This is a genomic window from Micromonospora humi (genome assembly GCF_900090105.1).
Lineage (GTDB): Bacteria > Actinomycetota > Actinomycetes > Mycobacteriales > Micromonosporaceae > Micromonospora > Micromonospora humi.
Genome location: NZ_FMDM01000004.1, coordinates 1 through 115,343, shown reverse-complemented (window position 1 = coordinate 115,343; position 115,343 = coordinate 1). Strand labels below are relative to the sequence as shown.

General features: G+C 73.0%; 98 protein-coding genes, 1 tRNA gene and 1 other RNA gene. 74 read left to right on the top strand and 26 right to left on the bottom strand.

What is annotated here, in order from left to right:
* The first annotated feature begins 83 nt into the window (after nt 1–83).
* From GA0070213_RS08835 to GA0070213_RS08810, 6 genes are all read left to right on the top strand, one after another.
* Complete coding sequence (locus tag GA0070213_RS08835; RefSeq protein WP_091060470.1) at nt 84–1,139, top strand: hypothetical protein; 1,056 nt, start codon at nt 84–86, stop codon at nt 1,137–1,139.
* 99 nt (nt 1,140–1,238) lie between these two features.
* Nucleotides 1,239–3,749: a bifunctional FO biosynthesis protein CofGH gene (locus tag GA0070213_RS08830; protein ID WP_091060466.1), complete on the top strand. Its 2,511-nt coding sequence runs from the start codon at nt 1,239–1,241 to the stop codon at nt 3,747–3,749.
* A gap of 151 nt (nt 3,750–3,900) precedes the next feature.
* On the top strand, nt 3,901–4,191 hold the full coding sequence (locus GA0070213_RS08825) for a hypothetical protein (protein ID WP_091060462.1): 291 nt from the start codon (nt 3,901–3,903) through the stop codon (nt 4,189–4,191).
* Between the two features lie 72 nt (nt 4,192–4,263).
* Nucleotides 4,264–5,661 carry a DUF4331 domain-containing protein gene (locus GA0070213_RS08820; protein ID WP_091060458.1) on the top strand — a complete coding sequence of 466 codons (1,398 nt, stop codon included), beginning with the start codon at nt 4,264–4,266 and terminating at the stop codon, nt 5,659–5,661.
* A gap of 13 nt (nt 5,662–5,674) precedes the next feature.
* Entirely contained in the window at nt 5,675–6,019 is a 345-nt protein-coding gene (locus tag GA0070213_RS08815) for a phospholipase (protein WP_091060455.1), read from the top strand.
* Nucleotides 6,020–6,468: 449 nt separating this feature from the next.
* Nucleotides 6,469–6,729, top strand: coding sequence for a WhiB family transcriptional regulator (locus GA0070213_RS08810; protein WP_013284161.1), 261 nt, complete (start codon nt 6,469–6,471; stop codon nt 6,727–6,729).
* 59 nt (nt 6,730–6,788) lie between these two features.
* Here GA0070213_RS08810 and GA0070213_RS08805 read toward each other — a convergent pair whose 3' ends face one another.
* Nucleotides 6,789–7,238, bottom strand: coding sequence for a metallopeptidase family protein (locus GA0070213_RS08805; RefSeq protein ID WP_018787548.1), 450 nt, complete (start codon nt 7,236–7,238; stop codon nt 6,789–6,791).
* A gap of 154 nt (nt 7,239–7,392) precedes the next feature.
* Between GA0070213_RS08805 and GA0070213_RS08800 the strand changes: the two genes are divergently transcribed.
* On the top strand, nt 7,393–7,776 hold the full coding sequence (locus GA0070213_RS08800; RefSeq protein ID WP_091060452.1) for a DUF3499 domain-containing protein: 384 nt from the start codon (nt 7,393–7,395) through the stop codon (nt 7,774–7,776).
* Nucleotides 7,777–7,783: 7 nt separating this feature from the next.
* Here the strand turns inward: GA0070213_RS08800 and GA0070213_RS08795 are convergent, their stop codons facing one another.
* Nucleotides 7,784–9,130, bottom strand: coding sequence for an aspartate aminotransferase family protein (locus GA0070213_RS08795; protein WP_091060448.1), 1,347 nt, complete (start codon nt 9,128–9,130; stop codon nt 7,784–7,786).
* 379 nt (nt 9,131–9,509) lie between these two features.
* On the opposite strand from GA0070213_RS08795, the gene GA0070213_RS08790 reads away from it, so the two are divergent.
* The gene (locus GA0070213_RS08790) at nt 9,510–9,677 is read left to right on the top strand and encodes a hypothetical protein (protein WP_245716319.1); all 168 of its coding nucleotides are present in this window, start codon (nt 9,510–9,512) and stop codon (nt 9,675–9,677) included.
* Nucleotides 9,678–9,696: 19 nt separating this feature from the next.
* Complete coding sequence (locus tag GA0070213_RS08785) at nt 9,697–9,894, top strand: DUF397 domain-containing protein (protein ID WP_091060444.1); 198 nt, start codon at nt 9,697–9,699, stop codon at nt 9,892–9,894.
* Here GA0070213_RS08785 and GA0070213_RS08780 read toward each other — a convergent pair.
* Entirely contained in the window at nt 9,873–10,385 is a 513-nt protein-coding gene (locus GA0070213_RS08780) for an Lrp/AsnC family transcriptional regulator (RefSeq protein ID WP_091060440.1), read from the bottom strand. The two genes, GA0070213_RS08785 and GA0070213_RS08780, sit on opposite strands and share 22 nt — an antisense overlap.
* Nucleotides 10,386–10,591: 206 nt before the next feature.
* On the opposite strand from GA0070213_RS08780, the gene GA0070213_RS08775 reads away from it, so the two are divergent.
* From GA0070213_RS08775 to GA0070213_RS08740, 8 genes are all read left to right on the top strand, one after another.
* Nucleotides 10,592–11,776: a polyamine ABC transporter substrate-binding protein gene (locus GA0070213_RS08775; RefSeq protein ID WP_091060437.1), complete on the top strand. Its 1,185-nt coding sequence runs from the start codon at nt 10,592–10,594 to the stop codon at nt 11,774–11,776.
* A gap of 5 nt (nt 11,777–11,781) precedes the next feature.
* Nucleotides 11,782–13,002, top strand: a complete 1,221-nt coding sequence (locus tag GA0070213_RS08770) for an ABC transporter ATP-binding protein (protein WP_091060434.1) — start codon at nt 11,782–11,784, stop codon at nt 13,000–13,002.
* Complete coding sequence (locus tag GA0070213_RS08765; protein WP_091060431.1) at nt 12,999–13,913, top strand: ABC transporter permease; 915 nt, start codon at nt 12,999–13,001, stop codon at nt 13,911–13,913. The genes GA0070213_RS08770 and GA0070213_RS08765 overlap by 4 nt, the downstream gene beginning before the upstream one ends.
* Nucleotides 13,913–14,737: an ABC transporter permease gene (locus GA0070213_RS08760; protein ID WP_091060428.1), complete on the top strand. Its 825-nt coding sequence runs from the start codon at nt 13,913–13,915 to the stop codon at nt 14,735–14,737. Before GA0070213_RS08765 ends, GA0070213_RS08760 begins: the two co-directional genes overlap by 1 nt.
* Nucleotides 14,734–16,155, top strand: coding sequence for an NAD(P)/FAD-dependent oxidoreductase (locus GA0070213_RS08755; RefSeq protein ID WP_091060424.1), 1,422 nt, complete (start codon nt 14,734–14,736; stop codon nt 16,153–16,155). Before GA0070213_RS08760 ends, GA0070213_RS08755 begins: the two co-directional genes overlap by 4 nt.
* A complete protein-coding gene (locus GA0070213_RS08750) occupies nt 16,155–17,357 on the top strand; it encodes a saccharopine dehydrogenase family protein (RefSeq protein WP_091060420.1) in 1,203 nt (400 codons plus the stop codon). Before GA0070213_RS08755 ends, GA0070213_RS08750 begins: the two co-directional genes overlap by 1 nt.
* Nucleotides 17,354–18,367, top strand: coding sequence for an agmatinase (speB, locus tag GA0070213_RS08745; protein ID WP_091060417.1), 1,014 nt, complete (start codon nt 17,354–17,356; stop codon nt 18,365–18,367). Before GA0070213_RS08750 ends, speB begins: the two co-directional genes overlap by 4 nt.
* Before the next feature lie 207 nt (nt 18,368–18,574).
* Nucleotides 18,575–19,423, top strand: coding sequence for a hypothetical protein (locus GA0070213_RS08740; protein ID WP_091060414.1), 849 nt, complete (start codon nt 18,575–18,577; stop codon nt 19,421–19,423).
* A gap of 131 nt (nt 19,424–19,554) precedes the next feature.
* Here GA0070213_RS08740 and GA0070213_RS08735 read toward each other — a convergent pair whose 3' ends face one another.
* The 4 genes from GA0070213_RS08735 to GA0070213_RS08720 form a co-directional block, all read right to left on the bottom strand.
* Nucleotides 19,555–20,037 (bottom strand): hypothetical protein, encoded by a 483-nt coding sequence (locus GA0070213_RS08735; protein WP_091060410.1) that lies wholly within the window; start codon nt 20,035–20,037, stop codon nt 19,555–19,557.
* A gap of 100 nt (nt 20,038–20,137) precedes the next feature.
* Nucleotides 20,138–20,485, bottom strand: a complete 348-nt coding sequence (locus GA0070213_RS08730) for a DUF779 domain-containing protein (protein WP_091060407.1) — start codon at nt 20,483–20,485, stop codon at nt 20,138–20,140.
* On the bottom strand, nt 20,485–21,990 hold the full coding sequence (gene adh / locus GA0070213_RS08725) for an aldehyde dehydrogenase (protein ID WP_091060403.1): 1,506 nt from the start codon (nt 21,988–21,990) through the stop codon (nt 20,485–20,487). Before adh ends, GA0070213_RS08730 begins: the two co-directional genes overlap by 1 nt.
* Nucleotides 21,991–22,028: 38 nt before the next feature.
* Nucleotides 22,029–23,312 carry a sigma-54-dependent transcriptional regulator family protein gene (locus tag GA0070213_RS08720; protein WP_091060399.1) on the bottom strand — a complete coding sequence of 428 codons (1,284 nt, stop codon included), beginning with the start codon at nt 23,310–23,312 and terminating at the stop codon, nt 22,029–22,031.
* A 152-nt stretch (nt 23,313–23,464) separates the two neighbouring features.
* On the opposite strand from GA0070213_RS08720, the gene GA0070213_RS08715 reads away from it, so the two are divergent.
* Complete coding sequence (locus GA0070213_RS08715; protein ID WP_091061469.1) at nt 23,465–24,124, top strand: RlpA-like double-psi beta-barrel domain-containing protein; 660 nt, start codon at nt 23,465–23,467, stop codon at nt 24,122–24,124.
* Nucleotides 24,125–24,183: 59 nt separating this feature from the next.
* Here GA0070213_RS08715 and gabT read toward each other — a convergent pair whose 3' ends face one another.
* Nucleotides 24,184–25,473, bottom strand: coding sequence for a 4-aminobutyrate--2-oxoglutarate transaminase (gabT, locus tag GA0070213_RS08710; protein WP_245716318.1), 1,290 nt, complete (start codon nt 25,471–25,473; stop codon nt 24,184–24,186).
* A 5-nt stretch (nt 25,474–25,478) separates the two neighbouring features.
* A complete protein-coding gene (locus tag GA0070213_RS08705; protein WP_091060395.1) occupies nt 25,479–26,915 on the bottom strand; it encodes a gamma-aminobutyraldehyde dehydrogenase in 1,437 nt (478 codons plus the stop codon).
* 142 nt (nt 26,916–27,057) lie between these two features.
* Here GA0070213_RS08705 and GA0070213_RS08700 point away from each other — a divergent pair, with 142 nt between their 5' ends.
* Nucleotides 27,058–28,497, top strand: a complete 1,440-nt coding sequence (locus tag GA0070213_RS08700; RefSeq protein WP_091060392.1) for an aldehyde dehydrogenase family protein — start codon at nt 27,058–27,060, stop codon at nt 28,495–28,497.
* A 1-nt stretch (nt 28,498) separates the two neighbouring features.
* On the opposite strand, the gene GA0070213_RS08695 is transcribed toward GA0070213_RS08700, so the two are convergent.
* Nucleotides 28,499–29,734, bottom strand: a complete 1,236-nt coding sequence (locus GA0070213_RS08695; RefSeq protein WP_091060387.1) for an SUKH-3 domain-containing protein — start codon at nt 29,732–29,734, stop codon at nt 28,499–28,501.
* A 78-nt stretch (nt 29,735–29,812) separates the two neighbouring features.
* Here GA0070213_RS08695 and GA0070213_RS08690 point away from each other — a divergent pair, with 78 nt between their 5' ends.
* The 14 genes from GA0070213_RS08690 to efeB all read left to right on the top strand — a co-directional run bounded on the left by GA0070213_RS08690 (nt 29,813) and on the right by efeB (nt 46,476).
* Nucleotides 29,813–30,226 (top strand): YbaB/EbfC family nucleoid-associated protein, encoded by a 414-nt coding sequence (locus GA0070213_RS08690; protein WP_091061465.1) that lies wholly within the window; start codon nt 29,813–29,815, stop codon nt 30,224–30,226.
* Nucleotides 30,227–30,229: 3 nt separating this feature from the next.
* The gene (locus tag GA0070213_RS08685; RefSeq protein ID WP_091060383.1) at nt 30,230–30,586 is read left to right on the top strand and encodes a hypothetical protein; all 357 of its coding nucleotides are present in this window, start codon (nt 30,230–30,232) and stop codon (nt 30,584–30,586) included.
* A gap of 24 nt (nt 30,587–30,610) precedes the next feature.
* Entirely contained in the window at nt 30,611–34,882 is a 4,272-nt protein-coding gene (locus GA0070213_RS08680) for a toxin glutamine deamidase domain-containing protein (protein ID WP_245716340.1), read from the top strand.
* Entirely contained in the window at nt 34,879–35,343 is a 465-nt protein-coding gene (locus tag GA0070213_RS08675; protein ID WP_091060377.1) for a hypothetical protein, read from the top strand. The genes GA0070213_RS08680 and GA0070213_RS08675 overlap by 4 nt, the downstream gene beginning before the upstream one ends.
* Nucleotides 35,340–36,023 carry a deoxyribonuclease V gene (gene nfi, locus GA0070213_RS08670; protein ID WP_091060374.1) on the top strand — a complete coding sequence of 228 codons (684 nt, stop codon included), beginning with the start codon at nt 35,340–35,342 and terminating at the stop codon, nt 36,021–36,023. The genes GA0070213_RS08675 and nfi overlap by 4 nt, the downstream gene beginning before the upstream one ends.
* Nucleotides 36,024–36,137: 114 nt before the next feature.
* On the top strand, nt 36,138–37,106 hold the full coding sequence (locus GA0070213_RS08665; RefSeq protein ID WP_091061463.1) for a hypothetical protein: 969 nt from the start codon (nt 36,138–36,140) through the stop codon (nt 37,104–37,106).
* 181 nt (nt 37,107–37,287) lie between these two features.
* Nucleotides 37,288–37,494 (top strand): Trm112 family protein, encoded by a 207-nt coding sequence (locus GA0070213_RS08660; protein WP_091060370.1) that lies wholly within the window; start codon nt 37,288–37,290, stop codon nt 37,492–37,494.
* Entirely contained in the window at nt 37,491–38,687 is a 1,197-nt protein-coding gene (locus tag GA0070213_RS08655) for an SIS domain-containing protein (protein WP_091060366.1), read from the top strand. Before GA0070213_RS08660 ends, GA0070213_RS08655 begins: the two co-directional genes overlap by 4 nt.
* Before the next feature lie 28 nt (nt 38,688–38,715).
* Nucleotides 38,716–39,762 carry a cation diffusion facilitator family transporter gene (locus tag GA0070213_RS08650; RefSeq protein ID WP_091060363.1) on the top strand — a complete coding sequence of 349 codons (1,047 nt, stop codon included), beginning with the start codon at nt 38,716–38,718 and terminating at the stop codon, nt 39,760–39,762.
* 3 nt (nt 39,763–39,765) lie between these two features.
* Nucleotides 39,766–40,926, top strand: coding sequence for a mannose-6-phosphate isomerase, class I (manA, locus tag GA0070213_RS08645; RefSeq protein ID WP_091060360.1), 1,161 nt, complete (start codon nt 39,766–39,768; stop codon nt 40,924–40,926).
* A 276-nt stretch (nt 40,927–41,202) separates the two neighbouring features.
* Nucleotides 41,203–42,702: an adenosylhomocysteinase gene (ahcY, locus tag GA0070213_RS08640; protein WP_091060355.1), complete on the top strand. Its 1,500-nt coding sequence runs from the start codon at nt 41,203–41,205 to the stop codon at nt 42,700–42,702.
* A 258-nt stretch (nt 42,703–42,960) separates the two neighbouring features.
* Complete coding sequence (gene efeU, locus GA0070213_RS08635; protein WP_342670492.1) at nt 42,961–43,995, top strand: iron uptake transporter permease EfeU; 1,035 nt, start codon at nt 42,961–42,963, stop codon at nt 43,993–43,995.
* Between the two features lie 31 nt (nt 43,996–44,026).
* A complete protein-coding gene (gene efeO / locus GA0070213_RS08630; RefSeq protein WP_091060350.1) occupies nt 44,027–45,157 on the top strand; it encodes an iron uptake system protein EfeO in 1,131 nt (376 codons plus the stop codon).
* Entirely contained in the window at nt 45,154–46,476 is a 1,323-nt protein-coding gene (efeB, locus tag GA0070213_RS08625) for an iron uptake transporter deferrochelatase/peroxidase subunit (RefSeq protein ID WP_091060347.1), read from the top strand. The genes efeO and efeB overlap by 4 nt, the downstream gene beginning before the upstream one ends.
* Nucleotides 46,477–46,486: 10 nt before the next feature.
* Here efeB and GA0070213_RS32510 read toward each other — a convergent pair whose 3' ends face one another.
* Entirely contained in the window at nt 46,487–47,416 is a 930-nt protein-coding gene (locus tag GA0070213_RS32510; RefSeq protein WP_281182269.1) for an RDD family protein, read from the bottom strand.
* Between the two features lie 42 nt (nt 47,417–47,458).
* Here GA0070213_RS32510 and GA0070213_RS08615 point away from each other — a divergent pair, with 42 nt between their 5' ends.
* Nucleotides 47,459–48,412: a stage II sporulation protein M gene (locus GA0070213_RS08615; RefSeq protein WP_091060338.1), complete on the top strand. Its 954-nt coding sequence runs from the start codon at nt 47,459–47,461 to the stop codon at nt 48,410–48,412.
* Here the strand turns inward: GA0070213_RS08615 and GA0070213_RS08610 are convergent.
* Genes GA0070213_RS08610 through GA0070213_RS08590 form a run of 5 tightly spaced genes read right to left on the bottom strand, consistent with a single transcriptional unit; the run spans nt 48,390 to nt 53,425 of the window.
* Nucleotides 48,390–49,700, bottom strand: a complete 1,311-nt coding sequence (locus GA0070213_RS08610; RefSeq protein WP_091060335.1) for a DUF58 domain-containing protein — start codon at nt 49,698–49,700, stop codon at nt 48,390–48,392. The two genes, GA0070213_RS08615 and GA0070213_RS08610, sit on opposite strands and share 23 nt — an antisense overlap.
* On the bottom strand, nt 49,697–50,671 hold the full coding sequence (locus tag GA0070213_RS08605; RefSeq protein ID WP_425412812.1) for an AAA family ATPase: 975 nt from the start codon (nt 50,669–50,671) through the stop codon (nt 49,697–49,699). Before GA0070213_RS08605 ends, GA0070213_RS08610 begins: the two co-directional genes overlap by 4 nt.
* 11 nt (nt 50,672–50,682) lie before the next feature.
* A complete protein-coding gene (locus tag GA0070213_RS08600; RefSeq protein WP_245716316.1) occupies nt 50,683–51,954 on the bottom strand; it encodes a DUF4350 domain-containing protein in 1,272 nt (423 codons plus the stop codon).
* Nucleotides 51,951–52,574 carry a DUF4129 domain-containing protein gene (locus tag GA0070213_RS08595; protein WP_091060325.1) on the bottom strand — a complete coding sequence of 208 codons (624 nt, stop codon included), beginning with the start codon at nt 52,572–52,574 and terminating at the stop codon, nt 51,951–51,953. The genes GA0070213_RS08600 and GA0070213_RS08595 overlap by 4 nt, the downstream gene beginning before the upstream one ends.
* A complete protein-coding gene (locus GA0070213_RS08590) occupies nt 52,571–53,425 on the bottom strand; it encodes a hypothetical protein (protein ID WP_091060320.1) in 855 nt (284 codons plus the stop codon). Before GA0070213_RS08590 ends, GA0070213_RS08595 begins: the two co-directional genes overlap by 4 nt.
* 211 nt (nt 53,426–53,636) lie before the next feature.
* Between GA0070213_RS08590 and mtrA the strand changes: the two genes are divergently transcribed.
* The 5 genes from mtrA to hpf all read left to right on the top strand — a co-directional run bounded on the left by mtrA (nt 53,637) and on the right by hpf (nt 59,512).
* A complete protein-coding gene (gene mtrA / locus GA0070213_RS08585; RefSeq protein WP_091060316.1) occupies nt 53,637–54,326 on the top strand; it encodes an MtrAB system response regulator MtrA in 690 nt (229 codons plus the stop codon).
* 70 nt (nt 54,327–54,396) lie between these two features.
* Nucleotides 54,397–56,091: an MtrAB system histidine kinase MtrB gene (gene mtrB / locus GA0070213_RS08580; RefSeq protein ID WP_245716339.1), complete on the top strand. Its 1,695-nt coding sequence runs from the start codon at nt 54,397–54,399 to the stop codon at nt 56,089–56,091.
* The gene (locus tag GA0070213_RS08575) at nt 56,088–57,905 is read left to right on the top strand and encodes an LpqB family beta-propeller domain-containing protein (RefSeq protein WP_091060312.1); all 1,818 of its coding nucleotides are present in this window, start codon (nt 56,088–56,090) and stop codon (nt 57,903–57,905) included. Before mtrB ends, GA0070213_RS08575 begins: the two co-directional genes overlap by 4 nt.
* A gap of 49 nt (nt 57,906–57,954) precedes the next feature.
* Nucleotides 57,955–58,617 (top strand): ComF family protein, encoded by a 663-nt coding sequence (locus GA0070213_RS08570; protein ID WP_175441287.1) that lies wholly within the window; start codon nt 57,955–57,957, stop codon nt 58,615–58,617.
* Nucleotides 58,618–58,867: 250 nt separating this feature from the next.
* Nucleotides 58,868–59,512, top strand: coding sequence for a ribosome hibernation-promoting factor, HPF/YfiA family (hpf, locus tag GA0070213_RS08565; protein ID WP_091060305.1), 645 nt, complete (start codon nt 58,868–58,870; stop codon nt 59,510–59,512).
* Nucleotides 59,513–59,559: 47 nt separating this feature from the next.
* On the opposite strand, the gene GA0070213_RS08560 is transcribed toward hpf, so the two are convergent.
* Together GA0070213_RS08560 and GA0070213_RS08555 are read right to left on the bottom strand one after the other, a co-directional pair.
* Entirely contained in the window at nt 59,560–60,666 is a 1,107-nt protein-coding gene (locus GA0070213_RS08560) for a GNAT family N-acetyltransferase (protein WP_091060301.1), read from the bottom strand.
* Complete coding sequence (locus tag GA0070213_RS08555; RefSeq protein WP_091060297.1) at nt 60,663–61,820, bottom strand: GNAT family N-acetyltransferase; 1,158 nt, start codon at nt 61,818–61,820, stop codon at nt 60,663–60,665. The genes GA0070213_RS08560 and GA0070213_RS08555 overlap by 4 nt, the downstream gene beginning before the upstream one ends.
* Nucleotides 61,821–61,990: 170 nt before the next feature.
* Here GA0070213_RS08555 and secA point away from each other — a divergent pair, with 170 nt between their 5' ends.
* The gene (gene secA / locus GA0070213_RS08550; RefSeq protein WP_091060292.1) at nt 61,991–64,891 is read left to right on the top strand and encodes a preprotein translocase subunit SecA; all 2,901 of its coding nucleotides are present in this window, start codon (nt 61,991–61,993) and stop codon (nt 64,889–64,891) included.
* A 461-nt stretch (nt 64,892–65,352) separates the two neighbouring features.
* Here secA and GA0070213_RS32115 read toward each other — a convergent pair whose 3' ends face one another.
* The gene (locus GA0070213_RS32115; RefSeq protein WP_245716315.1) at nt 65,353–66,132 is read right to left on the bottom strand and encodes an Rv3235 family protein; all 780 of its coding nucleotides are present in this window, start codon (nt 66,130–66,132) and stop codon (nt 65,353–65,355) included.
* Between the two features lie 102 nt (nt 66,133–66,234).
* A complete protein-coding gene (locus tag GA0070213_RS08535) occupies nt 66,235–66,462 on the bottom strand; it encodes a helix-turn-helix domain-containing protein (protein WP_091060288.1) in 228 nt (75 codons plus the stop codon).
* Between the two features lie 197 nt (nt 66,463–66,659).
* On the opposite strand from GA0070213_RS08535, the gene GA0070213_RS08530 reads away from it, so the two are divergent.
* On the top strand, nt 66,660–67,169 hold the full coding sequence (locus tag GA0070213_RS08530) for a DUF6912 family protein (protein ID WP_091061459.1): 510 nt from the start codon (nt 66,660–66,662) through the stop codon (nt 67,167–67,169).
* 10 nt (nt 67,170–67,179) lie between these two features.
* Here the strand turns inward: GA0070213_RS08530 and GA0070213_RS08525 are convergent, their stop codons facing one another.
* Nucleotides 67,180–68,181 carry a hypothetical protein gene (locus GA0070213_RS08525; protein WP_091060284.1) on the bottom strand — a complete coding sequence of 334 codons (1,002 nt, stop codon included), beginning with the start codon at nt 68,179–68,181 and terminating at the stop codon, nt 67,180–67,182.
* Between the two features lie 424 nt (nt 68,182–68,605).
* Between GA0070213_RS08525 and pruA the strand changes: the two genes are divergently transcribed.
* From pruA to GA0070213_RS08480, 9 genes are all read left to right on the top strand, one after another.
* Nucleotides 68,606–70,234, top strand: a complete 1,629-nt coding sequence (gene pruA / locus GA0070213_RS08520; RefSeq protein WP_091060280.1) for an L-glutamate gamma-semialdehyde dehydrogenase — start codon at nt 68,606–68,608, stop codon at nt 70,232–70,234.
* A 134-nt stretch (nt 70,235–70,368) separates the two neighbouring features.
* Entirely contained in the window at nt 70,369–70,884 is a 516-nt protein-coding gene (locus tag GA0070213_RS08515) for a PadR family transcriptional regulator (protein ID WP_091060277.1), read from the top strand.
* Between the two features lie 45 nt (nt 70,885–70,929).
* On the top strand, nt 70,930–72,051 hold the full coding sequence (gene prfB / locus GA0070213_RS08510) for a peptide chain release factor 2 (protein WP_091060274.1): 1,122 nt from the start codon (nt 70,930–70,932) through the stop codon (nt 72,049–72,051).
* A gap of 118 nt (nt 72,052–72,169) precedes the next feature.
* On the top strand, nt 72,170–72,850 hold the full coding sequence (gene ftsE / locus GA0070213_RS08505) for a cell division ATP-binding protein FtsE (RefSeq protein ID WP_013284225.1): 681 nt from the start codon (nt 72,170–72,172) through the stop codon (nt 72,848–72,850).
* Nucleotides 72,851–72,916: 66 nt separating this feature from the next.
* Nucleotides 72,917–73,792 (top strand): permease-like cell division protein FtsX, encoded by an 876-nt coding sequence (gene ftsX / locus GA0070213_RS08500; protein WP_091060270.1) that lies wholly within the window; start codon nt 72,917–72,919, stop codon nt 73,790–73,792.
* 110 nt (nt 73,793–73,902) lie between these two features.
* Nucleotides 73,903–74,382, top strand: coding sequence for an SsrA-binding protein SmpB (smpB, locus tag GA0070213_RS08495; RefSeq protein WP_091061447.1), 480 nt, complete (start codon nt 73,903–73,905; stop codon nt 74,380–74,382).
* 106 nt (nt 74,383–74,488) lie between these two features.
* Nucleotides 74,489–74,864, top strand: a transfer-messenger RNA (tmRNA) gene (ssrA, locus tag GA0070213_RS08490).
* Nucleotides 74,865–75,046: 182 nt separating this feature from the next.
* Nucleotides 75,047–75,445 carry a hypothetical protein gene (locus GA0070213_RS08485; protein WP_091060267.1) on the top strand — a complete coding sequence of 133 codons (399 nt, stop codon included), beginning with the start codon at nt 75,047–75,049 and terminating at the stop codon, nt 75,443–75,445.
* 42 nt (nt 75,446–75,487) lie between these two features.
* A complete protein-coding gene (locus GA0070213_RS08480; RefSeq protein ID WP_091060264.1) occupies nt 75,488–76,435 on the top strand; it encodes a hypothetical protein in 948 nt (315 codons plus the stop codon).
* Nucleotide 76,436: 1 nt separating this feature from the next.
* Here the strand turns inward: GA0070213_RS08480 and mdlC are convergent, their stop codons facing one another.
* Together mdlC and GA0070213_RS08470 are read right to left on the bottom strand one after the other, a co-directional pair.
* Nucleotides 76,437–78,032 (bottom strand): benzoylformate decarboxylase, encoded by a 1,596-nt coding sequence (gene mdlC / locus GA0070213_RS08475; protein ID WP_091060260.1) that lies wholly within the window; start codon nt 78,030–78,032, stop codon nt 76,437–76,439.
* Between the two features lie 50 nt (nt 78,033–78,082).
* Nucleotides 78,083–78,883: an S-methyl-5'-thioadenosine phosphorylase gene (locus GA0070213_RS08470; RefSeq protein WP_091060257.1), complete on the bottom strand. Its 801-nt coding sequence runs from the start codon at nt 78,881–78,883 to the stop codon at nt 78,083–78,085.
* Nucleotides 78,884–79,032: 149 nt separating this feature from the next.
* On the opposite strand from GA0070213_RS08470, the gene GA0070213_RS08465 reads away from it, so the two are divergent.
* The 7 genes from GA0070213_RS08465 (at nt 79,033) to GA0070213_RS08435 (ending at nt 86,571) form a co-directional block, all read left to right on the top strand.
* On the top strand, nt 79,033–79,623 hold the full coding sequence (locus GA0070213_RS08465; protein WP_091061446.1) for a YqgE/AlgH family protein: 591 nt from the start codon (nt 79,033–79,035) through the stop codon (nt 79,621–79,623).
* Nucleotides 79,624–79,712: 89 nt separating this feature from the next.
* Nucleotides 79,713–79,785: transfer RNA gene (locus GA0070213_RS08460), tRNA-Ala, on the top strand.
* Between the two features lie 10 nt (nt 79,786–79,795).
* Nucleotides 79,796–80,719: a TolB family protein gene (locus GA0070213_RS31055; protein ID WP_139128647.1), complete on the top strand. Its 924-nt coding sequence runs from the start codon at nt 79,796–79,798 to the stop codon at nt 80,717–80,719.
* An 803-nt stretch (nt 80,720–81,522) separates the two neighbouring features.
* Nucleotides 81,523–81,771 carry a hypothetical protein gene (locus tag GA0070213_RS32735; protein WP_245716314.1) on the top strand — a complete coding sequence of 83 codons (249 nt, stop codon included), beginning with the start codon at nt 81,523–81,525 and terminating at the stop codon, nt 81,769–81,771.
* Between the two features lie 287 nt (nt 81,772–82,058).
* A complete protein-coding gene (locus tag GA0070213_RS08445; RefSeq protein WP_245716338.1) occupies nt 82,059–84,839 on the top strand; it encodes an AfsR/SARP family transcriptional regulator in 2,781 nt (926 codons plus the stop codon).
* A gap of 84 nt (nt 84,840–84,923) precedes the next feature.
* Complete coding sequence (locus tag GA0070213_RS08440) at nt 84,924–85,646, top strand: hypothetical protein (RefSeq protein ID WP_091060246.1); 723 nt, start codon at nt 84,924–84,926, stop codon at nt 85,644–85,646.
* Between the two features lie 37 nt (nt 85,647–85,683).
* A complete protein-coding gene (locus GA0070213_RS08435) occupies nt 85,684–86,571 on the top strand; it encodes a hypothetical protein (RefSeq protein WP_091060241.1) in 888 nt (295 codons plus the stop codon).
* A 72-nt stretch (nt 86,572–86,643) separates the two neighbouring features.
* On the opposite strand, the gene GA0070213_RS08430 is transcribed toward GA0070213_RS08435, so the two are convergent.
* Nucleotides 86,644–87,132 carry an anthrone oxygenase family protein gene (locus GA0070213_RS08430; protein ID WP_091060238.1) on the bottom strand — a complete coding sequence of 163 codons (489 nt, stop codon included), beginning with the start codon at nt 87,130–87,132 and terminating at the stop codon, nt 86,644–86,646.
* Between the two features lie 71 nt (nt 87,133–87,203).
* On the opposite strand from GA0070213_RS08430, the gene GA0070213_RS08425 reads away from it, so the two are divergent.
* Both GA0070213_RS08425 and GA0070213_RS08420 read left to right on the top strand, forming a co-directional pair.
* Nucleotides 87,204–88,148, top strand: a complete 945-nt coding sequence (locus GA0070213_RS08425) for an AraC family transcriptional regulator (RefSeq protein WP_091060235.1) — start codon at nt 87,204–87,206, stop codon at nt 88,146–88,148.
* A 131-nt stretch (nt 88,149–88,279) separates the two neighbouring features.
* Nucleotides 88,280–90,799: a SpoIIE family protein phosphatase gene (locus tag GA0070213_RS08420; RefSeq protein WP_091060231.1), complete on the top strand. Its 2,520-nt coding sequence runs from the start codon at nt 88,280–88,282 to the stop codon at nt 90,797–90,799.
* A 57-nt stretch (nt 90,800–90,856) separates the two neighbouring features.
* Here GA0070213_RS08420 and GA0070213_RS08415 read toward each other — a convergent pair whose 3' ends face one another.
* The gene (locus tag GA0070213_RS08415; protein WP_091061445.1) at nt 90,857–92,980 is read right to left on the bottom strand and encodes a DUF4153 domain-containing protein; all 2,124 of its coding nucleotides are present in this window, start codon (nt 92,978–92,980) and stop codon (nt 90,857–90,859) included.
* Nucleotides 92,981–93,143: 163 nt separating this feature from the next.
* On the opposite strand from GA0070213_RS08415, the gene GA0070213_RS08410 reads away from it, so the two are divergent.
* The 7 genes from GA0070213_RS08410 to GA0070213_RS08380 all read left to right on the top strand — a co-directional run bounded on the left by GA0070213_RS08410 (nt 93,144) and on the right by GA0070213_RS08380 (nt 105,127).
* Nucleotides 93,144–94,049 (top strand): lytic polysaccharide monooxygenase auxiliary activity family 9 protein, encoded by a 906-nt coding sequence (locus tag GA0070213_RS08410; protein ID WP_091060229.1) that lies wholly within the window; start codon nt 93,144–93,146, stop codon nt 94,047–94,049.
* A 108-nt stretch (nt 94,050–94,157) separates the two neighbouring features.
* Complete coding sequence (locus GA0070213_RS08405) at nt 94,158–95,462, top strand: glycoside hydrolase family 71/99 protein (RefSeq protein WP_139128646.1); 1,305 nt, start codon at nt 94,158–94,160, stop codon at nt 95,460–95,462.
* A gap of 396 nt (nt 95,463–95,858) precedes the next feature.
* Nucleotides 95,859–98,309, top strand: a complete 2,451-nt coding sequence (locus tag GA0070213_RS08400; RefSeq protein ID WP_175441270.1) for a glycosyltransferase — start codon at nt 95,859–95,861, stop codon at nt 98,307–98,309.
* Nucleotides 98,306–99,946, top strand: a complete 1,641-nt coding sequence (locus tag GA0070213_RS08395; RefSeq protein ID WP_091060220.1) for a glycosyltransferase family 39 protein — start codon at nt 98,306–98,308, stop codon at nt 99,944–99,946. The genes GA0070213_RS08400 and GA0070213_RS08395 overlap by 4 nt, the downstream gene beginning before the upstream one ends.
* Nucleotides 99,943–101,304, top strand: a complete 1,362-nt coding sequence (locus tag GA0070213_RS08390; RefSeq protein ID WP_091060216.1) for an alkaline phosphatase family protein — start codon at nt 99,943–99,945, stop codon at nt 101,302–101,304. Before GA0070213_RS08395 ends, GA0070213_RS08390 begins: the two co-directional genes overlap by 4 nt.
* Nucleotides 101,301–103,472 carry a glycoside hydrolase family 71/99 protein gene (locus GA0070213_RS08385; protein ID WP_091060214.1) on the top strand — a complete coding sequence of 724 codons (2,172 nt, stop codon included), beginning with the start codon at nt 101,301–101,303 and terminating at the stop codon, nt 103,470–103,472. The genes GA0070213_RS08390 and GA0070213_RS08385 overlap by 4 nt, the downstream gene beginning before the upstream one ends.
* 65 nt (nt 103,473–103,537) lie before the next feature.
* On the top strand, nt 103,538–105,127 hold the full coding sequence (locus GA0070213_RS08380) for a CBM96 family carbohydrate-binding protein (protein ID WP_091060211.1): 1,590 nt from the start codon (nt 103,538–103,540) through the stop codon (nt 105,125–105,127).
* A gap of 12 nt (nt 105,128–105,139) precedes the next feature.
* On the opposite strand, the gene mgrA is transcribed toward GA0070213_RS08380, so the two are convergent.
* Complete coding sequence (gene mgrA, locus GA0070213_RS08375) at nt 105,140–106,138, bottom strand: L-glyceraldehyde 3-phosphate reductase (protein WP_091060208.1); 999 nt, start codon at nt 106,136–106,138, stop codon at nt 105,140–105,142.
* 65 nt (nt 106,139–106,203) lie between these two features.
* Here mgrA and GA0070213_RS08370 point away from each other — a divergent pair, with 65 nt between their 5' ends.
* The 8 genes from GA0070213_RS08370 to GA0070213_RS08335 all read left to right on the top strand — a co-directional run.
* Nucleotides 106,204–107,172: an aldo/keto reductase gene (locus GA0070213_RS08370; protein WP_091060205.1), complete on the top strand. Its 969-nt coding sequence runs from the start codon at nt 106,204–106,206 to the stop codon at nt 107,170–107,172.
* A 5-nt stretch (nt 107,173–107,177) separates the two neighbouring features.
* Nucleotides 107,178–107,675, top strand: a complete 498-nt coding sequence (locus GA0070213_RS08365) for a hemerythrin domain-containing protein (RefSeq protein WP_175441269.1) — start codon at nt 107,178–107,180, stop codon at nt 107,673–107,675.
* A gap of 60 nt (nt 107,676–107,735) precedes the next feature.
* Nucleotides 107,736–108,986, top strand: coding sequence for a sensor histidine kinase (locus tag GA0070213_RS08360; protein ID WP_091060200.1), 1,251 nt, complete (start codon nt 107,736–107,738; stop codon nt 108,984–108,986).
* The gene (locus GA0070213_RS08355; RefSeq protein WP_091060197.1) at nt 108,983–109,633 is read left to right on the top strand and encodes a response regulator; all 651 of its coding nucleotides are present in this window, start codon (nt 108,983–108,985) and stop codon (nt 109,631–109,633) included. Before GA0070213_RS08360 ends, GA0070213_RS08355 begins: the two co-directional genes overlap by 4 nt.
* Nucleotides 109,634–109,706: 73 nt before the next feature.
* Nucleotides 109,707–110,765 carry a hypothetical protein gene (locus tag GA0070213_RS08350; RefSeq protein ID WP_091060194.1) on the top strand — a complete coding sequence of 353 codons (1,059 nt, stop codon included), beginning with the start codon at nt 109,707–109,709 and terminating at the stop codon, nt 110,763–110,765.
* Between the two features lie 71 nt (nt 110,766–110,836).
* Nucleotides 110,837–112,288: a magnesium chelatase ATPase subunit I gene (locus GA0070213_RS08345; protein WP_091060192.1), complete on the top strand. Its 1,452-nt coding sequence runs from the start codon at nt 110,837–110,839 to the stop codon at nt 112,286–112,288.
* A 2-nt stretch (nt 112,289–112,290) separates the two neighbouring features.
* Complete coding sequence (locus GA0070213_RS08340) at nt 112,291–114,243, top strand: VWA domain-containing protein (RefSeq protein WP_091060189.1); 1,953 nt, start codon at nt 112,291–112,293, stop codon at nt 114,241–114,243.
* A 632-nt stretch (nt 114,244–114,875) separates the two neighbouring features.
* Nucleotides 114,876–115,343, top strand: a 468-nt coding sequence (locus GA0070213_RS08335) for a hypothetical protein (protein WP_091061444.1), incomplete at its 3' end; no start/stop codon positions are given.

Sequence of the window (115,343 nt, the reverse complement as noted above, 5' to 3'; positions counted from 1 at the left end):
CACGTGCCGCCGTCGATCGCCCGGTGGCCGGAGAGACTAGGCTCACTTCGCCAACTGTCCGCTTTCGTCCCCTGGGGGAGTCCGTGACCAGCCCCGCCGAGCCCGCGTCCGGTGACGCCGCGCAGGCCAGCCAACTGACCAAACCGCTACGCGAACTGGCCGCGCTCGTCCTGCTCGGCGCGAACGCCGTGCTGCTCTTCGTCGGCCTGCTGCGCCTGCTGGTGCCGGCCGACGACTACAGCACGTTCAGCGGCCGGGCGGGTAGCGCCTTCTTCACCTTCGTCGGGCTGGAGGCGACCGTCCTGCCGCTGCTGGCCGTCCTGCTCGCCACCCACGTCCGCCCGGTGCTGCCGAAGGCGAAACTGATCACCCAGGTGGCGTTCGGCGAGTACGCCTTCTCCGCCCTCTTCGGCGCGCTCACGTTCCTGGCCTGGCTGGTCGGCCGGCTCGCCGACGGCGAGGTGCTCGACGCGTTCCTCGGGCTGCTCACCCGGGTGGCCTGGCTGGCGATCTTCGCGGTCGCCGCGTACGTGGTGTTCAAGATCTGGCGCACGCTCTACTACGTGCCGAAGCCCAAGCCGCAGCCCGGCGTCTACGGTCAGGCCCAGCCCGGCTGGCCGCAGCAGCCCGGTCAGCCCGGCGGCTACCCGGCCCCGGGCGGCTACCCGCCGGCCGGCGTGCCCCCGCAGCCCGGCCAGGCCCCGGCGGGCTACCCGCACGCGGGCGCCCCGCCGCAGCCGGGCTGGCCGCAGGCCGGCCCGTACGGCCAGCCGCAGTCGGCCCCGCCGTTCAACACCGCGCCGCCGCACGCGCCGCAGTCGGCGCCGCCGTTCGGCTCCCCGCAGCCGGGCGCCCAGCCCGGCCCGCAGTTCGGTTCCCCGCAGCCCGGCGCGCAGTTCGGGCCTCCACAGTCCGGCTCACAGTTCGGGCCTCCGCAGCCCGGCGCGCAGTTCGGGCCTCCACAGTCCGGCTCACAGTTCGGCTCCCCGCAGGCCGGCCCGCCGTTCGGCCAGCCGCCGTCGGCCGACCCGACCCAGGCGATCCCGCGCCAGTCCGCCGAGCCGGGCCAGCCGGCGTCCCCGGCCGACGACGAGCGCACCCAGCGCTTCGACCGCGAGGACCCGAACCAGCCCCGGTGACCCGGTCGGCGCGGAGTGTTAAGCGGGGCCCCCTCCTCTACCGGAGGCGTTAAGAGGGGGCCCCTCCTTGCACCCTGTGCGGGTGCATAGGCTGGGCCGATGGTTGATGCGAGCGTGCGGCGGGCGCTCGGCCGCGCCGCCACCGGCCGGGCACTGGACACGGACGAGGCGGCCGCGCTGCTCACCGCGCGCGGTGAGGCGCTCGACGAGCTGCTCCGCGTCGCCGGTGCCATCCGCGACGCCGGGTTGCGGGACGCCGGCCGGCCCGGCGTGGTCACGTACTCGAAGAAGGTCTTCGTGCCGCTGACCCGGCTCTGCCGGGACCGCTGTCACTACTGCACGTTCGCCACCGTGCCGCACCGGTTACCGGCCGCCTACCTGGAGCGCGACGAGGTGCTGGCGATCGCCCGCGAGGGTGCCGCGCAGGGCTGCAAGGAGGCGCTGTTCACGCTCGGCGACCGGCCCGAGGAGCGGTGGCCGGCGGCCCGGCGGTGGCTGGACGAGCGGGGCTACGACTCGACGCTCGACTACCTGCGCGCCTGCGCGGTCGCGGTGCTGGAGGAGACCGGCCTGCTGCCGCACCTGAACCCGGGCGTGCTCTCCTGGTCGGAGCTGCAGCGGCTGAAGCCGGTCGCGCCGAGCATGGGCATGATGCTGGAGACCACCGCGACCCGGCTCTGGTCGGAGCCGGGCGGCCCGCACTTCGGCTCGCCGGACAAGGAGCCCGCGGTACGGCTGCGGGTGCTCGACGACGCCGGCCGGGTCGGTGTGCCGTTCACCACCGGCATCCTGATCGGCATCGGCGAGAACCTCACCGAGCGGGTCGACGCGCTCTTCGCGATCCGCCGTGCCATGCGGGAGTACGGCCACCTCCAGGAGGTGATCGTGCAGAACTTCCGCGCCAAGCCGGACACCGCGATGCGCGGCATGCCGGACGCGGAGCTGCACGACCTGGCCGCCACCGTGGCGGTGGCCCGGGTGCTGCTCGGCCCGAAAGCCCGGATCCAGGCGCCGCCGAACCTGATCGCCGGCGAGTACGACCTGCTGCTGCGCGCCGGCATCGACGACTGGGGCGGCGTCTCGCCGGTCACGCCCGACCACGTCAACCCGGAGCGGCCCTGGCCGCAGCTGGACGAGCTGGCCGCGCGCACCGCGAGCGCCGGGTTCACGCTGCGCGAACGGTTGACGGTCTACCCGGAGTACGTGCGGGCCGGTGGGCCGTGGCTGGACCCGCGCCTGCTGCCGCACGTCACCGCGCTCGCCGACCCGGCCACCGGGCTGGCGGTCGAGGAGGCCCGCCCGGTGGGGCGGCCCTGGCAGGAGCCGGAGGAGGTGTTCGGCGGCCGGACCGACCTGCATGCCACGATCGACGTCACCGGCCGGTCGGAGGACCGGCGGGGCGACTTCGACAGCGTCTACGGCGACTGGTCCGAGGTGGCCGGCAAGGTGACCCCGGAGGCGCTCGCGGTGCGCGCCGGCGTACCCGCGACCGGCGGCGCGGACGGCGACCTGCGCGCGGGGCTGCGGCTGGCGGCGACCGACCCGGCCGCGTTGCTGGCGCCGGCGCACGAGGCGAAGGCGCTGGCGTTGTTCGGCGCGGACGGGCCGGCACTGGACGAGCTGTGCCGGATCGCCGACGACGCGCGCCGCGACGCGGTGGGCGACGACGTGACCTACGTGGTCAACCGGAACATCAATTTCACGAACGTCTGCTATGTGGGCTGTCGGTTCTGCGCGTTCGCGCAGCGGGAGAGCGACGCGGACGCGTTCCGGCTGTCCCTGGAGCAGGTGGCCGACCGGGCCGAGGAGGCGTGGACGGCGGGCGCCACCGAGGTGTGCCTCCAGGGCGGCATCGACCCGAAGATGCCGGTGACCGGGTACGCCGACATCGTCCGCGCGATCAAGGCGCGGGTGCCGGGGATGCACGTGCACGCGTTCTCCCCGATGGAGATCGTCACCGCCGCCGCGAAGGCCGGCGTGCCGGTGCGGGAGTGGCTGGGCATGCTGCGCGAGGCGGGCCTGGACACCATTCCGGGCACCGCCGCCGAGATCCTCGACGACGACGTGCGCTGGGTGCTGACCAAGGGCAAACTGCCGGCCGCCGCCTGGGTGGACGTGGTGAGCACGGCCCACGAGCTGGGCATCCGGTCCAGCTCCACGATGATGTACGGCCACGTCGACCACCCCGGCCAGTGGCTGGCCCACTTCCGGGTGCTGGCCGGCGTGCAGGACCGCACGGGCGGGTTCACCGAGTTCGTGGCGCTGCCCTTCGTGCACACCAACGCGCCGATCTACCTGGCCGGCATCGCCCGGCCGGGGCCGACCTGGCGGGAGAACCGGGTGGTGCACGCGATGGCCCGCCTGCTGCTGCACGGCCGGATCGACAACATCCAGTGTTCCTGGGTGAAGCTCGGCGACGTGGGCACGGTGGAGATGCTGCGCGGCGGCTGCAACGATCTCGGCGGCACGCTGATGGAGGAGACCATCTCCCGGATGGCCGGCTCGGGCAACGGTTCGGCCCGCACCGAGGAGCAGTTGCGGGGGATCGCCGAGGCGGCCGGTCGGCCGTTCCGCAAGCGGACGACCGCGTACGGTCACATCGGTGCCTGACGTCGAACCTTTCACCGCGCCGCGCCGTACCTGTGGATGCCGGCGGCGGTTGCGGCGAGGACCGCCGCCGGTGACCCCAGCCCGGGGACCCGGCGGCGTCCGGGTGCCCGACCCTCGCGGCGCTGCGGCGCCGGTTGCGGAAAGGTTGCCGATGAGCACTGACGAGACCACCGACGCGCCGAAGCGGCGGTCCTGGCCGCGGTTGACCCGCCGGCAGACGCTGACCGCCGCCGCGAGCGCCACCCTGGGCGCGGCCGCGCTGGCCGTGCCGGGCCTGTCCGCCGCGCAGAACGCCCCGTCCGCGAGCCGGCGCGACGAGCCGATCGTGGTGCATCTCCGCGACGCCGCCACCGGCACGATGGACGTCTTCGTCGGCACGACGCGGGTCGAGGTACGCGACCGGGGTCTGGCCGACCGCCTGGTGCGCGCCGCCCGTCGCTGATCCCCGCCCCTCCCGGCGTGGGCTCCCGACGCCGGTCCCGTCAAACGTTCCCCGACGAAGGTGTGGTCCGCCATGTCCTCTCACCGCGAGGCCCCGGAGATCGCCAAGGATCCGGTCGCCGACAGCTCCGACCTGTACGCGTTCGTCAGCCCGAGCCGACCCGACACGGTCACGTTGATCGCCAACTACGTGCCGGTGCAGCTCCCGTCCGGCGGCCCCAACTTCTTCGAGTTCGGTGACGACGTCCGGTACGAGATCCACGTCGACAACGACGGCGACGGCTACCCGGACGTCACCTATCGTTTCGAATTCACCACCGAGATCACGAATCAGAACAGCTTTCTCTACAACACCGGCGCGATCGAGTCGCTGGACAGCAAGAACTGGAACCGGCGTCAGTTCTATCGGCTGACCCGGGTGGCGGACGGTCGCGAGCACGTGCTGGCGACGAAGCTGCCCTGCCCGCCGTGCAACGTGGGTCCGCTGTCCACGCCGAACTACCAGAACCTGGTGAAGCAGGCGACGTTCAAGCTGTCCACCGGGGAGAAGGTGTTCGCCGGCCAGCGGGCCGACGGTTTCTTCGTGGACCTGGGCGCGGTGTTCGACCTGGGCACGCTGCGGCCGTTCCAGCAGCTGCACGTGGCCGGCAAGAAGCTGTTCAAGACCGAGGGCGAGCCGGTCAACGCGCTGGACCGGCTGAACGTGCACAGCATCGCGATCCAGGTTCCGCTGGCCAAGGTGCGCCGCAAGGCCAGCCGGTACGGCTACGCCGACCGCGCGTCGACGATCGGCGTCTGGACCAGCGCGTCCCGCCAGCAGGTCCGGGTGCTCGGGGACCGGGTGTCGGCGGACACCGCCACCGGCCCGTTCGTTCAGGTGTCACGGCTCGGCAACCCGTTGTTCAACGAGGTGATCGTGCCGATGTCCAAGAAGGATCTGTGGAACACCCTGCCGCCGTCGGAGGACAAGCGGTTCGCCGGGTTCGTCGAACGGCCCGAGCTGGCCGCGCTGCTGCCGGTGCTCTACCCGGGTGTCTTTCCCAACCTGGACGCGTTGAACAAGGCGAAGAAGCCCCGCGCCGACCTGGTGGCGATCCTGCTCACCGGCGTACCGGCCGGGTTGATCGACGGCTTCGCCAACACCACCGGCGACACCCAGGCCGACATGCTGCGACTGAACACGGCGATCCGGCCCAGCGCCAAGCCGGACCGGTTCGGGGTGCTCGGCGGCGACCTGGCCGGCTTCCCCAACGGCCGGCGCGTCACCGACGACGTGGTGACCATCGCGCTGCGGGCGATCGCCGGGCTCACCGTGCCGCTGGTGGACAAGACGTTCAAGCCGGACGCCGCGGCGGCCGCCGTCACACCCGGCCTGGACGCCGGCGACGTGACCGCGCCGTTCCTCGCCGACTTCCCGTTCCTCGGCACCCCGTACGACGGGTTCAACAACCCGCCGGCGAAGAAGTCCTGACGGGGGGCGTGGCATGCACCAGCACCGGCACCACGACCTCGGTCCGTCGTACAGCGGCACCGTCCTGCTCGACCTCGGCGGCGAGACCGGCGCGCTGATCATCCACACCGGTCGGGACCTGCACGGGCGGGAGATCGAGATCAGCCGCGCGGACTCCGACGGTCCGCGTACCCACTCGGCGGTACGGGAGCGGCACGTCCTGGACGGCGTCTTCCACAGTGCCGTCTACCCGGACCTGGAAGCGGGCGTGTATACCGTCTGGTGGGACGACGACACGCCGGCCGGCGCGATCTCCGTCACCGGCGGTTCGATCACTGAATTCGTCTGGCCGACCAGCTCACCGTCGCGAAAAGACTGACCGGCCACTCTGCCGACGCACGCGCCCCGTCCACCTGGTGGACGGGGCGCGATCGGCGTTGTCCGCCTTGACAGGCGGTACCCAGCCGGGCGCGTTACCCTTTGCCCCACCATTAGTGATCTTGGACAGCGGTCGGCGGGGGCGTCCGACCGGCGTCGCGCCACGGCAGAAAACTTGGGGCAACTCGCCGGGGAGGGCGTTACTCGTCCGGGGTCTGAATCGATAGGGCAGGTTGCGAGGCTACGGGCGGCCGAGGCGGCTGTCCCGGACGTGTCGGGAGGGCGACTCCATTATCAAGTTTGGCTTGACGGCGCACGCATTACACGCGTGTAATTTGAATGGGGTTGTTCGCACGGAAGCGCACCAATTGGGCCCGTACGAACAAGCACGCCTTTCGCGTGGGGGGTTGCAGCGGCGAATGACGCCGGTGCGCGACAAGGAGGCAATCGATGGACGGCCAGCTCGAGGTGGCCGACCTGCTCGGGAACGCGCCGGAGTGGCAGGAGCGAGCGCTCTGCTCGCAGACCGACCCGGAGGCGTTCTTTCCCGAGAAGGGCGGCTCGACCCGCGAGGCGAAGCGCATCTGCTCGCGGTGTGAAGTGAAGACGGAATGTCTGGAGTACGCGCTCGGCCACGACGAGCGGTTCGGGATCTGGGGCGGCCTCTCCGAACGGGAGCGGCGCAAGCTCAAGCGGCGGGTCGCCGCCTGACCCGCGTACGGACCGGGGCGGTGGGGGCCGCCCGGTCCGTGGGGCTCGACGCGCGACGCTCAGGCCAGTTCGTCCGGGTCGACCCCGAGCAGGTTCGCCACCTGCTCGATGATCACGTCGTGCACGAGGTCCGCCAGGTCCTCCCGGTCCATCGCGCGGAACTCCAGCGGTCGCCGGTAGAGCACGATGCGCGGCGGCACCTCCTGGCGGCCGGGCCGGCCCGGCAGGAGCCGGGCGAGCGGCACCTCGCCGTCCTCCAGCACGTCGGAGTCGTAGACGTTCAGGTCCGGCGGGACGTCCTCGACGGCGAACTCCACCCCGGCCAACTCCTTGGCGAACCGGCGTTCCAGCGTCTCCACGGTGTCGAGCACCAGGTCGTCGAAGACCTCGGCCTTCGTCCGGGCCAACGGCACGGTGGCCGGCACCAGCCGCCCGCGCAGCCCCCGACCGTGCCGGTCGCGGTGGGTGCGCCGGCCGGAGCCGGGGCGGCGGTTCTGCGGGCTCGTCATGACGGACAGGGTAGCCCGGTGGCCCGGCCCGACCGCCGTCGCGCGACCACCCGGCGTGCCGGTGCGCCGATCGGGCGAATTGTGATCACCATGACGGGCGTGTCGTAACGCGAAGCGGTGCGCCGGACCCGGTAATGGGGATACCCTGCCGCACGTGAGGTCACCACGGCGCTGCTCCCGTAACGGCTGCCCCCGGCAAGCGGTCGCCACATTGACCTATGTCTACAACGAGTCGACGGCGGTGGTGGGCCCGCTCGCGGCGTTCGCCGAACCGCACACGTACGACCTGTGTGAGCAGCACGCCCGCAGCCTGACCGCCCCGCGCGGCTGGGACGTGGTGCGGCACGAGGGCGAGTTCGAGCCGCCGCCACCCACCACGGACGACCTGGTCGCGCTGGCCGAGGCGGTCCGCGAGGCGGCCCGCCCGACCCCGCCGCGCCCGCCCGAGGACCCCCAGTCCCGCCCGCACCCGCAGTCCCAGCCCCCGCACCAGCAGGGCCGCCGGGGTCACCTCCGGGTGATCCCGCCCAACCACTGACCCCGGTCTACAGCCGGGACCACGCCTCGGTGAGCACCGCCCGCAGGATCTGCTCGATCTCGTCGAACTGCTGCTGCTCGGCGATCAGCGGCGGGGCGAGCTGCACCACCGGGTCGCCCCGGTCGTCGGCCCGGCAGTAGAGCCCGGCGGCGAAGAGCGCGGTGGAGAGGAAGCCGCGCAGGAGCCGCTCGGACTCCGCCTCGTCGAACGTCTCCCGGGTCGCCTTGTCCTTGACCAGTTCGATGCCGTAGAAGTAGCCGTCGCCCCGCACGTCGCCGACGATCGGCAGGTCGTTGAGCTTCTCCAGGGTGGACCGGAAGGCGTCCTCGTTGGCCCGGACGTGCCCGACCAGGTCCTCGCGCGCGAAGACCTCCAGGTTGGCCAGCGCCACCGCGCAGGAGACCGGGTGCCCGCCGAACGTCACGCCGTGGGCGAACATGCCGGTCTCGGTGAGGAACGGCTCCATCAGCCGGTCACTGGCGATCATCGCGCCGAGCGGGGCGTAGCCGGAGGTGATCCCCTTGGCGGTGGTGATGATGTCCGGCTGGTAGCCGTAGCGGGCGGCACCGAAGTATTCGCCGAGCCGACCCCAGGAGCAGATCACCTCGTCGCTGACCAGCAGCACGTCGTACGCGTCGCAGATCTCGCGGACCCGCGCGAAGTAGCCGGGTGGTGGCGGGAAGCAGCCGCCGGAGTTCTGCACCGGCTCCAGGAACACCGCGGCGACCGTGTCCGGCCCCTCCCGCTCGATCGCCCGGCCGATCTCGTCGGCGGCCCACCGGCCGAACGCCTCGGCGTCGTCGCCGTGCTCCGGCGCCCGGTAGAAGTTGGTGTTCGGCACCTTGATCCCGCCGGGCACCAGCGGCTCGAAGTCGCTCTTGATGCCGGGCAGCCCGGTGATCGACAGCGCGCCCATCGAGGTGCCGTGATAGGCGATGTAGCGGCTGACCACCTTGTGCTTGTTGGGCTGGCCGGTGCGCTTGAAGTAGGCCCGGGCCAGCTTCCACGCCGCCTCGACGGCCTCCGAGCCGCCGGTGGTGAAGAAGATCCGGTTCAGGTCGCCCGGGGTGAGCGCGGCGATCCGCTCGGCCAACTCGACAGCGGTCGGGTGGGCGTAGGACCAGAGCGGGAAGTACGCCAGCTCGCCGGCCTGCTTCGCGGCGGCCTCGGCGAGCTCGGTCCGCCCGTGGCCGGCGTTGACCACGAAGAGCCCGGCCAGCCCGTCGAGGTAGCGGCGGCCCTGCGCGTCCCAGACGTACGCGCCCTCGCCCCGCACGATGGTCGGGACCTCGCCGGCGGAGTAGCTGGCCATCCGGGTGAAGTGCATCCAGAGGTGGTCGGTCACGTTGGCCATGTCAGCCCCATCGGGTCGCGGGCCGGTCCGGGGTGACACCGGCCGCTCTGCCCACGGTTATCCCACAGCCGGTGCCGAGATGGCAAGTGAGTGAGTGCTCACGCGACGAATTCAGCGACCTGCAGACATTCACGCAACGGAAATCGCACCCGCGCGGATTCGCCGTCCTCCCACGCCGCGCGGCACCGCCGGCCAGGTCCCGCGCAGTCTGCGCACACCTGCCCCGGCCGGGAGGTGATCCCGCCCACAGGCACCCGTGGCGTTCCGCTCACCGGCCTGGCCGGCTCCGAGTGGAACGCCATGGGTGTCAAACCGGCCCGCAGGCACCCATGACGTTCCACTCACCGGCGTCGCCGAGGCGGGCGAGACGATCGAGTCATTGGCCGAGAAGGTGGCCGTCGACCCGAAGACGGCGGCGCGCTGGCTGGCGGCCGGCCGCATCCCGCATCCGCGTACCCGGGTCGCGGTGGCCGGGATCCTGCGCCGGGACGCGGCCGAGCTGTGGCCGGAGCCGTTCCGCCGCCGCGACGGCGCTCGATCGAGCTGATCAGGGGAGTGGCGGAGGCATGGAGATGACCGGCGCCCGCTGGCGCACCGCGACCCGCAGCAGCAACAACGGCGGCGACTGCGTCGAGGTGGCCGACAACCTGCCCGGTCGGGTGCTGGTGCGCGACAGCAAGGATCGCGCCGGCGGCACCCTCAGCTTCACCCCGACCGCCTGGCGGGCCTTCGTCGGTCACGTTCAGGCGGTGCCCCAGGTGTAGGTCTGCTTGCGCAGCTTGAGATAGACGAACGCCTCGGTGGAGAGCACCCCGGGCACCCCGCGCAGCTTCTGCAGGATCTCCAGCAGGTGCGCGTCGTTGCGGCAGACCACCTCGGCCAGCAGGTCGAACGAGCCGGCGGTGATCACCACGTAGTCGATCTCCTCGAACTCGGCCAGCCGGTCGGCCACCGGCTCCAGGTCGCCGTCGGTGCGCAGCCCGATCATGGCCTGGCGGGGGAAGCCGAGCTGGAGCGGATCGGTCACCGCGACGATCTGCATCACCCCGGCGTCGAGCAGGCGCTGCACCCGCTGGCGGACCGCCGCCTCGGAGAGGCCGACCGCCTTGCCGATGCTCGCGTACGGGCGGCGGCCGTCCTCCTGGAGCTGCTCGATGATCTGCTTGGCCACGTCGTCGAGCAGAGCGTGGTTGGAGCCTTCACGCACAGTGACCCGACGGTTGCCGTTGCCGTTCTCCGACTGCCGGTTGGCCATCGCCCGCTCCCCATGTCCGATTCTCTGTGCTGAGCGTAGTGCCCGGGCGCAGTCTGGCGTATTTCGTGGCCCATAGCTATTCCGGCAACGGAATCCCTTGTGAGAGAGGGTTTCTCATGTCAGGATCAGTGCCCCATCGCCACTGACCTCCCGCCGGCGAGCCACCCCCGTCCCGCCGCCGACGATGCCCCCCAAGGAGTCGTCACATGCGTAGTCCCCTCCGGACGCTCACCCGGCGTGGTCTGCTCACCGGGACCGTCGGCTCGGCCGCGCTGCTCGCCACCGCGGGCACGCTCGCCGGCTGCGGCACCAAGGGTGCCCAGCAGACCGAGGCCGGATGCAGGAGCGACGACCTGTCCGCCACCGAGAAGAAGCTGGCGTTCTCGAACTGGCCGCAGTACATGGACACCGACGAGAAGAACGCCGCCAAGCGCCCCACGTTGGACGCCTTCGTCGCCGCCTCCGGCATCCAGGTGACCTACACCGAGGACGTCAACGACAACAACGAGTTCTTCGGCAAGGTGCAGAACCAGCTCGCCGGCTGTCAGAGCACCGGCCGGGACATCATGGTGCTCACCGACTGGATGGCCGCCCGGATGATCCGGCTCGGCTGGGTCCAGAAGCTGGACAAGGCGAAGATTCCCAACGTCGAGGCGAACCTGCTGCCGTCGCTGCGCGGCCGCTCCTTCGACAAGGACACCCAGCTCGCCGTCCCCTGGCAGTCCGGTCTGGCCGGTCTGGCCTACAACGCCAAGGTGACCAAGGAGATCCGCACCGTCGACGAGCTGCTCACCCGCGCCGACCTCAAGGGCAAGGTGACGGTGCTGTCGGAGATGCGCGACACCATGGGCCTGCTGCTCCAGGCCGGCGGCCACGACCCGGCGAACTTCACCCCGGCCCAGTTCGACGACGCGTTGAACAAGCTCAGGAAGGCCGTGGACAGCAAGCAGATCCGGCGCTTCACCGGCAACGACTACGCTCCCGACCTGGCCAAGGGCGACATCGCCGCGTGCATCGGCTGGTCGGGCGACGTGATCCAGCTCGGCTTCGAGGATGCGAAGATCAAATTCGTGGTGCCGGAGTCCGGCGTCATGCTCTGGTCGGACAACATGCTCGTGCCGAACAAGGCCACCCACCGGGCCAACGCCGAGGCGTTGATGAACCACTACTACGACCCGGCGGTGGCCGCGAAGCTGGCCGCGTTCGTCAACTACATCTGCCCGGTGCAGGGCGCGCAGGCCGAGATGGAGAAGATCGACCCGGAGCTGGCGGCAAACCCGCTGATCTTCCCGGACGACGCGATCCTGGCGAAGTCGAAGGTCTTCATGGCGCTGGACGAACAGCGCGAGAAGGAGTACGAGACCAAGTTCCAGCAGGTCATCGGGGCGTGAGGCAGATGGCGCAGGAAGCACCGGCCGGCGATCTGCGACTGGCCGACGTCACCAAGCGGTTCGGCGTCTTCACCGCCGTCGACGACCTCAGCCTCACCGTCCCGCAGGGCTCGTTCTTCGCCCTGCTCGGCGCGTCCGGCTGCGGCAAGACCACCACGCTGCGGATGATCGCCGGGCTGGAGGCGCCCACCAGCGGGCGGGTGCTGCTCGGCGACCGCGACATCACCGGGCTCCGACCGTACAAGCGGCCGGTCAACACCGTGTTCCAGAGCTACGCGCTCTTCCCGCACCTCGACATCCACGAGAACGTGGCCTTCGGGCTGCGCCGCCGCGGCATCCGCAAGGTGGGCGAGCAGGTCGAGCGGATGCTCGCGCTGGTCCAGCTCGACGGGTACGGCCGGCGCCGGCCGGCCCAGCTCTCCGGTGGCCAGCAGCAGCGCGTGGCGCTGGCCCGGGCGCTCATCAACCACCCGCAGATGCTGCTGCTCGACGAGCCGCTCGGCGCGCTCGACCTGAAGTTGCGCCGGCAGATGCAGATCGAGCTGAAGCGGATCCAGGCCGAGGTCGGCATCACCTTCCTGCACGTCACGCACGACCAGGAGGAGGCGATGTGGATGGCCGACACGGTCGCGGTCATGAACGCCGGGCGGATCGAGCAACTCGGCGCGCCCGCCGACATCTACGAGTACCCGGCCAGCCCGTTCGTGGCCAACTTCCTGGGCCAGTCCAACCTCATCGAGGCCGAGGTGAGCGGCCACGACGCGGACGACCTGCTGGTCACCGGCCACGGCTACCGGTTCGCCACCCCGCTGGAGCGGGCCCGGTCCCGGCAGGGCCCGGTCTGGCTCGGCGTACGGCCGGAGAAGCTGCACCTGGTCGCCGACCGCACCCGGGTCCCGGACGGCCGCAACGCGGTCAGTGGCGTGCTGACCGACATCTGCTACGCCGGCGTGAGCACCGAGTTCCTGCTCCGCACCGCCTGGGGGCAGGAGATGTCGGTGTTCACCGCGAACAACGACCCGGACGCCCGGCTGGTGCCCGGCGTCGAGGTCACCGCACACTGGCATCCGCGGCACTCCTTCGTCCTGCCCCGCGACGACTCCGCAGGCGACGACGCCGACGGCAGTGCCACCCGGCCCGGTGCCACCGGCGGCGGCCGAGCGGACGGCAGCCCGGCGGACGGTGGTGTCGGCGTACCACCGCAGCGTCTGGAAGCCGCCACATGACGGCGCTGGCCCATCTCGGCGGAACGCCGCCCACCACGCCTGCCGCGCCCGCACCCGACCGGAGGCGGCGACACCGCCTCCTGCCGTACCTGTTGCTGCTGCCGGGCGCGGCCTGGCTGCTGGTCTTCTTCGCGCTGCCGCTGCTCCAGCTCGCCGCCGCCAGCCTCTACGACCCGGCCGGCTCGCTCTCCACCGGATACGCGATGACCTGGGCGGTGGGCAACTACCCGGACGCGTTGCAGGCGTACTGGCCGCAGTTCCTCCGGTCCTTCCTCTACTCGGCGATCGCGCTGGTGCTCGCGCTGCTGATGGGCTACCCGCTGGCGTACGCGATCGCGCAGAAGGCCGGCCGGTGGAAGAACCTGCTGCTGGTGGCCGTGGTCGCGCCGATGTTCACCAGCTTCCTGGTGCGCACGCTGGCCTGGAAGACCATCCTGTCGGACAACGGCGCGCTGGTCGGCCTGCTGCGTGACGTGCACCTGCTCGGCCCGGACGGCCGGCTGCTGGCCACCCCGGTCGCGGTGGTGCTCGGCCTGACGTACAACTTCCTGCCGTTCCTGGTGCTGCCGCTGTACGCGAGCCTGGAGCGGCTCGATCCCCGGCTGCTGGAGGCGGCGAGCGACCTCTACGCGAACCCGCTGCGCGCGTTCGGCAGGGTCACCCTGCCGCTGTCGATGCCCGGCCTGATCGCCGGCACGCTGCTCTTCTTCATCCCGGCCACCGGCGACTACATCAACGCCGAACTGCTCGGCACCCCGAACGAATACATGATCGGCAACGTCATCGACTCGGCGTTCCTGGTCCGGCTCGACTACCCGCAGGGCGCGGCGCTGTCGTTCCTGCTGATGGCCGCGATCCTGGCGATCGTCTTCACCTACCTGCGCCGGGCCGGCACGGAGGAGGTGCTCTGATGCGACGTTGGCTGGCCGACCGGTGGGTGATGGGCGTGGCCCTGCTCGTCCTCGGCTATCTCACGCTGCCGATCCTGGTGGTCGCCGGGCTCTCCTTCAACCGGCCCTCCAGCCGGCTCTCCTACGACTTCAACGAGTTCACACTCGACAACTGGGCTCGCCCCTGCGCCACCGCCGACATGTGCGACGCGGTGGTACGCAGCATGGAGATCGGCCTGATCGCCACCGTGGTCTCCACCGTGCTCGGCACGCTGATGGCCTTCGCCCTGGTCCGGCACGGCTTCCGCGGGCGGTCCGGGATCAACGGCCTGATCTTCCTGCCGATGGCCACCCCGGAGCTGGTGATGGGCACCTCGCTGCTCGCCCTCTTCGTCGCCGCCGGGGTGCCGCAGGGCTTCTGGACCATCGTCATCGCGCACGTGATGTTCTGCGTGTCGTTCGTGGTGGTCACCGTGAAGGCCCGGCTCGCCGGCATGGACCGGCGGCTGGAGGAGGCCGCGATGGACCTGTACGCCAGCGAGTGGCAGACGTTCCGCCGGATCACGCTGCCGCTGGTGCTGCCCGGCATCGTGGCCGCCGCGCTGCTCGCCTTCTCGCTCAGCTTCGACGACTTCATCATCACCAACTTCAACGCCGGCACCACCGTCACGTTCCCGATGTACGTCTGGGGTGCCGCCCAGCGAGGCATCCCGCCGCAGGTCAACGTCATCGGCACGGCCATGTTCGTCATCGCGCTGCTGCTGGTCGGGGCCAGCTCGCTGCGCGGCCGGCGCGCCCGCCGGGCCGCGCTCGCGGTGCTCGCCACCCCGGCGGGGAAGCCATGACGCTCCCGCATACCGGCCGGGCGCTGGCCGACGCCGCGCCCGTACCGTACTGGCTGGACCGCCCGGTTCGCCCCGACCCGCTGCCGCCGCTGACCGGCGCGCACACCGCCGACCTGCTGGTGGTCGGTGGAGGCTACGCCGGGCTGTGGACCGCGGTGCTGGCCAAGGAGGCCGAGCCGGACCGCGACGTGCTCCTGGTCGACGCCGGCACCTGCGGCTGGGCCGCCTCCGGGCGCAACGGCGGGTTCTGCGCCGCCTCGCTGACCCACGGCCTGGCCAACGGCGTCGAACGGTTCCCCGGCGAGATCGTCGAGTTGGAACGGCTCGGCCGGGAGAACCTGGACGCCATCGCCGCGACGGTGGCGCGGCACGGCATCGACTGCGACTTCGAGCGCACCGGGGAGTTGGCGGTGGCGGTCGAGCCGTACCAGCTCGACGGGCTCGCCGCCGACGCCGACCTGGGCCGCCGGTACGGCCGCGACGTGCGCCTGCTCGACCGCGACCAGGTACGCGCCGAGGTGGCCTCGCCGACGTACCTCGGTGGGATGTGGGATCGGGACCGGACGGCGCTGCTCGACCCGGCGAAGCTCGCCTGGGGACTGCGTCGGGCCGCGCTCGACCTGGGCGTGCGGATCCACGAGCACACCCGGGTCACCGGGCTGGCCGCCGACGGCGCCGCGCTGCACGCCACCACGGCCGGCGGCGCGGACGCCGCGCCCGGCGCGGTGCGGGCCGCCCGGGTGGCGCTCGCCACCAACGCGTTCCCGCCGCTGCTGCGCCGGCTGCGGGCCTGGACCGTGCCGGTCTACGACTACGCGCTGATGACCGAGCCGCTGACAGCCGCGCAGCGGGACGCGATCGGCTGGCGTCGCCGGCAGGGGCTGGCGGACACCGGCAACCAGTTCCACTACTACCGGCTCACCGCCGACGGGCGGATCCTGTTCGGCGGCTACGACGCGGTCTACCACTACGGCAACCGGGTGGCCCCGGCGCTGGAGCAGCGGGAGGCCACGTTCCGCACCCTCGCCGCGCACTTCTTCACCACGTTCCCGCAGCTGGAAGGGCTGCGGTTCAGTCACCGCTGGGGCGGGGTGATCGACACCTGCACCCGGTTCTGCGCGTTCTTCGGCACCGCCCACTCCGGGCGGCTGGCGTACGCGGCCGGCTACACCGGGCTCGGCGTCGGGGCGACCCGGTTCGCCGCGCGCGTGACGCTCGACCTGCTCGCCGGCGCGGACACCCCGCTGACCCGGCTCGACCTGGTGCGCCGCAAGCCGCTGCCGTTCCCGCCGGAGCCGTTCCGGGCCGCCGGCATCAACCTCACCCGCTGGTCGCTCGCCCGCGCCGACGCGCGGAACGGGCGGCGCAACCTCTGGCTCCGTACTCTCGACCGCTCTGGACTGGGGTTCGACTCCTGATGCGTATCCTGCTCGTCGGCGCCGGTGGCGTCGGCTCCGCCGCCGTATCCATCGCCGCCCGCCGTACCTTCTTCGAGACCATGGTGGTCGCCGACCACGACCCGGCGCGCGCCGCCCGGGCGGTCGCCGGCCACGGCGACCGGTTCGTCGCCGCCACCGTCGACGCGTCCTCCGCCGACGCGGTCACCGCACTCTGCCGGGAACACCGGATCACCCACGTGCTCAACGCGGTCGACCCGCGCTTCGTCCTGCCGATCTTCGACGGCGCGTTCGCCGCCGGGGCCGACTACCTCGACATGGCCATGTCGCTGTCCCGGCCGCACCCCGAGCGTCCCTACGCCGAGCCCGGCGTCAAGCTCGGCGACGAGCAGTTCGCCGTCGCCGACCGCTGGGCCGACGCCGGCCGGCTGGCGCTCTGCGGGATCGGCGTGGAACCCGGCCTGTCCGACGTCTTCGCCCGCTACGCCGCCGACGAGCTGTTCGCCGAGATCGACGAGATCGGGGTACGCGACGGCGCGAACCTCACCGTCGCCGGCTACGAGTTCGCCCCCTCGTTCTCCATCTGGACCACCATCGAGGAGTGCCTCAACCCGCCGGTGATCTGGGAGGCCGACCGCGGCTGGTTCACCACCGAACCGTTCAGCGAGCCGGAGGTCTTCGACTTCCCGGCCGGCATCGGCCCGGTCGAGTGCGTCAACGTGGAGCACGAGGAGGTGCTGCTCATCCCGCGCTGGGTTTCCGCGAAACGGGTCACCTTCAAGTACGGCCTCGGCGCGGAGTTCATCGAGGTGCTGCGCACCCTGCACAAGCTCGGCCTGGACTCGACCGACCCGGTGCGGGTGCGCGGCGTCGACGTGTCACCGCGCGACCTGGTGGCCGCCGCGCTGCCCGACCCGGCCACGCTCGGCGACCGGATGAGCGGCAAGACCTGCGCCGGCACCTGGGTCACCGGCACCGGGCCGGACGGCCGGCCCCGCCGCGTCTACCTCTACCACGTGGTCGACAACGAGTGGTCGATGGCCGAGTACGGCCACCAGGCGGTGGTGTGGCAGACCGCGGTCAACCCGGTCGTCGCGCTGGAGCTGCTGGCCACCGGCGCCTGGTCCGGCGCGGGTGTGCTCGGCCCCGAGGCGTTCCCGCCGACGCCCTTCCTCGACCTGCTCACCGGCTACGGTTCTCCCTGGGGGATGGAGGAGCGATGACCCGGTACGGCCCGATGTACGGCCCCGACGTCACGTTCCTCGGCGTGCCGCCGTGCACCGTCGAGGAACCGGTCACCTACGCCGACGCCGACGTCGTGGTCATCGGCGCGCCGTTCGACGGCGGCACGTCGCACCGGCCCGGCACCCGGTTCGGGCCGTCCGCCATCCGGCAGGCGTGCTACCTGCCGCACGACGGGTCCCGCCCGTCCCTGGCGCTGCGTGTGGACGCGCTCACGGACCTGTGCGTCTACGACGCCGGGGACGTGGAGATGTTCGGCGGCGACATCGAGCGCTCGCTGGCCGCCCTGGAGACCGCCGTGCACGCGGTCGCCGCCGCCGGCGCGATCCCGGTGGTGCTCGGCGGCGACCACTCCATCGCCCTGCCGGACGCCACCGGGGTGGCCCGGCACCACGGGCTCGGACGGGTGTCGCTGGTGCACTTCGACGCGCACGCCGACACCGGGGACGTCGAGTTCGGTTCGCTGCACGGGCACGGCCAGCCGATGCGCCGGCTCATCGAGTCCGGCGCGGTACGCGGTGACCGCTTCCTCCAGATCGGCCTGCGCGGCTACTGGCCCGGCCCGGACACGCTGGCCTGGATGGCCGAGCAGCGGATGCGCTCGTACGAGATGACCGAGATCGTGGCGCGCGGGTTGGACACCTGCCTCACCGAGGCGTTCGGCATCGCGACCGACGAGTGCGAGGGCGTGTTCCTCTCCGTCGACGTGGACGTGGTCGACCCCGGCATGGCCCCCGGCACCGGCACCCCCGAGCCCGGCGGGTTCACCTCGCGGCAGTTGCTCGACGCGGTCCGCCGGGTCTGCTACGAGCTGCCGGTGGTCGGCCTGGACGTGGTCGAGGTCGCCCCGCCCTACGACCACGCCGACATCACCGCCTACCTGGGCAACCGCGTGGTCCTGGAGGCGCTGTCCGCGATCGCCCGCCGCCGCCGCGACGCCTCCTCAGGAACCCGTTGGGACCCCACCCAGCCCCTCCTCGACGCCCGCTGACCCTCCCTCCCTCGTTGATCTTGCAGTTTGTGCCCCGACATTCCGGTCCTTCGGGACGCCATGGGGGCACCAACTGCAAGATCGCGTGTGGGCTGAGGTGGGCTTGGCACACGCGGGGAGGGGGGAGGGTTGTGCACAAGGGCGGGTTGTCCACAGCTGGCTCGCGCGGGGGCGAAAGGGAGGTGCGGAAGGCGCGATGGTGGGCGCATGTCTACCGAGTTGTGGCGTACCCGGGAACTGATGCGGGCGCTCACCGTGAAGCGGTTGCGTACGCAGGTCAAGCGGGAGGAGTTGATACGGGTCCGGCGCGGTGTCTACGCGCCGGTGCGATGCGACGACGAGGACGAACTGCGCGCGCTGCTGCGGTGCCTCCCCGAGGGCGCCATGCTGACCATGCAGACTGCGGCACGTCGCCACGGGTTCGGTGTGCTCCGGGAGGTGGCGGTGCACGTGCAGTTGCCACCACATGTCGCCCGACCTCGGCTACCCGGTCTTGTCGTCCATCATTCCGTTCTGCCGATCCGCCCGGTGGTCGTGGGTGGCCTGCCGTGCGTACCGGCCGCCCAGTGCGCTCTCGACCTGGCCCGTCGGGTCCGCCGGATGGACGCCCTCCCGGTGCTCGACGCCGCCCTCCGCTCGGGTGCTGTGACGGTCGACGACCTCAGAGAAGAGTTGCCGCTGCATCGATCCCTGCGCGGGGTGCGGCAGGCGCGTGACCTCGTGCCGCGAGCCGACGGCCGGTCCGAGTGCCGCCAGGAGAGTCAGTTGAGGTTGCTGCTGCTCGACGGCGGCCTGCCGGCGCCGGAGCCGCAGATGTGGATCCATGACCGGTACGGCATTCCACGCTTCCGCACCGATCTCGGTTATCGCGAGCGACGGGTGGGGGTGGAGTACGACGGGCTGTCCCACCTCGACCGCGACCGCATGCGGTACGACCGCGACCGGATCAACTGGTTGGACGCGAACGGATGGCGGATGCGCTACTTCACCGACCGCGACCTCTACCGCCGCCCCTCCCACATCCTCACCACCCTCCGCACGGCCCTGACCCGCTAGCCCCGCCCCGCCCCGCCCCGCGATCTTGCACTTCCTGCCCCGGCATAAGCGACCTAACGGACCTGCCGCAGGCCCAAAGTGCAAGATCGCCGGGGCGGGGCGGGGCGGGGCGGGGCGGGGCGGGGCGGGGGTTAGGGGCGGGGGCAGGAGGGGCGCAGGTGTACGCGCTCGGTGGTTTCGGTGAGGGAGTTGGGCTCCACGACCAGGCGGGCGGTGGTGGTCGCCGCGCCGGGGCGGAACGTGCCGGCGTCGGCGGGGACGGTGGCGGTCCAGGTGCCGGCGGTGCGGTCGTCGGTGCACGCGCCGATCACGCCGAACCCGAAGCCGGTGACCGAGGCGCGGCGCACCCGCTGAGTCAGGTGCACCTCGATGTACGCCAGGCCGCGCTCATCGCCGCACTCGAACCGGCCCCCGACGGTGGCGGTGCGGGCGCGGGCGTCGGCGGTGCCGAACCGGTCGACCGAGACCGCCGGGGCCGGAGCCGCCACGGCCGCGCCCGCCGGGGTCGAGGCCGCCGGCGCGGCGACGGCGGTGCCGGGCGCGAGGGCGATCGTGGCGACGGTGGTGGCCGTGGCGAGGGCGGCGGCGAGCAGGGACGGGCGGGCCGGGTGCATGCGCGGGCTCCTGTCGGGCGGTGGTGGGACGCTGCTCCGATGTGGACGGCGCCAGCATCCCACCGTCGCGACGACCGTGAGCTGCAAGATCTTGGACAGGTCAGCGGGCGAGCTGGGAGCGGATGAGGAAGCGGACGCCCTCCGGGGCCTCCAGCGAGAAGCCGCTGCCCCGCCCGGGCACCACGTCGACGGTGAGCCGGGTGTGCTGCCACAGGTCCCACTGGGCCCTCGACATCCAGAACTCGACAGGTTCGGGCACGCCGTCCACCGCCAGCGAGGCGAGCAGCACGTCCGAGCCGCCGGTGCGGAACTCGCCGGCCGGGTAGCACATCGGGGCGCTGCCGTCGCAGCAGCCGCCGGACTGGTGGAACATCAGCGGGCCGTGCTGCCCCCGCAGCGACCGGATCAGGCCGGCCGCCGCGGGAGTCAGGGTCACCGGGTCACCCATCAGAAGAAGCCCAGCTTCTTGGGGGAGTAGCTGACCAACAGGTTCTTGGTCTGCTGGTAGTGCTCCAGCATCATCTTGTGGTTCTCCCGGCCGATGCCGGACTGCTTGTAACCGCCGAACGCGGCGTGCGCCGGGTAGGCGTGGTAGCAGTTCGTCCAGACCCGGCCGGCCTGGATCGCCCGCCCGGCCCGGTACGCGGTGTTCAGGTCCCGGGTCCACACGCCGGCGCCGAGCCCGTACAACGTGTCGTTGGCGATCTTCACGGCGTCGTCCAGGTCGGCGAAGGAGGTCACCGACACCACCGGCCCGAAGATCTCCTCCTGGAAGATCCGCATCGAGTTGTCGCCCTCGAAGATGGTCGGCTGCACGTAGTAGCCGCCGGACAGGTCACCGCCGAGATCCGCCCGCTCGCCGCCGGTGAGCACATTCGCGCCCTCCTGCCGCCCGATGTCCAGGTAGGACAGGACCTTCTCCAACTGGTCGTTGGACGCCTGCGCGCCGACCATCGTGTCGGTGTCCAGCGGGTGCCCCTGCGTGATCTGCCCGGTCCGCTCCACGGCGGCGGCCAGGAAGTCGGCGTAGTGGCCCTGCTGGATCAGCGCCCGGGACGGGCAGGTGCACACCTCGCCCTGGTTGAGGGCGAACATGGTGAAGCCTTCGAGCGCCTTGTCGAGGAAGTCGTCGCTGGCGGCGCTGACGTCGTCGAAGAACAGGTTCGGGCTCTTGCCGCCCAGCTCCAGCGTGACCGGCTTGATGTTCTCGCTGGCGTACTGCATGATCAGCCGCCCGGTGGTGGTCTCGCCGGTGAACGCCACCTTGGCCACCCGCGGCGAGGACGCCAGCGGCTTGCCGGCCTCCACGCCGAAGCCGTTGACCACGTTCAGCACGCCCGGCGGCAGCAGGTCGCCGATCAGCGAGAGCAGGTAGTGGATCGAGGCGGGCGTCTGCTCGGCCGGCTTCAGCACCACCGCGTTGCCGGCGGCGAGCGCCGGGGCGAGCTTCCAGACCGCCATCAGGACCGGGAAGTTCCACGGGATGATCTGCCCGACCACGCCCAGCGGCTCGTGGAAGTGGTAGGCCACGGTGTCGTCGTCGATCTCGCCGAGCGAGCCCTCCTGGGCCCGTACCGCGCCGGCGAAGTAGCGGAAGTGGTCGATCGCGAGCGGGATGTCGGCGGCGAGCGTCTCGCGTACCGGCTTGCCGTTCTCCCACGTCTCGGCGATCGCGAGGGACTCCAGGTTGTCCTGCATCCGGTCGGCGATGCGGTTGAGGATCAACGAACGCTCGGCGACCGAGGTGCGACCCCAGGCGTCGGCCGCGCCGTGCGCCGCGTCGAGCGCCCTCTCCACGTCCTCGGCGGTGCCCCGGGCCACCTCGCAGAAGGTCTGCCCGGTCACCGGGGTCGGGTTCTCGAAGTACTTGCCACCGTGCGGCTTCACGTACTCGCCGCCGATCCAGTGGTCGTAGCGGGACTGCCAGTGGGTGGGGGCGTCGTAGCGCGTCATGGGTACCTCCGCCGTCCGTGAGGGGATGGCGGCAGACGCTAGTTTCCGCGACGTTGCAGCAACGTTGCGCGCGGCAGCGCGTACTCCTCGGCGAGCTGGCGGGCCCGCGCCACCGCGAGCGGCCGGCGGGGCGCACCCGGCGGCAACGCCCGGGTCAGCGCCTGCCAGGCGGTCAGGTCGTCGGCGCCGGCGGGCGTCGCGGTCCAGGCCGCGAGCAGGCCCGGGTCCGCGCTGGCCAGCACCGCGGCACGCAGCTGGCCGTCGACCAGGCGGCGCAGTCGCGCCACTCCCGGCGCGTCGGAGGCGGGCAGCAGCGGCCCCGGGTACGCGCGCAGCGCCGCCGCCGGATCGCCGCGTTCCAGCAGCTCGGTGACGTCGAGGAAGTCGGCGCGCACCGGCCCGCGCAGCCGGTAGGGGCGCGAGTCGAGCAGCTCCCCGCCGAGCGCGCGGCGCAGCCGGGACAGCTCGGCGCGCAGCGTGACCATGTGCAGCCGGTCGTCGCCGTAGAGGTCGAGGCCGAGCTGCTCCCCGGTGCGCCCCTCCGGGTGCGCGCCGAGCAGCACCAGCAGCTCGCTGTGCCGCCGCCCGAGCCGGACGCGTCCGCCACCGACGCGCAGCTCCGCCTCGTCCCGGCCGAGCGCGGCCACGTGTGGCACACCCGGCGCGGCGGGCGTCGCGCCGGCCAGGAACGCCTCGGCGGCCCGGGCGGTGGCCCGGACCAGCGCGAGGCTCTGCGGGTTGGCCAGGTGGTCGCCGCCGGTGATGTCGACGGCGCCGAGCAGCAGGCCGGTGACCGGGTCGTGGATCGGGGCGGCGGCGCAGGTCCAGCGCTGCACCGGCCGGACGAAGTGCTCGGTGGCGAAGATCTGCACGCTGTGGTCGACGGCCAACGCGGTGCCCGGCGCGTTGGTGCCGACGTGCGCCTCGTCCCACCGGGCACCGGGCACGAAGTTCATCCGCTCGGCGTGCCGGAGCACGCCCGGGTGGCCCTCCACCCAGAGCAGCCGCCCGCCGGCGTCGCAGACCGCCATCAGGTGCGCGCCGTCCTGCGCGATGCCGCCGAGCAGGTCGCGGAAGAGCGGCAGCACCCGGGCCAGCGGGTGCGCGGCCCGATAGCTGTGCAGCGCGTCGTCGGTGAGGTCGACAGGCGCGGTGGCCTCCGGATCGAGCCGGGCGGAGCGTTCCCAGGACCGGCGGACCACGTCCCGGACCCGGCCGGTGGCCGTGCCGGCGGTGAGGAACGCCTCGTGGGCGGCGCCGACCTGCGCGATCCGCTCCGCCGGATCCGCGCCGAACTCCAAAGCGAGCCACGGGTCAGCCACCACCGACCTCCTCCCACCCATGGTAGGTGCAAGGAAGGGCCCCTGCTTAACGCATTCGGTAGAGGAAGGGGCCCCGCTTAACAACCCCGACTGAACGGTCCGGCGCTGTCATCCGTATCAGGCGTCGACGGACACCGACGACGGGAGTGAACGTGAGGGTGCAGCGTAAGCACGTGCTGGCGGCGACCGTGGCGGTGGCCGCCGTCGGGGTCGTCTCGGTGGGCACCGGGATGGGTTTCGCCGAGACCGCGCCGGCCGCGCGGTCGGTCTGCGCCGGGTCGGTGACGTTCTCCGCCGAGGGCGGCGCGCCGGCGGCGACCAGCGACCGGTTCCCGGCGGGCACCCGGCTGCGGGTGACGAACCTGGACAACGACAAGGCGACCACGGTCACCGTGGTCGGGCCGTCGGGCAGTTGTGTGCTGCTCAACGCCGCCGCCATGGACCTGGTGCGGGAGCCGGGCAAGAACGTCATCCGGCGCAACGTGGTGGAACGCCTCGACGGCGCCGTGCCGGCGCCCGGCGGCGCGCAGCCCGTCGAGACCCGCCCGGGCAACGCCCAGCCGATCGGCGGCAGCGTCTGCACCGGCTCGATCACGTTCTCCGCCGAGGCCGGGGCGCCGGCCGCCACCAGCGGGCAGTTCCCGGTCGGCACCCGGCTGCGGGTGACCAACCTGGACAACAACAAGGCGACCACGGTGACCGTGGTCGGGCCGTCGGGCAGTTGCGTGCTGCTCAACGTCGCGGCCATGGACGCCATCCGCGAACCGGGCAAGAACGTCGTCCGCCGCAACGTCGTGCAACTGCTGCGCTGAGCAGGGGTGGAACACCACGGGCGAAACCTGGGGGGATCTACGCCCGTGGTGTTCCACGATCAGGGGGCCGACACCTGCCGGCCGAAGGCGGCCTCGAGGATGTCGAGGCCGCGGCCCAACTCGCTGTCGGAGATCACCAGCGGGGGCAGGAAACGCAGCACGTTGCCGTAGGTGCCGCAGGTCAGGGTGAGCAGCCCGGCCGTGTGGCAGGCCGCCGAGAGCGCCGCCGTGGCCACCGGGTCGGGGACGATCCCGCCCGGCTGCACGATCTCCACGGCGAGCATCGCGCCCCGGCCGCGTACCTCGCCGATCCGCGGGTCACCGGCGGCGATCGCGCGCAGCCGCTCGCCCATCGCCGCGCCGATCCGCCGCGCGGCGGCCGGCAGGTCCAGCTCGTGCATGGTGGCCATCGCCGCGAGCGCGGCGGCGCAGGCGATCGGGTTGCCGCCGTAGGTGCCGCCGAGGCCGCCGACGTGCACCGCGTCCATCAGCTCCGCCCGCCCGGTCACCGCCGCGAGCGGCAGCCCGCCGGCCATCCCCTTGGCCAGCGTGACCAGGTCGGGCTCGACGCCCTCGTGCGCGCAGGCGAACCAGTCGCCGGTGCGGCAGAAGCCGGTCTGGATCTCGTCGGCGACGAAGACCGCCCCGGCCGCCGTCGCCCACTCGCGCAACGCCGGCAGGAACCCCTCGGCGGGTACGACGAAGCCGCCCTCACCCTGGATCGGCTCGATCAGCAGCGCGGCCACGTTCTCTGCGCCCACCTGCTTCTCGATCATCTCGATCGAGCGGGCCGCGGCGGTCGCCCCGTCGAGCCCGCCGTCGCGCAGCGGGTACGACATCGGCACCCGGTAGACCTCACCGGCGAACGGCCCGAACCGGTGCTTGTACGGCATGTTCTTCGCGGTCAACGCCATGGTCAGGTTGGTCCGGCCGTGGTAGGCGTGGTCGAACACCACCACCGCCGGCCGCCCGGTGGCGTGCCGGGCGATCTTGATCGCGTTCTCCACCGCCTCGGCGCCGGAGTTGAACAACGCCGACCGCTTCTCGAAGCCACCGGGCGTCACCGCGTTGAGCTGCTCGCAGACCGCCACGTACGACTCGTAGGGCGCGACCATGAAGCAGGTGTGGGTGAACCGCTCGACCTGGGCGCGGACCGCCTCGACCACCTTCGGCGCGGAGTTGCCCACGTTGGTGACCGCGATGCCGGCGGCGAAGTCGATCCACTCCCGGCCGTCCACGTCGGTGAGCGTGCCGCCGCTCGCGCGGTCGACGTACGCGTCGACGACGCTGCCCACCCCGCGGGCCACCGCCGACCCGCGCCGCTTGCGCAGCTCCTCGCTCGTGGCCATCGAAATCAGCCTTCGATGTTGTGCATGACGTGCTTGACCCGGGTGTAGTCCTCCAGGCTGTAGACCGACAGGTCCTTGCCGTGGCCGGAGTGCTTGAAGCCGCCGTGCGGCATCTCCGACACGAACGGGATGTGGGTGTTCACCCAGACGCAGCCGAAGTCGAGACGGCGGGTCATCCGCATGGCCCGACCGTGGTCGCGGGTCCAGACCGAGGCGGAGAGGCCGTACTCGACGCCGTTGGCCCAGCGCACCGCCTCGTCCTCGTCGGTGAACCGCTGCACCGTGATGACCGGTCCGAACACCTCGTCCTGGATGATCTCGTCGGCCTGCCGCACGCCGGAGACCACGGTCGGGGCGTAGAAGAAGCCGCGCTCGCCGACCCGGGACCCGCCCGTCGTCACGTCCGCGTGGTCGGGCAGGCGGTCCACGAAACCGCTGACCCGGGCGAGCTGGTTGGCGTTGTTCAGCGGGCCGTAGAGCACGTCCGCGTCGTCCGGCCCACCGGTGCGGGTGTTGCGCGCCTGCTCGGTGAGCGCGGCGACGAAGTCGTCGTGGATGCCCGGGCCGGTGAGCACCCGGGTCGCGGCGGTGCAGTCCTGGCCCGCGTTGAAGTAGCCGCCGACCGCGATCGCCTCGGCCGCCGCCGCGACGTCCGCGTCGTCGAAGATCACCACTGGGGCCTTGCCGCCCAGCTCCAGGTGGGTCCGCTTCAGGTCCGGCGCCGCCGCGGCCGCGACCTCCATGCCCGCCCGGGTCGAGCCGGTGATCGACACCAGCTGCGGGGTGGGGTGGGAGACCAGGGTACGACCGGTGTCGCGGTCGCCGCAGACCACGTTGAACACGCCCGGTGGCAGGTGCTCGGCGGCGATCTCGGCCAGCAGCAGCGTCGACACCGGCGTGGTGTCCGACGGCTTCAGCACCACCGCGTTGCCGGCCGCGAGCGCCGGGGCGATCTTCCAGACCGCCATCATCAGCGGGTAGTTCCAGGGCGTCACCTGCGCGCAGACGCCGATCGGCTCCCGCCGCACGTACGACGTGTGGCCGGCCAGGTACTCGCCGGCCGAACGCCCCTCCAGCAGGCGCGCCGCGCCGGCGAAGAACCGCAGCTCGTCCACGGCCGGCGGCAGTTCCTCGTCGGTGGTGAGCTGCCGGGGCTTGCCGGTGTTGCGCACCTCCGCGTCGACCAGCTCGGCGGCCCGCGCCTCCACCGCGTCGGCGAACTTCAGCATCGCCCGCTGCCGCTCCGCCGGGGTGGCGTCCCGCCAACTCTCGAACGCGGTGGCGGCAGCGGTCATCGCCGCGTCCACGTCCGCCGGCCCGGACACCGGCGCCCGGGCGAAGACCTCGCCGGTGCACGGGTCGACCAGATCGGCGTAGCCGCCGTCCACCGGGTCGACGTACTCGCCGTTGACGAAGTTGCGCAGCTGCTGCTGGTCGCTCATGTCAAGTCTCCGAGAGGGTGGCCGGGAGGAAGGTCAGCGGAGGTTCTCGCAATCTGACTGCCATCTTGGCTACTGAATTCGAGGCAGACAAGGGTTTGGGCAACTGTTTCCGCGTGGGCGTCTCTGGTCTACGCTGCCGGACGTGGAGCCGAGAGCCTTCTACGTCGCCGGCCGCCCCGCCCACGGCGATCACGAGTTGACCGTCACCCACCCGTACGACGGGCAGGCGGTGGGACGTACCACGCTCGCCACGACCGACCAGGTCGAAGCCGCCGTCGCCGGCGCCGCCCGGGTGGCGGCGACGGCCGCGGCCCTGCCCGCGCACGCCCGCGCGGCGGCCCTGGACCACGTCACCCGGCGGCTCGCCGAACGCGCCGCCGAGATCGCGGCGCTGATCACCGCCGAGAACGGCAAGCCGGTCAAGTGGGCGAAGGCCGAGGTCGGGCGCGCGATCTCGGTGTTCCGCTGGGCCGCCGAGGAGGCCCGCCGCTTCTCCGGCGACCTGCAACGCCTCGACACCGACCCGGCCGCGACCGGCCGGATCGCCCTGGTCCGGCGGGTGCCGCGCGGGCCGGTGCTCGGCATCACCCCGTTCAACTTCCCGCTCAACCTGGTCGCCCACAAGGTCGCTCCGGCACTCGCCGTCGGCACCCCGATCGTGGTCAAGCCGGCCCCGGCCACCCCGCTCACCGCCCTGCTGCTCGGTGAGATCCTCGCCGAGACGGACCTGCCCGAGGGCATGTTCTCGGTGCTGCCGCTGCCCAACGAGCGCGCCGCCGACCTGGTCGCCGACCCGCGGCTGCCGGTGGTGTCGTTCACCGGCTCCGGGCCGGTCGGCGCGGCCATCCGCCGGGCCGCCCACGACAAGCACGTCACCCTGGAACTGGGCGGCAACGCGGCGGCGGTGATCTGCGCCGACTGGTCGTCGGACGAGGACCTGACCTTCGCCGCGCAGCGTGTCGCCACGTTCTCCAACTACCAGGCCGGCCAGTCGTGCATCGCCGTGCAGCGGGTCCACGTGCACGAACGGCTCTACGACCGCTTCCTGCCCCGGCTCGTCGCCGCCGTCGAGGCGCTGCGCACCGGCGACCCCCGCGACGAGTCGACGGACGTCGGCCCGCTGGTCTCCGTCGAGGCGGCGCGGCGCGTCGAGGCCTGGGTCGCCGAGGCGGTCACCGCCGGGGCCACCGTCGAGGTGGGCGGCCGGCGCGACGGCGCCACCTGTCCACCCACCGTGCTCAGCGGGGTGCCCGCCGACGCCAAGGTGTGCGCCGAGGAGGTGTTCGGGCCGGTGCTGGTGGTCGCCCCGGTCGCGGACGACCGGGCCGCGTTCGCCGCGGTCAACGACTCCGCGTACGGGCTGCAGGCCGGCGTCTTCACCCACCGGCTCGACGTGGCGTTCGCCGCCGCCCGCACGCTGGAGGTCGGCGGCGTGATCGTCGGCGACGTGCCGTCCTACCGGGCCGACCAGATGCCCTACGGCGGGGTGAAGGGGTCGGGGGTGGGGCGGGAAGGGCTGCGCAGCGCCATGGAGGACTACACCGAGCAGCGCGTCACGGTGCTCACCGGGATCGAGCTGTAGGTCACCAGGTGCCGTCGTCGCGGACCCGGGCCGGGGCGCGACCGAGCAGCAGGGTGGTGAGGGCGGCGTCGATGTCGGCACCGAGAAACCACTCGCCGGCCTGGTCGAGGGCGAAGACCCGGCCGTGCTCGTCGACCGCGAGGATGCTCTCCTGACGTTCGCTGCCCAGCGGGAAGAGGCGGGCGCCCAGGACCGCACCGAAGTCGGCAAGGGTGTCGGCGGTGTGCGCCGCGCGCAGCGGATTCGTCGTGAATCGGCTGATCCACACCTGCTCGCCGGGCCCGCGTCGCCGACTGAGGACGGCCGGGAACGCGGTGAGTGCCGCCTCGGCGGCCGGAAAGATCTCGTGTTGGTGGTGCTGCCCCGTGCTCTCCCTCGTCTCGGCGATCGCACCCAGCGCGAGGGCCTCGTTGAACATGCTGACCTGCCAGCCGCCGTCCGTGAGCGCGAGAGCCACCTCGTCCGGGAGCCGTCCGGGTTGGACGACGTCCTGCGGCTCCGGGCGCCATTCCTCGACGAAGGCCAGATCGGACCAGGGTAGGACCGCGAATCGCACCAGGAACCTGACGCACGAGTCGCAGGGGAGTTCGGCCGCGCCACCCGCCGGATCACCTGGCTCGCGGATCCGGAAGAACTCGATCCGGCCGGTGCCCAACAGATCGCGGGCCTCCTCGTAGGTGAGTGGCGGTAGCCCCTCCGCTGCCCGGCGGTGGTCGTGCTCGTGCAGGGCGTCGGAGACGGCGATCATCTCGGCGTGCCGTTCGCCGCCCCGGACCAGATGGCCGGCGGGTAGCTCGTCCAGGTAGGACCGGACGAGCGGATGGTGGCGCAGCTCGACGTCACCCTTGGCACCCTGCGCCACGTGCAGTCGCCCGTCGAGTGTGAGATGGGCGGCGGCGCCGGGGGTGGGCAGCCGGGTCAGCTCGCGGAGCAACTGCGCGGCCGGGTCGACGGTGCGGGGGGCGCGCGGTTCGGCCGGGCGGCGTTGCCGGTACATCTCCTCCACCGCGCCCGCCGGGACCCGGGGCCAGGTGGACACCTCGCCGGTCTCCTTGTCGATGACCGTCGTCGGCAGGTCGCCGGGCAGGGCCCGGGACTCGGTGGCCACCGTGGACACGATCACGTAGCCCAGGTCGAACTCCTCGACCACAGGCGTGCAGGGGAAACCGAGGCGGTCGGAGTCCCGCCGGGCCCACACGGAGGCGATCTGCTCGGCCTGCTGTCGCTCGATCACCACCTGAAATTACCGGACCCCATGGATTTCGTGGCACCCGGTATGGTCGGCCCTACCCACGGTGACGGAAGGGGAGTGGCGGTGGCCGAGAGTTCGGACCGGGATGCGAACCGTGCACTACGCGCGCGATTCGACGAGGTGTACGGCCAGTACCAGCGCCTGCGGTCCGGTCTGGACGAACTGCAGACCAGGCTGGCCGAGTTGCGGGTGACCGAGCGCTCCGACGACGGTCAGGTCACCGCGGTGGTCGGGGCGCGGGGCGAGCTGATCAGCGTCGAGGTCAGCCCGGCCGTGTTCCACGACCGCGATGCCCGGGCGCTGAGCCGGAAGATCACCGAGACCGTGCTGCGGGCCAACGCCGCCGCGGGCAGCGCCACCCGTGAGCTGCTCTCCGGACATCTGCCACCCGGCTCGCCGTCGGTCGAGTTCCTGCGTACCCACGATTTCGGCACGCTGCTGGGCCGGGCCGACGCAGTCATGTCGCGCGGCGAGTGACCGGTGACCGGGGGAGAGATCTGGCTGGACGCGGAGCGCGCCCGGCGCGGCGGCGCCGACCTGGCCGCGACCGGCCGGGCGGTGAACGCGGCGCGACGGGAGACCGGTGACCCGATTGCCACGGCCGGCGCGCAACGGCCGTGGGGGCGGGACGACATCGGCGCCGCGTTCGACAAGCACTACCAGGGTTACGCCGCGACGCTGCTGCGGGCCTGGGAGCTGCTCGGCCGGTCGCTCGAAGGGATCGGCTCCGACGTGGTCCGCTCGGTCACCGCGACCGTCGAGACGGACCTGGGGAATGCCCGTGACCTCGGGCAGATCCCGCACCAGCGGCACAACCCGCATCGGCCCTGGCGCTGACCACCGGAGGATCCGCGCGTGAGCATGCTGCCCAGCCCGATCCCGCATCCGCTCGACTACTGCCCCTGGGAACTGCCCGGCTGGATCTACGAGGCGCTCGACTGGGTGGTCGGCGTGGAATGGCCCGAGGGCAACGAGCGAGCCGTCTGGGACCTGGCTGACCAGTGGTACGGCGTGGCCGGCGTCCTGACCGGCCCGCGCGACGACGCGGTCACCGCCGCCGGCGAGGTGAAGAGCGGATACGGCGGTGTCGGCCTGGTGGCCCACGCGTTCGACACGGCCTGGGACAGGGTGGCCGGTGACGAGGACGCCCCGCTGCACGTCCTGGCCGCGGCCACCGACGAGTTGGGACGACTGGTCGACTCCTGCGGCTGCGACATCGAGGGCGCGAAGCTGGAGGCCTGGATCGAGCTGGGCATCCTGGTCGTCGAACTGCTGTCCCTCGTGGTGGTCACCGCGCTGACCCTGGGCACGGCGTCACCGGCGGCCGGGGCCGCGATCGCCGCCACCCGGGTCGCGGTGCAGCAGATATTCAAGCGGCTGGTGGCGCAGCTGGCCCGCAAGGCGGTCCGGGAGGGACTCAAGGAGGCGGGCGAGCGAGCCGCCAAGGAGGCGGTCAAGAGCGGTGCCCGAGGGCTCGCCCGCAAGGCGGTGCTCGGTGGCCTGGTGGAGGCCGGGCAGGAGGCCGGCACCAGCCTGGCCACCCAGGCCTACCAGAACTCCACCGGCCGGCGGGACGGCCTCGACCTCACCGACGTCGGCGCGTCGGGGCTGGGCGGTTTCGCCGGTGGAGCGGCCGCGCCCCTCGCCGGTCTCGGTCGGCACGCCAGCGGGCGCTTGGCCAGGGTCGGGGAGCACTTCGGGCGGGAGATGGCCGGCGAGAGCCTCGCGGAAACCGCGGCGGGGCTGGCCACCGGCCAGGGGCCGTCGCTGGAGGACCTGGCCCGCGCCGCGGCCTCCGGGGTGAGCGGCTCCGCCACCGGACAGGCCGACACAGCGCTGCACCACCGGCTCGACGGGAAGCTCGGCGGCGTCGCGGCTCTGCCGGTCGGCCTGGACGTGCCACCCGGGATCGACCCGGCCGCGTCCATCCCGACGCAGCGGACACCGGAGCCGGCGGTGTCCGTCCACCCTGGCGAGCCGGTGGCCGGTCAGGCTCGGGCCGATCTCACCAGTGGCACCCCATCCGTCGCCCCGCCGGCGATCGACGCATCGGCCAGCACCCACCCTTCTCCGGCGGAGTCGGCGCGACCGGGGCCGGGGGCGAGCACCTCCCCGGCGTCGCACTCGGCGAGCTCCGGGGCGGCGGCGGTGACGATCGGCCCGGCGCACGGGGCGGTCACCATCACTCCGACCTTGTCCTCGGTGACCGTCGACGCGCCGATCGCCAGTGCCTCCCTCGCCGCTCCGACCGACGTCCGAAGCGGTCCGGCCCCGGCCCCACCCGAGATGACCTCACCTCCAGCCACGCCGGTGCACGCGGCAGCGTCGGTGACGCTGTCCCCACCGACCACCGACAGTCCGTATTCTCTGGGGACGCCTACCCCGGATCGGCTCGTCTCGGGGGGCGGCGAAGGACACATCGGCGCGTCCACGGCCCCGACGGTCCACCCGCACCTCGCTCCGAGCCCGGGCGCACCGGCCATCGGTCCGGAGCCCCGGCCAGCCCCGAACCCCCGCTTTCCGCTGCTGGAGACGTTGGCCCCGCCGCGCCCCTCAACCGACTCCTCGGCCCCCTTCCACGGTCCGCCCGACCGCCACCCCGCCCTTCGGCGCGAGACCCCACAGGAGCGGGCCGCACGCGTGGCGGCCGACCGCGAGGCGCTGGACCGGCGCCGTTACCGGGGCTACCTGGCGTCCCAGCGGGCACTGCACGAGGAGAACCGGCGACAGTCGCAGGTCAGGGAGTTGCGCGAACTCGCCGAGCAGCATTACGAGGCGGCGCGTTGGCTCCTGACGAGGGGCTACGAACTGCGCCAGGCCGGGCAGCACCACCTTGCCGACCAGCACGTACGGGAGGGGCGGCTGCGGGAGCAGTTGCACTATCGGGCGGTCGACGAGGCGGACGCGGTACGCGCCGGCAATCGCTTGCCGGAGCGGGTCATGGTCGAGGACGACCTCGACTTCTACCGGATCAACGACGATGTGGCCGACCTGGCGCCCGGCGCAGTGGAGACGGCCGACGAGTCCGCGCTGAGCGGTCATCGCCACCCGCCGCCCGTGGACCGGTCGCGCCCCTACGGTCGTCGTGGCGGGCTCCGGCCTCCGCTCGCACTGCACCAGACCGACCTCGAACGGCAGATGCCCCGCAACCCGGACGGCAGCGTGGCCCGCACCGCCGATCCCCGGCGCGGCGGGTGGTTCCGGCTGGCGAACGACGGCGGTCCGGCCGCCGACGCCACCCGGGGCATCAACTGCCTCGACTGCACGCTGTCGCTCTTCGAGACGTGGATGCACGGCCGACCACGGGTTGCCGCCCCGCGTACCTTCGACGGCTACCTGGCGGGTGACGTCCATCGGCCGGTCGGCGGTGAGGTGGACGGGCCGCTGCGGGTCGAGGAGACGACCGGCGGCCGGTTCCAGGACCTGTGCGGGCCCGACCGGCCCGGGGCCACGGGTGCCGATCGGCGGAGGGTCGTCGAGCGTGGCTACCGCGACCTGCACGCACAATTGGCGTCGGGTGGCCACGGCAGCTACGCCTTCCTCATCACCAGCTTCGAGGGCGGCGGCTCGCACGCCTGGGTCGCGCTGAACCAGAACGGCACGGTCCTCTACCTCGATCCGCAGAGCGGGACGGTGGCCGACCAGCCGCTCTACCGCCACAGCGGCGCGCCGTTCGTCGGCAACGTGGTCGACGTGGACGCCCTGGTCCTCGGTCCGGACGGCCGCCCGATGCCGCTCTCCGGCCGGCCGCCCGGCAACTTCACCGTCCTGCCGGAGCCGCCGCCCCGTCCGGCGCCGCCCCGGCTGCCGGCCCCGCCGCCCCTCGACAGCGGGACCCCGCCGGATTTCAACCGTGTCCACCTGCTCGGTGAGTCGACCACCTTCCACCGCCCGCCGGCTGCCTCGCTCCCGGGCAGCGCGCCACCGGCCGAGCCGAAGCCGGATCAGGTACGCGGTGCCCACCGCGAGGCGCATGCGGCCCGGATCGCCGCCGGGCTCTACGTGCGCGACGCACTGTCGGCGAGCGGCAGCCTGGACGCCGCCTTCGCCGCCGGGGTGACGCCTGTCGAGTTGGCGCAGCACGCCGACGGGCCGACGCTGCGACGGCTGGTGCCGGGGCTGGACGAGACCGCGGCCGGCGACCTGAAGCGGTTGTTCGCCGACCCTCGCGTCCAGCGGATGCTCGACCAGAGTTGGGAGGCGCCGCCCCGGCGCGAGGAGTTGCTGGCCGAGACGCTGGTGCGGCAGCTCGCGGAGCGGCCCGACCTGGTCCGGATGATCCTGGCAACCCCGGAACTCGCCAACTCCCTGACAGCCCGCCCGGTGACCCTGCATCATCTGGCGAGCCATCAAGAGGCTATCGACGTACTCGGCGACGTGCTGGACGAGATTCGGGAGCGAGGTGCGACGGCGGTCGCTTCGGCTCCCATACCTGCCGTCGAGCCCACTCCGCTCACCCGAGAACAGATCGGCATGAGCCTCTACTTCGAGGGCGATCGCCCGGTGGCCCTCCAGCCCAAATTTGACAAAGGTCGATCCAGCGACCTGGCATACCGGAGGTCTTATCTGGACAACTTGTATCAGGAGGCAGAGATAGCGCAGGGTGAACTGGACTCGCTTGGTCATGAGCTGGCTGGACTCTCGGCTTACGGGGCCGACTACAAGCCACGACCTGGGCCGAAGGATCGTGCCCGTGCCGAGGACAAGATCGAGCGGAACGGTGGGCAAGCTGATCGTCTTCGTGACCTAGCCGCAGGCAGAGTCTCCTACCAGACTGTGGACGACCTCTACGCCGGACTTGCGAACCTCCGCACCAATCCACGCCTCCGGGTGGCAAGATTTGAGGACCGGTTCCGCAACCCTCAGGACAGCGGATATCGAGATATCCAGTTCTTGGTGCGAACCTCTAGCGGCCATGTAGGTGAGTTCCGGTTGCAGTTGGCCGCCCTGGATCAGGTGGCGGAATGGGAGCACTCCCTGTTCGAGGTGTCGCGTGACCTGGAGGCGGTGCCTCGGAGCCAGGGCCGTAGCCTCTCTGTCGCGGAATCAGCGATCCGGAAGGGCATCGCTCGGCGTCAACGCGAACACTTCTGGGCCGCACTTCAATCGACCCTGAGCGGTGGACAGCGATGACGGAAGCGGCGGACGGGCTCAGCCTCGCTGGTTACTACGACTACTACGACACCCCGGTGAAGGTCGTGCCCACGGCGGAGGGTGGTCTGACCGCGTGGCGGTTGGATCGGGGGACAGGTGGCTGGCAGGCGGCCAACGACATGATCGACGAGATTGTCTTCGCCATGGGAGGCGAGATCTTTGTCCGGTCGGCGGATCGATTCGTCCAGCGCGTCGAAGAAGAGCGGGGTCTGAGCCTCAAAGGTGACGGGCCGGTGTACGCGCTCTACGAGACCGTTCGGGCGATCGAGGAGCAGGCCATCGCTGAGCGACGTGCGTACACGCCGGAGGAGGCGGCACTCGTCCGGGGAATCCGGCGGCGGACCTTTGTGATGTTCGAGGAGCAGCTTCGGCAGGCCGGGGACCCCGGTGCCGACCCCACCATCGCCAGCGCGCCGGGCGGGGACCCCGAGCGGTCGTGACGGTGCCGTACCGGCCGCCGGCCGACGTGGCGGAGGCGAGACGCGTACAGGAGGAGTTGCGGGCCCGGGTCGAACTGGTCGGGCCGGGTCCGAGCGTGCCCGCGACGGTGGCCGGGCTGGACGTCGCGTACGCGCAGAGCGGCGACCGGCTCGTGGCGGCCGTCACGGTGCTCGACGCCGTCAGCCTCGACGTGGTGGACGAGGCGGTGCACGTCGGTCGGCCGGCCTTCCCGTACGTGCCCGGGCTGTTCGCCTTCCGGGAGATGCCGGCGCTGCTGGCGGCGCTGGACCGGTTGACCGTCCGGCCCGAGCTGCTGGTCTGCGACGGGCACGGGGTGGCGCATCCACGCCGGTTCGGGTTGGCCTGCCACCTGGGTGTGGTGACCGGGGTGCCGGCGATCGGGGTGGGCAAGACCCCGCTGGTCGGGTCGTGGACGGGGCCGGGCCTCCGACGCGGTGACCGGTCCGCCCTGCGCGACGGCGACGAGGTGGTCGGGCAGGTGCTGCGGACCCGGGACGGGGTTCGTCCGGTCTTCGTCAGCGTCGGGCACCGGATCGGGTTGGACGAGGCGGTGGAGCGGGTACTGGCCCTGACGCCGCGTTATCGGCTGCCGGAGACCACCCGGACCGCCGACCGGCTCTGCCGGCAGGCGCTCGTGGCCCACGACAAGCTGGGCTGACGACATTCGCGTGTCGCGGCACACATGTCGAGCGTTCGATGAGCAGGGGTGCTGGTGCGCGGGTAGTAACCTCACCCGGCGGATTGCGTCCGGGACGGAAACGGTGAGGTGGAGATGTCGGTGAGGCGGCACGCGGCGCGCTGGGCCACGGTCGGCGCGTTGCTGGGTGGCCTGGTGGCCGCCCCGGCGTCCCCGGCGATGGCCGACGGCGACCGGGTCGGGCTGCGCTCGGCGGGCAGCTTCACCGCCGGCGGGTCGGCGGGCGCGGTGGCGATCGAGGTACGCAAGCGCACCGAGGGGTGTGTGCAGTTGCGCACCGTGCTCGGGCTGAGGCTGGACGGCCTGCGCGCGGACCAGGTCCGGGTGCAGGTGGCGACCGCCGGCCGCTGGGTGGCGGTGCCGGTGGCCGGCGGCGGCGGTGATGGTGGCGTGGTCACCACCGGGCAGGTGGCGCCGGTCGACCGACCGCTCTGCAAGGGCAAGGGCGCCGTCGTGCGGTACCGGGTGACGTTCCTGGCCGGCGCCGTCGGCGGGCGGCTGGAGCTGGCCGGTGAGGCGAGCGCCGCGAACGGCCAGGTGCTCGGCCGGGCCGGCCGGTCGGCCCGGCTGGTGGGTGCGGAGCGGACACCGAGCGCGACCCCGACGCCCTCCCGCAAGCCGTCGCCGACCCCCACGCCCAGCGCGGTCGTGTCCACCGCGGCCGAGGCTGCCGGCACGTCGCCGCTGGTCGCCGCCGTCGACCCGGCCGCCGGCGCCGCTGCCGACTCGTCCTCCGGAGGTTCCCTCATCATGTGGTTCGGCATCGCGCTGGTACTCGTCGGCGCCGCTCTCATCGTCCTGCTGCTGGTGCGCCGCAACCGCGCGGACCGGGCGGACGGCGGCCCGGCCGCCGACCAGCCGCCGGTCCCGCTGCCGCGCAGCAGCACGACCTACCGGTCCCAGACGCCCGGAGCGACCCCGACGGTGTACGGCGGCGCGACGCCGCCCCGCCCGAGCGGCAACGTGTACGGTGCGCCGCCGGCCACACCGCCGGCCCCGCCGGCCGAGGACGCCACAAGCGTGTTGCCCCGCATGCCGGACTGAGCCGGAACGCGGAGGGTCACCGGGCTACGGTGACCCTGAGTGGCGGCAACGTGACCCGCCCACCGGGCCGATCGGCGGGTGTCGAACGGGATCCGGTGCCGGGCGCGGTTCGCCGTTAAGATCGCGTGCGCCGGACGGCACCGCCGACCGGTGAGACCGCATACGTGGAAGGAGCCGCGCCGTGGCCCTGGACCCGCAGTTGCTCGAGATCCTCGCCTGCCCGGACACGCACCACGCCCCGCTCGACTACGACCCGCAGGCGCAGACGCTGACCTGCACGGAGTGCGGTCGGGTCTTCGAGGTGCGCGACGACGTCCCGGTGCTGCTTCTGGACGAGGCGCGCGGTGGGCCCGGCTCCGACGACGCGCGGGGCGGGTCGTCGCGGTGATGGACGGTACGGCCGGGGTCAGCGGGCACCGGCACGCGGACGAGGCCCTGCTGGACGATCCGGCGTTGCTGGCCGAGCACGACCCGGGCGGCATGCTCCGGTTCACCGCCTCGGCCGGCGCGCAGGTGCGCGAGTCGGCGGCGTTGGCCGCCGAGGCGAACCTGTCCGTGCTCGGCGACGACGGGCGACCCCGGGCGGTGGTCATCGCCGGCATCGGCACCGCCGGGCGTACCGGTGACGTGCTGGCCACGGTCGCCGGGCCGCGCTGCCCGGTGCCGGTCATCCCGCACCGCAGCGCCGGCGTGCCGGGCTGGGTGGGCGCGGCGGACGTGGTGATCGCGGTGAGCGCCTCCGGCCGCAGCCCCGAGGCGTTGGGCGCGGCCGAGGCGGCGCACCGGCGCGGGGCCCGGCTGGTCGCGGTCGGCGCTCCGGACTCGCAACTCCAGTCGGTGGCCGAGCGGGCCCGGGCGCCGTTCATTCCGGTGCCCCGCCGGGCGCCGGCCCGGGCGAGCCTGTGGGCGCTCACCGTGCCGGTCCTGCTGGCCGCCCGTACGCTCGGCCTCGTGAAGGTCAACGAGGCGGACCTGGCCGAGACCGCGGCCCGGTTGGACGCCGACGCCGACCGGTGCCGGCCGACCGCCGAGTCCTTCGTCAACCCGGCGAAGTCCCTCGCGTTGGGCCTGTCGGGCTCGATCCCGATCGTCTGGGGCTCGTCCCCGTTGGCCACCGTGGCCGCCCGCCGGTTCGGCGACACGTTGTCGGCGAACTCCCGCTACCCGGTGGTCAGCGGGGCGCTGGGCGAGGCCGGTCGGGGCCGGGTGGGCCTGCTCGACGGCGTCTTCGGCGGTTTGGCGGAGGGGGAGCGGGACATCTTCGCCGACCCCGGCGACGCCGGCGACGAGGGCGTCCGGCTGCGGCTGGTGCTGCTGCGCGACGGCGGGCTCAACGCCGACGACGACACCGACGAGCCGCTGGCGGTGGAGGAGCGCCGCGCGGACGCGGTGCAGACGCTCGCCGACCGGCGCGGGGTGCGCTGTGACGTGGTGACCGCCGAGGGCGGCTCCGCGCTGGAGCGACTCGCCTCGCTGGTGGCGGTCCCCGACTTCGCCTCGATCTATCTCGCCCTGGCCCACGGGCTGGACCCGATGGCGGTTCCGGCCATCACGGAAATGAAGGAGCTGGCAAACCAGTGAGCACGTGCGGCATCGAGCGAGGCGGGGAATGAGCGCAAACGGGGGCACCAAGGCGATCGTCGCCGCCCTGGCGGCGAACCTCGGCATCGCCGTCACCAAGTTCATCGCGTTCCTGCTGACCGGCTCGTCGTCGATGCTGGCGGAGTCGATCCACTCGGTGGCCGACTCCGGCAACCAGGGTCTGCTGCTGATCGGCGGCCGGCGGGCCAAGCGGGAGGCCACGCCGCAGCACCCGTTCGGCTACGGCCGGGAGCGTTACATCTACGCGTTCATCGTGTCGATCGTGCTGTTCAGCCTCGGTGGCCTGTTCGCGCTCTACGAGGCCTACCACAAGGCGTCCGACCCGCACCCGATCGAGAACTGGCAGTGGGTGCCGGTGGTGGTGCTGCTCGCCGCGATCGTGATGGAGGGCTTCTCGTTCCGCACCGCGATCAAGGAGTCCAACCTGATCCGGGGCAAGCAGACCTGGGTCCGGTTCATCCGCCGGGCCAAGGCCCCGGAGCTGCCGGTGGTGCTGCTGGAGGACTTCGGCGCGTTGGTGGGTCTGGTCTTCGCGCTGTTCGGTGTCGGCATGACGCTGGCCACCGGCAACGGCATGTGGGACGCCGCCGGCACCGCGATGATCGGCGTGCTGCTGGTGGTCATCGCGATCACGCTGGCGATCGAGACGAAGAGCCTGCTGCTCGGCGAGGGCGCCGAGCGGAGCGAGCTGGCCAAGATCGAGCAGGCCGTCACCGGCGGTCCGGAGGTCGAGCGGATCATCCACATGAAGACGCTCTACCTCGGTCCGGAGGAGCTGTTGGTGGCCGCGAAGATCGCGGTGCCGGCCTGCGAGAGCGCCGAGGAGTTGGCCCGGGGCATCAACGCCGTCGAGGCGCGGATCCGCCGCGAGGTGCCGATCGCCCGGGTGATCTATCTGGAGCCGGACATCTGGAGCGCGGCGGCCCAGCGGGCGGGCACCGGGCAGGCCGCCGACACGGCCGTGCCGGAGGCCGTGGGGGACGACGCCGCCGGCGCGGGCGCGCCGGAGGCCGCGACGAAGGCCGACGAGGTGGCCGGACGACCCGGGAGCTGACCGATGGAGTTGTTGCAGGGCCGGATCCGGGACTACGCCTGGGGTTCGCGGACCGCGATCGCCGAGTTGCAGGGTCGGCCGGTGCCGAGCGACGGGCCGGAGGCCGAGCTGTGGCTGGGGGCCCATCCGGGCGCCCCGGCCACCGTCGACCGGGACGGCCGGCCGGTGAGCCTCACCGAGCTGCTGGTGGCCGAGCCGGGGCACTGGCTGGGTGAGCGGCTGGTCGGCCGGTTCGGCACCCGGCTGCCGTTCCTGCTGAAGGTGCTGGCCGCGGACGCGCCGCTGAGTCTGCAGGCGCATCCGGACGCCGAGCAGGCGCGGGCCGGGCACGCCGCCGACGACGGGCGGGTCAACTACGTCGACCCGTACCACAAGCCGGAGCTGCTGGTGGCGCTGAGCGAGTTCGAGGCGCTCTGCGGCTTCCGCGACCCGGCCGAGTCGGCGGCGGTGATCGGCGGGTTCGGCGTACCCGCGCTGGAGCCGGTGGTGGCCGCGTTGCGCACCGGGCCGGCGGGCCTGCGGGAGGCCGTACGCGCGTTGTTGAGCTGGCCGGAGACGGAGCGCGCCGGGCTGGTGGCGGCCGTGCTGGCGGCGGCGACCGCCGGGCCGGCGTCGCCGGACGCCGCGCTGGTGCGGACGCTCGCGGCCGGCTATCCGGCCGACCCGGGTGTGGTGGTGGCGTTGCTGCTGCACCACGTCCGGCTGGCGCCGGGGGACGGGATCTGGATGCCGGCCGGCAACCTGCACGCCTACCTGCGCGGCACCGGTGTCGAGATCATGGCGGCCAGCGACAACGTGCTGCGCGGCGGGCTGACCCCGAAGCGCGTCGACGTGGAAGAGTTGCTGCGGGTGTTGCGGTTCGAGGTGCTGGCCGACCCGGTCCTGCGGCCGGAGCGGGTGGCGCCCGGGGTGTCGACCTGGCCGGTGCCGGTGGAGGACTTCGCGTTGCACCGGGTGACGGTGAGCGCCGGTTCGCCCGGGGCGCGGCTGACGTTGCCCGGCCCGCGGGTGGTGCTCTGCCGGGCCGGCAAGCTGTCCGTGGACGACGGCGTCGGCGTGGTGACGTTGGGCGCGGGCCAGTCCGCGGTCGGCACCGCGGCCGGCGGCGCGCTGGCGCTCGCCGGGGACGGCGAGGCGTTCGTGGCCACGTGCGGCCTGCGCTGAACCGCCGGATTTCCGGAAACGGCCCGCACCTCGGTCGCCGAAGGTAACTTCATGGGTACGCAGCGTTGTCGCGACGAAGGTCCGGGAACGCGCGGGGAACCAAACCGGGGGGATGCACGGGGCGGCCGGGCCGTGGGCGGAAAGTCCGTTCACGACCGTCCGCCCCGTGCGCTGTCCAGCGTCGATCCGTCGCTCCCCCACGAACCGGCCCCGGGTGAGCCGGTTCACGCGCGTAAGGTGGAAGGCTGCGCAGCACTTCCTTCGACAGGAGCTTCCATGACCAGCACCCTCCCGGCGGCCACCAGCGGCCCGTCGTCCGGCGCCCGGCCGAGCACCCTCGCCGAGGGCGACTACAAGGTGGCGGATCTGTCGCTCGCCGAGTTCGGCCGCAAGGAGATCCGGCTCGCGGAGCACGAGATGCCCGGCCTGATGGCGATCCGGCGCGAGTTCGCCGACGCCCAGCCGCTCGCCGGCGCCCGCATCACCGGCTCGCTGCACATGACCGTCCAGACCGCCGTCCTGATCGAGACCCTGGTCGCGCTCGGCGCGCAGGTCCGCTGGGCGTCCTGCAACATCTTCTCCACCCAGGACCACGCCGCCGCGGCGATCGTGGTCGGCCCCGACGGCACCCCCGAGGCCCCGGCCGGCGTTCCGGTCTACGCCTGGAAGGGCGAGTCGCTGCCGGAATACTGGTGGTGCACCGAGCAGGTGCTCGCCTGGCCGGACGGGCAGGGCCCGAACATGATCCTCGACGACGGCGGCGACGCCACCCTGCTGGTGCACAAGGGCGCCGAGTTCGAGAAGGCCGGGGTCGTGCCGCCGGTGGAGTCCGCCGACTCCGAGGAATACGCGGTCATCCTCGAGCTGCTGCACCGCACGCTCGGTGAGGACAACCAGCGCTGGACCCGGATCGCCGCCGGCATCAAGGGCGTCACCGAGGAGACCACCACCGGCGTGCACCGGCTCTACGAGATGCACCGCGCCGGCACGCTGCTCTTCCCGGCGATCAACGTCAACGACTCGGTGACCAAGAGCAAGTTCGACAACAAGTACGGCTGCCGCCACTCGCTCATCGACGGCATCAACCGGGCCACCGACGTGCTGATCGGCGGCAAGATGGCCGTCGTGATGGGCTACGGCGACGTGGGCAAGGGCTGCGCCGAGTCGCTGCGCGGGCAGGGCGCCCGGGTCGTGGTGACCGAGGTCGACCCGATCTGCGCGCTGCAGGCGGCGATGGACGGCTACCAGGTCGCCACGCTCGACGACGTGGTGGAGCAGGCCGACATCTTCATCACCGCGACCGGCTGCTTCGACGTGATCACCAACGAGCACATGGCCCGGATGAAGCACCAGGCGATCGTCGGCAACATCGGTCACTTCGACAACGAGATCGACATGGCCGGCCTGGCCAAGCGCAGCGACGTCACCCGCGAGAACATCAAGCCGCAGGTCGACGTGTGGCGCTTCGACGACGGCCACGCCATCATCGTGCTCTCCGAGGGTCGCCTGCTGAACCTGGGCAACGCCACCGGGCACCCGAGCTTCGTGATGTCGAACTCGTTCGCCAACCAGACCATCGCGCAGATCGAGCTGTTCACCAAGACCGACGAGTACCCGATCGGCGTCTACGTGCTGCCCAAGCACCTCGACGAGAAGGTCGCCCGCCTGCACCTGGACGCGCTCGGCGCCAAGCTGACCACGCTCACCAAGGAGCAGGCCTCCTACCTGGGCGTCTCCCCGGAGGGGCCGTTCAAGTCGGAGCACTACCGCTACTGAGTCCCACGCCCGGAGGGGACCGGGGTCGGCCGTCGCGCGGCCGTCCCGGTCCCCTCCGTCGTACGTGGGGTCGAGAGGGGTCATCCGGCCCTGGCGGGTGCGGCCGTCCCGGGTGAGGCTGAGTCGACCGTCCGGTGGTCGGGCATCGGTCGACCAGGGTGACGTTGCCGGGAACAACTTGACGCGGTGCCGGAACAGGAGCAAGGTATGGCTGCCCTAAGTTAACTGAGGCATGCCTGACCTACTACGGAGTAACGGATGTTCGCCACGTACCTGATCGGCCTGCGGGAGGGCCTGGAAGCGACCCTGGTGGTCAGCATCCTGGTCGCCTTCCTGGTGAAGTCGCAGCGGCGTGACCGGCTGCCCCAGGTCTGGGCCGGCGTCGGCCTGGCCGTGGCGCTCTCCGTCGTCTTCGGCTCGCTGATCCAGTACACCTCGACCTCGCTGCTGCGCACCTCCGAGTCGCGCGAGTTCTTCGAGGCGGTCACGTCGGTCGCCGCCGTCGTCTTCGTGACCTGGATGATCTTCTGGATGCGCCGGGCGGCCCGGTCGATCGCCGGCGAGCTGCGCGGCAAGCTCACCGAGGCGCTCGCCGTCGGATCGCTGGCGGTCGCCGGGATGGCCTTCCTCGCGGTGGTCCGGGAGGGCCTGGAGACCGCGCTGATCTTCTACGCCGCCGCCGAGAGCGTGGCCGGCGGCACCGGGGCGGGCTCGCTGCTCGCCCTGATCGGCGGCATCGTCACCGCCGTGGTCATCGGCTTCGGGCTCTACCGCAGCGCCCTGAAGATCAACCTGAGCCGCTTCTTCACCTGGACCGGCGCGCTGCTGATCCTGGTCGCCGCCGGCATCCTCAAGTACGGCGTGCACGACTTCCAGGAGGCCGGCGTGCTGCCCGGCCTGAACAACCAGGCCTTCGACATCTCCGCCACGCTCGACCCGAACGCCTGGTACGGCGCGCTGCTCGCCGGCATGTTCAACATCACCGCCGCGCCGACCGTGCTGGAGCTGATCGCCTGGGTCGCCTACGCGGTGCCGGTGCTCGTGCTCTTCCTCCGCAAGCCCACCGCGGCGCCTGCCAAGCCCGCCGCGAGCACCCCGGCCCCGAGCCCCGCCGGGACCACGGCCGTCACGAGCCCGGCCGTCACGAGCCCGGCCGAGACGACGGCGGCCCCGGTCGAGCCGGCCCGGCCGATCGCGACGCCCACCGAGGCCGAGCCCGCCGCCCCGGTCGACGAGACCGTCCCGGCCGAGCGACCGCAGCCGGCCGCCGCCGCCCCGTCCCCGCGCGCCTGACCCGCCCGTCCTTCGAGGAGAACCCGCACCGATGCGTACCACTCGATTCGTCGCGCCCGCCGCCGCCGGGTTGCTCGCCGTCGCCGGACTGACCGGTTGCGGGGGCGGTGACGACGCCGACGCCACGGCGGGCGGCCCGATCGCCGTCAAGGCCACCGACACCGCCTGCGAGGTGGGCAGCACCGCGATCGACGCCGGTCAGGTGACCTTCAAGGTGACGAACACCGGTTCCAAGGTCAACGAGTTCTACGTCTACGCCGCGGGTGACCGGGTGATGGGCGAGGTCGAGAACATCGCTCCGGGGCTGAGCCGTGAACTGCGCGTCGAGCTGCCCGCCGGGACGTACGAGACCGCCTGCAAGCCGGGGATGAGCGGCCGGGGCATCCGGGGCGCGCTGAAGGTCAGCGGCACCGCCGCGAGCGTCGCGCCGGACGCCGCGCTCACCGAGGCCACCGCCAGCTACCAGCGCTACGTCCGCAGCCAGACCGCCGCGCTGCTGACCAGGACCGAGGAGTTCGTGGCCGCGGTCAAGGCCGGCGACGTGGCGAAGGCCAAGGCGCTCTACCCGGTGGCCCGCACCTACTGGGAGCGGATCGAGCCGGTCGCGGAGAGCTTCGGCGACCTCGACCCGAAGATCGACGGCCGCGAGGAGGTGGTCGAGGAGGGCATGGAGTTCACCGGCTTCCACCGGATCGAGAAGGACCTCTGGACCACCGGCGACATCAGCAAGGACGGCCCCATCGCCGACCAGCTCCTGGTCGACGTCAAGGCGATCGTGGCCAAGGCCGACGCCGAGAAGCTCACCCCGCTCCAGCTCGCCAACGGCGCCAAGGCGCTGCTCGACGAGGTCGCCAGCGGCAAGATCACCGGCGAGGAGGAGCGGTACTCGCACACCGACCTCTGGGACTTCAACGCCAACCTGGAAGGCTCGAAGGCCGCCGTCGCCGCGCTGCGCCCGGCCCTGGAGCAGCGCGCACCCGACCTGGTCAAGCAGCTCGACGCCGAGTTCGCCGACGTGGAGGCCGTGCTCGGCAAACACCGGGCCGGCGACGGCTGGAAGCTGCACACCCAGCTCAGCAAGGCCGAGCTGAAGGAGCTGTCGGACCGGATCAACGCGCTGGCCGAGCCGGTCAGCAAGATCGCAGCGGCCGTCGCGCGATGACCACTCCGACCGGCGGTGACGCGACGAGCGAGCCGACGAACCAGCCGGCCGGCCGCCGGGTCTCCCGGCGGCGGGCGATGACCCTGGCCGGCGTCGGTGCGGCCGGGGTGGCCGGCGTGGCGGCCGGCGCGGGCGCGCTGCTCGCCGGTGGCGGCCAGGCGTCGGCGACCGGGACCGCCGCCGGGGCGGTGCCGTTCCTCGGCGAGCACCAGGCCGGCATCACCACCGCCGCCCAGGACCGGCTGCACTTCGTCGCGTTCGACGTGGTCACGAAGGACCGGGACCGGCTGGTCGCGATGCTGCAGGAGTGGACCGCCGCCGCGGCCCGGATGACCGCCGGCAAGGACGCCGGGCTGATCGGCGCGGTCGGCGGCATGCCGGAGGCGCCGCCGGACGACACCGGTGAGGCGCTCGGCCTGCCCCCGTCGCAGCTCACCGTCACCGTGGGCTTCGGCCCGTCGCTGTTCCGCGACGCCCAGGGCCGGGACCGCTTCGGCATCGCCGACCGCCGCCCCGCCGCGCTGGCCGACCTGCCGCACTTCGCCGGCGACGCGCTCAAGCCGGAGCTGTCCGGGGGCGACATCTGCGTCCAGGCCTGCGCCAACGACCCGCAGGTGGCGGTGCACGCCATCCGCAACCTGGCCCGGATCGGCATGGGCGTGGTCAGCGTCCGCTGGTCGCAGCTCGGCTTCGGGCGTACCTCGTCGACGTCGCGCGACCAGGCCACGCCGCGCAACCTGTTCGGCTTCAAGGACGGCACCGCCAACCTCAAGGCCGAGGACGCCGGCCTGCTCCGGGAGCAGCTGTGGGTGCAGCCGGGCGACGGCCCGGACTGGATGGCCGGCGGTTCCTACCTGGTCACCCGCAAGATCCGGATGCTGATCGAGACCTGGGACCGCAGCCCGCTGGCCGAGCAGGAGATGATCACCGGCCGGACCAAGGGCAGCGGCGCCCCGCTGGGCCGCCGCGACGAGTTCGACGAGCCGGACTTCGCCGCGAAGGGCGACGACGGTCAACCGGCCATCGCGGAGAACGCGCACGTGCGGCTCGCCCACCCGGACCAGAACGGCGGCGCCCGCCTGCTGCGTCGCGGCTACAACTTCGTGGACGGCTCGGACGGGCTGGGCCGGCTCGACGCCGGACTGTTCTTCATCGCCTACCAGCGGGACCCGCGCAAGCAGTTCGTGCCGATCCAGACCCGGCTGGCCCGCAACGACGCGATGAACGAATATCTGCGGCACGTCTCCAGCGGCCTGTTCGCCTGCCCGCCCGGCGTGCGCGACGCGGCCGACTGGTGGGGGCGGGCGCTGTTCTCCTGAGCCGGGGCCGTCAGCGGCGTACCGGAGCGGGCCCGGCGGGTTCCGGCGCGGCCCGCCGCAGCGGCGCCCGGACCGGCGCGGCCGGCGCCGGGGCCAGCTCCGGCCAGAGCGCGTCGGTGACCGCGCGGGCCCGACCCGACCGGTACGCGGCGCGGCGCCTCCGCTCGGCCAGCACGGCGGACAGGTACGCCCACTCCGGCGCGCGCCACGGCGGCGGCGGCGACGTCACGGCGGCCACCTCCGCCCACAGTTCCCGGCCCAGCCGGACCGCCTCCGGCGCGGCGAGCTGCGGCAGCCGGTCGACGTACTGCCGGACGGCCAGAGCCAGCCCGTCGTCCACCCGGGTCAGGTCGAGCGTGGCCGACCAGGCCAGCAGCGGCGGCACGGCCGGCGGCAGCGGCCGCCACACCCCGGCGCCCCGGGTGTGCACCACGAGCGTGCCGGCCACCAGGTCGCCCAGCCGCCGCCCGCGCGCGTCGGTGAGCATCACCGTCACGGTCGCCGCCCAGCTCAGCAGCGGCAGCACCAGGCCGGGCCACTCCACCGCGACGCCGACCAGCGCCCGGGTCACCGACTGCCCGACCCCGACCGGCCCGCCGTCGGCCCGCACCACCCGCAGCCCCACCGCCAGCTTGCCCACCGTCCGGCCACCGGCGAACCGCTCCATCACCACCGGGTAGCCGACGAAGACCAGCACCACCAGCACCACCTGGAGGCCGCCGGCCAGGGCGGCGTCCAGCACGTCCGGCGGCAGCGCGAGCACCAGCATCGACAGCGCCGCGCCGAGCACGAGCGCGAGGCCGATCTGGACGACCAGGTCGACCAGCAGGGCGAGCACCCGGGAGCCCAGCCGGGCCACCCGGACGTCCAGCTCCACCGCCTCGCCGCTGACCAGACCGGCGTCGGCCCACCGCGAGGCCGGGGGAGGTTGCGCGCGCACCCCGACAGTGAACACCATGGACGCCGGACGGGGGAGGCACGAGTGGATCTCGACGCGTACGCGGCGGAGCACGGCGCCGAGTGGCGCCGGTTGGAGCAGTTGACCGGCCGGCGTCGTCTGGAGCCGACCGAGGTCGACGAGCTGGTCACGCTTTACCAGCGCACCGCCACCCACCTCTCCACGCTGCGCAGCCGGGCCCCCGAGCCGGCGCTGGTCGGGCGGCTGTCCCACCTGGTCCTCGCCGCCCGCGCCCGGATCACCGGTCGCCCCCGGCCGTCCTGGGCGTCGGCGCGCCGGTTCCTGCTGGCCGACCTGCCCGCCGCCCTCTACCGCGCCTGGCCGTGGTGGTGCGGCGTCGCCACCGGGTTCAGCGCGCTGACCGCGTTCCTCATCTGGTTCGTCGCCGGCCATCCGGACACCGCCGCCGCCTTCATCGGCGCCGAGTCGGCCCGGCAACTCGTCGACTCCGGCTTCGCCGGCTACTACACCGAGTTCGCCGCGCCGACCTTCGCCTTCCACCTGTGGACGCACAACGCCTGGCTGGCGGCCCAGTGCCTGGCCGCCGGCGTGCTGGTGCTGCCGGTGTTCTGGCTGCTGTGGCAGAACGCGCTGAACATCGGCGTGGTGGGCGGGGTGATGATCTCCTACGACCGGGCGGACGTCTTCTTCGGCATGATCACGCCGCACGGCCTGCTGGAGTTGACCGGCATCCACCTCGCCGCCGGGGTCGGGCTGCGGACCGCCTGGGCCTGGATCGCCCCGCCCGCGCATCTCGGCCGCGGCCGGGCGGTCGCCGAGGCCGGGCGGGCGGCCATCGTGGTCGCGGCCGGCCTGGTCGGGCTGTTCGCGGTCTCCGCGCTGCTGGAGGCGTTCGTCACCCCGGCACCGCTGCCGGTGGCCGCGCGGGTGGCCGCCGGCGCCCTGGTCTGGGCGGGCTTCCTGGCCTACGCGCTGCTGCTCGGCCGGCACGCGGTCAGAGCTGACCGGAGGCCTTGAGCCGCAGGTAGGTGTCGGCCACGGCGGGCGCGAGCCGGTCGGCGGCCACGTCCACCACGGTCACCCCGTGCCGGGACAGGGCGGCGCGCACCCGGTCCCGCTCGGCGAGCGCGCGCCAGGCCGACGCGGCCGCGTACGGGTCGTCGGGGCCGGCCGGGGTGGCGGTGGCGAGCCCGGTCAGCACCGGATCGTGGGTGGCTGCCAGCACCACCCGGTGTCGGGCCGCCAGCCGGGGCAGGACCGGCAGCAAGCCCTCCCGCACCGCGCCCGGGTCCAGCGCGGTGAAGAACACCACCAGGCTGCGCCGTCGCTCGCGCCGCAGCACCTCGGCGGCGACCAGCTCGAAGTCGGTCTCGGCCAGCGCCGGCTGGAGCGGCGCCATCGCCTCGACCAGGCGGGTGAGCAACGCCGGGCGGCCGCTGCCGGTCACCCGGGCCCGCACGGCGGTGTCCACGGCCAGCAGGTCCACCCGGTCGCCGGCCCGGGCGGCCAGCGCGGTGAGCAGCAACGCCGCGTCGATCGCGGTGTCCAGCCGCGGCTCGTCGCCGAGCCGGACCGCCGAGGTGCGGCCGGTGTCCAGCACGCAGACGAGCCGCCGGTCGCGTTCCGGGCGCCAGGTGCGGACCAGCACGTCGGCGCGGCGGGCGCTGGCCCGCCAGTCGATCGACCGGACGTCGTCGCCGACCGCGTACTCGCGCAGGGTGTCGAACTCGGTGCCGTGGCCGCGCCCGCGCGTCACCTGCACGCCGTCGATGACCCGCAGCCGGGCCAACTTCTCCGGCAGGTGTCGCCGCGAGTCGAAGCGCGGCAGCACCCGCAGCGTCCACTGTGGCGTGACGGGGCGTTCGGCGCGCTGCCGGAAACCCAGCCGCATCGGCCCGAGGGAACGTACGGTCAGCGCCACCGCCGGCCGGTCGCCGCGCCGGGTCGGGGTGAGGCGGACCGGCAGGGTGGCCGTGCCGCCGGGCGGCACGGCCAGCACGTCGTGCGCGGCCCGTTCGGGGCGTGCCCCGGCCGACGGCACCCACGCGTCCCGCACCTGGGCGCGCAGCGTCCGGTCGGTGGGGTTGGCCAGGTGCAGGGTGACGGTGGCGGTGCCGCCGAGCCGGACCGTCCGGTCGCCGGTGCGGTGCACGGTGAGCGCGTGCGGCGGGGCGGCGAGCGCCCGGTCGAGCGCCACCAGCAGCAGCACCACCGCGGTCAGCACGGCGACGCCGAGGAACGGCGCCGGCCAGGCCGGCAGCGTCGCGGCGCCCGCCGCGAGCAGCAGGCCCGCCCGCCAGGTCATCGCGGCGTCGGCACGGTGGCCAGCACCGAGTCCAGCACGGCGTCCACCGTGACGCCCTCCAGCTCCACCTCGGGCCGGGCCCGGAGCCGGTGCCGCAGCGTGGGGCGGGCGACCGCCTTCACGTCGTCCGGCGTGACGTGGTCGCGGCCGGCCAGCCAGGACCACGCCTTCGCGGTGGCGAGCAGCGCGGTGGCGCCCCGGGGTGAGGCGCCCAGCTCCAGGGCGGGCGTGGACCGGGTGGCGCGGCAGAGGTCCACGATGTAGCCGAGCACCGGTTCGGCGACGTGCACCGCGTGGGCCTCCGCGCGGGCGGCGGCGAGGTCGGCCGCGCCGGCCACCGGGCGTACGCCGGCGGCACGCAGGTCGCGCGGGTCGAAGCCGGCGTGGTGCGCGCGGAGCACGCCCAGCTCCTCGTCCCGGCCCGGCAGCGGCACGGTCAGCTTGAGCAGGAAGCGGTCGAGCTGCGCCTCGGGCAGCGGGTAGGTGCCCTCGTACTCGACCGGGTTCTGGGTGGCCGCGACGATGAACGGCTCGGGCAGCGGACGGCGCTCGCCCTCGACGGACACCTGCCGTTCCTCCATCACCTCCAGCAACGCCGACTGGGTCTTGGGCGGGGTGCGGTTGATCTCGTCGGCGAGGAGCAGGTTGGTGAAGACCGGCCCCTCGCGGAACGTGAACGCGGCGGTGCGCGGGTCGAAGATCAGCGAGCCGGTGACGTCGCCGGGCATCAGGTCGGGGGTGAACTGCACGCGCTTGGAGTCCAGGTCGAGCGCGGTGGCCAGGGTGCGGACCAGCAGCGTCTTGGCCACCCCCGGCACGCCCTCCAGCAGTACGTGCCCGCGGCAGAGCAGCGCGATCACCAGCCCGGTGACCACGGCGTCCTGCCCGACGACCGCCTTGCCCACCTCGGCGCGCAGCCGGTGCAGGGCGGCGCGGGCGTCCGACGGGGCGGTGGGCGACGCGGCGGCGATGACGGGTCCGGTCACCGGGGTTCTCCTTCGCTCGGATGCGGGGCCAGGGTACGGGTCAACGTGTCCAGCTCACGGGCCAGCTCCAGCAGCTCCCGGTCGTTGTCCGGGGCGGGGCCGTGCAGCAGCTCGGCCACCCGTTCCGGGTCGCCGCCGGTGCCGGCCGCGACCCGGACCGCCACCTCCTCGTCCGGGGTGTCCGGCGGAAGGTTGAGCCGGGGCAGGATGCGGCCCAGCGCGGCGTCCCGCAGCGTCGCGGCGACGGTGTCCCGCGCGCCCGCCCGCCGGTAGAGCCGGGCCCGGCCGCGAACCGTCTCGGCGGACCGGACGGCCACCGGCAGCGGCTCCGCCACCGGTGGCCCGAGCCGGCGGGCCCGCCAGAGGACCACCAGCAGCCCGGCCACGGCGAGCTGCGCCAGGATCGCCCAGAACCAGGTCGGGAACGCGCCCCACAGCGGGTTGTCGACGCCCGGCGGCGGATCCGTCCGCTCGGGGCGTGCCTGGGCGGTCCCGCTCGGCGCGGGCGCGCCCTCGACCTCTCGGGTCGGCGACGGGCTCGGGCGGGTCGGCTCGGGTTCGGGCGCGGGCAGGTCCAGCCACACCACCGGTCGACCGCCGCTGCCGAGCAGGCCGGTGGCGAGGGCCCGGTTGCCCCACTCGTCGATCCGGTCGTTGCGGAACGGGTCGCTGGCGCCGACCAGCACGATCTCCGTGCCGCCGGGGATCCGCAGCAGCGCGCCGCCGTAGCAGCGGTCGGCGCGGTCCGGCCCGGCGTACCGCTGGCGGTCGACCGCGGCGGTGCCGGCGCGCACCGCCTCGGGCAGCCGGCACGACGCCTCGTCGGCGTCCGGCGGCAGGGCCCGGGCGGCCCAGCGTCGGTCGGTCGGTTCGGCCGGCGCGCCCAGCTCCACGAGCGCGCGGCGGGACGGCTCGACCAGCACCAGCCGGCTGCCGGGCGGCAACGCGGTCAGGACGGCCAGACTGTCCGGCCGCAGCAACTCGGGCGCCGGCACGAACAGCGTGCTCGGCGTGGCCCCGGCGGTGCGCAGCGCGGCGGCCGTGTCGGTCGCCCGGCTCGCCGACACCCCCTGCGCCGCCAGCGCCTCGGCGAGGCGGCTGCCTCCGTCGTCGTCGGTGGCCACCGGGGAGAGGAAGCCGCGTTCGTCCGCGTCGGGCTGGTCCACCTCGTGCAGGACCAGGGTGGTCACGACCAGCAGCAGGCCCAGCCCGAGCGGGATCAGGATCCGAGGCCAGCGGCGGCGCGTCGACGCCGGAGTCGCGGTCACCGCGATTCCTCCTCGCCGGTCAGCTCACGCCGCAGGTCGGCGGCGAGGGCGCGCATCCGCTGGTCGTGCCCGGCGGTGGCGGGGCGTCGGGCGTACCAGAGGTCGGAGAAGATGGTGCCGGCGGCGTGCAGGGTCGGCCGCAGCGTCGGCCGGTTCCGCGCCGCGGCCTCGGTCACCTCGGTGACGGTGAGCCCGGCCCGCGGCTCCACCAGCTGCCGGGTGACCAGGAGCCGGACCATCTCGCGCAGCCGTTCCCGGACCGCCTCGGCGTAGCGGCCCTCGGCGGCCAGCCGGTCGGCCGTGGCGGGGTGGTCGACCGGGTCGGCCGGCGCCTCCCGGGGGGCGGGCACGCGCGCCGCCGGCAGGTCCGTCCGGCGTCGGCGGGTGGGCCGGCGCGGGCGAGGTCGCCGGAACCGGGGCAGCCGGAACCGGAACCGGGGCAGCCGGGGCCGGCGGAACCGGGGCAGCGTGAACCGGGGCAGCCGGCGCGGCACCCAGGCCGGGAAGGAATACCAGGCCAGGGCGGCGAGCAGCGCGGCGGCCAGGAGCAGCAACGCGGCCAGCGGCAGGGGCACCACATCACCGAGCGCGGCGACCGTCTCGGTCCACCACCGGCTCACCGCCGGGCCGCCAGCAGCACGGGCTCCGGTACGCCGGCCGGCGCGCGGGAGAGCCGGATGTCCAACCCCTCGGTGCGGATCCGGGTCTCCAGGTGCAGCACCGCGTCCAGGCAGGCCAGCGCCGGGTAGGCGAGCGTGTTCACCGCCGCCTGCGCGGCGACCGCCACCGGCAGCGCCCAGGCCGACACGTCGAACAGGCCCAGCAGCCCGAGACCGTAGGGGACACCCAACCCGATGCCCACCCGGACCAGCCACCAGCCCAGGTAGCCGAGCAGCCGGACGGCGCCGGCGCGCCCGCCGACCCGGCCGGCGAGCCGGACCGCCCGCCCCGGGGCCCGGTGTGCCGGCACCCCGTCGAGCATCAGCACCGGCACCACCAGGCCGAGCAGCCCGTACGCCACGAACCAGGCGGGGCCGGCCAGCCCGGCGAGGCCGACGATCAGCCCGACCGTGACCGCGGCGAGCACTGTCGCGCCCGGGCGGGCGGCGCGCAGCAGCTCCGACGGCGCGAGGCGGCGGCCGAGCAGCGCCGCGCCGCCGCCACGCGCGGCCGGATTGCCCAGCAACGCGATGATCATGGCTTCGGTGGCGGCGCCGACCGCGAGCAGCAGCCAGTACCAGCCGAGGCGCGGCTCACCGCCGGCCCAGCCGCCCGGCCACCAGCCCGGCGGGTGGGCGCCGGCCAGCATCCGCACCGGGTGGAGCAGGACCTGCTCGGCCAGCGCCAGCGGGAGGGCCAGCGGAAGGAGCACCCGGGCCTGGTCACGCAGGAGCAGGACGGCGGCGTCCAGCAGCTCGCCGACGGTCAGCGGGCGGCGCGGGAGCACCGCGGTCGGGCCGGCGTCGGACACGCGTTCTCCTGGGCGGCGGGGCAGAGGTGGCGGGCGGGGCGACACCCGGGGGATCATGGTTGCACGGCGGGTCCGCATCCGGTGGACCCGTCCGCCGAGGCGCGCCACGCCGTCCGGGCGCGCCGCCGGCTGTGGTGCACGGGCGCGCTCGGCGCTACCGTGCCGGAAAGACTCCGACCTCCGACTGAACGGGGATGGAACGATAAACCCCATGAGAGCCCGCGTACTCGTGGTCGACGACGACCCCGCCCTTGCCGAGATGCTCGGCATCGTGCTGCGCAGCGAGGGCTTCGTGCCGTCCTTCGTCGCCGACGGAGAACGGGCATTGGCCGCGTTCCGCGACAGCCGGCCCGACATCGTCCTGCTGGACCTGATGCTGCCCGGCATGAGCGGCATCGACGTGGCCCGGGCGATCCGGGCCGAGTCCGGCGTGCCCATCGTGATGCTGACCGCCAAGAGCGACACCGTCGACGTGGTGCTGGGGCTGGAGTCCGGCGCCGACGACTACGTGGTCAAGCCGTTCAAGCCCAAGGAGCTGGTGGCCCGGATGCGGGCCCGGTTGCGGCGCGGCGAGGACGTCGCGCCGGAGCTGCTCACCATCGGCCCGCCCGGCAACCAGATCACCATCGACGTGCCGGCGCACACGGTCAGCCGGGACGCCGAGGAGGTGAAGCTGACGCCGCTCGAGTTCGACCTGCTGGTCGCGCTCGCCCGCAAGCCGCGCCAGGTCTTCACCCGCGAGGTGCTGCTGGAGCAGGTGTGGGGCTACAGGCACGCCGCCGACACCCGGCTGGTCAACGTGCACGTGCAGCGGCTGCGCGCCAAGATCGAGCCGGACCCGGAGCGACCCGAAATCATCCTCACCGTTCGGGGCGTGGGCTACAAGGCGGGCACCGGATAACCTGGGCAGCACTGTGGTGACCGCCTCGCTGCCCGACCCGCCGACTCACGCGTCCCGCCGGCTGCACGCCGTGCGGGCGCTCCGGCGCGACCTGGTCGGCCGGTCGGTCCGGTTCGTCGCGGGCGTGCGCCAGGCCTGGCGGCGGTCGCTCCAGGTCCGCGTGGTCACCATCACGCTGGTGGCGTCGAGTCTGCTGGTGGGCGGTTTCGCCTACCTGATCGCCGACAAGATCACCAACATCCTGCTGGAGAATGCCCAGACCGACGTCCGGTTGCGGCTGAACAACGGCAGCGAGTACGCCGCGAAGCAGTTCAACCTCTACAGCCAGCCGCAGGAGGCCCAGCTCCAGGACACCATCGACGGCACGGTCAACTACCTGGCCGGCGGTGACCCGGCGCAGACCAGCGGCGTGGTGGTGGCGATCACCGCCGACAACTTCGCCGAGTTCATCGAGCCGCGGGTGTCACCGGACGTGCCGGTCCGGTCGGTGATCGGCGACGAGCTGCGGAGCGCCGTGGCGTCCGGCAAGGTGGCCCACCGGATCCGCACCGGCGCGCTCGGCGGGGAGCGCACGAAATACCTGGTCTACGGCTCCCCGGTGCCGACCAAGTTCGGGCAGGTCGAGCTCTACTACCTCGTACCCCTGGCCCGGCAGGACGCCACGGCGGCCGACGCCCGCGCCACGGTGGTGGCCACCGGCGTGGCCCTGGTGCTCCTGCTCGGGCTGCTGGCCGCCCTCGTCACCCGCCTGGTGGTGACCCCGGTCCGGGTCGCCGCGCGCACCGCCCAGCGGCTCTCCGCCGGGCTGCTCGACCAGCGCATGGTGGTCTCCGGCGAGGACGACCTGGCCCTGCTCGCCGCCTCGTTCAACCAGATGGCGACCAACCTGCAACGGCAGATCCTCCGGCTGGAGGAGATGTCCCGCCTGCAACGCCGGTTCACCTCGGACGTCTCGCACGAGCTGCGTACCCCGTTGACCACGGTGCGGATGGCGGCCGACCTGATCTTCACCGAGCGCGACGGGTTCGAGCCGGCGGTGGCCCGCAGCGCCGAGCTGCTCCAGGCCGAGCTGGACCGGTTCGAGGAGCTGCTCACCGACCTGCTGGAGATCAGCCGGTTCGACGCCGGCTTCGCGGTGCTGGACAGCGAGCCCACCGATCTGGTGCCGGTGGTGCACCGGGTGACCGAGCGGCTGGCCGGGCTGGCCGAGCGGGTCGGGGTCGCCATCGAGCTGGACCTGCCGGGCACGCCGGTGATCGCCGAGGTCGACCCGCGCCGGGTCGAGCGGGTGCTGCGCAACCTGGTCGGCAACGCGGTCGAGCACGGCGAGGCCAAGCCGGTGCGGATCACCCTGGGGATGGACCAGAGCGCGGTGGCGGTCACCGTGCGGGACCACGGCGTCGGCCTGAAGCCGGGCGAGGAGAAGCTGGTCTTCAACCGGTTCTGGCGGGCCGACCCGTCCCGGGCCCGACAGACCGGTGGCACCGGCCTCGGGTTGTCGATCAGCCTGGAGGATGCCCGGCTGCACGGCGGCTGGCTGGAGGCGTGGGGCGCGCCGGGGCAGGGCGCCCAGTTCCGGCTGACCCTGCCGGCCCGGGCCGGCGACCGGCTCACCACCTCGCCGCTGCGACTGGTGCCGGCCGACGCCACCCTGCCGTTCGGCGGGCCGCGTGACGGCGGCCTGCTCGCCATCGGCCCGGGCAGCGGCGCGGGGGCGCTGGCCATCGGTCCCGCCGACACCGAGCCCGCGGAGGTCCGACCATGAGCGCGAGGAGCGGGCCGGGCCGGCGAGTGCGGCGCCTGGTGGTCGGGCTGCTGGCCGGCGTGCTGCTGTTCCCGGCCGGCTGTGGCATCCCGGCCGAGACCGACGTCCAGGTCGACGGCTCGGTGCCGGTCGCCGAGCCCGGCTCGCTCAACGGGCCCCCGGCCTCGCCGCCGGCGCCGACCGACAGCGACGAGCCCGTGCCGTTCATCGAGAACTACCTGCGGGCGGCCGCCGCCGGGGAGCGGGACCAGGCCTACGCGCGGGCGCGCACGTTCCTCGCCGGCGAGGCCCGGAACCAGCTCCCGGGCAAGCCGCAGACCAGCGAGATCGAGCTGACCGTGGTGCGGCTGCGGGCGAAGGAGAGCACCCCGCTGAACAACGAGGGCACCAGCACGGTCCGGCTCAAGGTGCAGCAGATCGGGGTGCTGGGCGCCGACGGCACGCTCGGTCCGCCGGAGGCCACCGAGACTGAGTACGTCTTCGAGCTGCGCCGCGCCGAGCCTCCCGGCAGCGGGTTGTTGATCACTCGGCTGCCGAACGTGCTGTTGACCAGCGACTCGGCGTTGCGTGAGTTCTACCGCCAGCACAAGGTCTACTTCTGGAACTCGGACCAGACCCGTCTGGTGCCCGACCTGCGCTACCTGCCTGCGGTGCCGGCCGAACGCCTCGTCACCGAGGTGGTGAAGTGGCTGGCCGGCGGCCCGTCCGACTGGCTGAGGCCCGGGGTGACCGGGCTGCCCGACCGGACCCGGCCGATCAACAACGCCACCGGCGGGAACTCCCAGTGGGAGGTCAACCTGGACATGCCCGGGGCCAACGAGGAGCGGTTGGCCCGGCTCGGCACCCAGCTGGCGTGGTCGCTGCCGGGGCTGACCGGCCAGCTCGACCTGAAGATCCAGAACCAGAAGCGGTTCAGCGTCGACCTGGCGCGGGAGCGCACCGAGCACGACGCCTACCCGCGTGGGGTGGATCCGACGCGGTTCAGCGTCTACGACGGCGTCATCCATCCTCTCGCGCTCGCCAGTGAGCGGCGGGGCTCGGTGCCGCTCCTGGCCACGGAGAACCGCAACGTGGTGTCCGCGTCGATCGCCCACGCCGACGAGCAGGTGCTCGCCGCGATGGTGGTGACCGGGCCGGACCGGCGCCTCCGGCTCAAGGTGGGCACCGGCCTCGATCCGGTGGCGGTGTTCAACAGCAACGCGGCGACGTTCGGCACGATGAGTCGACCCACCTGGCTGCGCTCGCTGGACGGGGCCCACCCGGCGGGTCTGGTGGCGGCGGACGGCAAGCTCTACCGGTTCGACGGGGCGGCCGGGCTCAGCCCGGTCCCGCTCAACGTGGCCGGGAAGGTGGTGGCGGTGGCCGGGTCCCTCGACGGTCACCGGATCACGCTGGTGAGCGGCGGCGCGGTCTACGTCGCGCCGGTGAACGTCGACGGTGGCGTGGTCAGCCTGGGCCAACCGCGTCGGCTGCCGACGGTGCTGACCGGCGTCACGGCCGCCGACTGGATCTCGGAGGACCAACTGGTTCTCGCCGGCAACGACCCGGACCGGCGTCCGGTCATCCACCAGGTGAGCGTCGACGGTGTCTTCGACTCCCCGCTCAAGAACGACATCGGTTCGGCGGTGGTGACCCAGCTCGCCGGGTATCCGGGCAGCGGGGACCGCGGGCTGCCGGCGTTCTCGTTCATGTACGAGGCGAACGGCGCGGCCTACCAGAACAACCCGTTCGGGTTCATCAAGCGCCAGCAGGTGCTGGACCTGCCGGCGGGCAGCCGGGTGGTCAACCCGACCGCGCCCTTCTTCCTCTACTGAGGCTCCGGTGCCGGATCTGGGCGGGCTCTTCTCGGACCTGACCGATCTGGTGCTGCCGACCGGGTGCGCCGGCTGCGCGGCGTGCGCACCGGGGCTGCGGCAGGGCTTCTGCCCGCGCTGCGTGGACGAGCTGGAGTCGTTGCGCCCCGGGCCGACCCGCCCCGATCCGGCGCCCCCCGACCTGCCGCCCTGCGTCGCCCTCGGCCCGTACGCCGGGGCGCTGCGCGAGGGACTGCTGGCGTACAAGGAACGGGGCCGGCACGGGCTGGCCCGGCCGCTGGGCGCGTTGCTGGCCGAGGTGGTGGCCGTGGCGGTGGGGCAGCAGCCCGGCCCGGTGACCCTGGTGTGGGTGCCGGACACCGCCCGGGCGGCGCGGGCGCGGTACGGCGACCACCTGGAGCGGATGGTGCGTCCGGCCGCGGCGCGGCTGCGCGCGGCCGGCTGGCAGGTGCATGTGCGGCGGCCGCTGCGGGCGTCGCCCCGGCCGGACTCGGTGGCGCTGGACAGCGCCGGCCGGGCCGCGGCGGCGGAGTCGGCGTTCCGGCTGCGCCGGCCGGCGTCGGCGGCGTCGGCGGGAACCGTGGTGCTGCTCGACGACATCGTCACCACCGGTGCCACGCTGGCGGCGGCGAGCCGGAAATTGCGCGGCGCGGGAATGACGCCAAAGGTCGCGGCGGTGCTCGCGGCAACGCAAAAGCGGCGGCGATGGTGACGCTTCGTGCATCCCTTTCACCCCATGGTGTATGAGGTGTTAAATTTCGCGACCGCTCTCGGCAACCGGGGGTGACTGCCGGCCGAACAGGAGTTAGCGTTTCGGTGTCGGGGGTAGTGAGGATGCCAACCTTCCCCCGGCACTGGAAGGAGGCGTAGCCGAACACCACCGGTCGACGCCGAGCGGAGCTCTCCCAGGCGCGTCGACCGGACGATCCGGACCGAACGACCGTCCGAACAAGGGAGGTCACGTGGACATCGTGGTCAAGGGCCGTAACGTCGAAGTGCCGGACCATTACCGGGTGCACGTAGCCGAGAAACTCGCAAAGATCGAACGCTACGACCACAAGCTCATTCGCGTGGATGTGGAGTTGTTCCACGAGCGCAATCCGCGCCAGGCCGACCACTGCCAGCGGGTGGAGATCACCTGCGTCACGCGCGGCCCGGTGATCCGGGCCGAGGCCTGCACGAACGACTTCTACAGCGCGCTCGACGCCGCCATCGCCAAGCTGGACACCCGTTTCCGTCGGGCGGCCGACCGCCGCCGGGTGCACCGCGGGCGGCACGCGCCGCTCTCGGTGGCCGCCGCGACCGCCGGCCTGCCGGTGGCCGACCTCGACGGGCCGGGGCTGGCGTCGCTCAACGGGCACGGCACGGCCACTGCCGTGGCCGACCGTCCCGACCAGAGCGGTCACGAGGAGCCCGACGACCAGCCGTGGCACATCGCCCGGGAGAAGGTCCACCCCGCCGAACCCATGACCGTCGACGACGCGTTGTTCCAGATGGAGCTGGTCGGCCACGACTTCTACCTGTTCCTGGACAAGGAGTCCGGCCGCCCGAGTGTGGTCTACCGCCGCCGCGCCTACGACTACGGCATCATCTCGCTCGACACCTGACCCGTTGACCCTGATCCGGGGCCCCCACCCGCTCGCGGGGGCCCCGCTCAGTCCCGGTCCGAGGCCAGCCGGCCGAAGACCACCGAGTCGGTGCGGGCGCCGTCCACGCCGGGCATCCGCCCGCGCAGCACCCCCTCCCGCCGGAAGCCGGCCCGTTCCAGCACCCGCTGGGAGGCGACGTTCTCCACCCGGGTGCCGGCCCAGAGCCGGGCCACTCCGACGTCGAACGCCCAGCCGGCGAGCAACCGGACCGCGCGGGTGGCCAGCCCCCGACCGCGGGCCTCGGGCAGCACGCTGTAGCCCAGCGTGGCCTGGCCGATGGCCGGCTCGTCGTACCCCAGGGCGCAGCCGCCGACCAGCACGCCGGTGGCCGCGTCCAGGATCGCCAGGTCGGCGGCGTCGCCGGCCAGCCAGTAGCCGGCCGCCAGCCGGCAGCGTCGCGCGATCGACTCCCGGTCCGGCGGCACCGGCGGCACCCGGTTCGCCACCACCTCCGGCAGCGTGTGCAGCCGGTGCAGCGCATCGACGTCCGCCGGCTCCAGCCGGCGCAGCGTCACCACACCGTCGGTGAGCCGGCCGCCGGGCAGGTCCGGCAGCAGCCGGGCGGTCGGCCCGGGCGGGTCGTCGGCCAGCCGCACCCAGGCCACCAGGTCGTGGCGTACGCCGTCGCGTGCCGCGCTCGCCGCCCGACGGACCCCCTCGTGCCGGTAGCCGCAGGCCAGCGCGGCCCGTTGGCTCGCCTCGTTCTCCCGGTGGGTGAGCAGTTCCAGCCGGGCCGCGCCGGCGGCGAAGGCGCGCTCGCCGAGTGCCCGGGTGGCGGCGGTCGCCACGCCCCGCCCACGGGCCCACGGCACCACCCAGTAGCCGATCTCGAAGTCCGCCCGCGCCACGGCGAGCCGGGTCAGCCCGATGCCGCCGAGCAGCCGGTCGGTTTCCGGGTCGGCGATCGCGTACGCGCAGCCGCCGGCGGCCCACACGGCCGGCTCGCCCTCGGTGATCCACCACCGGGCGCTGTCCGCGTCGTACTCGTCGGGCAGGGCCGGCAGGAACCGCCGGGTCTCCGGGTCGGCGCAGCCGGCCACCAGGTCCGGCACGTCGGCCGGCCCGGTCCGCCGCAGGCGTACCCCGTACGCCTCGATCGTCTCGGGGATCACCTGAGGTCCTGCGGCAGCAGCCCGCCCACCCACACGTCCTGCCGCTCGCCGCGGTGCTGGATGCCGCCGCGCAGCGTGCCCTCGACGGTGAAGCCGGCCTTCTCGGCGGCCCGGCGGGACGCGGTGTTGCCGACGTTGGCCCGCCACTCGACGCGGGCCAGGCCGAGCGTGGTGAAGCCCCAGGCGCAGAGCGCGATGAGCGCGGCCGGCAGAAAGCCCCGACCCCGGGCGTGCGGCGCGGTCATGAAGCCGACGTCGGCCACCAGCGGGTCGGCGGCGAAGATCCGCAGGTCGAGCGAGGCGACGTAGTCGTCCTCCGCGTCGGCCACCGCGAACATCGCCGCGGTGCCCCGGGCCCACGCCGGCCGCACCAGGTCCCGCAGGTAGCCCTCGGCGTGTTCGGGCCGGTACGGGTGCGGCACCGTGGTCCAGCGCACCGTCTCCTCGTCCTGGCAGGTGCGGGTGACCGCGGTCAGGTCCTTCTCCTCCAGCGCGCGCAGCCTCAGCTCGGTGTCGCCGGCGGTGGCGAACAGGACGGGCTGCGGTCGACCGAAGACCGCCGCCCGCCGGGCCTGGAGCGTGGCCGGGCCGAACGGCACCGGATCGCCCGGCGCGGCCAGGTCGGTCGGGAGGAGGGAGCCGATCCACCCGTCCGGCCGGCCCCCGTCGGCGGGGTGGGCCAGCCGCAGCTCGCCCTCCACGCGGAAGCCGGCGCGCAGCGCGACCAACCGGGAGGCGTGGTTGCCGATCTCGGCCTGCCAGGTCAGCCGGCGCAGCTTGAGCGCGTCGAACGCCCAGCGGGCGACGGCCCGGGTGGCGCGCACCGCGACGCCACGCCCGCGGGCCCACGGCGCGGTCCAGTAGCCCACCTCGGCCGAGTCCAGCGCGCGGTCGACCGAGACCAGGCCGCACGAGGCGAGCAACTCCCCGGTGTCGGCGTCGCAGACCGCGAACGGCGCCCCGGTGTCCTGCGCCCACGCCGTCGCGCTGATCGTGGTCACGAACGCGAGGGCGTGTTCGGGCAGGTACGGGCGAGGTACGGTGGTCCAGCGCTGGATGTCCGGGTCCTGGCAGGCGCGGTGCACCTCGTCGGCGTCCGCCGCCCGCCAGGGGCGCAGCAACAGCCCGTCCTCGACGATCTCCACAGGCTCCATCCGAGCCATGGTGCCGGATCGTTCGCGGACGGCGTAACCCGATTTGCGGCCGCCGGGCACACGGTCGCGGCGTTATGTCGGGTTCGCGGGTCCGGACCGCCGCCACCAGTGACCATCGCCGCGCCGGAGCGCCTACGATGGTTCGAGACCGTCTAGGGGAGCGTTGATCCGTGTCGATTCTGGAAAAGGTCCTTCGCGCCGGCGAGGGCCGCATGGTGCGTCGGCTGAAGGCCATCGCGGCCGCCGTCAACTCGATCGAGGACGACTACGTCAACCTCAGCGACGACGAGCTGCGCGGCATGACCGACCAGTTCAGGGAGCGGCTCGCCGACGGCGAGACCCTCGACGACCTGCTGCCGGAGGCGTTCGCGGTGTGCCGCGAGGCCGCCTCGCGGGTGCTCGGCCAGCGGCCCTACGACGTCCAGGTGATGGGGGGCGCGGCGCTGCACTTCGGCAACATCGCCGAGATGAAGACCGGTGAGGGCAAGACGCTCACCTCGGTCATGCCGGTCTACCTGAACGCGCTCGCCGGCAAGGGCGTGCACGTGATCACCGTGAACGACTACCTGGCCGAGCGGGACGCCGCCTGGATGGGCCGGGTGCACGAGTTCCTCGGGCTCGACGTCGGCGTGGTGCTGCCCAACCGGCCCGCCACCGAGCACCGCGCGGCCTACGAGTGCGACATCACCTACGGCACCAACAACGAGTTCGGCTTCGACTACCTGCGCGACAACATGGCCTGGTCGAAGGAGGAACTGGTCCAGCGCGGCCACTTCTTCGCGGTCGTCGACGAGGTCGACTCGATCCTCATCGACGAGGCTCGCACCCCGCTGATCATCTCCGGCCCGGCCGAACACTCCGCCCGGTGGTACCAGGAGTTCGCCACCGTGGTGGCCCGCCTCCAGCCCGGCACCGACGGTGAGGGCGACTACGAGGTCGACCACGCCAAGCGCACCATCGCGGTGACCGAGCGCGGGGTGGCCCGGGTCGAGGACCGGCTCGGCATCGACAACCTCTACGAGTCGGTGAACACGCCGCTGGTCGGCTACCTCAACAACGCGATCAAGGCCAAGGAGCTCTACAAGCGCGACAAGGACTACATCGTCAGCGACGGCGAGGTCCTGATCGTCGACGAGTTCACCGGCCGCATCCTGCACGGCCGCCGCTACAACGAGGGCATGCACCAGGCGATCGAGGCCAAGGAGGGGGTGGAGATCAAGCAGGAGAACCAGACCCTGGCCACCATCACCCTCCAGAACTACTTCCGCCTCTACGAGAAGCTCTCCGGCATGACCGGTACGGCCCAGACCGAGGCGGGCGAGTTCAACAAGGTCTACAAGGTCGGCGTCGTGACCATCCCGACGCACCGGCCGATGGTCCGGATGGACCGGCCCGACGTCATCTACAAGACCGAGAAGGCCAAGTTCAACGCCGTCGTCGAGGACATCGCCGAGCGGCACGAGCAGGGCCAGCCGGTGCTGGTCGGCACCGTCTCGGTGGAGAACTCTGAGATCCTGTCGCACATGCTGCGCCGCCGCGGCATCCCGCACTCGGTGTTGAACGCGAAGTTCCACGCCAAGGAGGCGGAGATCGTCGCCCAGGCCGGGCGCAAGGGCGGGGTCACGGTCGCCACCAACATGGCCGGCCGGGGCACCGACATCCTGCTCGGCGGCAACCCCGAGTTCCTCGCCGCCAACGAGCTGCGCCAGCGCGGCCTCGACCCGGTCGAGCAGCCGGAGGAGTACGCCAAGGCGCTCGAGGAGATCCTGCCGACCTGGAAGCAGGCCTGCGACGCCGAGGCGGAGGAGGTCGCCGCCGTCGGCGGGCTCTACGTGCTCGGCACCGAGCGGCACGAGTCCCGGCGGATCGACAACCAGCTGCGCGGTCGCGCCGGCCGGCAGGGCGACCCGGGCGAGTCCCGCTTCTACCTGTCGCTGCAGGACGAGCTGATGAAGCGGTTCCGGGCCGGTGCGGTCGAGGCGGTGATGGACCGCTTCAACATCCCGGAGGACGTGCCCATCGAGTCGAAGATGGTCACCCGCCAGATCAAGAGCGCGCAGGCCCAGATCGAGGGGCAGAACGCCGAGATCCGGAAGAACGTCCTGAAGTACGACGAGGTGCTGAACAAGCAGCGCCAGGTGGTCTACGCCGAGCGTCTCCGGGTGCTCAACGGCGAGGACCTCTCCGACCAGGTCCGCAACATGATCGACGACGTGGTCGGCGCGTACGTGGTCGGCGCGACGAGCGACGGCTACGCGGAGGACTGGGACCTCGACCAGCTCTGGTCCAGCCTGAAGCAGCTCTACCCGGTCGGCATCACGGTCGAGGAGCTGGAGGAGGAGGTCGGCTCCCGCGCCGGCCTCGACCAGGACTTCCTGCTCGCCCGCCTCAAGGAGGACGCGAACGCCGCGTACGACCGGCGGGAGGAGCAGCTCGGTGAGGAGGCGGTCCGCCAGCTGGAGCGGATGGTCCTGCTCCAGGTGATCGACCGCAAGTGGCGCGAGCACCTGTACGAGATGGACTACCTCCAGGAGGGCATCAGCCTGCGGGCGTACGCCCAGCGCGACCCGGTCATCGAGTACCAGCGCGAGGGCTTCGACATGTTCGCCACCATGATGGACGGCATCAAGGAGGAGACGGTCGGCTTCCTCTACAACCTGGACGTGCAGGTCGAGGAGGCCGAGCCGGAGGCGGAGGAGGAGGTGCAGCTGCTGGAGAAGCCGGTGGAGATCCGGGCCAAGGGTCTCAACCGCACGCCGCAGCAGCAGGGCCTGCAATACTCCGCGCCGGCCGTCGACGGGGAGGCCGGTCGCGGCGCTCCGGTGATCGAGCGGGTCGAGCAGCAGGCGCCGGCGCTGGGCATCGGCCAGCCGTCGGAGCGTCCCGCCGCCTCCGGGCCGCGCCGGGCGCCGGCCGGGGCCAGTGGCCAGGCGGTCGCCGCGAGCAGCGCCCGACGGGCCGCGTCGCCCCAGGTCGACGGCGGTGAGGGCCCGTCCCGGAACGCGCCCTGCCCGTGCGGCTCCGGCCGCAAGTACAAGCGCTGCCACGGTTCGCCCAACGGCGGCAACTGACCTCCAGCGCGTCGCCCGACGGGCCCCGGCCACCGGCCGGGGCCCGTCGGCGTCCCACCTCGTCCCACCCGGCGCCTGAGTGGAACGGCATGGGTGTGTCACGGCCCGGCAGACACCCATGGTGTTCCACTCGGGTGCCATTCTGACCGTGAGTGGAACGGCATGGGTGTGTCATGGCCGGGTGGACACCCATGACGTACACCCGGCTGTCGGGCGACCCCCTTGGGGAGACGCTCCCGACACGACCCCCGCGACCGCCCGTGCGGCCGTGCGGAACCGGCGGTTGATCAAGGAGTTGGCGTCGCCGCAGAGATCAACTCCGACGCCAACTCCTTGATCAACCCCGATGAGCGGCCCGATGGGCGGGCAGGGGAGCGGAAGCGGGGGTGATCATGAGATTGGCGGCAACAATGGAGATCGACACTGCCGTCAACCTCATGATCACGGCGTCGGGGGCGGGGTCAGAGCACGTCCAGGACGAGGCAGAGCCAGTTGCCGCGGCGGTGTTCCAGGCGCAGGGCGATGGCCCAACTGGTGCCGCCGGCGCCGGCGAACACGGCGGTGGCCTCGACCGCTCCGGTCCGGGGCTCGCAGGCGCGCAGCCGGAGTAGGAGCAGGACCGGCCGGGCGCTGCGGCGGCGGACCGGAGCCACCCGGCGGGACGCCCGGGTCAGCTCGGCGGACACCTGGGCGGCGACCTCGGGCAGGCAGAGCGACCGGAGTTGCCCGGGCGGCCGGAAGCCGTTGACGATCTCCAGGAACGTGCGCATGAACCGGTGGGCCGCGCGTGTGGCCTCGGGCGTGGCGGTGGCGAGGGCGGACGGTGGTGGCCCGGCCGCGGGCGGCCACCCGACACCGTCCCCGCTCACGGCGGCGTCGCGGAGCGTGCCGCCCCGGGGGCGCGCGCCGCCCTCGCCCGGGGCACCGCGGGGCGTGCCGCCCTCGCCCGGGGCACCGCGGGGCGTGCCGCCCTCGCCCGGGACACCGCGGGACGTGCCGCCCTCGCCCAGGACGGTGCGGGGCGCGCCCGAGGCGGACCAGCGGGGCCACCCGGGAGAGCGGTCGGCGGGGCGGTCGGCGGGGCGCCCGGGGTCTTGGCGACGGTGGTCGAGCAGGTCGAGGGTGAGCTGACCGGCATGACCCCAGACCGGGTCCTCGTCCGTGCAGGGCGGGTCGAGCGGTGGGGCGGGCCGGAGACGGACCGGTGGGCGCGGTGACCGGGGACGGCGGGTGTCGACCATGTCAGCCCTCGTATCCTTGCGTTTGCCTTTGTTTGCCTGTGACGGATCCTCATCTTCCGGCACGGCAACCGCGGGCGTCAATGGCCGACGGTCAGCGTGGGGTCACTCCACGTCGCGCTCGCCGAGCGGGTTGCCGCGGACCCACTCCGCCGTCTCGGCATACTTGCGCTCGATGTACTCCTCCAGCCGAGCGCGCTCGACCCGCCACTGCCCCCGGCCGCCGATCTTGATCGCGGGCAGCTCACCGCTGCGCACCATGTGGTAGACCTGCGAGTCCGAGACGTTCAGCTCGGCGGCGACGTCGGACAGCAGCAGGAATCTCGACTCCACGGTGACTCCCGAGGTTGGCTTCGTTTGCCTCAGTTTGCCATCAGGGCGCGACACCGCCCAGGCCCGCCTCGGCGGACACACCGGCCGGAGGCTTCTCCTGGACCGGTGCGGGGTGTATGACGGTCACGGCGTACGGCATGATCGGCGCCCGGAGCCGGCGCCCGCCGGCGGACGGCGGAGAGTGCGGGGAGAGACCGGTGACCGACGAGCTTGTCCGGGTGTACCTGCCGGGGACCGTGCCGATGCTCGCCCGGCTGCGCGACGACGGCCTGACCGTGGCGGCGGCGCACGCCGTCACGCCGGAGCTGCGCGAGTGGTACGCCGAGGGCGACGAGGAGGAGTTGGAGTACGTGGCCTTCACCCGGGCCGCCCAGGACGCGCTGCTGCTGCTGCGGGCCGATCCCGCCGCGCCCCGGCGGCGGGTGGTGATCTCGGCCGACCTGCCGTCCCGCGCGGTCGGCCGGGGCGACGGCGAGTTGGGCTCCAGCCTGGTCCGCCCGGTCGGGCCGGTGCCGGTGGCGTCCGTCGCGGCGATCCACGTGGACGGCGCGGAGGCGGCCGAGGACGTGGCCGCCGCCGTCGACGTGGCGGCGGAGGCGCAGGCCGGCGACCCGGACGCCCAGTTCACCGTCGACGCCGTCGAGGACCACGAACTGGAGTGGTACGACGTGACCGAGCTGGACCTCCTGCTGCGCGAGGTCGGCTGAGCCGAGCGGCTCAGGTCGCCGGCTCGTCCTCCGCGTCGTCGGCGTCGGGGCGCGGGCCGAGCGTGCGGCCGAAGGCGATGAGCGTGGTGAGCGCGCCCACGAAGAGCACCCAGATCCCGTTGTCCACCCGCGAGGTGCCGAGCGCGGTCTGCGCCACCTGGTCGGCCTCGCTGAGCGCGGCGGCCAGGTCGAGCAGCCCGCGCCCACCGATCCGGATGATCACCTCGGTGAGCAGCAGGAGCAGCCCGGCCCCGGCGCCGGCCACCAGGTACGCGGGCCAGCGCAGCGGCGTGGCCGCGCCGTCGCGGCGCTCGGCCCGACGGCGCGACCAGGCGAGGTAGAGGTAGGCGACCAGGCCGGCGAGCAGGCCGGCGAGCAGCGACTCGGTGCGGGACACCCACTTGGCGGCGTCGAGCACCGACTGCTGCGTCTCGCCGGCGCCGAACAGCTCGGAGAGCGGGTCCCGGGCCCGGCTGAACAGCACCACGAAGAGCTGCGCGGCGAGCGTGGCGGCGGCGATCCCGGCCACCACCCGCGCCTGACGCGCCCCGGCCGTCGCCCCGCCGATGATCGCGGCCGCCGCCGTGGTGCCGGCGATGGTGTTGGTGGTGGCGTTGTCCGCGTACGTCAGGTTGATCGCCACCGCGGCGGCGAGCCCGACCAGCAGCCCGGTGCCGACGGTGGCCAGGAAGCGCAGTGAGGCGCGGCCGAGCCGGTTGGTGGCGGCCAGCGCGACCGCCGCGCCGGTGACCAACGCCGCGGTGATCACGCCGGGGAGCGCGTAGGCGGAGAGGCTGATCGCGGTGACGCCGGCGGCGGTCGAGGTGATCGCCTCCCGGGTGGACCAGAGCATGGCCACCAGCCAGGCGAGCGCGAGCACGGCCAGCGGCAGCGCGCCCGGCGCGTACTCCGGTCGGCCGGTCGCCGGCGTGGCCTGGTCGGTGGCGGGCGGCTCGACGGCCTCGGGCCGGTCCGGTTCCGCGGCCGTGGAGCTGCCGGGCTGGTTGCTCATCGTCTCCCTTTCGACGGACGCCGGTCACCGGCCACCCAGCGTACGCGCCGCGGCGCGCCCTCCCGGGCGGGCGGCCGGTCCGCTGGGCCCGCCTTGATCGACACCACCTCGCCGAGGTGGTGCCTCGGCCGGGTCGGCCCGTCGACTGGCCGATGAGCGCCGAAGAATCGCTGATCTGGTGAGCGTGCGGCCGATGTTTCGTCGGGTGTGAGGAGGGCCGGCCGAAGGTCCGGAGACGGGGTTCCGTTCGTTGTGCCGCGCGGCACCCCGGGGAGCCGGGGTCGCGGGTCCGGCCGCGTGAAACAATCGGCGCAGGTCCCGCCGCCGCGACCGGTCCGCCGCGCGGTGTCCGGCACCCGGCCGCCCGGCCGGTGCCCGCGGGTCCGGTTTCGCCATCGCCGTCGAGATCGCACAGGAGCCTGTGATGGACGCCGTCTTCTCCGTCCCCGAGCCGCGCAACGAGCCGGTCCACACCTACGAGCCCGGCAGCGCCGACCGGGAGCGGCTCCAGCGGCGGCTGGGCGAGCTGGCCGCCGAGCGGATCGAGCTGCCGATGACCATCGCCGGCGAGCAGCGGATGGCCGGCGGCGAGTCGATCGACGTGGTCCAGCCGCACAAGCACGCGCACGTGCTCGGCGTCACCGGGCACGCCACCCACGACGACGCGCGGGCCGCGGTCCAGGCGGCCAAGGACGCCGCGCCGATGTGGCGGGCGCTGCCGTTCGAGGAGCGGGCGGCGATCTTCCTGCGCGCCGCCGACCTGCTCGCCGGCCCGTGGCGCGACACGCTCAACGCGGCCACCATGCTCGGCCAGTCCAAGACCGCGGTGCAGGCCGAGATCGACGCCGCCTGCGAGCTGATCGACTTCCTCCGGTTCAACGTGCACTTCGCGCGCCGGCTCCTGGCCGAGCAGCCGATGTCCTCGGCCGGCGTGTGGAACCGCTTCGACCACCGGCCGCTGGAGGGCTTCGTCTACGCGGTCACCCCGTTCAACTTCACCGCGATCGCCGGCAACCTGCCGTCCGCGCCGGCCATGCTCGGCAACACGGTGGTCTGGAAGCCGGGCCCGACCCAGCAGTTCGCCGCGCACTTCACCATGCGGTTGTTCGAGGCGGCCGGCCTGCCGCCCGGCGTGATCAACATGGTCACCGGGCGCGGCGAGGAGGTCTCCGACGTGGTGCTCGCCGACCCGGACCTGGCCGGCATCCACTTCACCGGCTCCACCAAGGTCTTCCAGCAGCTGTGGCGGACCGTCGGCGACAACATCGGCCGCTACCGGGGCTACCCCCGACTGGTCGGCGAGACCGGCGGCAAGGACTTCGTGGTCGCGCACACGAGCGCCGACGTGGACGCGCTGCACACCGCGCTGCTGCGCGGCGCCTACGAATACCAGGGGCAGAAGTGCTCGGCCGCCTCCCGGGCGTACGTGCCGCGGTCGATCTGGGAGGGTGGCCTGCGGGACCGGCTCGCCGCCTCCGCCGACGCGCTCACCTACGGCGACGTGACCGACTTCGGCAACTTCGGCGGCGCGGTCATCGACGACAAGGCGTTCGGCCGGCACACCGCCGCGCTGGAGCTGATCAAGGGCGACGACAGCTGCCGGGTGCTGGCCGGCGGCACCGCCGACGACTCGGTCGGATACTTCGTCCGGCCGACGCTCTTCGAGTGCTCGGACGCCGCGCACGAGACGTTCACCACCGAGTACTTCGGCCCGATCCTCGGCGTGCACGTCTTCGACGACGCCCGCTTCGACGAGGTGGTCGCCCAGGCCGAGTCGATCGCCCCGTACGCGCTGACCGGGTCGATCTTCGCGAACGACCGCCGGGTGGTCGACCAGGTGGCGGAGAAGATGCGGTACGCGGCCGGCAACTTCTACATCAACGACAAGCCGACCGGCGCGGTGGTCGGGCAGCAGCCGTTCGGTGGCGCCCGGGCCAGCGGCACCAACGACAAGGCCGGCTCCTGGCACAACCTGGTCCGCTGGACGTCGCCCCGGACGATCAAGGAGACGTTCGTCCCGCCGACCGACCACACCTACCCGCACATGGGCTGACGGGTGCGGAAGGGGCCCGTCTCGACCGCGAGGCGGGCCCTTTCCCTACCCGACAGTGCACTTCGGACCGCCTAGGAGTGGCGAAAACGGCAAATCCTGGACGCCAGAGCCGACAAAGTGGCAGCTTAGAGGGCATGGCGGAATCCGGAGTCAACCCGACGGCGGCGGCCCTGCTGGGTCTGCTGCACGACGGCCCGATGACTGGCGGTCAGTTGATGGCCGCTGCCGAGCGCCGGCTGGCGCCGTACTGGTCGATGACCCGCAGCCAGGTCTACCGGGAACTTCCGGTCCTGGCCGAGAAGGGTCTGGTGCGGCTCGGCAAGCCCGGGCCGCGGATGAGCCAGCCGTACGCGCTCACGGCGGCCGGGAAACGGACATTCTCCCGCTGGTTGGCGGAGAATCCCGGCAAGGACACCATCCGTAACCCGATCGCGCTACGGATGGCCTTCGGCAACCTGCACTCGTCGAGCCAGCTGAAGAACCTGTTCGCGTCGGCGAACGAATACCACACCGAGGCGCTGGCGGCGGTGCGGGAGCAGGTCAAGAACGCGAAGAAGGAGGGCGACAGCTACGACGCCAGCGCGCTCGAGTTCGCCGTCGCCTACCACCGGGCGGCGCTGTCCTGGCTGAAGACCGCACCGGTCGGCTGACCACCTGCGCGAGGTTGACGGACCGACGCAGTACTGTTGTCTGTCGTGACCGCTGCCGATTACGCCGAACAGCTCAAGGAACTCGACGCCACGTTGCGCAACATCGAGGCCGTGCTCGACCTCGACAAGTTGCGTGAGCAGAAGGCCCGCCTGGAGCAGGAGGCCTCCGCGCCCGACCTCTGGGACGACCAGGCCAAGGCGCAGGCGGTGACGTCGCAGCTGTCGTACGTCAACGGCGAGATCGGCCGGCTGGGCGACCTGCGCTCCCGCCTCGACGACGCCGGGGTGCTGCTGGAGCTGGCCCAGGCGGAGTCCGACCCGGGCGCGCTGACCGAGGTCGAGTCGGAGATCACCGGGCTGACCAAGGCCATCCAGGAGATGGAGGTCCGCACGCTGCTCTCCGGCGAGTACGACTCCCGGGAGGCGCTGGTGGCGATCCGGGCCGGGGCCGGCGGCGTGGACGCGGCGGACTTCGCCGAGATGCTGCTGCGGATGTACCTGCGCTGGGCGGAGCGCCACGGCTACCCGACCGAGGTCTACGAGACGTCGTACGCCGAGGAGGCGGGCCTGAAGTCGGCCACGTTCACGGTCAAGGTGCCCTACGCCTTCGGCACGCTCAGCGTGGAGTCCGGCACCCACCGGCTGGTGCGAATCAGCCCGTTCGACAACCAGGGCCGTCGGCAGACCAGCTTCGCCGGCGTCGAGGTGCTGCCGGTGGTGGAGCAGACCGACCACATCGACATCCCCGAGAACGAGATGCGGATCGACGTCTACCGCTCCTCGGGTCCGGGTGGGCAGAGCGTCAACACGACCGACTCGGCGGTCCGGATCACCCACATTCCGACCGGCATCGTGGTCACCTGCCAGAACGAGAAGTCCCAGCTGCAGAACAAGGCCTCCGCGCTGCGGGTGCTCCAGGCCCGGCTGCTGGAGCGCAAGCGGCAGGAGGAGCAGGCCAAGATGGCGGGCCTGAAGACCGACGCCGCCGGGTCGTGGGGCGACCAGATGCGGTCGTACGTCCTGCACCCTTATCAGATGGTGAAGGATCTGCGTACCGAGCAGGAGACGGGCAATCCGTCCGCGGTCTTCGACGGCGAGCTGGACAGCTTCATCGAGGCGGGTATCCGCTGGCGGAAGCAGCAGCAGCTCACCGCTGACGGTGCGTGATCACGCTCGGACGCAGCGCGTCATCGATCTCGTGCTGACCCGGTAAATCGATGACGCGCACCGCATCTGTGGGGCGCGGGGCTTGGCTCTGCGGTTACACCGCGTAGACTCTCGACCCGTGATTCAGCTTGAGCAAGTGACGAAGACGTACCCGAAGGCGTCCCGGCCTTCGCTCGACAACGTGTCCGTCTCGATCGAGAAGGGCGAGTTCGTCTTCTTCATCGGTCCATCCGGCTCCGGCAAGTCCACGATCATCAAGTTGCTGCTGCACGAGGTGACCCCCAACAAGGGCCGCGTCGTCGTCAACGGCAAGGACGTCACGTCGATGCGTTCCTGGAAGCGACCCCACTTCCGGCGTTCCATCGGCTGTGTCTTCCAGGACTTCCGGCTGCTGCCGAACCGCACCGCGTACGAGAACGTGGCGTTCGCGCTGGAGGTGATCGGCAAGACGAAGGCGGTCGCCCGTCGGGTCGTGCCGGAGGTGCTGGAGCTGGTGGGTCTCGGTGGCAAGGAGCACCGTTACCCGCACGAGCTCTCCGGTGGTGAGCAGCAGCGTGTCGCGGTGGCCCGGGCGTTCGTGAACCGGCCGCTGATCCTGCTGGCAGATGAGCCGACCGGAAACCTGGACCCGGACACCTCGATCGAGATCATGCGCCTGCTGGACCGGATCAACCGCACCGGCACGACCGTCGTGATGGTCACGCACGACTCCAACATCGTGAACCAGATGCGCCGCCGGGTCATCGAGATCGAGAGCGGCCGCATCGTGCGCGACCAGGCACGCGGCGTCTACGGCTGAGCCTGACGACGGCGCGTAGACCCTGACGACGAACACCTCACGCCGGAGAGCCGGAGGAATATCCCGATGCGGATGAAGTACGTCCTGTCCGAGGTACTGGTCGGACTGTGGCGCAACGTCACCATGACGATCGCCATGATCATCACCATGGCGGTGTCGCTGTTCATGCTGGGCGGCAGCGGCCTTCTGTACCAGAAGGTCGGCGACATGAAGGATCTCTACTACGAGAACGTCCAGGTCTCGATCTTCCTGAAGACCGACGCGCCCGAGGACCAGCGCACCGCGCTCCAAGCCAAACTGGACGCCGACCCGCTGGTCAAGGACGTCGAGTTCGTCGACAAGGACCAGGCGTACAAGCGCTTCCAGCAGATGTACGCGGACGCGCCCGACCTGGTGAACGCGGTCAAGCCCGACCAGCTGCCGGAGTCGTTCCGGATCACGCTGAACGACCCGCAGCAGTACAAGCAGATCTACGACCAGTACAAGACCGCCGAGGGCATCGACACGATCGTCGACCAGTCCAAGCTCCTCGACAAGGTCTTCGGCGTGCTCACCGGCATCCAGAACGGCGCGCTGGCGCTGGCGATCGTGATGGCCGCGGCGGCCCTGCTGCTGGTGGCGAACACCATCCAGGTGGCCGCGTACAGCAAGCGGCGTGAGGTCGCGGTCATGAAGCTGGTCGGCGCCTCCAACTGGTTCATCCAGGCGCCGTTCGTGCTGGAGGCGGTGGTGGCCGGCCTGATCGGCTCCATCCTCGGCCTGCTCGCGCTGATCGGCGTGAAGACGCTGGCGGCCGGCAGCTCGATGGCCGCGCTGGAGGGTCTGATCACCCCGATCTCCTGGTCCGAGATCTTCCTGACCTTCCCGCTGATGGCCGCCGTCGGTGGTCTGGTCAGCGCGATCACCGCCTGGGTCACGCTCCGCTTCTACCTGCGGGTCTAGTTACCGCACGGCTCTCCCGCAGGGCCCTCCCGCGCCGGAATAAACGGCGCGGGAGGGCTCTTGTGCTTCCGGTAGCATGATCTTCGAACGACTGGAAGGGGGTGGCGCCGGTGCCACGGGAAAAGGGGCGCAAGGTGGTCGCCTCCAACAAGAAGGCGCGCCACGACTACGCCGTCCTCGACACCTACGAGGCGGGCATGGCGTTGACCGGCACCGAGGTCAAGTCGCTGCGGGCCGGGCGGGCGTCGCTCGTCGACGCGTTCGCCCAGGAGCGGGACGGCGAGCTCTACCTGCACGGCATGCACATCCCGGAGTACGCGCAGGGCACCTGGACCAACCACGAGCCCCGGCGGACCCGCAAGCTGCTGCTCAACCGGCTGGAGATCAACCGGCTGCTGGGCAAGCTCAAGGAGAGCGGCCTGACGTTGGTGCCGCTGCAGGTCTACTTCTCGGACGGCTGGGCGAAGGTGGAGATCGGCCTGGCCCGGGGCAAGAAGTCGTACGACAAGCGTCAGGACCTCGCCAAGCGGGACGCCGACCGGGAGATCCAACGGGCGGCCGGGCGGCGCGGCAAGGGGATGGACGAGTGAGAAGTCCGGATCGTCCGGTTGGCGGCTCGCCGGGCCGGCCTCGGGATGAATCCGGTTGCGGCAGGCGTTAGGCTTGTCGGTGCCACCACAAGCGGTGGCCTGTCGAGGGGGTGACTGGTTTCGACTTCGTACGCAGCGACAGGGGAAGCGAGCCGAGGAAGCCGACGTCGTCTCGAAAATCGGTCGTCGGAAACCAATAAGCGCCAAGAACAATCGCGCTGACTTCGCTCTCGCCGCCTGAGGCGAGTAGCAAGTCTGTCGGCCTGGGAGCGCCTTCGACCCAGTTAGCCGGCATCAGCTAGGAGGCTGGCCAATCGGACCCGGTCGCGGGGTCCGTGCGGCGAGATCAATCAGCGACTGGGCCCGTCACACCAACTTGCTCGCGTGAGCGGTGGGGCCGAGTAGAGGCACAGCGAGCTGCGCTCGGAGAAGCCCTGACAAACCGGCGAAGGACCCGGGTTCGATTCCCGGCACCTCCACCACCTTGACCTGTGCGCCCCGGTCCACCGGACCGGGGCGCACAGTCGTCTTCCGGTGCTGCCGGGGCGCTCGGGGCGGCTGGTGCGAATGAGGCAGATGAGGTGCCCCCGGCGGCTGGACACCGCGCGCGGGCAGGCCCACCATCGCGGTACGCGGTTTTCGCGCACAGCGCGGGAGGTGCCCGATGGTCACCCGTCCGATCCAGCAGCCGACCACCGTGCTCAGCCGGGCGCTCGCCGCCCCCGGGCCGCGATGGCGGGAACAACTCGTCGTCCAGCTCGGCCCGCTCCGGCGCGGCTTCACCGAGCACGTCCGGATCACCGAGGGGCCGTCCGGCCGGTACGCCGACCTGCTGCGCACCGCGCCCCGGCTGCACCGGGGCATCCGCCTGCTGGTGGGTGAACACACCGCGATCGTCGCGGCGCTGGCCGCGCTCCAGCACGCCGCCGGGCTCCCGTCGGTCTCCGCCGAGGAACTGCGCGAGCAGACCGGCAACCTGCTGCGCGCGCTCGATCGGCACCGGCGGCGCGGCGCCGACCTGCTCTGGGAGGCCTACCAGGCCGACCTGGGCGGCGAGGACTGAGCGGTCCGGGAACCGATCGGGCCCGCGCACCGTCCGATCCGTATGCGCCGATCTCTCGCCCTGCTCGGGCTGCCGCTGCTGGTCCTCTCCGGTTGCGCCGCGCCCGGTGCCGGCTCGGCGCCACCCGCCGGCCCCGACCAGCGTCCCGCGTTCACCCAGCGGGCCGAGGAGGTGGCCGGGCGCTGGCGTCCCGGGCCGCAGTGGCGCACCGGATACGTCCCGCTCCAGGACGCCACCGTGCTCACCGGCGACCCGGGCTTCACCGACGAGACGAAGGTGGCCTTCGCCGCCGGCTGGTACCGGGACCAGATCCGGATGCCCGCCGACGCGCCACCGGACGGCACGATCCGGTTCCCCGACGGCGTGCTGCGGGTGCCGCTGGTCAGCGCCGCCGACGCCTACGCCCAGCTCGACCAGGGGGACCCGCCGCCCTGCGACGGTCGGCCCGGTGCGCCGGGGCGGCCGGCGGGTGGGCCCACCGTCGAGCCCGGTCCGGACGCCCCGGTGTCGACGACCGCGCCCACGCCCTGCGTCCCGCTGACCGTGACCGCCGCGCGGCTCGGCACCGCGCCGGTGTGGACCAGCCGGGGCCGGGTCGACGTGCCGGCCTGGCTGTTCACCGTGGACGAGCTGTCCGTACCCGTGGCCCGGCTCGCGGTCGCGCCGCGCGCGGTCGGCGAGGCGCCAGGCGGCGCGGCGGACGGCCGGCAGCTGCCGGACGGCCTGGTCGCCGCGCAGGAACTGCGCGCGGTGACCGGCAACCGCCTCGACTACGTGGTCGGCGTCGGGGCCTGCGACGGCGCGCCCACCCCGCTGCTGCTGGAGCGGCCGGACATGGTGGTGGTCGGCGCCGCGGTGGTCCGGTCCACCGGCATCTGCACCGCGCAGCTCGCCCTGAAACCGGTGAGCGTCACGCTCGCCGCCCCGCTGGGCACCCGGACCGTGCTGGACGTCGGCACCGGCGCGCCGCTGATGGTCCGGGCCGGCTGAGTCAGAGGATCCGGGGCACCTCGGTGCTGATCGGCACCGGCAGCACCGTGGGCCGGTCCGCGGCGAGCGCCTCGGCGAGCGCCGGGCCGAGCCGGTCCGGCGACACCGCCGCGACCGCCGCACAGCCGTAGCCGCGCGCCACCGCCGCCACGTCCAACCCGGGCAGGTCCAGCCCGGGCACGCCCGGGGTGTGCTTCAGCTCGGCGAACGCCTTGAGGATGGCGTACTGCTGGTTCACCGGCACCACGACGGCGAGCGGCAGGCGCAGCCGCGCCGCGGTCCACAACGCCTGCACCGAGTAGTGGAACGAGCCGTCGCCGATCACCACGACCACCGGCCGGCCGCGGCCGGTGTCCCGCTCGGCGAGTGCCAGGCCCACCGCCGCCGGCAGCCCGAAGCCCAGACCGCCGCTGGCCATGGTGAAGTACGAGCGCGGCCGGTCGATCCGGAGCCGTCGGCGCAGCGCGGACAGGTTGGACGGTGACTCCTGCACCAGCACGCCGTCCGCCGGCCAGGCGTCGGCCAGCGCGGCGAAGAGCCCGTCCGCGCTGGGCGGGTCGGTGGGCTCCGCCGGCGGCGGCGGGTCACGCGGCGCCGGCGGCGGCCGGTCGGTCGGCGGCAGCAGCTCCCGCAACGCGGCCATGGTCAGCCCGGGGTCGCCGAGCAGGCTGTCGCCGACGGGTGCCCGGCCCGCCTCGTCGGGATCGTCGGTGACGTGCAGCAGCCGGGCGTCGCCGGGCAGGTAGTCGCCCGGCACGTGCGGGTAGTAGCGGAACACCGGGGCGCCCACCACCAGCACCGTGTCGTGCCCGCGCAGCGCCTCCGACAGCGGCCCGATCGCGTACGGCAGCACGCCCCGGAACTGCGGGTGGCGTTCGGGGAAGACGCCCCGCTCCGGCGCCGGGGCCGCCCAGACCGGGGCGGCCAGCCGCTCGGCCAGCGCCACGGCGTCCGGCCACGCACCGGCCCGGTCCACGGCCGCGCCCAGCACCAGCACCGGTGCGCGGGCGGCGGCCAGCGCGGTGGCGAAGCCGCGCAGCCGGTCCGGGTCCGGCCCGATCCGGGTGGCGACGGTACGCACCTGCGGCGGTGGATCGGCGGTCCGGTCCCAGTCGTCCATCGGCAGGGAGAGGAAGACCGGCCCGGCGGGGGGCTGCACCGCCGAGGCGTACGCCCGCATGAAGGCCGCCGGGATGTCCTGCGCGCGGGCCGGCTCGTGGGCCCACTTGACGTACGGCTGGGCCAGCTCGACCGCCCGGGGGCTGGCCAGCCGGGGCTCGATGAGCAGCATCTCCCGGGTCTGCTGGCCGGCGCTGACGATCAGCGGGGTCCGGTTGTGCCAGGCGGTGACCAGGTTGCCCATGCCGTTGCCGGTGCCCGGCGCGGTGTGCAGGTTGACGTGTGCGGGCCGGCCGGTGCCCTGGGCGTAGCCGTCGGCCATGGCGACCGCGGAGGCTTCCTGGAGCGCGTGCACGTAGTGGAAGTCGGCTGGGAAGTCGGCGAGGAACGGCTCCTCGGTCGAACCGGGGTTGCCGAAGACGGTGGTCAACCCGAGCGCGCGCAGCAGGTCGTAGGTCGCCTCGCGCACCGTAGCCATCGCTCGAATCTAGCGGGCGGAAGCCGACTTTTCGGGCGCTTCGCCAGGGCTCAGGGCAGCGGGATCGGCAGCCGGATGTCGTCCAGCGCGCCCCCGCAGGGGCAGTCCCGCTCGGCGGGCAGCGCCGCGACCGCGTCCAGCAGCAGCCCGCGCAGCCGGTCGGTGTTCTCCGCGAACACCCGGAACACCTCCTCCTGGGTGACCGACTCGCCCGCCTCGACGCCCGCGTCCAGGTCGGTGACCAACGCGATCGACGTGTAGCAGAGCGCCAGCTCGCGGGCGAGCACCGCCTCCGGGTGCCCGGTCATGTTGACCACCGTGCCGCCGATCGAGGTGAACCAGCGCGACTCCGCCCGGGTGGAGAAGCGCGGGCCCTCGACGACCACCACCGTCCCGCCGTCCACCGCCGGCACGCCCCGGCCGGCCGCCGCGCCGAGCAGCGTCCGCCGACCCGCCGGGCAGTACGGGTCGGCGAAGGAGACGTGCACCGCGCCCCGGTCGTAGTAGGTCTGCGCCCGCCCGCTGGTGCGGTCGATCAGCTGGTCCGGCACCACGAACGTGCCCGGCCCCAGCTCCGGCCGGAGACCGCCGACCGCGCAGGGCGCCACCACCTGGCGTACGCCCAGCGAGCGCAACGCCCAGAGGTTGGCCCGGTAGGGGATCTTGTGCGGCGGGTGCCGGTGGTCGCGTCCGTGCCGGGGCAGGAACGCCACCCGACGCCCGCCCACCTCGGCGATCGTGACCGGATCCGACGGTGCGCCGTACGGGGTGTCCACGACGTGCTCCACCCCGTCGAGCAGGGCGTAGAGACCCGACCCGCCGATCACCGCCAGTTCGGCCTCCGCCGCCATCCGACCCTCCCTCGATCCGTTGCGATCACCCGCCGGTCAGACCTTAGCCAGCGGGCGGGACGCAGGCTATGGTGCGTGACATGGCGTTGACAGCGTGGACGGTCGACGGTGTCGGGCCCGTACGGGCGCACGGCTGACGGGTGTCGGACATGCAGGGTGAGGGGCAGGCGATCGGTGGCCGAGCCATGGAGTCGATGACCGGACGACTGCTGGTCGCGACGCCCATGCTCAAGGACCCGAACTTCGACCGGACGGTCGTGATGCTCGTCGCCCACGAGCCCGGCGGCGCCCTCGGTGTGGTGCTGAACCGGGCCACCGAGGTCCCGGTGGCCGACGTCCTCGGCGACTGGAGCGACCTGGCACGCGAACCCGCGGTGCTCTTCGAGGGCGGCCCGGTCCAGCCCGACTCCGCCATCTGCCTGGCCCGGATGCGCCACCCGGTCAAGCCGGTGAAGGGGTTCCACCGCGTCTCCGGCGCGGTCGGCACCATCGACCTCTCGGTCGACCCGGAGAAGCTGCGCGACGCCGTCGGCGGGATCCGGGTCTTCGCCGGCTACTCCGGCTGGGGTGCCGGACAGCTGGAGCGGGAGATCGAGGAGGGGTCCTGGTTCGTGCTGGACGCGCTGCCCGGCGACGCCTTCGTCGACCGGCCCGACGACCTCTGGCCGATGGTGCTGCGCCGCCAGGGCGGCATGATGGCGGCGGTGGCCCACTTCCCGCCCGACGTGGCGCTCAACTGACCCCGTCCGAGGGGACCCCCGCGAGATGACCATGCCGGGTGGCGTGTGTATAGTTCTTCCCGTGCCCGGGCGACCGGGGACGACCGCAAGGGGCCGTGGCGCAGCTGGTAGCGCACCACACTGGCAGTGTGGGGGTCAGGGGTTCGAGTCCCCTCGGCTCCACCTTGTGTTTGTGCAGGTCAAGCGGCATTTCTCATCGAGAGGTGCCGCTTTTCTTGATTTTTTGGTCAGCTTGCTGGCGGTGTGCGCTTCTCTTGCAGTTATGGGTGGTTGCGCCCCGTTAGCGTCGCAGCCTTGGGTGATCAATGTAGCCTGGGTTTCGCAGGACAAGATCTACTTACTCCGCGAAATTCCCTCCGACAGTGTTGAGCTTTGGCTCCGTGAGGCAGGGCGCGAACGCAAGCTGGCATCAAATGCGGACGTGCCCGACCACTGTGGCCCGCTCGACTTCTTGTTCGCCGTTAAGCCGGGCACGCTGGGGCTGGCGATGGCATGCGACGGCTTCACAAGGCTGGTTTCGTTCTCGGAAAAGACTGGTGCGTTCGCCGCTCTCCTGGATGTGCCGACTGCGGCTAGTGTCGCTTTGGCGCGCGATGGTCGTGCCAGCTATATCGGCACAGGTAAGAACGGTTGCTGGACGATTCAACCATTGGGGGAGGCCCGCGGTAGCTACTTCAACGACTGGGAAGAATATTCCTGCCGGTCGGGAAAGTCGGCTAGATCGCCCGTGCTCGTTGGCGAAAATAGCGTCATCTTCCTTGCCACCAACGAGCTTCCTCCTGAGCGGCCGGTGCGTCACGAGAGGCGTGACTGGCGATTGATGATTGCTTCGCAGGCGGGGAGAGGTGTCGAACCGGTGGGGCCGGAACTGCATGGACTTCCTGAGTTGGCGCTGGTGCCCGGAGGAAGCAAGGCAGTCGTCGCAACCTCTTTCGACGGGTCGGGGGCCGTCCTTGAAATCGATCTTCGAAGCGGCCAGTCTCGGCGGGTCTATCGGGCAGAAGGTGTAGCGTTTTCGCCGAGCGTCTCGCCGGATGGCAAAAGGGTAGCTTTCGTGGGCGGGGACCGGCAGCTTATCGTCAAGGAACTCTTCTGATGAATTAGGCCGGCAGGCGGCGGCAGGCTCACCCCGACCTGCATGAGGACCCGCCGTTGGAGGTGGCGATCACGGCGACGGAGACCACCGGCAAACAGGATCGCCCCACCGACGCCCGCGACGACAGCACCGGCGTGGGTGGCGGGCATCGGCTGACCGTAGCTCAATACGAACAAAGGCTGAGGGCGATACTTGGGCTCATGGAGGAAACGCCGATGGTGGCGGCCGTCGGCCCTGTAGTGCGTAGGTGGCGGCCGGGGCACGTACTATTGGTGGTTGCCTGCCTGATGAGCATGATTGCATCCGTCGTCTACCTGTCAGCGGCCCCGCTATCCGGCGTGTAAGGAGCCTGGCAATCCATTTCGCTTCTGATTCCCCGTGCTACCCGGTCGCGCGCGGCCTCGAAGAGGGCCGACTGAGGTCGACCCGCCGCTGCACCACCACGACATACTGAACGCGCTGGCCGCCCGCCGTCTCGGCTGCGGCCCAGCCATCTGGCTTCGCCTCTCCGGGGTGGCCGGCGTCGCAACGCTCTGCAACTCACTTGTCCCGACCGGCGACTGACCGATGAGAACCGAGAAACGGGGAGGGCCGGCAGTGGAGAGCCCGTTCGGCCGGCGAGAGGTGAGCTGGTCCTCTGGGTTGTCCTGGGCACTCTTCTGGTCGGCGGGGGGATACTGCTCACCGTTCGGCTGAACGAGGCGATCGACGAGCGGGTTCGCGTCGGCGCCGAGACGACAGGCGAAGTGGTCCACGTTGAACGGTTCAGGATCAGCCGGTCGTTCTCCGCCACGAGGTTGACTGTGGACTACATGTTCGACGGCGTGCGGCACCGGGAGCGGTTCTCCAGCGAACTCGACGAGAGTGAGTTCCGCGTCGGGGAGTTGCTCGACGTACGCGTCGACCGGACCGATCCGACCCGGGCTGCCACGCCGGACGGGTATGCGACGGAGGATCTGCTCCTGCAGGTGCCGACCCTCCTGGAAGGCCTCGGTGCCGTCATGATTGTGATCTCGCTCGCGTTGATCAGGACGGGCCCCCGGCGCGATTAGGTGGGCTGGCGGGACCCGACTGCCGCCCCGGCCACGGGCAGGGGCGGCAGGTTCGGTACGGTCCCGCGCTGGCCGTGACGAGGCTCACCTTTGCAGTGCAGGTCAGGGGTTCGAGCCCCCTCGTCTCCACCCTTGGACAACAGGTCAGCGGCCTGGTCGAGTGATCATGGACCAGGCCGCTGATTTGAATCTCCGGTCCGGTGTCCCACGGGCCGGCTGCGTGTCCGTTGCGCGACGAACGGATCGAGGCTGCCGGGTCCGGGAATTAGCGTGATTCGGTGGGTTCGATGGATGGCACGCGCGTACGCGTCAGGCTGCTCGGCCCGGTGGAGGTGATCGTCGCCGACCGCCCGCAGGCGGTGAACGGCGTGCGCCGCAAGGCGGTGCTGGCGACACTCGCGTTGCGGGTGGGCCGGGTGGTGAGCGTCGACCGGCTCATCGAGGTGGCCTGGGGTGGGCATCCACCGGCCACCGCCGCGAACACACTGCAGCGCCACATCTCCTACCTGCGCGCGGTGCTCGGCGAACCCGGATCGGTCGTGGCGCGTCGACCGGGCTACCTGCTCGACACCGGGCCGGAGTCGACCGACGTCCAGGTCGCCGAGCTCCTGCTCGACCGGGCCCGGCGGTCGGCGGACCGGACCGAGCGGGTGGCCCACCTGACGGCTGCGGTGAAACTGTGGCGCGGACCGCCACTGGCCGACGTGGCCGGGTCCGGCTGGCTCGAGGAGCAGGCGGAATACCTGGCCCGCCTGCGGCTGGAAGCCGAACGAGCACTCGTCGAGGCCCGGCTCTCCGTCGGCGAGCACGCCCGGCTCGTCCCCGGGCTCGAACGGCTGGTCCGGCAGCACCCCTTCGACGAGAACCTGCATGCGCAGCTCATGCTCGCCCTCTACCGCGACGGCCGGCAGGGGGAGGCGGTCGCCACGTACCGTCGGCTGCGCGACACGCTCCGGGAGAACCTCGGCATCGACCCGAGTCCTCGGCTTCGGGATCTGGAATGCGCCGTCCTGCGTCAGGACCCGGCGATCGCGGCACCCGATCCGGTGGTGGCACCGGCGGCGCCACCGGTGGCGGTGGCGGCGCAGCTACCGCCACCGCTACCGACGTTCACCGGGCGCGACGCGGAGATCGCCGCCCTCGACGCGCTCGCCGGGCGAGGTGGCGCCGTGGTGGTGTCGGGCACCGCCGGCGTCGGCAAGACCGCGCTCGCCGTGCACTGGGCGCACCGTGCGGCCCGGCGCTTCCCCGACGGGCAGCTCTACGCCAACCTTCGCGGCTTCGACCCGGCGGCCGCACCGACCGAACCGGCGAGAGTGCTGCACGGTTTCCTGGAGGCACTCGGCGTTCCGCCGGCACGGATGCCCACCGAACCGGATCTGATGATGAGTCTGTACCGCACCTCGGTGGCGGGCAAGCGCCTGCTGGTGGTGCTGGACAACGCGCGCGACGCGGAACAGGTCCGGCCGCTGCTGCCCGGCTCACCCGGCTGCCTCGCGGTCGTCACCAGCCGCGACCGGCTCGTCCCGCTGGTCGTCACCGAGAGCGCCGAACCGCTGAACGTCGATCTCCTGAGCCCTGGCGAAGCCCGCGACATGCTGGTCCGCCGGCTCGGGGCCGACCACGTCGGAGCCGAACCCGCCGCGGCCGACGAGATCGCCGTCCGCTGCGCGCGGCTGCCCCTCGCCCTGGCCGTCGTCGCGTCCCGAGCCGTCACCAACCGGCACTTCTCGTTGGCCGCGATCGCCGGCGAGCTGGGCAACCTGGACGCCTTCCACGGTGGCGACGAGGTCACCGACGTCCGGGCGGTCTTCTCCTGGTCGTGCCGGACGCTCAGCCCGCCCGCGGTGCGGCTGTTCCGGCTGCTGAGCCTGCACCCGGGCCCGGACGTCTCTGCCCCGGCCGTGGCCAGCCTGGCCGGCGTCACCCGGCAGGCGAGCGGTCCCCTGCTCGCCGAGTTGACCCGGGCGAACCTCTTCACCGAGCACACGTACGGGCGCTTCGCGTTCCACGACCTGCTGCGCGCGTACGCCGCGGGTCTCGCCGACGTGGCCGAACCGGCGGCCGACCGCCGGGATGCCGTCCACCGGCTGCTCGACCACTACCTGCACGCCGCGCACGCCGCCGACCTGGCGCTGCATCCGCACTTCAGCGAGATCAGCCTCACGCCACCGCGGGCGGGCGTGACGCCGGAACACCCCACGAGCAAGGCGGCCGCCACCGCGTGGCTCACCGCCGAACTTCCCGTCCTGCTCGCCGCGGTGCCGCTCGCGGCGCGATCCGGGTTCGAGGGACACGCCTGGCGGCTCGCCTGGACCATGGCCGGCTTCCTGCACCGGCAGGGGCACTGGCAGGACTGGCTCGGCACGCAGCAGATCGCCCTCGCCGCCGCGTCCCGGATCGGGGATCGGGCCGGGCAGGGCCACGCGCATCGCAGCCTCGGTCTCGCCTGCTCCCGGCTCCGCAGGTACGAGGAGGCCGAGGACCACCTGGGGCGCGCACTCGACCTGTTCACCGACGTCGGTGACGACGCCGGGCGGGCACACACCTGCCTGAACCTCGGTCAGCTGGCCGAGCGACAGGGGCGGTACCAGCAGGCGCTCGACCATTCCCGGCGGGCGCTCACCCTGTTCCGGGCGGCGGGGAACCGGGCCGGGCGGGGCTACACCCTCAACGCGGTCGGCTGGCAGGAGGCGCTGCTCGGCAACTACCACCGGGCCCTCGAATCGTGCGGCGAGGCGCTGCCGATCCTGCGGGAGGTGGACGACGTGCAGGGCGAGGCCGACACCTGGGACAGCCTCGGCCACGCCCACCACCAGCTCGGGGACGACCGGCGGGCGATCGCCTGCTACGAGCACGCCTTGGAACTCTTCACGCAGGTTCACGACCGCTACGCCGAAGCGAGCACGTACGTCAAGCTCGGCGGCAGCCACCGGGCACTCGCCGACCTCGGCGCCGCCCGTGCCGCGTGGCACCGCGCCCTGAGCATCCTCGACGAACTCGGCGACGCCGACGCCGACTCGATCCGCGCCGACCTGCGACAGCTCGACGCCGCTCCTCGTCGCTGACTGCTTTCCACGTCCTTTCCGGGCCGTTTCCGCGCGGCCCGGCATCCTGCGGACACCAGATTCCTTCCAGGAATGGAGTGTGCGATGAATCGCTTGGCGCGCCGCCTCGCGGTGCTCGGGGTGGTCAGCGGGACGTTGCTGGCCATGTCCTCCGCAGCCGCGGCCCGGACCGACGAGACACCGGACAAGGACACCGACTGTGTGGTCCAGTACACCGACGACCGGGGCGTGGTCGTCCGCACCGGGACCGAGCCCGAGGGCCGGGAGCACGGCCAGCTCCGCTGCCTCGGCGGGCAGTGGACGTTCGCCTGGGCCCCGTTCGACGCGGACGACATGATCACGTCGGACGAGATCTGGATCAGCCCGTCCGGTGCCGTCTCGGTGCGGCGGTTCGCCGGCCCCGCACTCGGCAACGACCTCACGCTGGGTGAGATCGCCACCATCGAACAGGCCGTCTCCGGCAGCGGGCGAGTGGCGATCGATCGCGCGATCGTGGCGGTCGACGACGGCAAGGAGCGAACCCCGGAGCAGATCGCGGCGCTGCTGGCCGGCAAGGACGACACCGGGGTGCGGGTGCTGGGCACCGTGGAGAAGCCGGACGCCGCGATGTCGGTGAAGGACGTCGTCGACGAGGCCGGCGGCACGCCCGAGACGACGGTCGTCTACTTCAGCCTCTGGGGCGCGATCAAGGCGGTGTTCGCGTGGATCGTCGACACGATCGGCGAGGTCGGCGATTGGATCGACAGGCACTGCCGCTGGTGGCCCTCGACCAGCGGCGTGGGCACCGTGTTCGAGTGTCGCTGGTAGCCCGTTCGACCCGTCGAGACAACGAAGTGAGGACAGGATGACAGCCTTACGGACCATCACCAGGCGCGCCACCGTCGTCGCCGCGGCCCTGATCGTCGGGCTGACGGCCGCGTACACCCCGTCGCACGCCGCCGGGGACGAGGCCCGGACGACGATCACCGACCATCCCGGTGCTCCGGGGACGATGCTTCGACAGTTCCAGGACCTGACCGGCCGGCCCGTCGGCGACCTGGACACGGTGCTGGCCGTCGACGCCGGCGGCCGGACCCTCACCGCCGACCAGATGGAGGCGCTCGTCGCCGGTGAGAAGGTCGACGGTGTCGAGGTCGTGGGCGCGATGCCGGGCGGCCGGGACATCCTCGGCACGACCATGGCCGACCTCGCCGACGGCAGGTACGACGGCATCGGCGGCGGGGAGACGCCGACCACGTCGTTGATCTTCGCCTCGTCGGTGCCCGGTGGCCGGGACTGGTGCCTGACCATGTGCGTCGCCAACGGCAAGTCCATCTGGGAATGCCTCCTGTCGCGCCGGGGAGCCGACCAGATCCTCACCCTCGACCTCAGCGGTGACACCACCGTGGGCGGGACGAAGGCCGCCTTCGAGAAGGCCAACGGCGTCGCCGTCACCGGACCGGACACCGTGGACACCCTGATCGGCGACCGGGAGCCCTCAGCCGACGAGATCAGGACGCTCCTCGACGGCGGGGACGTGGAGTCGCTGCGGCGGGTGGCGACCGTGGAAGCACCGGATCCCGACTGGGCGTTGGTCGACGTGGCCGAGAAGTCCGGTGCCCCGTCCGCGATGATGAAGGCCCACATCTTCACCTTCGGCCTTCCCTTCATCGGGAAGGTTCTCGTGGTCTGCATCTCGCACAACAACGGGAAGACCTGGAAGTGCTCGGCCCAACCCTGGAGCGGGTGGTAGCCGGCCGGCCCCGTCAGCCACCGCCGTCCGGGCCCCGTTGTTAGACCCGGACGGCGGTGGATCGGCGGTGCGTCATCCGGCCGAGCGGCCGGTGAGCACCAGCGCCGCGCACAGCGCGCCGAAGCCCGCCGTGCTCGCCACCGCCCGGACCACGTTCCAGGTCACCCAGGTCGCCTCGAACCGTTGCCGAGCGGCGTGGAGGTCGGCCGCGCCGGCCGCGGCGAGCGCGTCGTTCAGCGGGACGTTCACCGCGGCGGTGACGGCGAACATCACCAGGTAGAGGGCGAGCCCGACGACGATCCAGGGCAGCGCCGGCCGGCCCGCCCCGCGCCAGGCGAGGGCCGCCGACAGCGCGGCGAGCACCGGCGTACCCAGGAAGATCAGCAGGAACAGGCCGTTGACGATGGTCACGTTGATCCGCTGCATCGCGTCCACGAACGTGCGGTCGTCGGCGCCCCGCAACGCCGGCATGACGGCGTAGGCGAAGGCGGCGAAGAGCCCGGCCATCAGGCCGGCTCCGACCGTGGCCGCGAGCAACGACAGGTGCTGCACGAGTCGCATGTGCCCATCGAACCGTCGTTCGGCGAGACGGCCCATGGTCAGGACGCGCGATCCTGTGTGTAATCGTCTCCGTGGACGCCGTCGCCGGCCTGCTCGACGGGCCCCGGGCCCGGGGCGCCTTCCTGCTCCGCTCGATGCTGACCCCGCCGTGGTCGATGCTGATCCGGGACGAGGCGCCGCTCACAGTGGTCGCGGTGGTGCGCGGGGACGCCTGGCTCGTGCCCGGGCACGGCACCGCGGTGTCGCTCGTCGCCGGCGACGTGGCGATCGTGCGCGGCCCCGACCCGTACACCGTCGCGGACGACCCGGCCACGCCGCCGCAGGTGGTGATCCATCCGGGGCAACGCTGCACCACGCCGGACGGGCGCGAGCTGTTCGAGATGACGCGGTGGGGCGTACGCACCTGGGGCAACGCCCCGGACGGCCGGACCGTGCTGCTCACCGGCACGTACCCGATCCGGGGCGCGGTCGGGCGGCGGCTGCTGGACGCGTTGCCGCCGCTCGCGGTCGTGCCGCACGCGTCCTGGGACTCCCCGCTGGTCCCGTTGCTCGCCGCCGAGATCGTCAAGGACGACCTCGGTCAGGAGGCCGTGCTGGACCGGTTGCTGGACCTGCTGCTCATCGCCGCGCTGCGGGAGTGGTTCGCCCGGCCGGGGGCGGCGGCGCCAGCCTGGTACCGGGCACACGCCGACCCGGTGGTCGGCCGGGCGCTGCGGATGCTGCACCACGATCCCGCCCGGCCGTGGACGGTGGCGTCACTGGCGGCCGAGGCCGGGCTCTCCCGGGCGGCGCTGGCCCGGCGCTTCACCGGGCTGGTCGGCGAGCCGCCCATGTCGTATCTCACCGGGTGGCGGCTGGCGCTCGCGGCGGACCTGCTGCGCGAGCCCGGCGCCACGGTCGGCGCGGTGGCCCGCCGGGTCGGCTACGGCAGTTCGTTCGCGCTGAGCGCCGCCTTCAAACGACGGTACGGACTGAGCCCGCGCCAGCACGTGGACGGGCCCGCGAGGGCCGGCTGACGGTGGCGGATGTGAGCTGACCGACAGCCCCGGAGCGGCCCGGTGTTCGATGGGTCGCCCGGACGTGCCGGCGGCGGTAGCGTCTGCCCGGGCCCGTCCGTTCGGCCCTCGGTCGGGTGGGGGAGTGCAGCGTGAGGGATCGGGCCGGGCTCGCGGTCGGTGACGGTGAGTTGCTCCCGTCCGACGTCCTGCGGCGCACCCGGGCGGAGGTGGCGGTCCTCGTGCTGCTCGACCCGGGTGGCACGCAGCTCGACCTGGTCGACCAGGTCGGCATGGTGCCCGAGCTGGCCGAGACGTGGGCCCGCTTTCCGCTCGCCGCCCCGGTCGGGATCTCCCGGGCCGCCCGCACCGGCGAGGTGATCGAGGCGGACTCGTTCCGGGAGCGGTTGATCCGCTTCCCGGCGACCGCCAGCCTGCCGACCGCCGACGTCGAGGGTCTGGTGGCCGCGCCGCTGTGGCATCCCGGCGCCGACGGGACGATCATCGGCGCGATCAGCCTCGGCTTCCGTGGGGTGGTGCCGCTCGGCACCGCGTCGGCGGCGACGACACTCGCCGCGACCGTCGCCCGGCGGGTACGCGCGGCCGGGCTGCGGCACGGCGTGCGCCGGCCGGTCGCCGACGAGCCCGGGCCGCCCGGTCCCTCGCCGCTTGCCGGCCTGGGGCGGACGCCGACGGCCGCCGCCATCGACCAGGCCCTGCTGGAGACCGTCCTGCTCCACCTGCCGGTCGGGGTCAGCGTGCTGGACCGGGACCTGCGCTTCGTCACGGCCAACCAGCGGGCGGCCGAGATCAACGGGCGGCCCGCCGCCGACCACGTGGGGCGGCATCTGCGCGAGGTGCTGCCGGACCTGCCCGAGTCGTTCGCCGACCAGCTCCGGCAGGTGCTCGACACCGGGCGACCGATCGTCAACCTGGACGTCGTCGGCGCCACGCCGGGCCGACCCGGCCGTCGGCGGTGGCGGGGCAGCTACTACCCGGTGCACGGGGCGACGCCGGTCGGGCCGGTCGGCGTCGCGGCCGTCTTCGACGAGGTGGCCGGGGAGGCGACGCTCGGCGTCGAGCAGGTCACCGCCGATCGGGCCACCATGCTCACCGCGCTCGACACGCTCGTCGAGAACGCGCCGGTCGGCGTCGCGCTGCTCGACACCGACCTGCGTTACCTCCGGATCAACGCCGTCCTGGCGGAGTGGAACGGCCACCCGGTGGCGGACCACCTCGGCCGCCGGGTGCCGGACCTCTTCCCCGAACTCGGGCCGGTCCTCGAACCGCTGATGCGGGAGCTCGCCGACGGCGGCGAGGTCCGCGACGTGGAGTTCGTGCGGGCCGGGCGGACGTACCTCAGCAGTTTCCTCGCCGTGCCCGGCGGCGGTGGCCGGGCCGGCGCGGTGGCCGTCCTGGTCACCGACGTGACCCGCCGTCGGCGGGAGGAGCTGCGGGCTCGCCGGGTGCAGGAGTTCACCGCCGCGCTCTCCCAGGCGGCCTCCGTGGCCGAGGTGGTCGACGCGGTCCGGGAGGGTGCCGGCCCGGCCGCCGAGGCGGCCCTCGCCGCCGTCGCGCTGATGGACGAGAGCGGTCGGCAGATCCGGTTCGCGCCCACCGGCCAGGAGCCGCCGGCACGCTGGAAGGCCGTCGGGCGGGACGCCGTCCATCCGATCGCGGCGACCTTCCGGGACGGGGAACCCCGCTTCTTCCCGGACATCCGACCCCTGGTCGACGACTATCCCGAGGTGGCCGAGGCGGTGCGGCGCAGCCCGCACCGGTCGTGGGCGATGGTGCCGCTGCACGGCCGGGGGACCGCCGCCGGGGTGCTCATCTTCGGGTACGCCGACGCGCAGGAGTTCGAGCCGGCGCACCGCACCTTCCTGGTCACCCTGGCCGGGCTGGCCGGTCAGGCGCTCGCCCGGGCGCAGCTCTACGAGCGGGAGCACGCCACCGCCGTACGCCTGCAACGCAGTCTGCTGCCCTCGCGGCTGCCGCGGATGCCCGGCGCCGACCTGGCCGCCGTCTACCTGGCCGGGGACTCGGTCGGCGTCGGCGGCGACTTCTACGACGTGTTCCCGGTCGACGGCGCCGCCGGCCGGGAGTGGGTTCTGGTCGTCGGCGACGTCGCCGGCCGGGGCGTGGACGCCGCCTCGGTCACCGGCCTGGCCCGGCACACGCTGCGGATCACCGCGGCGCTGGCCGAACCCGCGACGGCCCTGCGCCAGCTGCACACCCGGCTGCGGGACGACCCCGACGTCGACCGGTTCCTCAGCGTGGTGTGCGGGCGGCTCCGGTTGCGTGACGGCGGCGCCGACCTGGAGTTGGCCTCGGGCGGTCACCCGCCGGCGCTGGTCCGGCGGGCCGACGGGCGGGTCGAGGTGATCAACCTGCCCGGCGTGCTGCTGGGGGCCTTCCCCGAGGTGCGGCTCGGGCGCCGGTCGGTGGCCCTGGCGGCCGGTGACACCGTGCTGCTCTACACCGACGGGGTGATCGAGGCGCGCGGGCCGGGCGGCCTCTTCGGCGAGGAACGACTCGTGGAGCTGCTGCGCGGCGCGTCCGACGGCGATCCGCGGCGGCTGGTCGAGCTGGTGCGCGACGGGGTGGCCGGCTACCAGCTCGGCCCGGTCGCCGACGACATCGCGATCCTGGCGCTGCGCGTCGGCGGCTGAGGAGGGCCCACCCGGCGCGCCCCGGGCCACGACGTGCGCGACCCGGGGCGGTGGGCGTCAGCGGGGGCGCCGGGTCTTCGGCAGGTCGAACTGGTCCGCGCGACGGCAGTCCTTCGGGCCGCCGACCGCGCCCGGACCCACCCGGTCCAGGGCCTGCCGGGCGCGGTGCCGGCCCAGGTTCCAGGCGTACCAGGGGTCGGGCTCGGCGAGCTCGTCGGCGATCCAGCTCAACGTGCAGCGGCGCACCGGGTCGGGGAGCTTGGTGAGCGCCGGGGTGGCGTCGGCGGAGAGCGCGCGCAGGTACCAGGCGTCGATCTTGCCGGTCTGCTCGTACCGGAGGGTGTTGCGCCGGGCCGCGTAGTCCTCCGGGTTCAGCACCGCGAGGCCGAGCAGCATCGCCACGGTCAGCGCCACGGTGGTGCCCGGGATCCACCTGCCCTGCCACTTCACGCCCGCGGCCAGGATCATCAGGAAGACCGCGCCCAGCAGCATCTCGAACGCCATCACGAAGATCCGCTCGCCGGTGAAGCTGTAGACCTTCTGGTAGGTCCACATCCGCGACAGCGCGGACACCACGATCACCACGCTCAGCGCGCTGAGCAGCCCGAGCAGCACGCGCAGCAGCGTGCGCTCGACGGGCCGTTCCCGGCCGGCCCAGCGGGTCACGCCGCCGAGCACCGCCACGGTCAGCAGCGTGACGAAGAGCAGCTGCCAGAAGCCGCTGCGGGCGTACTCGGCGTAGCTGAGCCCGGCGACCCGCTGCACGTGCCGCTGCCCGCCGAAGAGCGTGGTGAACTGCACCACCACGAAGCCGGCGAAGAGCACGGTCAGCGCCCCGATGGCCGGCGCCCACTCCAGCAGGCTGAGCCGGCGCCCGCTCGCCCGGTCCACCGTGGACAGGTCGGGCGGGGCGGCGAGCGTGTAGACCGCGGCGACCGCGATCAGCCCGCCCACCGCGGCCAGGAACAGGCCGCGGAACACCACGCCGAGGTCGATGTCGGGCACGAGCGCGCCCAGCGCCTCGGAGAACGCCGCGTCGGCCGAGGCGAGCAGGCTGCCGAAGACGACGAGCACCGCGAGCGTGGCGACCACCGAGACGGTGATCCGGCGGACCGTCGTGGCCTCCGGTGCGGCGGCGACGTGCCGGCGGACCCAGGGCAGGCCGCGCAGTGCCGCGAACGGCGTGGCGACCAGGCCGAACAGGATCGAGCGGACCAGTCGGCCCCCGATGATCGCCAGGGTGGCACAGCCCAGCGCGCCCAGCACGCAGAACGTCACCAGCCACCAGGCGTTGCGGAACGCCGGCACGGCGAGCAGGGCCAGGGCCGCCGCCGCCCAGCCGGCCCGGATCAGCCGGTCGCCGCGGGGCAGCTCGGCGGTCCGGGTCCGGACCGCCAGCAGCACCCCGAGCGTCAGCGTGAGCCAGCCGGGGAACCAGCCGATGCCCACCCGGCCCAGCGGCACGAAGACCGCGCCGCCGAGCGCGCCGGCCAGCACCGCGAGCGGGGCCGCCCGGCCGGTGGCGGGCTTCGGCCCGGGCCACCGGGCGCCGAGGAAGGAGGTGCGGGGCACCGACGGCCGGGGGGTCCAGCCCGGCGGCGGCGGGTAGGTGGCCCAGGGCCGCATGTCCTGGTATGCCGGCGGCGTCGCGCCGGACGCCGGACCCCGCGCCGGCGGGGCGCCGGGCGTGGCCGGTGTGGCTTGCGCACCAGCGCCGGGCGGGCGTGGGGCCAGCTCACCGTCGGCGGCCGGGTCGGCCGCGGCGGACGCCGTGGGCCCGGCCGGACCGCCGGTGGCCGGGTTCCCGACGGCGGGCGAGGTCGCCCCCGGCCGGGTCTCGCCGGCCGGCGCCGCCCCGGGCCGAATCTCGGTGGCGGGCGTGGTTTCCCCGGGCCGGGTCTCGGCGGCCGGCGCCGCCGCCTGGGCGGGGACGCCGGCCGGGGGAGTCGGCGGGACCAGCGGCACGAACAACGCGTAGCCCTGGGTGCCGGGCGGCACGGTGACCGGGATGGCCCAGGCGGGCTGCCCCTCCGCGCCGGGCCACGGCATCGCGGGCGGCGCGCCCTCCGTGGTCGGCAGCACCAGCAGGTACGGCTGCGCGCCGGGTGGGATATCGCCCGTCGGTGGCCCCGCCGCCGGTGCGGCGCGGGGCGGCTCGGAAGGCTGTGCCGGCTCGGGCAAGACGCACTCCTTGATCACAGGGTGCCGTCACTGTAGGGCCGACTCCGCCCGCTCCGCCGCCCCGGTTGTCCGTTCGGCCAGTCGAGCCTGACCGGTCGTGGCACCGACGAGGATCGAACCTTTGCCGCCTCCCGCACGTACCAGTGCGCGGGAGGTCGATCAGATGGACACACGTCGCGCGCTCGTCGCGTTCGCCGCCGTCGCCGCGACGCTGCTGTTCCCCGCCGTGCCGGCGAGTGCCCACGGGGCACCGACCAGCCCGATGAGCCGGGGCGCGGCGTGCGGGCCGGAGGGCGGCCGGGCCGAGAGTTCCGCCTGCCGGGCCGCGATCGCCGCCGGCGCGGCGGTCCGCGAGTGGGACAACATCCGGGTGGCGCGGATCGACGGGCGGGACCGGGAACGCATCCCGGACGGCGAGCTGTGCAGCGGCGGGCTCTCCGCCTACCGGGGGCTGGACCTGCCCCGGGCCGACTGGCCGGCCACCACGCTCACCGCCGGCGCCCGGCACACGTTCCGCTACCGCACCACGATCCCGCACAAGGGCACGTTCCGGTTCTACGTCACCACCGACTCGTACGCCCCGGAACGGCGGCTGACCTGGGCGGACGTGGAGACCAAGCCGTTCCTGGCGGTGACCGACCCGCCGATCCGCGACGGCGCGTACGAGATGCCGGGGCGGCTGCCGGCCGGGCGCACGGGCCGGCACATCATCTACGTCATCTGGCAGAACTCGAACACCCAGGACACCTACTACTCCTGCTCGGACGTCGTCTTCCGGGCGGCGTCGGGCGGCTCCGGGGCACGGACCACCCGGAAGGCGACACCGGCGGCGAGCGCGGCGGGCCCGCGTACCCTCTCGGAGTCGGCACCCGCGGCGGGGGTGCCGGTCGCGGCGGTGACCGAGACCGGCCCGGTCACCCGACCGATGGTCGTCGGCGCGGTGGCGGTGGTGGTCACCGCCCTGCTCGCGACCGTGGTCGGGCTGCGCCTGCGGCGGACCTCAGGCCCGCCACCCGGACGGCCGTGCGGGGTCCGCAACCACCGCGCCGGGCGTCGCCGGATCTGGTGAGGACCCGGGTCGGGTGGTCGAGCCCGGGCACCGCCCGCCGAGTCACCTGACACGCCGCTCCCGCGTTGCCCTGATGTCGAATCCGCAGGGCGATGCAGAGGAGTGTCCATGTTCAAACGTCTTGCCGTGGCGGCCACCGTGCTGGTGGCCGTCCTGTCGACCGCCTCGGCGGCGTCGGCGGCCCCGCGCGCCGCCGCCGTCAACGACTTCTCCCTCACCGTCACACCCGCCGCGGTCACCGCGGTGGCCGGGTATCCGGCCCGGTTGACGGTCCGCACGGCGACCACCAGCGGCGCCCCGCAACCGGTGGCGCTGCGGGTGACCGGCCTGCCCGCCGGGGTCTTCGGCACCGTCACACCGGCCACGGTGACCAGCGGCGCCTCGGCCACGGTGACCGTGCAGACCTCCGTCTCCGCCCGCGCCGGCACGTTCACGCTCGTGATCGAGGGCGTCGGCGCGACGCTGCGGCACCAGGCGTCGGGGCGGTTGTCGGTGCGGACGCCGAGTGCCGTCCGGGCCGCGTTCTACTACCCGTGGTTCCCGGAGGCGTGGAACCAGCGCGGGTTGAACCCCTACACGAACTACCTGCCGAGCCGGGGCACCTACACGGTGGACGAGACGGTGGTGCGGGACCAGGTGGCGGACATGCGGTACGGCGGCATCACCGTCGGCATCGCCTCCTGGTTCGGTCAGGGCACCACCACCGACCGGCACTGGCCGGCGCTCGTGCGGGGTGCCCGGGACACCGGGTTCGCCTGGGCGCCCTACTACGAGCCGGAGGGACGGGGCCGGCCGACCCCCGACCAGATCGCCGCCGACCTGCACTACCTGCGCGTCACCTACGGCGGGGACCGCTCGTCGCTGGCGGTGCTGCCCGGGCGGGGCATGGTCGTCTTCGTCTACAACGCCCACGACCTGACCATGGCCGACGGATGCGAGACCGTGAGCCGCTGGATCCGCGCCCGCACGCTGCTCCAGCAGCTCTGGGGCGAGTCCATCTACCTGAACCTGAAGGTGTTCACCGGCTACCGGGGCTGCGCCGGCAGCGTCACGGTGGACGGTTGGCACCAGTACGCCCCGGCCCGGGCCGAGTCCGACTTCAGCGGGGTGCCCGGTGGCGCGTACACCGTCTCGCCGGGCTTCTGGAAGGCGGGGGTGACGTACGGGCGGTCGCCGTTCCTCGCCCGCAACCTGGACCGCTGGCGGTCCGGGGTGACCCGGATGGCCGCCTCCGGCGCGTTCTGGCAGTTGGTCACCACCTACAACGAGTGGGGCGAGGGCACCTCGGTGGAGAGTTCCGTGGGGTGCCGGGGCGGGGCCCCGGCCGGGACGCTCTGCGACTGGAGTGACGCGGGCAGGTCCGATTTCATCACCGCGTTGCACGCCGCTCCGCTGCCGGGTTCGTCCGGCTGACCGGCGCGGATAATGTGTTGTCGACTGTGCAATAAACGCATTGCCGCCGGGTGACGAGGAATCACGTTTCACAAGTGCGCCACGGTCGTGACGAAATATGTCACGACGGTGGCGCACTTGATTTGTCCATTCCGCGCGGGAACTTGAACGATCTTCGCCATTACGGGTCTGACCTGGTGCGGCAGGTCATCTATCTGTGAATCATGGAGATCCACTTCGCTTATTGGATATGTCGGCGTCCTGACTTTTCAGGCTCTGGAAGCCCACTGTTAACCCTGCGTACGCTTTGCGCATCCGAGCCGCCACCCCATGTCGGGGCTGACCACTCCTGCCCGCGCTCCGGGCCAGGGGTTCATTTTCGGCGGACGTTTTCGAATGCCGACCGTGGGGGTTGACATGGACAGAGTCGGACCAGGAGTCCGGGACCGGCGTGCCGAGCCGGACGCGCGCCTGAAGGAGCTGCGCACGGCCGACGAGGGCCGCCCGCCCCGACTGACCGTCATCGTGCCGACCCGCAACGAGGCGGCGAACATCCCGCTCCTGCTGGCCCGGCTCGGCCCGTTGCTGGCGCCGCTCGACGCCGAACTCCTGGTCGTGGACGACAGCGACGACGGCACGCCGGGCGTGCTCACCCAGGTGGCCGCGGAGGCGGCGATCACCGTACGGCTGCTGCACCGGCCGCCGCACGCCCGCCCGGGCGGCCTGGGCGGGGCGGTCCTGCTCGGTGCGGCGCACGCCCGGGGCGAGTGGGTGCTGGTGATGGACGCCGACCTCCAGCACCCGCCGGAGGCGGCGGCGACGCTCGCCCGGATCGCCATGCGGCACGACGTCGACGTGGTCATCGGCACCCGGTACGCCGGCAACGGCTCCTCGGGCGGCCTCGACGGGATCCTCCGGGTGGCCACCTCGTCCTGGGCGACCCGGCTGGTGAAGGGCATGTTCCCGCGCCGGCTGGCGACCGTGAGCGACCCGATGAGCGGCCTGTTCGCCTTCCGTCGGTCGGCGGTGCGCCTGGACCGGATGAACCCGCTGGGCTTCAAGGTGCTGCTGGAGTTGCTGGTGCGCCACCCCGGCGCCCGGGTCGCCGAGGTGGCGTACGACATGGCGCCCCGGCACGGCGGCCGGTCGAAGGCCTCGCTGCGGGAGGGGATGACCTTCCTGCGGCACCTGGCCCGGTTGCGGGGTCGCCGGCTGGTCGGGCAGATCCGGCGGAGCCCGCGTACCCGGGCGGAGCGCCTGCGGGAACTGGGCCGGATGGTCGCGTTCGGCATGATCGGCCTCTCCGGCATGGTGGTGAACACCGCCGCGCTCTGGTTCTGCTACGAACCCGCCCGGATGCACCACCTCGTCGGCGCGGCGCTGGCCACCCAGGTGTCCACCTCGTGGAACTTCCTGCTTGTCGACAGCCTGATCTACCGGCGGAACCGGCACGGCTCGTTCGCCGCCCGCGCGGCCCGGTTCTTCCTGCTCAACAACGTGCTGTTGCTGCTACGGCTACCCGTCCTCCAGGCGTTGGTCTGGGCCGGGGTCGGGGTGCTGGTCGCCAACGCGGCCACCCTGGTGGCGCTCTTCCTGGTCCGGTTCCTGGTCAACGACCGGGTCATCTACACCGCCGTGGACAAGGCCCGGCGCGACCCGGTGCGGCTGCTGGTCGCCGGCGCCGCCGAGGCGCCCAGCACGCCGTCGCGCCGGCGCTACCAGTATCTGAAGTACCGCTACGACGTCGCCGGCGTGGTGACCATCGGCTCCCAGATCATGCTGCCGGAGCTGGAGTTCTTCCGGGCGCAGTGGGTGGCCGACTCCGACGTGGACATCGCGGTGCGGGTCAGCGACGTCGGCGGTCGCGGACCGCAGCGCCGGGCCGCCATGACCCAGTACGCCGACCAGTCGGTGCTGCGCTACGAGGAGCAGCTCGGCCGGTTGGGCGCCAACTTCCGCATCCAGCTCGGGCCGCCGATCGAGATCCAGGTCGGCCCGCTGCTGGCCCGCTCGCCGCACGTGGTCTACACGAACATCGTCGAGGCGTTGCTCCGGTTCGTCATGGTGGCCCGGGGGCACATGCTGCTGCACTCCGCGTGCGTCACGCTCGACGGCGTCGGGGTGATGCTCTCGGCGCTGACCGACACCGGCAAGACCGCCACCGTGCTGCGGTTGCTCCGCGACCACGGCGGGCTGTTCCTCTCCGACGACATGACGATCGTCCGGCCGGACGGGGTGGCGACCTGCTTCCCCAAGCCGCTCACCATCAGCGCGCACACGCTGCGCGCGGTGCAGGCGCAGGACCTGACCCCCGCCGAGTGGCGGCGACTGCAACTGCAGAGCCGCCTGCACTCCAAGGGCGGCCGGTCCCTGGCGTTGACGCTCAGCCGGTTCAACCTGCCGATCATGGGGATCAACGCCCTCACCCAGCTGCTGATCCCGCCGCCCAAGTACAGCGTCGACCGCCTGGTGCCCTGCCGGATCGGCACCACCACCCGGGTGGAGGAACTCTTCGTCATCGAGCGCGGCAAACCCGACATCCACGAACTGGACGCGACGGACACGCTCGAGCGGATGATCGAGAACACCGACGACGCGTACGGCTTCCCGCCGTTCCGCTACCTCGCGCCCTCCATCACGATCGACGGTCACGGGTACGCCCAGCTCCGGGCGCGGGAGCGGGAGATCCTCGCCGGCTTCCTGTCGCACGTCCGCAGCCGGGTCGTCGCCTCGGACACGTTCGGCTGGGCCGACGACATCCCCCGGCTGCTGCGCGAGGAGCGTGCCGACCGGCGTACCCCGGTGGTGCCGGCCCAGCCCTGGCCGCGCTGGAGCGGCGACCTGACGACGGCGGGAGGGCCGGCGTGAGCGTGCTCCATCCGGTCACCGACACGCTGCCCGAGCAGCGCCGGGGCGGTGACTCACGGGACGGGCGTCGGCGATGGACGGTGTCCGCGCCGTCCTGGCCGCCGGCCTGGCGGCGGTCGCGGTGGCGGGTGGCCGGCGCGCTCACCGGCGTGACCGTGCTGGCGCTGTTCGTCCGCACCTGGCAGATCGACGCGTTCGGCTTCAACAGCGACGAGGCGGTGTACGCCGGGCAGGCCGCCTCGCTCGCCGGCAACCCCCGGTACACCGAGTACTTCCCGGTCTTCCGCGCCCATCCGATGCTCGTCCAGACGCTGCTCTCGCCGTTCTTCCGGGTCGGCGAGGTGGACGTGGCCGGGCGGCTGGTCGTCGTGGTCCTCGGGGTGTTGACGGTGCTCGCGGTGTATCCGCTCGGCGCGCGGCTCTACAGCCGGCGGGTCGGGGTCATCGCGGCGCTGCTGCTGGCCGTGATGCCCTACCACGTGGTGGTGACCCGCCAGGTGCTGCTCGACGGGCCGATGGTGCTGCTGGCGACGCTGACGCTCTACTGCATGGTCCGGTTCGTCCAGCAGCGGGACACGGTCTGGTACGTGGCCACCGCCGCGATGCTCGGGGTCACCATGCTGGCCAAGGAGACCAGCGTCGTGCTGGCCGGCAGCATCTACGCGTTCCTGGCGCTCACCCCGGACGTGCGCCGCCCGGTGCGGGCCACGCTGCTCGCCCTGCCGGTGCTGGCGCTGGTGTTCGCCACCCATCCGGTCTCCCAGGCGCTGGCCGGCCGCACCGAGACCGGCCGCAACTACCTCGTCTGGCAGCTCTTCCGGCGGCCCAACCACCCGATGTCGTTCTACCTGGAGAACGTGCCCTCGGCGGTCGGCCTGCTGGTGCTGCTCACCGCGTTCGGCGGCCTGTGGTGGGCCCGCCGGCGGCGGAGTTGGCGCGAAACGCTGCTGCTGTCGTGGATCGCCGTCCCGGTGGTCTTCTTCCAGCTCTGGCCGGTCAAGGGTTTCCAGTACCTGCTGCCGGTGGTGGTGCCGCTGGCGGTGCTCGCCGCCCGGGCGCTGGCCGTCCTGCCGGTGCCGGCCCGGCTCGCCACGCTGCGCCGCCTCCGGTCGGCGCCCCGGGCCCGCCTCACCCGGGTGGTCCGGTTGGCGGCCGTCGCCACTGTCGCGCTGAGCCTGCTGGTGCCCTGCTGGCGGGCGGTCAGTCAGCAGGGCGGAGCGCACTTCCTGGCCGGGTCCGGCGGGGTGCCCGGCGGCCGGGAGGCCGGCCGCTGGCTGACCGACCACACCCCCGACGGTTCGGTGATCCTCACCCTCGGCCCGTCGATGTCGAACATCATCCGCTACTACGGGCAGCGGCAGAGCTACGGCCTGTCGGTCAGCCCGAACCCGTTGCACCGCAACCCCTCCTACGTGGCGCTGAACAACCCGGACGGATGGCTGCGCAACAACAACCTGCACTACATCGTCTGGGACTCGTTCTCCGCGCGGCGCTCCACGTTCTTCGCCGACCGGTTGAACACCCTCGTCCGGCGCTACCACGGCCGCGTCGTGCACACGGAGTACGTCGGCGGCGCCGACGCCTCGGGCCGTGCCGTCCCCGTTCCCGTGATCATCATCTATGAGGTGCGTCCATGACCCGCCGGAGGAGACTGGGGTGGCTGTCGGCCGCCGTCGTACTGCTGGCCCTGGTGGCGGTGACGGCGGAGCCGGCCGTCGCCTCGGCCGCGCCCGGTCCGAAGGCGCCGGCCGGGCCCACCACGCCGATCGAGAACCTGGTCTTCCTGATGCAGGAGAACCACACCTTCGACAACTACTTCGGCACCCGGCCCGGCGTGGACGGGATCCCGAAGGGCGTCTGCATGCCGATCCGGTCGGACCTGCCGGAGCCCTGCGTCAAGCCGTTCCACATCGGCAAGCTCGGCGCGATCGACCTCGACCACTCCGCCGACGCGTTCGCCCAGCAGTACAACGGCGGCCGGATGAACGGCTTCGTCGAGGGGGTGAGCAAGGCGGGCAAGGACGGCCGGATGGCGATGGCCTACTACGACGACCGGGACCTGCCGTACTACTGGAACCTGGCCGACGAGTACGTGCTCTTCGACCGCTTCTTCAGCTCGTCGCACTCGGGCAGCATCCGCAACCACATGTACCGGGTCACCGGCGGTCCGGGTGCGGCCGGCAAGTCGGAGACCATCCCGGCGACCGGTTGGGGGGACATCCCGACCATCTTCGACCGGCTGGAGGCGGCCGGGATCAGTTGGAAGTTCTACGTGCAGAACTACGACCCGACCATCACGTTCCGGTCCCGGGTCGAGGAGGAGGACATCGACCGGGGCGCGCAGGTCATCTGGGTGCCGCTGCTGGGGTACGCCCGCTACGTCGACAACCCGCGCCTGTTCTCCAAGATCGTCGACCTGGACGAGTACTACGCCGACGCGGCCAAGGGTGACCTGCCGGCGGTCTCGTTCATCGCGCCGGCCGGCAACAGCGAGCACCCGCCGGGCAACATCGGCGCCGGGCAGAACCTGGTCCGGGCGCTGCTGACCCAGCTCATGCGGTCCCCCGAGTGGTCCACGTCGGCCTTCATCTGGTCGTACGACGACTGGGGCGGCTGGTACGACCACGTCACGCCGCCGAAGGTCGACCAGTTCGGCTACGGCTTCCGGGTGCCGGCGCTGCTGGTCAGCCCGTACGCCCGCCGGGGCCGGGTCGACTCCACCACGCTCGACTTCACCTCGGTGCTCAAGTTCATCGAGGTCAACTGGCGGCTCAAACCGCTGGCCAGCCGGGACGCCAAGGCGAACACGTTCCTGGACGCGTTCGACTTCGCCGCCCCGCCCCGCCCCGGCGTCCTGCTCAGCGCCGAACGTACCCCCGTCTCGCTGAAGCGGACCGACCCGCGCCCGGTCTACGGCTCGTACGCCACCGTGCTGGTCCTCGTCGCCGCGTTGGTCGGCGCGGCGGCCGTTCGTGGACGGCGGCGGGTCAGGTGACCGCGGCCCGCCGGCTGCTGCTGCCGCTGCTCCTGGTGCTCGTGGGCGTGCTGCTCACCCCGGCCGCCGGCACGGCCGCGCCCCGCTCCGCGCTGCCCGGCACGCTGCACCTGCAGATGGTGCCGCCGATCCGCGGCGTTCCGGTGGCGGTGGACGGCAACACCGGCCGCTCGGACGCGAAGGGACGGGTGTCCATCAGGGTCCGCAACTTCATCGGCCTCGACGAGCGGCTGAAGGTCGGCGCGGCGATGGTGAGCGCGGACCGCAAGGTGGTGCTCGACCGCTTCCGGGGCAGCGTCGACCACGGCGTGCGCGACCGGATCGTCGAGGTGGGCCTGCGCACCATCCGCCGGGTCGGTTGGCGCTACATCGACCGCTTCGAGTCGCCGGTGCCGGTCGAGCGGGTGACGTCGATGCGGCTGCGCAGCAACACCGGGGAGATCATCGAGCTGGCCGGCGACCAGTTGGCGAAGCCGCTCTGGCTCGCCGAGAGCCGCACCCAGCAGGGTCCGCGCGGTCTCACCTCGAAGCGCCTCTACTACGTGGTGGACGCCGTGATGGTGGACGGGACCTCGGTGGTCAACCGGGCCGGCCAGAAGTTCGTGCCCTGGGACCGTCAGAGCTGGGTGGTGCAACTGCTCTTCTTCAAGGTGTCGTTCACCGCCTCGGACATGTTCTTCCCCCGCCGGGCGGGCAGCGGCATCCACCTCACCCGCGCCGACGGGCGGGTGCAGCGGCTGCCGTTCGGCCCGGACGGCAGCGTCCTGGTCCCCGACCTGCCCCGGGGCACCTACACGCTGACCGTGCACGGCGGCGGGCTCTCCTTCGGCCGACCGGTGACCATCAGCCGGGACCAGGAGGTGATGCTCACCGTGATCAGCGTCCTGGACCTGACCCTGGTCGTGGTAGGTGTGTTGGGGGTGGCCGTCGGGCTGGTCCTGCTGGGCCGTCCGCACCTGCGCCGCCCCTTCCGGGCGCTCCGGCTCGGTGCCCGCCGGGCCGGCCGGCGTCGCTGGCGGCCCGGCGCCGCCGCCGGGCTGGTGCTGCTGGCGCTGCTGACCGCCGTGGGCCTGCCGGCGGTTCCGGCGCGGGCCGCACCCGCCGCCCCGACCACCTCGGCGTCGCCGTCGGTGCCGGTGCTCGCCTACTACTACATCTGGTTCAACCCCACCTCGTGGAACCGGGCGAAGAGCGACTACCCGGTGCTCGGCCGCTATTCGAGCGACGACCAGGAGATCATGCGGCGGCACGTGCGGATGGCCAAGGCCGCCGGGATCACCGGCTTCCTGGTCTCCTGGAAGCACACCGAGCAACTCGACGAACGGCTCGCCGCGCTGGTCGAGGTGGCCCGCGCCGAGAGCTTCCGGCTCGGCATCGTCTACCAGGGCATCGACTTCAGTCGGAAGCCGCTGCCGCTGGCCACGGTCCGGACCGACCTGGCCCTGTTCGCCGACCGCTACGCCGCCGACCCGGTCTTCGACATCTTCGACCAGCCGGTGGTGATCTGGAACGGCAGCGACCGCTACTCCGCCACCGAGGTGGCGGACACCGTCCGCCAGGCGCAGCAGAAGCTGCAGGTCCTCGGCACCGCCAAGAGCGTCTCGGTGGTGAACGGCCAGTCGGCCCTCGACGGCCAGGCCTACTACTGGTCGTCGGCCGACCCGCTCGTCGACCGCAGCCGGGACAAGCTCACCGCGATGTCCCGGGCGGTCCATCTACGCGGCGGACTGTGGATCGCCCCGGTCTCGCCCGGCTTCGACGCCCGCCAGATCGGCGGGAGGAGGGAGGTGCCCCGCCGGGACGGGGAGACGCTGCGGGCGTCGTTCGCGGCCGCCCGGCTCTCCCAGCCCGATGCCCTCGGCATCATCAGCTGGAACGAGTTCACCGAGAACACCTACGTGGAACCGAGCGAAGAGTGGGGCAGCAGGTACCTGGAGGTGCTGGCCGACCTGCTCGGTGTCGCCCCGCACCCGGACGCGCAGCTGGACAGCAGCGCCGACGGTGACGACTGGGGCCTGCCCGCCTGGGCCGCGTTGATCCTGGCGATCGGCGCGGTGGCCCTGGTGCCGCTCTGGATTTACCGCCGTCGACGGCGTCGGCGAGCCGCCGCCACCCCGCCGACCCACACTGGCGCCACGCGGTCCGAGGAGGCGCCACTCCATCACTGACCGGGCGACCCACCACCGACGTCGCGGCCGACCCGGGCCACCCTCCACACCGTTCTGGAGGAGCAATGACCACTCGATCCCGATCCCTGCTCCGACTGGCGGCGCCGGTGCTCGTCCTGGCCGGTGCCACCGTCATCCCGCCCACCACCGCGGCGCAGGCCGGCCGGCCGAAGCCGCACGCGACGACCGCCGCGGCGGTCGCCCGGGCGACCGACGCCGTCACGCTCAATCCGGTGGCCGACGCCTGGGTGGACGCCTCCCGTCCGTCGACGAACGCGGGGCGGACGTCCTCGCTCCGGGTCGACGCCGTGCCCCGGCAGGTCGCCTACCTGCGGTTCGACGTCACCGGCGTCACCACGGACCCGACCGCGGTGCTGCGGCTCTATGTGGAGACCGCCAGCAGCACCGGGGTGGACATCCACCCGGTGGCCGACAACACCTGGGACGAGAACACCATCACCTACGCCAACGCCCCGCCGATCGGCGCCACGACCGTCCGCAGCGGACCGGTCGGCGCGGACACCTGGGTGTCGGTGAGCGTCTCGTCGCTGGTCACCGGGAACGGGCCGGTGACCGTGGCGCTCACCACCACCAACGACACCGGCCTGCGGGTGACCAGCCGGGAGGGGGCCAACAAGCCCCAACTGATCACGCCGTCCCCACCCAACCCGTCGCCGTACGTCATAAGCCGGCTCGGCGCGGTCACCTACCAGGCGGCCTCCGACGTCACCGGGGAGACCTACACCGGCAGCCTCAAGAGCGTGCTGGAGAGCGCCGTGATCGAGCTGAACCGCCTCGGCGGCGGGACGGTCCGCTTCGGCGCCGGCACGTTCGACTTCGGCGCCGAGTACATGAAACTGGAGGGCATTCGCAAGGTGACCTTCGTCGGCGCCGGCATGTACGACACGCTCATCCGCAACGACAACTCCAGCGCCGGGGACACCGAGCCGTTCAACACCAAGGGTTGGGACAGCGTGATCGTCCGGGACCTCGCGGTCTCCGCCGAGGGGGCGTTCCGGAGCACCAGCGACGCGCTCGACTTCGACGACGGCAACAACATGGTCGTGGAGCGGGTGCGGGTGACCGCCTCCCGAGGGCGGGGCATCGTGTTCGACGGCAAGAACCAGAACTGGGTGTCGATGGGCAACACCGTGCGGGACTGCGTCATCAGCGGCGCCCAGAGCGACGGCGTCGAACTGCTGGCGACCAGCGGGGACACGGTCACCGGCTGCACCATCACCAACGTGGGCGGGCACGGCATCCAGGTCAACCGCGCCTCGTCCAGCGCCGACCAGCCGAACAAGACGGCCGACCACAACGTGGTGAGCGACAACGTGATCAACCAGGCCGGGCAGGACGGCATCAACGTCAACGGCGGCACCGACAACCAGATCGTCGACAACCACGTCACCAACAGCGCGAACGTCACGCCGAACCGGGACGGCATCCGGGTCACCACCGCCACCGGGGTGACCTGCGTCGACACGCTGGTCAGCGGCGACCTGGCCATCGACGACCAGACCGTCAAGACGCAGCGCTACGGGCTCTACATCACCGAGGGCTGCGACGGCACCATCGTCGGACCCGGCACCACGTTCACCCCCAACCGGGTGAGCGCGGTCCGGGACGCCGGCACCGGGACCGTCTTCCGCTGAACCCCAGCGGCGTCACCGCGCCCCGGCGAGGATCTGGTCGATCTCGGCCAGGTCCTCGCCGGCCAGGTCCAGACCGTCCAGCGCGGCGACGTTGCCCTCCAGTTGGCCGACGCTGCTCGCGCCGATGATCAGGCTGGTCATCCGCGGGTCCCGCAGCGCCCACACCAGGGCGAGTTGGGCCAGCGTCTGGCCGCGTCGCCGGGCCACCTCGGCGAGTGCGCGGATGGTCGCCATCGTCGCCTCGTCGAGGTCGCTCTCGTTGAGGAAGACGCTGGTGCGCACCCGTGAGTCGGCCGGGATGCCACCCAGGTAGCGGTCGGTCAGCAGGCCCTGGGCCAGCGGGCTGAACGCGATGCAGCCGGCGCCGACCTCCGCCAGCGTGTCCAGCAGCCCGTCGGACTCGGTCCAGCGGTTGAGCATCGAGTACGACGGCTGGTTGATCAGCAGCGGCGTGCCCAGGTCGCGGAGGATCTCGGCGGCCCGCCGCGTCTGCTCCGAGTCGTAGTTGGAGATGCCGACGTAGAGCGCCCGGCCCGAGCGGACGATCGTGTCCAGCGCGCCCATCGTCTCCTCGAGCGGAGTGTCCGGGTCGAACCGGTGCGAGTAGAAGATGTCGACGTGGTCCAGGCCCAGCCGGCGCAGCGACTGGTCCAGCGACGAGATCAGGTACTTCCGGGAGCCCCACTCGCCGTACGGGCCGGGCCACATCAGGTAGCCGGCCTTGCTGGACACCACCAGCTCGTCCCGGTAGGGCTTCAGGTCGGTGGCGAGCAGCCGGCCGAACGCCTCCTCCGCCGCGCCCGGCGGCGGGCCGTAGTTGTTGGCCAGGTCGAAGTGGGTGATGCCGAGGTCGAAGGCGCGACGGACGATGTCACGCTGCCGTTCGAAGGGCCGGTCCGGCCCGAAGTTGTGCCACAGGCCGAGGGAGATGACGGGCAGCTTGAGCCCGCTGCGGCCGCTGCGCCGGTAGTGCATGTCGTCGTAACGGTCGTCGCTGGCGAGGTAGGTCACCCGATCATTCTGCCGCGACCGGCGAACAGGCGTGCGGTGCCACCGCCGCGGGTAGCGTCGTCGGCATGCGTTTCGTGCGGCTCGACACCCCCAAGCCCATCTCGAAGATCGGCCTCGGCACGTGGCAGTTCGGCTCCCGGGAGTGGGGCTACGGCCCCGACTACGAGCGCCGCGCGGCCGAGATCGTGCGGCGGGCGCTCGACCTCGGGGTCACCCTCTTCGACACCGCCGAGCTGTACGGCTTCGGCCGCAGCGAACGGATCCTCGGCGCGGCCCTTGCCGATGACCGGGCGAAGGTCGTGGTGGCCAGCAAGATCTTCCCGCTGCTGCCGGTGGCCCCGGTGGTGCAGCAGCGGGCGGTCGCCTCCGCGGCCCGGCTCGGCGTCGACGGCATCGACCTCTACCAGGTGCACCAGGCCAACCCGGTGGTCGCCGACACCACCACCATGCGCGGCATGCGCTCGTTGCAGGACGTCGGTCTGGTCGGCGAGGTCGGCGTCAGCAACTACGACCTGCGCCGGTGGCGGTTCGCCGAGGCCGCGCTGGGCCGGCGGGTGCTGAGCAACCAGGTCCGCTACAGCATGATCGACCGGGGTCCGGAGGAGGACCTGATCCCGTACGCGGAACAGGCCGGCCGGATCGTCATCGCGTACAGCCCGCTGGCGCAGGGCTTCCTCTCGGGTCGCTACGACGCCACGAACCCGCCCGCCGGGGCGGTACGCCGGGCCAACCCGTACTTCCTGCCGGAGAACCTGGCGCGCGGCACCCAGCTGATCGCCACCCTGCGCGAGGTGGCCGACGCACACGACGCCACGCCCAGCCAGATCGCGCTCGCCTACGTGCTGCGGCACCCGAACGTGGTGGCCATTCCCGGCGCGTCCGGGGTGGAGCAGATGGAACGCAACGCGGCCGCCGCCGACATCGACCTGGCCGACGACGAGTACGCCGCGCTGGTCGCCGCCGCACACGCGTTCCGGCCGGTCACCGGCCTGGCCGCGGTGCCCCGGATGATCCGCGCCCGACTGGGGAAGTGAACCGCATGGACGACATCACCGCACTGATCCTGGACGACCACGCCGCCTTCCGGCGCGGCTTCGCCCGGCTCGACGACGCCCGCGACCCGGCCGAGATGCTGGCGATCTGGGAGGCGCTCGCCCTGCACCTGGACATCCACGCCGAGGCGGAGGAGGCCATCCTCTATCCGCACCTGGTGAAGCACGGCGACGACGGCGAGGACGAGACCGCCGACGCGATCGGCGACCACAACAAGATCCGCGACGCGATCGCCGAGGCCAAGCTGCACGAGGTCGGCTCGGACGCCTGGTGGACGGCGGTGGGCGAGGCGCGCAAGGAGAACAGCGAGCACCTGGCCGAGGAGGAGGACCAGGCGCTGCCCGACTTCCGCCGGCACGCGAGCGTGGAGTTGCGGGCCGAGCTGGGGGCGCGCTGGCTCACCTTCTACGGCGAGCACAAGAACGGCCGCGACCTGCCGTTCCGCGACAAGGACCCGGACCAGTACGTGCGCGACCACCGCTGAGGCACCGATCTCCCCGGCGCGGGGGAGTCGCGCGGCGGGTGGCGGCGGGACAATGACCGGATGACGGTCCGGGGTGTGTTCGCGCCGCTGGTGCGCGGCAGCACCTGGCGGCGGGCCGTGTTCCTGCTCCTCGGCGGCGTGCTCGCGCTGCCGTACGTGCTGCTGGTGGTGGCGTTCGCGCAGTTGCTGACCAGCACGGAGGTGCCGCGCCCGCTCGGGTTCGGGCTGCTGCTGGTCGGCGCCGGGCTGGCCGTGGTGCCGGTGTTCCTGGCTGGCAGTCGGGCGCTGGAGATCGCCGCCGCCCGGGCGCTGCTCGCGGTCGACCTGCCGGAACCCCTGCCGGGTCACCGCGTCGACCGGGAGACCCGGCTACGGGCCGCGCTCTGGATCGCCATGCACCTGGGCACCGGCGCGGCGGTGCTGTTCGCCGCGATCAGCGCGTTCCCGATGGCGCTGGTCTTCGTCGCCGGGCTGGCCGGGGTGGACGTCGGCGCGGTGTCCGACGAGCGGTTCGGCCCGTTCGACCCGGCCCGGCCGGTGCCCGCCGGGCTGGCCGGGGTGGCCGTGCTGGTCGCGCTCGGCTACGCGGTGGCCGGGCTGGGCGCGCTCGCCGCGTCGATGGCGCCGGTGCTGCTCGGCCCGGCCCAGGCCGAGCGGATCGCCGCGCTGGAGGCCCGCGCCGTGCGGCTGGCCGAGCGCAACCGGCTGGCCCGGGAGCTGCACGACTCGGTCGGGCACGCGCTGACCGTGGCGACGCTCCAGGCCGGCGCCGCGCGGGAGGTGCTCGACACCGACCCGGAGTTCAGCCGCCGGGCGCTGCGGGCCATCGAGGAGACCAGCCGGCGGGCCATGGACGACCTCGACCAGGTGCTCGGGCTGCTCCGCGAGACCGACTCCGGCCGGCAGCCGGCGCCCACCGCGCCGCAGCCCACCCTGGCCGGGCTGGACGGGCTGGTCGCCACCGCCCGGGCCGCCGGGCTGGTCGTCGAGTCCCGGGTCGACGGGCCGTTGGACGCGCTGCCCGCGGTGGTGTCCCGCGAGGGTTACCGGATCGTGCAGGAAGGGCTGACCAACGCGGCCCGACACGGCCGGGGGCCGGTGACGCTGCGGGTCGCCGTACCCCCGGAAGGGTTGGAGATCGAGCTGGTCAACGCCGTGCGCGGCGCCACCCGGGCGACCGGCGGCGGGCGCGGGCTGGACGGCATGCGGGAACGGGTGCTGCTGCTCGGCGGGCGGCTCGACGCCGGCCCGGCGGGGGAACGGTGGCGGGTCCGGGCCACGCTGCCGGCGCCCAGGGAGGAGAGCGGGTGACCATCGACGTGCTGGTCGTCGACGACGACGAGCTGATCCGGGTCGGCCTGCGGGCGATCGTCGACGCCCAGCCCGACCTGCGGGTCGTCGGCGAGGCGGCGGACGGTGCGGAGGTGCCGCCGCTGGTGGCCAAGCTGCGACCGCGGGTGGTGCTGATGGACGTGCGGATGCCGGCCATCGACGGCATCCAGGCCACCCGCCGGCTGCTCGCCGCGTCCGCCGACCCGCCGCGCGTGCTGGTGGTCACCACGTTCGCCAACGACGAGTACGTCTACGAGGCGCTGCGCGCCGGGGCCAGCGGATTCCTGCTCAAGCGGGCCCGCCCGACCGAGGTGGTGGAGGCGATCCGGGTGGTGGCGGCCGGCGAGTCGCTGCTCTTCCCGGCCGCCATCCGGCAGCTCGTCGGCGCGTACGGGCGGCGCGGCGGGGACCGGCTGGACGCCGCCCGGCTGACCGAACGGGAGGGTGAGGTGCTGCGGCTGATGGCGGCCGGACTGTCCAACCCGGAGATCGCCGCCCGGCTGGTGCTCGGCGTGGAGACGGTCAAGACGCACGTCGGGAACGTGCTGGCCAAGCTCGGGGTGCGGGACCGCACCCAGGCGGTGATCGCCGCGTACGAGTCGGGGTTCGTGGTCCCGACCGGCTGAGTCCCCCGGCCGGGGGAGACGCTTCACCCCGGCCCGGGAGGGTTCCGGCGCGGCGGGAGCCGAGGCTCGAACCATGACCGCCACGCTGCTCGCACCGACCCGTCACCGGTCCCGGACCGCGCCGCTCGCCGCCGGCTGGCTCGCGTTCTGGGGCGTGCTCGCCCTGATCTCCACCGTGACCGGCGCCGGCTACCCGTTCGGCGACCACGACCGGGACCGCCCGGTCAACCTGCTCCGGCTGGTGCCGGTGTCGCTCGGGCCGGCGCTGTTCGCGGCGCTGCTGCTCACCGCCGCGGTCGTCGCGCTGGCCATGGCCGGTCCGGTCACCCACCCGTCCCGACCGCTGCGCGCGCTGCTGCTCGGCTACGGCTGGACGGTCGCGTTCGTGCTGGCCGTGGTGGTGCCGGACACCCGGGTGCTGATCACGCTGGGCTACGCGCCGATCCTGCTCGTCGGCGCGCCGTTCGGCTGGCCGCCGGTCGACTACGCCGACGTGTTCACCTGGACGCTGCTGTGCAAGACCGCCGCGATGGCGGGCGGGGTGCTGCTCGCGCTGGCGGTGCTCGGCTGGCAACGCCGTACCGCCGGGGCCTGTGCCGCCTGCGGCCGCGGTGCCGCCGAGCGGGACTGGACCACAGCGGACGCCGCGGCCCGCTGGGGCCGCTGGGCGGCCTGGACCGCCGCGGTCATCCCCACCCTGTACGCGCTCACCCGGCTGGCCTGGGCCGCCGGTATCCCGCTCGGCATCTCCCGCGACTTCCTCGACGAGATGCACGACAGCGGCATCGTCTGGGCGGGTGCCGGGCTGGGCGCCTTCGCGGTGGCCGGGGCGGTGCTCACGCTCGGACTGGTCCGCCCCTGGGGCGAGCGGTTCCCCCGGTGGATGGTCGGCCTGGCCGGCCGCCGGGTGCCGGTGTCGCTCGCCGTGGTGCCCGCCACGCTCGTCGCGCTCGCGGTCACCGCCGGCTCCCTCGGGCTGGTCACCGCCCCCCGGTTCTGGGAGCTGACCGGCGGGTTCAGCCTGACCACGCTGCCCATGCTGCTCTGGCCGCTCTGGGGTGTCGCGCTCGGCGCGGCCACGTACGCCTACCTGCTGCGCCGCCGCGGCGTGTGTCGCCGCTGCGGGCGTTGACCGCCCCCGGTGGTCGGTCCCGGTCACGGGGCGGGACCGACCACCGGGCGGTGCGGAAAATCTGAGCTAGCGTGGGGCGGGTGAGCGTTCACACCCAGGTTTCCCCGGTCCCGCCCGCCGAGCTGCCCGGCACGCTCGGTGCGCTGCGCGCGACCGGCCACCACTACCGCACGGTCAAGCAGGAACTCCGCGACAACCTCCTCGCCCGGATGCGCGCCGGCGAGGACCGCTTCCCCGGCATCGTCGGCTACGAGGACACCGTGCTGCCCGAGGTCGAGCGCGCGTTGCTCGCCGGCCACGACATGGTGCTGCTCGGCGAACGCGGGCAGGGCAAGACCCGGTTGATCCGCTCGTTGGGCGCGCTGCTCGACGAGTGGACGCCGGTGCTCCCCGGCTCGGTGCTCAACGAGCACCCGATGCACCCGCTCACCCCGGCGTCGCGCGCGCTCGTCGAGTCGGCCGGCGACGACCTGCCGATCGGCTGGCTGCACCGCTCGATGCGCTACGGCGAGAAGCTCGCCACCCCGGACACCAGCGTCGGCGACCTGATCGGCGACGTCGACCCGGTGCGGCTCGCCCAGGGGCGCACCCTCGGCGACCCGGAGACCATCCACTTCGGGCTGGTGCCCCGCACCAACCGGGGGGTCTTCGCCGTCAACGAGCTGCCCGACCTGGCCGAGCGGATCCAGGTGGCGCTGCTCAACGTGCTGGAGGAGCGCGACATCCAGGTCCGCGGCTACCAGCTGCGACTGCCGCTGGACCTGCTGCTGGTGGCCAGCGCCAACCCGGAGGACTACACCAACCGGGGCCGGATCATCACCCCGTTGAAGGACCGCTTCGGCGCGGAGATCCGCACCCACTACCCGCTCGACCTGGAGTTGGAGCTGGCGCTGATCCGGCAGGAGGCCGACCTGGTCGCCGGCGTGCCGGAGCACGTGCTGGAGGTGCTCGCCCGGTTCGCCCGCGAGGTGCGTGAGTCACCGTCGGTGGACCCGCGCTCCGGGGTGTCCGCCCGGTTCGCCATCGCCGCCGCGGAGACCGTCGCCGCCGCCGCGCTGCGCCGCTCCGGCCTGCTCGCCGCCGGCTCGGGCTCGGCCGAGGCGCCCGTGGCGCGCGTCGGTGACGCCGCGTCGGTGACGTCCACGCTGCGCGGGAAGGTGGAGTTCGAGAGCGGCGAGGAGGGGCGCGAGATCGAGGTCCTCGGGCACCTGCTGCGGACCGCCACCGCCGAGACGTTCCGGGCCCGGCTGGCCGGGCTGGACCTGTCCGGCTTCACCGCGCTGGTCGCCGAGGGCGCCGTGGTCGAGACTGGTGAACTGGTCTCCTCGGCGGAGCTGCTGCGCCAGGTCGGCACCGTGCCGGGGCTGGCCAAGGTGCTCGACCGGCTCGGCCTCGGCGACGCGCCCAGCCCGGAGGAGGCCGCCGCCGGGATCGAGTTCGTCCTGGAAGGGCTGCACCTGACCCGCCGGCTGGGCAAGGACGTCACCGACGCCGGGCGCACCGTCTACGGCGGCCGGGGCTGACCGTGGCCGGCAACCGGTTCCGATACGGGCAGTGGCGCGGCGGACCCGACCCGCTCGCCCCGCCGTACGACGTGCGTGCCGCGGTGGACGCGGTCGGCGCGGAGGTGCTCAACGGCGGCAGCCTGCGGGAGGCGTTGCGGGACCTGCTGCGGCGCGGCCCCGACGGGCGCGGCGGCCTGGCGGACCTGGCCGCCCGGGCCCGCCGGCTGCGCCGGGAGGCGTTGCGCCGGGGTGACCTCGACGGCACGGTGACCCGGGCCCAGGCGCTGCTCGACCAGGCGCTCGCCGCCGAGCGGGACGAACTGCGGGGCCGCGACGGCGACGACGCCCGGTTCGCCGAGGCGATGCTGGACAACCTGCCCCGGTCCACCGCCCGCGCGGTGTCCGAGCTGGCGGGGTACGACTGGGCCAGCGCCGAGGCACGCCAGACCTACCAGCGCATCCTGGACGGGCTGCGCGGCGAGGTGCTGGAGCAGCGCTTCGCCGGGCTGCGGGACGCGGCGCGCGCCGCCGCCGACCCGGAGGCGCAGCGGCAGCTCGCCGAGATGATGGGTGACCTCAACGACCTGCTCGCCCGGCACGCCCGCTCGGAGGACACCACCGACGCGTTCGCCGAGTTCATGCGCCGGCACGGCCGGTTCTTCCCGGAACAGCCCCGCGACGTCGAGGAGTTGGTCGACGTGCTGGCCCGCCGGGCGGCGGCGGGGGAGCGGCTGATGCGGTCGCTGTCCGACCGGCAACGCGAGGAGCTGGCCGGGCTGATGCGACAGTCGCTCGGCGACCGGCTCGCCGGGGAGCTGTCCCAGCTCGACGACCACCTGCGGGCGCTGCGCCCCGACCTGAACTGGCAGCGCGGCGAGCGGGTGCGCGGCGACCAGCCGCTCGGCTACGGCGAGGCGGCCGGCGCGCTCGACGAGATCGCCGAACTCGACGAGCTGCTCGACTCCCTCGACCAGGACCAGGCCGGCGCCACCCTGGACGACGTCGACGTCGACACGGTGGCCCGGACCCTGGGCCGTGACGCCGCCGACGACGTGCGCCGGCTGCGCGACCTGGAACGGGAGCTTCGTCGCCAGGGCTGGGTGAGCCGGGACGCGGACGGGCTGACGCTCAGCCCGAAGGCGCTGCGCCGGCTCGCCGGCACCGCGCTGCGCCGGGTCTTCGCCGACCTGACCGCCGGCCCGCGCGGCCAGCACGACCTGCGTACGGCCGGCGCGGCCGGCGAGGTGAGCGGCAGCTCCCGCCAGTGGGAGTACGGCGACGAGCAGCCGCTGGACGTGGTGCGTACGCTCACCCGCGCGGTGCGGCGGGCCGGTCCCGGGGTGCCGGTGCCGCTCGCGGTGGAGGACTTCGAGGTGGTGGAGACCGAGCGCCGCGCGTCGGCGGCGGTGGTGCTCTGCGTCGACCTGTCCTACTCGATGATCTCGCAGGGGCGCTGGGGCCCGATGAAGCAGACCGCGCTGGCCCTGTCGCACCTGATGGCCACCCGGTTCCCGCAGGACGCGTTGCAGATCATCGGCTTCGGCCGGGAGGCGATGCCGCTGACCCAGCAGGAGCTGGCGGCGGCGGAGCCGGACATGCAGCAGGGCACCAACCTCCAGCACGCGCTGCGGCTGGCCGGCCGGCACCTGCGCCGCCACCCTGGCGCCGAGCCGGTGGTGCTGGTGGTCACCGACGGCGAGCCCACCGCCCACCTGGACCCCGACGACGGTGAGGCGTACTTCAACTGGCCGCCGCTGCCGGAGACGATCGAGGCGACGATCCGGGAGGTGGACCGGCTGACCCGCTACGGCGCGACGCTCAACCTGTTCATGCTCGGCGATGATCCGGGGCTGCGCCGGTTCGTGGACGCGGTGGCCCGGCGGTCGAAGGGCCGGATGTTCACGCCCGACCTGGGCGACCTCGGCGAGTACGTGGTCTCCGACTACCTCCGCGCCCGCCACGGCCGCCGCTGAGGCGTAAGGAGGGCCCCCTGTTAACGCATTCCGCATAGGAGGGGCCCCCTCCTCACACCGCAGCGCTCACCGGACCCCGCCGACGCGCCACCCGCCCCGTCCTCCCTGCTGCCCTAACGCACTCAGAATGTGCCGCCCACGCCGAGGCGGCCCGGTGGGTGGAGCGTGAGACACCCGTGACGTTCCACTCGCGGGCCGCGCGGGGCGTGGGTGGAACGCCATGGGTGTGTGCGGGGCCCTGAGACACCCATGGCGTTCCAGTCGTGGGGTCGGTGAGGCGTGGGTGGAACGCCATGGGTGTCTGCGTGCGTTCCAGCCGGTGTGTTCCGGGTGTCTGGTTCGGGGGTGGTGGGCGGCACCCCGGCGACGGAATCGTCGCGGGGTGCGGGGCGTTGTAGACGGGTGAACGACCGAGGAAGGCGAGCGCACCCCCGCACCGCCGACCACCTGCCGCCCCCCACCCCGGGAATGACGGTGGCCGCCCGGTCGTTACACCTACTCCCGGCACCCGCGACGAGGCAGCGTCCTGCCCCGCGAGCATGCCGGATCCCCCCAGTCTTCTGAGCGCCTGACGGTGCCCCCGCACCCCGTCCCCCCACGGGGTGCGTCGACCCCCGAATGGAGCCCTCACCATGAACACGATCCTGCGTAAGAGCATCCTCGGTGTTGCTGGCCTGGCCTTTACCGGTGGTGTGTTCGCCGGTCCGATCGCCGCGCACGCCGACACCCCCGCCCACACCGGCACCAAGCCGGTCACGGCCGCCGCGAGTGTGCAGGGTGAGCAGTCCACCATCGCGCTCAACGACGAGCAGACGGCCAACGTGAAGGCGATCATCGCCGCGACGAAGAAGGCCGGCCTGCCCGAGCGCGCCGCGGTCGTCTCGATCGCCACCGCCCTGCAGGAGTCGAAGCTGGAGAACCTCGGGCACCTCGGCGACCGCAATGACCACGACTCGCTGGGCCTGTTCCAGCAGCGCCCCTCCAGCGGTTGGGGCACCCCGGAGCAGATCACCGACCCCGAGTACTCCACCCTGGCGTTCCTCAAGGGCCTCAAGCAGGTCGACGGCTGGCAGGACATGCCGCTGACCAAGGCCGCCCAG

What these genes read in the sequence shown, in the direction of transcription:
- GA0070213_RS08750 (WP_091060420.1), top strand. Translation starts at nt 16,155, where the DNA reads ATGCGTATCCTGCTCGTCGGCGCCGGTGGCGTCGGCTCCGCCGCCGTA.
- GA0070213_RS08435 (WP_091060241.1), top strand. Translation starts at nt 85,684, where the DNA reads ATGACAGCCTTACGGACCATCACCAGGCGCGCCACCGTCGTCGCCGCG.
- GA0070213_RS08830 (WP_091060466.1), top strand. Translation starts at nt 1,239, where the DNA reads ATGGTTGATGCGAGCGTGCGGCGGGCGCTCGGCCGCGCCGCCACCGGC.
- ahcY (WP_091060355.1), top strand. Translation starts at nt 41,203, where the DNA reads ATGACCAGCACCCTCCCGGCGGCCACCAGCGGCCCGTCGTCCGGCGCC.
- GA0070213_RS08740 (WP_091060414.1), top strand. Translation starts at nt 18,575, where the DNA reads ATGTCTACCGAGTTGTGGCGTACCCGGGAACTGATGCGGGCGCTCACC.
- GA0070213_RS08440 (WP_091060246.1), top strand. Translation starts at nt 84,924, where the DNA reads ATGAATCGCTTGGCGCGCCGCCTCGCGGTGCTCGGGGTGGTCAGCGGG.
- GA0070213_RS08815 (WP_091060455.1), top strand. Translation starts at nt 5,675, where the DNA reads ATGCACCAGCACCGGCACCACGACCTCGGTCCGTCGTACAGCGGCACC.
- GA0070213_RS08665 (WP_091061463.1), top strand. Translation starts at nt 36,138, where the DNA reads ATGTCGGTGAGGCGGCACGCGGCGCGCTGGGCCACGGTCGGCGCGTTG.
- GA0070213_RS08555 (WP_091060297.1), bottom strand. Translation starts at nt 61,820, where the DNA reads ATGGAGCCTGTGGAGATCGTCGAGGACGGGCTGTTGCTGCGCCCCTGG.
- GA0070213_RS08770 (WP_091060434.1), top strand. Translation starts at nt 11,782, where the DNA reads ATGGCGCAGGAAGCACCGGCCGGCGATCTGCGACTGGCCGACGTCACC.
- GA0070213_RS08405 (WP_139128646.1), top strand. Translation starts at nt 94,158, where the DNA reads ATGTTCAAACGTCTTGCCGTGGCGGCCACCGTGCTGGTGGCCGTCCTG.
- GA0070213_RS08380 (WP_091060211.1), top strand. Translation starts at nt 103,538, where the DNA reads ATGACCACTCGATCCCGATCCCTGCTCCGACTGGCGGCGCCGGTGCTC.
- GA0070213_RS08735 (WP_091060410.1), bottom strand. Translation starts at nt 20,037, where the DNA reads ATGCACCCGGCCCGCCCGTCCCTGCTCGCCGCCGCCCTCGCCACGGCC.
- GA0070213_RS08785 (WP_091060444.1), top strand. Translation starts at nt 9,697, where the DNA reads ATGGAGATGACCGGCGCCCGCTGGCGCACCGCGACCCGCAGCAGCAAC.
- GA0070213_RS08760 (WP_091060428.1), top strand. Translation starts at nt 13,913, where the DNA reads ATGCGACGTTGGCTGGCCGACCGGTGGGTGATGGGCGTGGCCCTGCTC.
- GA0070213_RS08390 (WP_091060216.1), top strand. Translation starts at nt 99,943, where the DNA reads ATGACCCGCCGGAGGAGACTGGGGTGGCTGTCGGCCGCCGTCGTACTG.
- GA0070213_RS08470 (WP_091060257.1), bottom strand. Translation starts at nt 78,883, where the DNA reads ATGGCGGCGGAGGCCGAACTGGCGGTGATCGGCGGGTCGGGTCTCTAC.
- pruA (WP_091060280.1), top strand. Translation starts at nt 68,606, where the DNA reads ATGGACGCCGTCTTCTCCGTCCCCGAGCCGCGCAACGAGCCGGTCCAC.
- GA0070213_RS08795 (WP_091060448.1), bottom strand. Translation starts at nt 9,130, where the DNA reads ATGGCCAACGTGACCGACCACCTCTGGATGCACTTCACCCGGATGGCC.
- efeU (WP_342670492.1), top strand. Translation starts at nt 42,961, where the DNA reads ATGTTCGCCACGTACCTGATCGGCCTGCGGGAGGGCCTGGAAGCGACC.
- GA0070213_RS08350 (WP_091060194.1), top strand. Translation starts at nt 109,707, where the DNA reads ATGACCGCCACGCTGCTCGCACCGACCCGTCACCGGTCCCGGACCGCG.
- mdlC (WP_091060260.1), bottom strand. Translation starts at nt 78,032, where the DNA reads ATGGCTACGGTGCGCGAGGCGACCTACGACCTGCTGCGCGCGCTCGGG.
- GA0070213_RS08755 (WP_091060424.1), top strand. Translation starts at nt 14,734, where the DNA reads ATGACGCTCCCGCATACCGGCCGGGCGCTGGCCGACGCCGCGCCCGTA.
- GA0070213_RS08575 (WP_091060312.1), top strand. Translation starts at nt 56,088, where the DNA reads ATGAGCGCGAGGAGCGGGCCGGGCCGGCGAGTGCGGCGCCTGGTGGTC.
- GA0070213_RS08730 (WP_091060407.1), bottom strand. Translation starts at nt 20,485, where the DNA reads ATGGGTGACCCGGTGACCCTGACTCCCGCGGCGGCCGGCCTGATCCGG.
- GA0070213_RS08705 (WP_091060395.1), bottom strand. Translation starts at nt 26,915, where the DNA reads ATGAGCGACCAGCAGCAGCTGCGCAACTTCGTCAACGGCGAGTACGTC.
- adh (WP_091060403.1), bottom strand. Translation starts at nt 21,990, where the DNA reads ATGACGCGCTACGACGCCCCCACCCACTGGCAGTCCCGCTACGACCAC.
- GA0070213_RS08515 (WP_091060277.1), top strand. Translation starts at nt 70,369, where the DNA reads ATGGCGGAATCCGGAGTCAACCCGACGGCGGCGGCCCTGCTGGGTCTG.
- manA (WP_091060360.1), top strand. Translation starts at nt 39,766, where the DNA reads ATGGAGTTGTTGCAGGGCCGGATCCGGGACTACGCCTGGGGTTCGCGG.
- GA0070213_RS08820 (WP_091060458.1), top strand. Translation starts at nt 4,264, where the DNA reads ATGTCCTCTCACCGCGAGGCCCCGGAGATCGCCAAGGATCCGGTCGCC.
- GA0070213_RS08370 (WP_091060205.1), top strand. Translation starts at nt 106,204, where the DNA reads ATGCGTTTCGTGCGGCTCGACACCCCCAAGCCCATCTCGAAGATCGGC.
- GA0070213_RS08780 (WP_091060440.1), bottom strand. Translation starts at nt 10,385, where the DNA reads ATGGCCAACCGGCAGTCGGAGAACGGCAACGGCAACCGTCGGGTCACT.
- GA0070213_RS08465 (WP_091061446.1), top strand. Translation starts at nt 79,033, where the DNA reads ATGCAGGGTGAGGGGCAGGCGATCGGTGGCCGAGCCATGGAGTCGATG.
- GA0070213_RS08410 (WP_091060229.1), top strand. Translation starts at nt 93,144, where the DNA reads ATGGACACACGTCGCGCGCTCGTCGCGTTCGCCGCCGTCGCCGCGACG.
- GA0070213_RS32115 (WP_245716315.1), bottom strand. Translation starts at nt 66,132, where the DNA reads ATGGTCGACACCCGCCGTCCCCGGTCACCGCGCCCACCGGTCCGTCTC.
- GA0070213_RS08675 (WP_091060377.1), top strand. Translation starts at nt 34,879, where the DNA reads ATGACGGAAGCGGCGGACGGGCTCAGCCTCGCTGGTTACTACGACTAC.
- GA0070213_RS08805 (WP_018787548.1), bottom strand. Translation starts at nt 7,238, where the DNA reads ATGACGAGCCCGCAGAACCGCCGCCCCGGCTCCGGCCGGCGCACCCAC.
- speB (WP_091060417.1), top strand. Translation starts at nt 17,354, where the DNA reads ATGACCCGGTACGGCCCGATGTACGGCCCCGACGTCACGTTCCTCGGC.
- GA0070213_RS08525 (WP_091060284.1), bottom strand. Translation starts at nt 68,181, where the DNA reads ATGAGCAACCAGCCCGGCAGCTCCACGGCCGCGGAACCGGACCGGCCC.
- GA0070213_RS08445 (WP_245716338.1), top strand. Translation starts at nt 82,059, where the DNA reads ATGGATGGCACGCGCGTACGCGTCAGGCTGCTCGGCCCGGTGGAGGTG.
- GA0070213_RS08810 (WP_013284161.1), top strand. Translation starts at nt 6,469, where the DNA reads ATGGACGGCCAGCTCGAGGTGGCCGACCTGCTCGGGAACGCGCCGGAG.
- GA0070213_RS08765 (WP_091060431.1), top strand. Translation starts at nt 12,999, where the DNA reads ATGACGGCGCTGGCCCATCTCGGCGGAACGCCGCCCACCACGCCTGCC.
- GA0070213_RS08365 (WP_175441269.1), top strand. Translation starts at nt 107,178, where the DNA reads ATGGACGACATCACCGCACTGATCCTGGACGACCACGCCGCCTTCCGG.
- GA0070213_RS08430 (WP_091060238.1), bottom strand. Translation starts at nt 87,132, where the DNA reads ATGCGACTCGTGCAGCACCTGTCGTTGCTCGCGGCCACGGTCGGAGCC.
- GA0070213_RS08775 (WP_091060437.1), top strand. Translation starts at nt 10,592, where the DNA reads ATGCGTAGTCCCCTCCGGACGCTCACCCGGCGTGGTCTGCTCACCGGG.
- GA0070213_RS08360 (WP_091060200.1), top strand. Translation starts at nt 107,736, where the DNA reads ATGACGGTCCGGGGTGTGTTCGCGCCGCTGGTGCGCGGCAGCACCTGG.
- GA0070213_RS08680 (WP_245716340.1), top strand. Translation starts at nt 30,611, where the DNA reads ATGCTGCCCAGCCCGATCCCGCATCCGCTCGACTACTGCCCCTGGGAA.
- efeO (WP_091060350.1), top strand. Translation starts at nt 44,027, where the DNA reads ATGCGTACCACTCGATTCGTCGCGCCCGCCGCCGCCGGGTTGCTCGCC.
- mtrA (WP_091060316.1), top strand. Translation starts at nt 53,637, where the DNA reads ATGAGAGCCCGCGTACTCGTGGTCGACGACGACCCCGCCCTTGCCGAG.
- GA0070213_RS08610 (WP_091060335.1), bottom strand. Translation starts at nt 49,700, where the DNA reads ATGACCTGGCGGGCGGGCCTGCTGCTCGCGGCGGGCGCCGCGACGCTG.
- GA0070213_RS08825 (WP_091060462.1), top strand. Translation starts at nt 3,901, where the DNA reads ATGAGCACTGACGAGACCACCGACGCGCCGAAGCGGCGGTCCTGGCCG.
- GA0070213_RS08650 (WP_091060363.1), top strand. Translation starts at nt 38,716, where the DNA reads ATGAGCGCAAACGGGGGCACCAAGGCGATCGTCGCCGCCCTGGCGGCG.
- GA0070213_RS08480 (WP_091060264.1), top strand. Translation starts at nt 75,488, where the DNA reads ATGCGCCGATCTCTCGCCCTGCTCGGGCTGCCGCTGCTGGTCCTCTCC.
- efeB (WP_091060347.1), top strand. Translation starts at nt 45,154, where the DNA reads ATGACCACTCCGACCGGCGGTGACGCGACGAGCGAGCCGACGAACCAG.
- gabT (WP_245716318.1), bottom strand. Translation starts at nt 25,473, where the DNA reads ATGGCCACGAGCGAGGAGCTGCGCAAGCGGCGCGGGTCGGCGGTGGCC.
- GA0070213_RS08485 (WP_091060267.1), top strand. Translation starts at nt 75,047, where the DNA reads ATGGTCACCCGTCCGATCCAGCAGCCGACCACCGTGCTCAGCCGGGCG.
- ftsX (WP_091060270.1), top strand. Translation starts at nt 72,917, where the DNA reads ATGCGGATGAAGTACGTCCTGTCCGAGGTACTGGTCGGACTGTGGCGC.
- GA0070213_RS08400 (WP_175441270.1), top strand. Translation starts at nt 95,859, where the DNA reads ATGGACAGAGTCGGACCAGGAGTCCGGGACCGGCGTGCCGAGCCGGAC.